Below are 108,970 nucleotides of genomic sequence, written 5' to 3' on the forward strand. Positions count from 1 at the left end.
GGTAATGACATCCGTCACCACCAGATCATTGACGGTATCGCCGTTTGCATCGACGCTCGTCGTCTTCGACAGGCCATCTGCGGAGGTCACCGTGATGGTTTTGTTGATCAGCGAGCCGTCAGAGTTCAGCGTGCTGACCGTATTGGTCGTCTTGCCATCGGACCCGACCAAGATCTCGGTCAGTCTGTCGGTCTTGGTGTCACCGTTCGCATCCTCGGTGATCGTGATCGACTTGCCGTCGAGGCTGGTCTTCGTAACCGTCTCCGACAGCAGCGTACCGGTGAGACCGGTCTTCGTACGATGCTGGACTGTCTGCGTCCGGTTGGTGGCGTCGATCACCGTTACATCCGTATCGGTGAAGTCGATGACACCATCGGCATTCACGTCGCTGTTGACGGTCGTCGATAAACCGTTGGCGGTGGTGACCGTCGTCGATTTCGAACGCAGAATAGAAGATGCGTTGGTGTTGTAGACCGAAGTGACAAGCGTCACGTCGCCCGATGCCGCGACCGTCGATGTGCTAACGGTTTTGGTTTCGGCGGGGCCGTTGCCGTCCGCATCGGTCGTTATGGTCGTGGTACGTTTGTCGGCGCTGATCGATTTGTAGACCGTGGAAAGCGTTTTATTGTTCGAGCTGCGATCCACCGTCGTTGTGTTACGGCCGCCATCTGCCGCAATCGTCGTCGTCTCGGTGACGATATCGTCATAAGTCCCGTTGCCGTCGCGATCGACGCTGGTCGTCTTCGTCAAGCCGTCGGCCGACGACGCGACCATCATCTTCGTCAGGAGCGTGCCGTTGACACTGAGTTGCTCCGTAGTCGTCGCGGTCGAGCCATCGGCGTTCTGGACATAGGTCTGGCGCTGGTTGATGATGCCGTCGCCGTCCTGGTCGAGCGTTGTCGTCACCGTCAGATGATCGGCGCTGGTAACTGTCGTGGTGCGATCCTTCAGCGATCCGTCGGCATTGAAATTGGAGACGGTTTTCGTCTGGATGCCCGATGCATCGACGGTGAGCACATTGGTCTGCGAGCGGTCGAACGTGCCGTTGCCGTCGTCGTCGAACTGCGTCTGGACGTTCTTTCCATCGGCGCTTGTTGTCACGACATTGCGGAAGGCAAGGCTGCCGTCGGCATTATAGGCAAGGATCGTCTTCTCGACAGAGTTGTCGGCCTTTACGACGCTGGTCGTTTTAACGATATAGGCAGCATCGTCATTCGCCAATTTGGCGTCGCCAACCGTTCCCGTCGTGCCGTCGGCGCGTGTGAAGGTGGTCGTGCCGGTGATGGCGGAGCCGTCCTCATAGGTCTGGCCGCTGCCCTTCGGCGTCAGGTCGATCGAGGTGATGCCGAGGCTGTCCAGCGTCACCAATTGGCCGTCGACCTCCACCCGAAACTTTGACCATTGAACATCACCGGCATCGAGCTTGCCGTTGCCGTTTGTGTCGAAGATATGCTTCAGTGCTTCAAGGTCGCTCGTCGCTGAAGAATCCCATTCGGTGAAAGCAAATTCACTAGAACGGCTGATCCTGCCGTCCGCATCGGCGTCGATGATCAGGACACCGGTGCCGATTCCCGCCCAGGCAGTGCGATGCTGATAGCCATCGCCGTCCAGATCCAGGAATTTAGACGAGGTCGACAAGGTCTCGACGCTCAAACCATTGCCGCTCAAATCAAGAAGGACGGGCCGCCGGGATGAACGCGCCTCACGCTGTTCGTTACGCTGATCCTGGATATTGCTGCGGGACGAAGGTTGGCTTGAACTGCTGCCCGAGGATCGTACCGATCGCTGTTCATTACGCTGTGTTTGTACATTCGAGCGCGCAGAGCCACTGCCCGAATTTCCAGCCGTAGTGCGAACCGATTGCTGTTCATTGCGTTGCGATTGTATATTTGAGCGAGAAGAACCGCCACCGGATCTCATCGATTGCTGTTCTTGGCGCTGCTGCTGAATATTGGGCGGATCCGAAACCCGCACCACCGGCGCCGAATGTATCGTCGCGGCCCGCTCATCCCGTGCCTCCAGTGACAGCGCAGACCTTTGATCGGCCGCGAGTACCAACGCAGCCCGCTCATCCCGCGCTTCAAGTGACAGCGCGGATATTTGGCCGGGCGAGATTGCCGCCGCTGCCCGAAATCCACTCCAATCCTCGGGACGCATCTGCTCCTTGGGCGTATCAAAACCTGCATAGTCAGGCAACGCATCCAGTTCTTTTTGTCTTATCGCAGGAGCTGTATATGCGAATTGGCGATTTATGTAGGTTTGTCCCGGAGTCCAGTTATCGGTGGGAAATCCCGATCCGAAGAAGAACGGCGCGTTGTTATCCAGGTCGATTAACGGAACGGTAACCGCTCCCGACACACCAACTGGTCGGAGTCTCCCTCCATCGAGTGACGTCTGAGCGGCGACAGTGCCCTTTCCATACGCAGATATTCCATCGGCGTCCAACAACAAGCCGGCAAACACGCTCGTAGAAATAAGCTCTTGCGGACCACGATTTTTAATATCTGGAGAGACCCCTACTATAACCGCTCCTTTCTTATCGCCCCCAAACATGTACCCCGCAGCAAGGTATCCCAATCCGACCTGAATAGTTGTCGCACCAGAAATTGGTCCGGGATCGCCATACGTGACCGTTACGCGAAACGGCCCCCACCCCCACCTTTCGGGAGGACGGAATGCGCCGCCGACGACTGTTTTGCCCGAAAAAATCCCCCGACTGAACTCAGCCATATATAACCCCTTCTATTAATAAGCATGTAACCGTAATTAGCAGGATTGTTGAAACAATAAAAACAAGAGGAAGGAAAACAAAATGCTTCATCCTCCCCCGAACCTCCTCGGATTCATCGTGAAATTCCGACCGGTATATTGGCGGACCAAAATTAATTGTGAAGTCCCAGTTGTTTTTATAGTAAAAAGCAAACGATCTTATAATCCAATACCCTGAATATATAGAAATATATCCATTGCAGATGGCGATCGCGAGGATTAATATTTTTTGATCAATGCTCACCGCGCCAATATCCTACTGCGCCTCATTACCTTGATTTCACACATAAGAGGATCTTGGGATCCACAAAAATACTTAAGAGCAATGACTTTCCTGCCCTACATTCTCGCTTGCTTGAAAAAGCAAAAATCTCAACTGCCGCGAGTTTAGATCATATAAAGTGGTGGCTTGAAAGAGGGTGTTTGCAACTTTTTTGTGTAAGGCGCCCGCCACGATAACTAATCAGTAGCGTCTCATTCAGATCTGCATAATTGATGTTTTGACGTTGAGCTAGGTATCAAAGCAATCGGCAGCGCCGAGCCCGCTATTGCTCACGAATGCTTCTCTCGTTTCCCTCAGCCTGTTCGAACACCAGTGGCAGCGCTCACACTACTGAGATATACAAATACCACATGGACGCGCATGGTAGTGAGCATAAAGGCCATAGTTGGGTTATGTACATTCCGCGGAGACTCACTTTTGTTATTCCTCCTCGTCCTACTTTTGTGCCTCCCGCAGCTCGCCGCTTGTGATGACCTCACGTTTGAAGGATTCAGACGAGCGCCCGATATCACTCCGACGATGGCTGATGATCTGGCAGATCCGATCGCGCACCTCAGCGCGGAAGCCGCAAGTAACGGACTTCAAAGCAGGAGGAAAGGCAGCGCCAATTTAACCTCCCAGTCCCATAGACTGCAGCTCGTCGCCTGTGACAACCACTTGTTCGCAGAGCATTTGAACGAGGCGCTCAACATCATCCCGGCGGCGCCTGATGATTTCGCAGGCTCGGTCGAGCTCCTCCGACAGAAGCCTCTCTACCCGTCGCCGCAATTCCGGATCCACGCGGCGAAGTTCGGCAAGTTCCTCCGACGACGACGCATGGCTGCAAGAAATCACGCCGCCCATCCCAAGCGAGGCCACCATGATCGTTGCGAGGTTGGTCGCGCGATATAGATCGGAGTTAGCCCCACCGCCAGAGCCATCAGACGATTCACCGAGGATGACCCTTTCGCACGCGAGGCCGCCCAATAGCATTGCCAGTTCGTAGCGGTAGGATTTCCTGCTCCTGAATAGCGATCCTTCTCTTCGCCATTGGACATAGCCCTGGACCCCATCGTCTCTCATGACGTGTGGCAAAACGACGATACCGTCGACGCACGCGACGCCAAGTTCGATGCCGACCACTGCATGACCGGCCTCGTGAGTGCAGGCGATCCGGCGCTCGCTTTCCGTTAAGTGCCTTAGAGGCGGGATCATTGCGATCAGATCGGCAGGCCGGACATCCCTGCCCTGTCGGCGCGCAAATCGTTTTGCGTCGCCGACCAACTGCCTGAGCTGAGCTCCGGAGCGCCCAGCAGTCGCAGCCGCGAGTGTCTTCAGTTCATCCGGGCTCAGACGATCACCAAGATACATCGCAATGATCTTCGCCCGCGTGTCCTCGTCCGGCAGTTCGATGACGGCATGCCTGTCGAGACGACCGGGCCGGCGCAGGGCTGGATCCACGTGTTCAGGGTAGTTCGTCGCGGCGACCACGATCACCCCCTCGCGGCCTCCCGAACCGTCCAGCAGCTCCAGAAGTGCATTGACTACCTGGATGCTGTAATCCGTGTTGTGTCCCTTGAACTTCGCCCGGTCGCCGATCGAGTCGATCTCGTCGATCAGCAGCACTGTCGGCGGCTTTTTTGCCGCCTTCTCGAACGAGCGGCGCATTGCAGCCAGCATATCGCCGAGATGACCCTTTGATTGCCAGGCGGCACTCGAGGCCGGGATGAAATTCGCACCACAGGACCGCGCAACCGCTTCAGCGAACATTGTTTTTCCGGTCCCCGGAGGCCCACTCAATAGGATTCCCGAGGCCACATCCGACCAGGCGATCCTCCCGTCCTGCCAGTCACGCAGGTCGGCAATGAGATCGAGCGCCCATTCCTTCGCCTTCCCGTACCCTTCCAAGTCGTCGATGCGAGGTTCCCATGACGGTGGCTTGGGGATCTGCTTCTGTACCAGAAGGGTCGATTCCAGCTTCTCAAGCACGGTATCAAGCGAGCGTCCCGGTCGCAGTGCGAGGAACAGCATGCTGGCCGGGAAAGCTGCAAGTCTTCGTGCGATTTCGAGCGGAATATTCATTGCGATCGACTTCGCAGCAGCGACCAGATGCCTCGCACTCACAGGTGCGACATCGACGATCCGGTCGAGAGCGACCACCAGCTCGGAAGCAATGTCCGCGCCATCCTGAATCAGAACGATTAGTGCAGCTTTGTATCTGGATAGATGGATAGCATCCCTCGCATCGGCCTCTCCGGTGCCGGGTGTGACGATGACCATCGTGATCGTGTACTTTGCAAGACTGGCAGACTTCAGGACGGCCTCGGCGGCATCCTTGTACGCGTCCATGTCGGCACCCGGGGGAAGCCGCAGCCCAACCAGACGGTTCTCCGGCAGGAACACCCGGCCGCGGCGAAGAGCGCTGCGGACGGCGAAGGCGTAGGTTTGCACTTCGAGCGTCGAGGCGCGCTCTGACAGGGGTACAGTTCTCATGGAACGCTCCTATCTGCTGGCGCGCCGGACCACGGTATCGGGCCCGAGCAGTTCTTCATCGAGTTCGACTTCAATGTGTCCCGTCAGGATCATCGCCGCCACCGTCTGCATCGGTCGGCCGTCGCGCACGACCGATAGGCATTCAGCGAGTGTCAGCGATCCAAGCTCATCGAGGGCTGCCAGGATCCGGATCCTGTCACCAAGTGCTGCGTCGTAACCGGCGTATCGCAGCAGGTCCCGTGCATTCTGAAGCCGAGGTTGCTTGCGGATCTCGGACATCAGCACTGCCTGGTACCTGCACTCGAATTGCTCGGCCAGAGTGCTGATCCACTTAGTGCTTCCCGGTTCCCGATCCCATACCTCGACAAGAAGGTGCCCATCATCTTTCTCCACAATGAAGTCGACGTAATACCGCTCGGGGCCATGGTTGTCGGCAAGCGCGTATGTAATGCACCGCCAGGAGATTACGCTTGGATCGAGATCAAGAAGGCAGGCGTAGTTGCGCGCCTCACGGGTTCGGTAAAGAGGTCGTCCGACACACTTAAGTGTCAGGAAAGGGAAATACGGGCGGTAATTGGGAGAATCGCAAGCGTCATCGCCTGCTGCATAAGCGGGTTCGGTCATCATGACCCTGCACTCCAAGCAAACAGTAATCTGGCGGCACCGGGATCGGTCCCGGAAATCCGTCAGCCTATTCGAAGGGTGGGGGCGAAGATGTTGCTCATGACGGAACAATTAGTGAACGAAGATTTATTCGTCAAGCCGGCGGAGCGAAGATTTGTGCCACTGAGCGCTCGATGTTCTGCGTAGCAGCGGTGCAAACGAGGGAAGTTGTCAGGTTTCAAGATAACATCGTGAAATTTATCTTGAAGCCGATCAGTGGCATAGGCGGAGCGCCATTGATTAGTGCACTTACCGTCTTGTTGGTCGCCCCGTCGCCGGTTACGTTCCGATACCAGCAGAAAACATTGATCAGAGATTGAGATCGTCGTCGTCAGACAGCGGGCCGGGCTGTGCGAACAGCTCTTCCAGGGTTTTCTTCACAGGCTCGAAGGTCACCAGGAATCTGCCGTCAGCATCGATGACTCTCTGGGTACCTCGTGCCTTTGCAGCATCCAAGACCTCACGGATGCGGGCCTCGGCCTCTTGTCTCTGCCAGTCGGAACTTTGCGTCATCGGGCCCCCTCGCGGACTTCAGCCCGGGGATTGTAACATCGAATTGGAGAGTGCCTCGGAATTTTTGAAGAACTCCAAATCTGACCACAGGAATCTACCATGCAAGCAGAACCGCTGCTCTTGATGGATACGGACATCGTCAGCCTGATGGGCCGACAGAAGGCGCCGCCCGGGCTTCGCCCGTGGCTGCTGCGCATCGGCATCCATCGTCTGGCGCTCTGCTATCCTGTGATAACAGAGTTGATGCGCGGAGCCCACCTCAAAGTCCGGGAAGATCCAGAAAGTGCGCTACGGATCGCCAACTGGGCCAACGAAATCGTCAGGATGGGATTTCCTTTCCCGGAGATGACGGCGGAAGTGGCGACCAAATACGCTGAAATGACGTCGGTCCCCGGTCTACGGCATCTTTGGACCGTGCAGAAGAACCAGAAGAGCAACAGGCTCGGTCACGACCTGGCGATATCCGCAGTGGCTATTGTCCACAGGATGCCGGTCCTGACGGCGAATGTCGACGACTTCCTCAGGATCCACGAACTCTTCCCCCTGCCCGGCTTGCATCATCCGATGAAGGCGCGATGGTTCGTCGACCCCGTCTTCCAGGTACCGCTGCCATATTTCGACCCGGATGAACCCGACCCGCACGAGAGGGCTTTGCCCAAGTTTTCGAACCACCTATCATTGCTCCGTTAGAACCGGCAAACGGTTCGCCGTAGCGTCGCAGCTCTACTGGTCCGGTTTCCGGGAGGCCCACCGCTTCAGACTTTCCCGTCGTTTCCCCTGGGTTACGATCTTGCGACCGACCTTCGCCGGCTCAAACCCAACCTTTAAGAGCGCATTGCCAACCGTTTCGCTGTCATCCGACATTTCCCCGCTCGGACCGATCACGCCGCCTTTGCCCTCATCGTTCTTTCCACCATGTGGCATGCCAATCTCCGATTCCGACATCGCCATCGCGGAGATGTCACCCACTTGGGACATGTACCATATTAGCCCGTTTAGCCGCTTGTCTGAAGAGCGTCCTGCAACGAGCGCGAGGAGAATCATGGAGCAATGCGCACGTGTGGCTCGCGGCATTGCCACTGGTGGTGCCGCCGATGGAGCGTCCACGCCCCCAAGCCCGTGCTGAGGTATCCGCCCGAAACGAGGGCTCCGATGCCAGAGGGGTCGTAGTCGAAACGCACGATGCGGCCGACCTTAGCGGATTGAATTCCGCACCTGACAGTGAATTGCAGAGCGTCTCGTTGTAGCGGACAGTGTGAAGATACACGAGATTGAATCCTTCGTGAGCCACAGTCCGGGGGCCCGCTCTGCCATAAGACTGTCAGGCTGCTGCGGTGGCCTTCGCGGCTTCGATCTCCCTCAATTGCCATTTCCAAAAACAAAGTACTTTGTCCTCGTCCGGCGGGACACCTGCCGCATCGAGAGCCCATTTTCGCTCCATCGCATTGAAGAAAATTTCGTCCTCGCGTTGTTGCAGCTCGTTGAAGTTGAGACCTTCGAACATTCGAATTCCTTTCATCGCACTCTTGCTTGCCGGGGCGGCGACACTAGAAACTAATGGTGGATCGCAATCGAGAGGAACGTCAACGGAGAAATGTCCACACGATGGGCCGACAAGCGAATCCGTTGGTTCCGTCGACGGACACTTCCTCCTTCCAGCGTCTACCATCGGGAAGGCGCACGACATCTCGCCATCGGTATGACCGGCGATAATAAAACAGGATAGTTAGAATTCGATCGAATCCATTTCCGGGACAGAAGGACCGACCTGCTAGACAGCAATGACATCAGAGGCTGGCGATGGCTGAGACGGCAGACAACATGACGAGCGACGACCCAGGGGCGCTGATGAAGCGAATCCTGGCGAACCGCAAATCCATTGCCAAAGCCCAGTTCGACATGATCGCCAACATCGGCCGGATGCGCTCGACGATGAGTGACGACGATCTGCGCAGTTTCCTGGTTGTCGAATGCGGCATCTCACGCAGCGATCTGCCGTCGATCTTTGCCTTCGATGAGACCCTCGGACCCTGCGAGTCACTCCTGCGCAAGCGCTGCGTCCCATTCCACGTGCTGAAGGCGCTGATCGCGACCGATGCCGATACCCGTCAAGCTGCGCTGGACGCTCTTGCAGACGGAACCGAGGTCGATGTCGCAACCGTTGCCAAACTCCGTCGTCTGACGATCCGCAACAGGATCGGAGCGAGCGCCTATGCCGAACGGGGCCGCCAGCGCGCGATGACGGCCGCGGCCTCGAAGCAGTCGCACCTACGCGTCCAGGCGCTCGGCGAGAACGTAGCCACGCTCCTTTCCGAGATTGACGAATTCACGGCGCGCTTTGTCGGGGAGCCACCCTGCGATCCGAACGAGGATGTCGTCGACCGGTCCGAAGCATGCATTTCCGCAGCCGTTAAATTGAGATCCAACGCGAGGATCGTGCTCCGTGAATTCAAGTTGGTGTATGGCGAGGTCGAACTGCCAGGAAAGGGTGTCGCTGGCTTCGGAACTGGGTCGCATCGGCACAAGCTCGCCGCCGCCCATGAATCCCTGAAACGCTTCGCCGATGGGAAGTTTGCATGGTACGGCAAGTTTAGCGGCTTCGCCTTCGAACATGGATATCTTTGGCGGACCGAACTTCAGGATGCGCTCTCATATCTGCTTCCCTGTGATCCAGAGCCGGATCCGGCCTCTGACGAAAATACCGAAGCCGCCAAGCCTTTGAGGTTCTTGGAAATATGCGCAGGTGCTGGCGGCCAGGCATTCGGCCTTCTTGGTGCGGGCTTCGCGCCCGCCCGGCTCTACGACATGGATCTCAATGCCACTCGTACCCTGAAAAAGAACTGGACCTGGCCCGTCACCCGGAAGCGCCTGGAGAAGGTTTCGGATAGGGAGCTCCAACAGTTCCAAGGCATCGATCTCCTTGCCGGAGGAGTTGAGTGCAGACCGTTCTCTCAGGCCGGGAAGCAACTCGGCGCGAACGACAGCAGGAATCTCTTCGATGAGGCGATCCGGTACGTGAAGGTCGTCAGACCTCGCGCTTTCTTCTTCGAGAACGTCGAAGGCTTCACGGACAAGAAGTTCCTCAAATATCGCGCCAGCGTGTTCCGGCGGCTGAAGGCGCTCGACTACCGCATCGGTCTGCACAAGCTCAACGCCCGCGACTTCGGGCTTGCTCAATCGCGTCCGCGGTTAGTGCTGGTCGGCGTGCACAAGGACGAACCCGGACTGTTCTCCCTGCCGAAGGACGGGATTAACACCACCATGGGAGAAGCCCTCGCTGACGTGATCTTTCCACATCGCGGGCTCGGTGATGTCGTCTATGATCAGTGGGCGGAAAATTGGTGCGCGAATTACGGAAGCAAGGTCTCCACGACGGTCACGTCGAGCCTCTACAAGAACAAAGGCAAGATGAAGCGGAGATGGGAGAACGAGCTCGGATTCGCAGTCGACCCGAAGCACGTCGGTGACGGACCGGCCCCACTCGGAAGCATCGAAGACCCAACAACCCTTCCCTATCTGACCGTCGATGTTGCCCGGGTGCTACAGGGGTTCCCGGGGGCGTGGAAATTTGAAGGCAAGGCGGACCGTCAGTTCCACCAAATCGGAAACGCGTTCCCGCCGCAGATGTCGAAGGCAGTGGGCCTGGCCATCGCGCGGGCGCTCTCGGGCCGAATGCCAAATTCGATCGACGCACCACCGCTTGTCCCCTTCAGCGAATCCTTGATTAGCGTGAAGGGCGTGACACCGAAGGGCTCGACGAGGTTCATGCTGAACGCAATGACGATTGAGGACGTCGAGGAGTTGAGGGACAGCTTCGGCACAAAGTTCCCGGATCTGCCGAAGCTAAGGGCTCGGGCAAAGAGGCACCGTCGCGCCCGAAAGCGCAATGCGCGCGAATATCAGCAATCTCTGCAAAGCGGCGGGCAAGTCATAGAGACTGTCGAGGCTGAGGACCCGTCCACTCCCTGAAATGTTTTCCGATTGCCTTCTGGATTTCCCATGCCGCGGGATGCTCCAGCCGCTTGACCAGCTTCCCATCGACGTGAATCTGGCCTATGCCGCTTTCTCTCCACGCGAAGCTGAATTCGCGTCCGGCGGCATCCTCGACGGTCAGCGTCTCCACTTTCCCATCGGTCGAGAAGGCTATCTCGGGACCATCCGGCCCGCACAGATCGCTGAACTCCTCGTAGGCCATCGCCACTTCCTGCGAGACCTCCTTGTCGCTCTCGTGCAGTGGAACAAGGACGACTTCCTTTAGGTAAACCCCGATCGCATTGACGAAGGAGGCCATGTCGTCCCCCTCGAGGAATTGCTCTTGCTCAAACTGCCTCGGAATGTACCCGAACCATCCCGCATCCCCCAGCTTCACCTCGGTATGGATTTCGGCGGTCACCTGGACATCCTCCCACTCCGCCCGGTCCTTGCGGGTTTCGGCCTTACCCGGGGCATAGAGTTCGACTGGTAGCCTCCAGCCATTAGGATCCCGCGTCCTGAACACCAGGGTCAGCCCGCCATCTCCGCGCTCTCCGCGCATGACGAGATTTCTCTCCTTCAGGATATGGCCGTAGCGCTCCTTCGCCTCGATCATGATCTGCGTGAAATATCCCATGGATTCTCCTTCCAGCTTGATACGAGAAGGATCCGTCGCACGTACGCAATGGACAAACCGCATTGAAAGGATTCGTCGCTCGAAGCCCTCGCAATTGTTGACACGAGAACCTAAGAAGAACATGTAACAATCTGATATAACTTCATATTTTACTGTGGACGCGGCCCCAGAAATGTGCCTTACTGCTCACGCCCGATGAGGCGCCGGAGGTGCCGATGATACAGATATCGATATCCATGAAGGGTCAGGTCTGACGCTGACGCCACAGGTGCGCCTAGGCACCGCGTGAGGGGGAGCGTCATGCTTCCGAACGGGCGAACTCCGAAAAACTTCACTATTTCGAACGATGCAGCCTTAGGTCGGCGGACAAGTTTCCGACCGTCATTTAGGACCGACATTGTAGCTAGTGACCGCGACGGGGTTCCACGATGTACGCAGCAAACAAAGCCATACGCTTACGCCTGTCGGCCTCGGCCGTGGTCGTCGTCATAGCCTGACCCTCGCCCACATTTCTCTCTGATTTCGCCCTGGCACTGGCTGCCGGGAACACCTACCCCTGCCTTGAAGAAAGCTTCGTCAATGCCGACGCCGAACAAATCCGCCCGCGATCCTCCCTGAACTGAAATGCGCCGCGCGCGGCGTCCCTCCGAAGTTTCAGAAATGCCGCACTCCGGCCACTCCGGGGATCGACGGCGCACGTCCGCACTTCACCTAAGAAGGATACATCACATGAGCACTGCCTCCGACATCTCCAGTCAGGCCCTCCCGACGGCCTTCACGAAGGCCGAGATCGAAATCCAGCGCGGCTTTGCACGCAAGTGCATCCGTGCAAAGCGCTTCGAGGACCTTTCGTCGCGTTACTTTGCGATGAAAGCGGAGTGCCATCGCCGCGGGCTGCGTGCGTGCGACTTTCAGACGTTCCGCAACGCGGTCCGCCTCACGCGCCTTGGCACGGTTGGCCGCCTGAACGTGGTCAAGTCCAGCGTCCCGGCGCAGGAGTACTACTTCGGCCTGCCAACCGAAACCGCTCTCATCCATGAGCACGATGGTTTTCTGAATCTCTGGCGTCGCCGCTGATCGGGGAGCCAGAACAGGATGACCATCAAAACCATCTCGATGCGCACCCGGAAGCCCGATGTCATGGACAAGAGTCTGCTCCAAGTGCTCCCCGCAGAGCTAGAGGAGATCGCCCTGGATCTTCCCCGCCTTCTCAAGATGACGGGGGCGTGGGAGGCGCTCCCCAAGAAACAGCGCCGTCACCTGAGGGCGCTGGCCCCGCGCCTTGTCACCGTCGTGCGCGGCAAACCCCACCTGCCCGGCGCTGTCCGATCGCCGGCAACTGGCGCGGCAACGACCGAGTACGGCAGTCGACCGAAACGGTCTGCAATCCAACCCAAAACGAGGAAGCCACATGCTCCATGAACAAATGACGACCTACTTCACGACTCTGGCCGACTTCCATCCTGCCGTGCTCCGCTGGTCAGGCCATGTTCTGCAGGACCAGCCGATGCTCGCGACGACCTTCGCTGCTACGTTGAATGTAATCATTCAGCAGACCCAGTTGCTGGGAATCGACGATGAAACGGCGCACGAGCTTCTCATTTGCCTGATCGAACATGAAGCCGGACCGGCCCTGCGCCGGCTGGGGATCAGCTTGCCCATCCCCTCCCGCGACCTGTTCTCAACCCTGGCGCACTCGTTTCGTGAAGATGACGAAATCGCAAAAGTCATGCTTCGAGAGCCGTTGATGGTGGAGAAGGGTCCCATCGGCATCATGCGCAGGTCGCTGTGGGCAGAAGGTTTGAGGGAGCCGGAGGTGTCGCAGAGACTCGCCGAACTCCAGGCGATTGAGCCACAAATACACTGAGCCCACTGCTCGAAACCGCTGCCCGGTCAGCGTCACCACTCCAAACGGGGCCTGCCCAGCATTTCGAAAGCGATGCCGAAATGCACGCTTTCCGGAAAGTCGAACGCGCGAGGCGGGGCCATCGCCTCTCCGACGGTCGTCGACGGAAGATCTTCACCCCATGACACTGCGCGGGCCGCCCCGGCCCTAGCACACCCTTCACCAGACAGCCCTGGCCCGGCCGCGTAGCGCGGCCGGCATCGGACACCTGCGTTCAACGGAGCCTTCAATGACCCGCGTCAGACAACTTATCCGCTTCTTGAAGGAGCTGGAGTCCGGCCACGACCGGACCCAGATCCCGCTTCCTTCCGAGACCGTCTTCCTCAAGCCGGATAATCCGCTCATCTCGGGACGGATCCGGCCCTTCCCGATCGACGTCCACGATGAGGACGAGGACTATGCCGACCTCGTCAGCATCCCATGGCTATGGATGCCGACCGAGGAGCCGACGCCCAGCCGATGGTACCCGGCCAGAACGAAGGGCCATTCCCGCGGCACCGTTACCAATCCGAAGACGCGATCGGCAATCACCTACGCCAGTACATACGAGATGAACCTCGCCTACATGCTCTGTGCCTCCAAGCATGTCGCCAAGATCGAGGATCAGCCCGAAGCCATCATCGTCCCCCGCGATGACGGTGACAAGCAACACACCGTCGACTACCGGGTGACGATGACGGGCAACGGCTACCGGATCGTTGTCGGTGTGCGGCCATCCTGGCAGCTCGACAAGGACGACCTCCGTCACACGATCGAGCGGATCAACTCCGGCTCGCTCGCGGGCTTCGCCGACGAGGCGATCATCCTGACCGAACGCGAGATCACGAACGACCGCGGGTGGAACGCAAAGAGCATCCTACGTGCGCTCAAGGGATCGGTCGCCAACGACAATGCCCGCATGGCGAACCACGCGTCGAAGTTCCACGGAACCGTGTCGCTCAGGATGCTGACCAGCATCTTCGACGACTCCGCGGCCGCTTGGAACGCGGTCTGGTGCCTGATCCACGACGAAATCCTTCTGCCCGCCCGTCCCGACATCAAGCTCGTGGATGCCCCCTTCGTCGCCTTCAACCACAACGCAGCCTGAAAGGAAATAGCATGGAAACCAACCTTCCCGCCCTCCTCTCGCTCCAGCACGGCGCCGTGCTGCCGGTGTTTCACCGCCTTCCCGTCAAGGCCCGCGTTCGCGATCGCGGCATCGACTACTGTGTCCTGTACTGCGACCGCAACGGCGCCGCGCTCCAGCGCATGGACGAGACCCAGGCGACAGTGACCTTCAGCCAGGCGGAACTCACCGAGGCACTCAACCGTCCGGGCAATCCGATGACGGTCGAGAAGGACTTCTACGCCGAAACGAAGGCGCGCGCCCGGCTGAAAGGCGTAGACAAACTCAGCGGTCTGAACCCGAGCGATCAGGAAACGGTCCTCAAAAGAGAATACTTCGTTCGGTCCTTCTACGAGATGCGGGCTGACTACAGGGAGAAGTGCAGGCTTGCGCGCATCGATGGCATGCCCCTTCCGCCTCGCGTCAGCAAGTCTCGCGACTCCCTTCTGCGGGTGATCCCGCTCATTTCTCTGAAGTGGCGTGCCCAACAATTGGCGAGCTCGCCGAAGGCGACTTACCGGACAAAGGAGAAGACCGTCACCCTCGTCGAACCGACCCCGTCCACATTGAAGACCTGGATGCAGAAGATGGAGGAGAACGACTTCGATCCCGTCTTCCTCCGAAACCAGTACCGTGACGAACGCCAGGAGTACTTCACGGGGGACGAGCTAATTCACCTCAACGCTGCGATCGCCGCCGCCTGCTCGCGTACCGATCCCGATCTCGCAAGGATCCATGCCGATATGGTCACCGTCATGGAAGCCGAAAACAAAATCAGGGGTGCCGACGACCAGCTCCGGATTCCGTGCGAAAGCACTCTGCGCAATCGTTACGCGGAACTTCCTGAGATGAAGCGGGACCTTGCTCACGATGGCAAGGATGCTGCCAAACGAAAGTGGCAGCCGGAACACGGCGGCATCGATGTCATCCGCGCGGGTGAGCGCATGGAAGTCGACGACCACGAGACCGACCTACATACGATTCTTGCAAAGATGGGCGTCTGGAAGACCATGTCCAAGGCTGACCGCGCCAAGGTGAAGCGAATCCGTCTTTGGATCTCTGCCGGGATCGACGTTGCCAGCCGAAGCCTGGCTGCCCTCTACGTCAGTTCGCGTCCGCCCTCAATGAAGTCGGCGATGGCGGTCCTGGAGATGGCGACACGGGAAAAGACCGACATCGCGAGACGTCTCGGATGCTCTACGGCGTGGGTCCAGGGCGGCACCATGGAAACCATCGCGGTGGACAGCGCGGCCTATTTCGCCCACCGCCCATTTCGCATCGCAGTCAACGACATGGGTAGCGACCTCTTCCTCCCCCCCGCGGGGGAAGCGCCTTGGCGCGGTTTCATCGAGCGCTGGTTCGGAACCTTCGGCCATCAGATGTTCAACTACTTCAACGGACGCACCTGGAGTTCGTCCAGCGAAAAGGGCGACTACGACTCCGAAGCCGAGGCTGACATGATCGCGGATCAGGTTGCCGAGTGCATGCTCCGCTGGGCTGTCGACGGATATCACAACGCACCCCACAGCGAGCTCAACGGTGCGACGCCGTTGAACCGCTGGCTCGAACTCAGCCGGGATTACGGTGTGATGCCAGGTCCGACCGGAGCTATCCGCACCCACCTCTTCGGCACCTACATCAAGCGCACCATCTCGAAAAAGGGTCTCAGGGCTGCCGGACTGTACTTCCAGAGCAAGCAGCTTCAGAAGATCCGCCGCAAGGTAGGAAAGACGCCGGTCGTCGCCCGCATCAACAACCACAACCTTGGTTCGGCATCGGTCTGGGCAGAGGATGGCTGGATCGAGGTCCCTTGTGTCCACAAGGAACTGGAAGGCGTCAGCATCTGGCAATGGCTCGCTGCGACCGAAAAGCTGCGCCTGTTCAATACGGAAAACGCCAAGGTCTCTCGCGGCACACTCCAGGCAACCTTCCTCTGGCTCAAAAACCAGGCAGAAATGGCTCGCCTCGAGTCCGGTCTGCTCAGCCCCGTCCTTGCCGAGGAGGACTACCAACGCTTCGAGCAGAGCATGGAGCGGACCTTCGACGTCGTCGAAAAGCCGTTTGAGGGCGAATTCGTCCCTGATGGCGAATGGCATCCGTCCAATGAGCTCTTCGCCGCCCTCGCGATCCAGCCGGTGATCTACGCCAAGGCCAAGAAGTCCGCGAAGGCCGTCCGAGAGGAGGCCAATGCCGGATCGCGCCCGGAAATCGGCACCATGCCGAAAGTTCAGGCCGAAGCGTACGCAGCCGAGCCGCCGGAACGCGTCGACAACGAGACAACCGTCGTTCGCCGCATCACCTCCAACATCTTCGACAACTAGGGAGTACACCATGGACCAGTTCGAAAAAGACTTCGATAGAAAGCGTAGTCAGGCAGCCATCGACCATGTTCGCGGCCTGATCGGCGACAACCGAGCCGCCATCGCAGACCGGATCGCGGAACTCTACGACGAGTACCTCACCCTAGATCGTGACGTGCCCCTGCGAGCCGCTCTCATGGCCTCGGTCGCAAGCGTTCTCACCCCTATCACCGGAAGACCAGACAAGCGTAGGATCGTCGCCGTCACCGGACGCTCCGGTGCCGGAAAGACCACTGCGCTGATGAAGCATATCCGTAGCATTCCGGCCATGCAGTCCTACAAAGACGACGACGGGGTGATGATCCATCCCGTCATCATCGTCGATGCCCCGTCGCCTTGCACTCCTCGTCTTCTAGCTATTGCCTGCCTCGAAGCGCTCGGTCACGCCCCTCCGGGGGGCATCAAGGAGAACCAGGCGTGGCTGCTGTTCCGGCGCCTGTTGAAGGTCCACAAGGTCATGTGGGTCTTCATCGACGAGGCTCAGAACGCTATCGAGACTGCCTCTGTCCGCGAGGCGACCGTCATCGGCGACGCGTTCAAGTCGCTGACGCAGATGCCGGATTGGCCCGTGAGATTGATCCTCGCCGGCGTGTCGCCGCTGGCAAGCTTTCTCGCCCGCAAGCAGCTCTACAATCGGCGCACTGTTGTTCCCTTCGACACCCTCGACGCGGACGGGACAACCGATCTTGCCAGAAGTGTTCTGGAGACGATCGTGCAGGAGCATGCTCGCATGGAAATCCGGATCAAGCTTGGCGACGACGCCTATGAGGATTCTGACGAGGAAGAGGGCAAGAACCGACGCAAGGACAAGGGAATGTTCCTCAGGCGACTGATGCACGCCTGTGATGCCGAATTCGGCTCCGTCGTCCAGATGATCAGGGCCGCCGTCGAGTTGGCAATCTACGCGGACCGCGACCATGTCACGATCGACGATTTCGTGAAGACCTACGCCTCCTTCTCCGGCTGCAGGCCAAGCAAGAACGTTTTCACCGCTGACAACTGGGAGGAACTCGACCCCGTAACCGCCTTGCTCCGCGACGACGATCGCGCTTGGGAGGCCGAACGGCTGAAATCCAAGGGAAAGACCGCAACCAGGTATGGAGTCCGCCCCCAATGAGCAGGCTTGCCGAATTGCTTCCCTTCCACGCTGGCGACGAAACCGTCGCCAGCTATTTTTCGCGCCTTGCGGCGGCATGTGGCTATGAGAGCGCCCGCGCCTTCGCCTTCCACCTCCAACTGCAGTTCCACGGGCTCGTTGCCGGACGGGAGACGGATCTGGAGACCTTCGCCGCAGTGCTGGATATGCCGAGGTCATTACTCTCTCCGGGCGTCATCGTCGGAGACAAGTCCATCTATCAGCTTTCCGGGCAACAGCTCAGCCGACATGAAATTCAACGGCTCCGGTTTCGCTTTTGTCCTTTCTGCGTGAACGAGGACGAAAGTCTCTGCGGAGGCCGACGAGGTTTTCGAGCATACGGACGCCTACACTGGCATGTGTCCGCTATTCGCACCTGCAGGCGGCACAGCGTGCACCTGGTATCCAGTGCCGAACTCGCGAGATCGCCATTCCAGCACGACTTTGCTGCCAACCTCGCGGCGGAATCCCCCAAGATTCCCGAATACATTGCTTCGGCCGAAGCCGCAAAACCGGACAACCTTCAGACGTATGTCGAGAAGAGGTTGAAAGGCGTCAAGTCCGGTGCCGATTGGCTCGACTCCCTCCCGCTGTTCGTCGCTATCCGCCTTTGCGAAATCGTGGGCGCATCTCTGTTGCACGGAAACCTGTTCCGCTCATCGGGGTTCGGCAACCGGGAATGGTCCGCGAGCAGCGGTGCAGGATACGATCTTCTTGAAGGCGGAGAACCTGCATTCCGGCAATACCTGGAGGCTCAGGTGGATGAATTTCATCGCGGCGCTAGTTCTCGCGGTAAGCGATCCATCTTCGGCCGACTTCATTATACCCTTGCCCACAAGACGACGACCGAGGCCGCTTTCGACCCCATCCGAGATATCGTTCGAGACGTTGCGATAGACAACCTGGCGCTCGCTCCCGGCGATGAGTTCTTCGGACCAATCAGTACCCGCAGATATCACACCATCCACTCGGCCTCAAAAGCCCACGGCATTCCGTTCGAGCGCCTTAGCAAGCTCCTGCTAGACGCAGGATTGCTCCCTAGTGACTTGAGCGGTGGGGGCAGAAGACTCATTGAAGCTCAAGCCGTCGACCGCATCGTGAGGGTACTGGCGACGACACTCAATCAGAAAGAGGTCATTGCCAAGCTTGGGCTCACCCGCAAACAGTGCCGGCTGCTAATCAATGGTGGACTTTTGAAATCATCCGGCGAAGTAAGACCGCGGCCTGGCAGCAGATTCGTTCCTCGATACCCGTTGGAGAACGTTACCTCGCTGATCGAGAGCCTGAGATCTGCAGTCAATTGCTCCGACATGAGTGGGCTCCACGATTTACGGACTTCGATCAAGCGTTGTCGATGCACGCTCGTCGAGGCAGTTGATTTGATCCGTTCTGGAAAACTCTCAAAAGTTGCCTGGGACGAAACTCATATCGGACTGGCAGCGCTCCGGCTCGACCCGAACGAAATGCGGCCTCTGATAGTGCGCGAACATCGCGGCTGTGTGGGGAGTTTACGAATTGGCGCAGATGACGCGGTTGTCGAAGAACGGAGCGTATTCGCTCATTGAGGATGGGCGGATCAAGGCCTTCAATCGCCGAAACTAACCAGAACGGCAGCCTCAATAGGCAACCGAGCCGGAAGAACTCGAGACTTTCATTCGCGAAAAACTGTTCGTGGAATCGGCTCGCCGGAAGCACCGAGTTCGTTCATCGACCATGAGGAGACTTGACCACGCTGGCTTGCCGCCATCGTTCACAGCCGGGGAAATGCCCTTCTATCGACGCGACGTGCTGTCCACAGAGAACCTCCTCTAAGAATTCGAGCCGGGCATTTTTGCCTGGCTTTTCTTTTGGCCGAATTTGTTGGCCATTTTTAGGTTCTTGGCTGGCCAGAAATCGATGCGTTTTCGGGACCAGCATGCCAAATTTCAATAGGTTGCAGGTGCGTTGGCCAGTACTTCGATAGATTTCTCATTAAATGTTATAGACGCGCCGAACAGCCGGACTGATACGGTTCGGCGCGCTACATTTTAGCATTTGCGATTTCACGGAACTGACGAAGAACCGTAACAACTCCGTCAAACAACCGGCGCATGAAGCGGTCGGCGCGGCCTCCCTGGAGTGACGCCCGCGCCCGTTCGAACCGTTTTTCAACCCTTTGCCGGATATTTGTCATGACCAAGCGTTTTCTCGCGACTGCCGCTTTCGTTCTCCTGTCCAGCACCGTCACCGTCAGCGCCACCGAGATCGGCGCCACCTTTGAGACCGCCTGCCCTTTCGGCGATTGCGCCGCCGGCATTTCGCTCTCCTATCTCGGTGAATTCGTCATTCCCACAGGTCACATGGAAAACGGCGTCGAATTCGGCGGCATATCGGGCCTCGATTTCGATGCCGCCACCGGCCACTATGTCGCCATCAGCGACGACCGCTCCGACAAGGCCCCGGCTCGTTTCTATGAGCTCGACGTCGATGTCGATGCGTCGGGCCTCAAGAGTGTTTCGATCGTCAAGCAGGTCACGCTGAAGGATAAGAACGGCGAGCCTTTCGCCGCAAAGACGGTCGATCCGGAATCGATCCGTCTCGGCAAGGACGGCATCTATTGGGGCAGTGAGGGCGACGGCAAGGCGCTGCTGCCGCCCTTCATCCGCGTCGCTGCGCCGGACGGCTCGTTCGTGCGCGAATTCAAGCTGCCGGAGGGCTTTGCGCCGACCGCCGACAAGTCGACCGGCATCCGCGACAATCTCGCCTTCGAGGATCTTGCCGTAGCACCCTCCGGCGACGTTTTCGTCGGCATCGAGGCAGCCCTCTACCAGGATGGCCCGAAGCCGTCGCTGACGACGGGCAGCCTGTCGCGCATCATCCGTTATGACGGCGCAACCGGCGAACCGAAGGCGCAGTATGTCTACCCGGTCTCTCCGATCCCGCAGGCTGCCGCCAAGGAAAACGGCGGCAACGACAACGGCATGTCGGAAATGCTCGCCCTCGACGATCATCGCCTGCTCGCCGTCGAGCGCAGCTATGCCGAAGGCTTCGGTAATAACATCAAGATCATGATGATGGATCTCGCAGATGCGACCGACGTCTCCACCATCGCCTCACTCGCCAGGAACGACCAGCGCGTCATCCCTTCCCGCAAGAGCCAGATCCTCGATCTGAGAGCGATCGGCCTCGTCCCCGACAATATCGAGGCCATGTCGCTCGGCAAGGCCAAGGACGGCGCCGACGTTCTCATCCTTGGCTCCGACAACAACTTCTCGCCCGCCCAGAAGACGCAGTTCTACGCCTTCAAGATCGTCAGCCGTCCGCAGCAGTAAACTGTCGCGTCTGGCGGTCGAATAGCGACGCTTTGTATACGCTTTCACGCTACGTACCTTGAAACCGCCGGGTTCATGGCCCATAACCAGAGTACAAGAATAAGAAGAGGCGCGCGTGGGTGTGTTCGATCGTCAGAAAGCCAATCATGAGCCACGATGGCTGGGGTCGTCGGCGCCGACGCGCGCGCCGCTAATCCCTTCCATCTCGGCGGCGCGCTGGCTGCTGGTCCTGATCGTCGCGGCCGGCGTCTATTTCTTCTACGGCTTCCTCGTGCCGGTGCTTGCGGCGCTGGTCATCGGCTTTGCCAGCTGGCCGCTCTACCGCAAGCTGCTGGCCCGCGTCGGCGGCAATACGACGATCGCCGCGACCATCGCCATCGTCATGATCGTCACCTTTCTGGTCATTCCGATCGGGTTTGCGGTCACCTATACGACGGGTGAAGTGCGCACTTGGGTCACATGGGCGATCCACGCCAACCGCGCCGGCGCGCCGACGCCCGACTGGATCGTCGCGCTGCCGTTCGCAGGCCCCTATCTCGATGATCTCTGGACGAAGTATATCGGCAGTCCCGGCGCTCTGGGCGAGGTCATTCAGGCAGTCAGCGGCGCCCATATCGGCAACATCTATCGCGCCGTGCTGGCAGCCGGCGGCGGCGCCTTCCATCTTCTGCTGACGCTGCTCTTCATGCTGATCGCGCTGTTCTTCGTCTATCGCGACGGTTTTTCCTTCTCCAAGCAGATCGATATGCTGGGCGAGCGCATCCTGCCGAACCGCTGGGAGCGCATTTCCCGCGTCGTGCCGGCGACGATCAGCTCCACCGTCATGGGCATGACGCTGATTGCGATCGGCGAAGGCATCGTGCTCGGCGTGGCTTACTGGATCGCCGGTGTGCCGTCGCCGGTGACGCTCGGCGTGCTCACCGGCGTGATGGCGCTGATTCCGGGCGGTGCGCCGCTCTCCTTCACGCTGGTCTCCATCTATCTCCTGGCGAGCGGCTCGCATGTCGCCGGCGTCGGCCTCTTCGTATGGGGCACTGTCGAGCTCTTCATCGTCGACAAGACGCTGAGGCCGAAGCTCGTCGGCGGTCCGATCAAGCTGCCCTTCCTGCCGACATTCTTCGGCCTCGTCGGCGGCGTCAAGACGATGGGTTTCCTCGGCCTCTTCATCGGTCCCGTGCTGATGGCGCTGATCGTCGCCATCTGGCGCGAGTGGATCCACGAGGCCCGCAACGCCGAAAAGATCGAGGCGGTGCCGCAGATCGTCGTGGACGAACAGGCCCCTCCCTCGTCCAAAACGATCTCTCGGGTTGCCGAAGGCTGACGCGGCCTTCGCCAGTCTCTATCCCAGCCGCTTTTCCATGAAGAGGCTGAGCGGGTCCGGCAGGTAGCTGCCGAAGGCCTCGATCTCCTGATATTCGTATTTGCGGTAGAGGGCGATTGCTTCTGGCTGGTAGATGCCGGTTTCGAGCCGAATCGCCGTCAGCCTCTTTTCCCTCGCGATCGCCTCCAATGCATTCATCAGACCGCTGGCAACCCTCAGCCCCCTCGCCTCAGGATCGACGAACATGCGTTTGATTTCCGCCGTCCCGTCGCCGGCTTCGACCAGCGCGCAGCATCCGACGATCGCGCCATGATTGCGGGCGACGAGAAAGCTCACGGAAGGCTTCTCCAGCGAGGAAAGATCAACCAAATGGTTGCTCTCCGCAGGATAGAGCGACTGCGCATAGGCATCGGAAAGATCGAGAAGACGGATGATGCCCTGCTGGCGCGGCGGCTCCTGGGCGATGGTGACGGACATGATGGTTCCCGATGCTGGTGAGAGGCGCAAATTCTTCTCCACATGACGAAGAGTTAATGCTTTCGCCTTCTTTCTGTTGGAATTGCGCCGTCTAAGGCGATATCAGGTTCAATAGCCAAGGGGGCAGAATATGCAAGCGGTGCTCATCGCCATGACCATTCTCGGTTGCGACGATTCCGTCAGCCAGTGCAGGTATGTCGCGACGGTCGACAAGCGCTGGGAAACCGTTGCCGCTTGCGATGCCGAAGCCGAACGCCGCCTCAAAACCTATGCCAATGTCAGCTATCCCTCGGTGATCGCGGTGTGCGAAGCGCCGAAAGCGCTCGCCGCCGCCGAACCGCCGAAACCGGGGTCTTTGCCCGTTGCCACTGCCGAGACCGCTCCTGCCGCCTCCGAGGAGCCTGTAGGCAAGCTCGCCGGCTTTGCTGAAAACATCGCCGGCCAGGTTCGCGCGCATCTTCCGACAGGCCGAGACGTCAAGGAGACGCTTTCCAAGCCCGTCCACTTCGTATCCGCCAGCTATTCCTGGGTGGTGACGCGGCTGAACGACTAAGCCGCCGCAAGCGCCGCATAGACACGGGCCGATTGACGCTGTTCGGCGACACCAAGCTTTTCCACCATATCGAGCAATTCGCCGACAGCGCTGTGCGAGCCCTCGTGATGGCGGAATTTTTCGAGAAGACGGCCGCAAATATTGCCGAGCACGCTGCCCGGCGCCTTTCTGGCGGCATCCCTCCAAAGCAGTGTCGCTTCGACGAAGATGACGCTGATATCCCTCGGCAGGCCGGCGGATTCGTAGAGTGCGCGCACAGCATGCATGCGCCCGGTCGCCAGGATCGACCGCACTCGGCGCTCGCCGCAGCCTGTCAGATCGACGATCGCGGCAGCGAAGAAATCCACCTTGCCGGCGCAGAGCGCATGCATCAGGAAGGATGGCGTCAGCCGGCCGTTGAGGCGCAGATGTTCGACGAGATCGGGTATTTCGCGCGGCGCAATGTCGCCGGCAAGTGAAATGATGGCGGCCTCGGTCGCCTCGCGGCTGATGCGCTGGAGCCGCGGCAGGCCGATCACCGCCTGCGCCAGCGGCAAGCCGATCAGCGCATTGCTGACATGCTGGGTGAGCAGCTGTCGGGCATCTGCAGGAAGATCGCTGCGGTCGAGAAGCAGGTTGCGGATGTCGCAGCTGTCACCGAGCCGTTCGGCGATGCGTTTCAGCGATTGAGTCGAGATCGCCGCACCGTCGTTCTCGAGCAGGCAGAGCACTTCTTCCTCGTCGCCGACCTCCGCAAGGGCGGCAGAGACCGGGCGCGTGACATGGGCTCTGGCTGCAATCAGCATGCGGGTGGCGCCATTGCCGCGCGCGGCAAGATCGACGAGATCGGTATCGCTCAAAAGCGGTGAACAGGTGACGGCGTGGCAGGCGACCTCGGGCTGGTCTTCGGCGAGCGAAAGAACCAGGCTGCGCGGCGCATCGGGCGACCAGGCGATTGATTCGGCAAGCGCAAGCCGCACCCGCGGCGATGGATCGTCGAGAAGGAAGGTCATAGCCATCTCGGCCGCCTTCCGCTCGTCTTCGGACATATCGGACTGCAGATAGGCTCGCCCGAGCGCATTCGCGGCCCGAGCCCGATCGCCGGTCTTGGCGGTTTCGATCCAACGAAGGAAAGCTTCTACGATCACGCGACGCCCCAGCACTTGAACGCGATTCCTTCGCGTTTCATTCAATGCTGTGACCGTAGCGACAAAAGGTTTAAGATTGGTTCACCATATTTCTTAAGCCTTTGTATGCCTTGCGCTCAGGCCTCCGCTTTTGGCACGTGCGGCCTGAACATCTCGAAAACATCGCTGCCTTCGCTGTAATCCATGTAGCCCATGCGCGCGACAGGTCGGGCGATCGACATGTCCAGCCGGCCGTCCCTGACGATCGCTTCGTCGATATGGATGCCGACCACCTCGCCGAAGACGAGGACGTTTTCGGACGGCATGCCCGACAGCGTCTTCGGCTCGATGATTTCGGTGACCTTGCATTCGAGTACGGCGAAAGCTTCCGCGACATAGGGCGCATCGATCAGTTCGGCCTGCTTCGGCGTCAGGCCCGCGAAGTCGAATTCACTGCTGCCATAGGGCAGCGCCGCCGAGGAGAGGTTCATCTTTTCGGCGAGATCGCGGCTGACGAAATTGCAGGTGAAGACGCCGGTCTCAGCCGCATTGCGCTGGCTGTCCTTTCGCCCAGCGGAGGAAAACATCACCAGCTTCGGCCGGTCGGCAACGGCGTTGAAGAAGGAATAGGGCGCAAGGTTGACCGAACCGTCCCTGCCCTTGCTGCCGATCCAGCCGATCGGGCGCGGCGATACGATCGCCTTGAAGGGGTCGTGTGCGAGCCCGTGCCGGTTGCTGTCCGTCGTGTAGAACATCAGTCCTCTCCGCCGACCCAGGTCACCGTGTCGGCAAGCTCCGGCCGCGGCCGTTCGATCGCCAGAAATGTCGTCGAGCCGATATGGATGAAGCCCGCCACCTTTTCGCCGGGCCCGACGCCGAGCAGCGGATAGGCGCGCTCGTCATAGGCGAACCACTCCGTCAGCCAGTTGGCGACGTAACCGCTGGCATTGGCGGCGAGAATGACGTTGAGGCAGAGCGCGCCCGCCGACATCAGCTGCTCCCATTCCGGGATCTTGATATGCGGTCCCGCCTTGCTGACCACGGCGACGACGACAGGCGCGCGGGTGAAACGGGTGCGCTCGACCTGGATCATCTCTTCGGAAAGCTCAGGCTTCGTCTCGAGCGCGAGCTTCAGCAGCGCCTCGCCGAGCTTCTCGCGCTGCTCTCCGCGATAGACGATGAAGCGCCAGGGCGTGATCTTGCCGTGATCGGGAACGCGCGAGGCAAGCCTCAGGATCTCCTCGATCTCGGCCTTCTCGGGGCCTGGTTCGCACATCTGGAAAGCGGGGATGGAGCGGCGCACGGAGAGATAGTCGATCAGCTTGATATCGGATTTCATGCGGGAGAAACTTTCATTTTTATGCTGCTGCAAAAGGTGGGTCTTGAATTTGCCATCGCGTTGGTCTTGAAGTGGCCTTTGCGATTTCAGAAGTCAATCGGTTCACGAAACAGATGTTTGGCATTTCGCCTCTTGCACGCACCGGCCTCGCCATCGCCCTGATGGTCTTGATGCCCTTCGGCGCCGGCGCGCAGGATGCCTTCAAGGAATTCAAACAGCTCGATTCGAGCTCGAAGATGCCCAAGCTGAACGCCTTCATCGCGCCCGGCACGGCGCCCGAAGGCACCAAGCTGCGCGACGTCGCAATGGAAGCCAAGCTGACGGCCGACGGCACGCCTGTCGAGGACGGTCTCTCCTGGTATGTATTCAGCCCGATCGCCGGCACCGACGGCAAGCTGCCGCTGATCGCCAGCGCCAAGGGCGGCCCCGCCGACTTCCAGCTCGCGCCCGGTGATTATTTCGTCAACGTCTCCTTCGGCCGCGCCGGCGTCACCAAGAAACTGACCGTGCCCGCCGATGGCGAAGTCGACAAGCAGGTGATGGTGCTCGATGCCGGCGGCCTGCTGCTCAACGCCGTCTCCGGCGCCGATGCCCGCATCCGCCCGGACCAGTTGAGCTTCTCGATTTATTCCTCGGAAGTGCGTGACGACGGCGAGCGTGGTCTCGTCGTGGCCGACGTCTCGCCGAACACGGTGGTGCGCCTCAATGCCGGCACCTATCACATCGTTTCCGAATATGGCAGCGTCAACGCCGTCATCCGCGCCGACATCCAGGTCGAAGCCGGCAAGCTGACGGAAGCGACGATCCAGCACCGCGCCGCGCAGGTCACCTTTAAGTTGGTTTCCGAAGCAGGCGGCGAGGCGATCGCCGATACGGCCTGGTCGATCCTGACGGCAGCCGGCGACAGCGTCGGCGAAAGCGTCAGCGCCTTTCCGACGATGGTTCTCGCCGAAGGCGAATATTCGGCCGTCGCCCGCAACAAGGACAAGATTTACCAGCGCGATTTCACCATCGCCGCCGGCAGGAACACCGATGTCGAAGTCCTGATGAAGGACCAGCAGCCGCAGCAGCCCGAGAGCCCTGCGGCGCGCACCGTGCAGCAGGTGCCGGCCGGCACGCCCCCGCCCCCGGGTGTTCAGCCGGCTCCGGAGGCGCCGCTGCCCTCATACGAACAGCTCGTACCGCAGGCCGGCGGCGACGGCGCCAGCCTCGATTGATCTGCCAAGCACCTGTTTCCGACGCGCCGGCGATCGCGCAGATCGGCCGGCGCTTCGGGCGCGACTTTCAATGATTGACAGGAAGATTATTCGAAGTGCAGGCGCGGTTTCCGACAGCGCCGAGGTCGGCGCTGTCGTATTCAAGCGATTTTCAGGCCGCCCTGGCTTTCTTTGCTTCGGCCTTGCGGCGGACGTCGGGCGGCGTCGCCTCGAGGGTAAGGCTCTCGACGGCGGCGTCGAGCCCCATCGAAACCTGATCCTGGCTGCCGAGGCGGCGGATGTTGACCGTGCGCTCCTCGGCCTCTTTCCTGCCGCAGACGATGATGACGGGAACCTTGGTGACCGAATGCTCGCGGATCTTGTAGTTGATCTTCTCGTTGCGGAAGTCGGTCTCGACGTTGAGGCCGGCCTCGCGCAGCGCCTCGGCCACTTCAAGCCCGTAAGCATCGGCTTCCGAGGTGATCGTCGCGACCACCACCTGCAGCGGTGATACCCAGAGCGGCATATGGCCGGCGAAGTTCTCGATCAGGATGCCGAGGAAGCGCTCCATCGAGCCGCAGATGGCGCGATGGATCATCACCGGCTGCGTCTTTTCGGAGTTGCTGTCGATGTAGAAGGCGCCGAAGCGTTCCGGCAGGTTGAAGTCGACCTGCGTCGTGCCGCACTGCCATTCACGGCCGATCGCGTCCTTCAGCGTATATTCGAACTTCGGCCCGTAGAAAGCGCCCTCGCCCGGCAGGATGCCGGTTTTGATGCGGCCCTCGGACTGCGCCTCGATCGTCTTCAGCACGTCGGTCATGACGGCTTCGGCGCGATCCCAGAGCGCGTCGGAACCGACGCGCTTTTCCGGACGGGTCGAAAGCTTGACGACGATTTCCTTGAAGCCGAAATCTTCGTAGACCGAGAGGATGAGATCGTTGATCTTCAGGCATTCGGCGGCCATCTGCTCGTCAGTGCAGAAGATGTGCGCGTCGTCCTGCGTGAAGCCGCGCACGCGCATCAGACCATGCAGCGCGCCCGAGGGCTCATAGCGATGAACCAGGCCGAACTCCGCCAGACGGATCGGCAGTTCGCGATAGGACTTCAGGCCATGCTTGAAGATCTGCACGTGGCCGGGGCAGTTCATCGGCTTCAGCGCAAAGACGCGATTGTCAGCTTCCTTGTCTTCGGGATGCGTCATCGCATGCGCCGATTTCACGGCGAACATGTTTTCCTGATACCAGCCCCAGTGCCCCGAGGTTTCCCAGAGCGAAGTGTCGAGCACCTGCGGCGCGTTGACTTCTTCATAATCGACGGCGAGCCGGCGGCGCATATAGGAGACGAGCGACTGGAAAATGCGCCAGCCCTTGCCGTGCCAGAAGACGACGCCCGGACCCTCTTCCTGAAAATGGAACAGGTCCATTTCGCGGCCGAGCTTGCGATGGTCGCGCTTTTCGGCTTCCGCCAGCATATGCAGATAATTGTCGAGATCGGCTTGGTCGGCCCATGCCGTGCCGTAGATGCGCGACAGCATGGCGTTGTTGCTGTCGCCGCGCCAATAGGCGCCGGCAACCTTCATCAGCTTGAAGGCCGTGCCGATCTGGCCGGTGGAAGCCATGTGCGGGCCGCGGCAGAGGTCGAACCATTCGCCCTGATTGTAGATCTTCAGATCCTGCCCTTCCGGGATCGCATCGACGAGCTCGACCTTGTAGTTTTCGCCCTTGGCGGCAAAAACTTCCTTGGCCTTCTCGCGTGACCAGATCTGCTTGGTGAAGGGCGCGTTGCGGGCGATGATCTCCTTCATCTTCTTTTCGATCTTCGGCAGATCGTCGGGCGTGAAGGGCTCGTTCTTGGCGAAATCGTAATAGAAGCCGTTTTCGATCACGGGGCCGATCGTCACCTGCGTGCCGGGCCACAGCTCTTGCACGGCTTCTGCCATCACATGCGCGGCGTCATGCCGGATGAGCTCCAGCGCGCGGCCATCCTTGCGGGTGATGATCTCGATCTTGCCGTCGGTCACGGCATCGGAAAGGTCGCGCACATCGCCGTCGATCGCAATGGCGACGGCGCTCTTGGCGAGCGACTTCGAAATGGATTCGGCGACATCCCTGCCGGTCGCGCCAGCCGGGAAGCTGCGCACCGAACCATCGGGAAATGTCAGGGAAATGGCTTCAGACATCGAATTCTCCTTGTCCAGTCCCGCCAACGAATGCGGGTGGTTGCAACGACGCGCTTCCCTTTGCTGGATGCGCTGCCGCCTGATACTCAGATTTTCCGCGGGAGTAAAGAAGATGCCCGGTCTACATGATCATTTGGGCGAGGCCGCAAACCGTATTCCAGTTGCGCATCGTGCCGATGCCGAGCCGCTTGGTCGTCAGCGCCGACAGCAGCTTGGATTGGCTCGGCTTGCCGGCGAAATCGATCCAGAGGTCGCCGCCGACGACCGCGATGCGCTGGCCTTCCGCCATCAGCGGTTTCAGCGCCTCCACCTTTTCCGGGTCGATCGGCAGGCGCATGACCCGGACGATGACCTGGTCCCCGCTGCCATCCCGAAAGGGATTGGTGCCGCAGAGCGCCATCCAGGTGCAGTCGCTGCGCACGATGATATCGACATGCTTGCCGAACTTCTCTTCGAAGCCCTCTTCCAGCGCGACCTCGAGTTCATGCGGCCGCATTCCGTCTGCCTCGAAGACCAGATTGCCGGTTGAAACCAGCGTGCGTGGCTCGCGATAGCCGAGCTCTGTGGCAAGCGCGCGCAGATCCTCCATGATGACCCGGCGGTCGGGAGCAAGCACGATGCTGTGCAGAAGGGCAACAAACATGCTCATAGCCACTCGCTCTCCTCCTCTCCTCCGCGTTCGAGATCGCAGTCACTGAGCGGTGACCCGCGCCTCACGCTTGGTTGCTGCGCTCACCCTCTCTTGCGTCCGAGGACGATATAGCGCCACGGGGTCCACCAACGAAAACTGTCGCCGAGCGTCTCCGGCACCTGGTCGAGCCCGCTGGTCCCGCCCGGGCCGCAGCGGCCGACGCGAAAGAGCGTCATCCAGCCCCCTGCCCAAAGGCCGTGGCGGGCGATCGACTCGTAGCCATATTCCGAGCAGGTCGGGATATGGCGGCAGGAATTGCCGACAAAGCCGGAAAGCGTCAGCTGATAGAAACGGATGAGCCCCATGCCAAGCAGGCGATCGGGAGTCTTGCGGAAGGGGCCGGCATAGTTGCGGGAACGGTGTGCCACCGTTTTGCGCGGCTTTTTGGATCCGGCGGCGCCGCCGTCGTCCTCATCGCTGGCCTGCAGGGCACAGAACTCGCACATCCCGGTTACGCCTCGATAACTTCCGCCCGTTTCGCCTCGATCTGCCCGATCGCATCGACGACCGCATCGAAGGTCAGCATCGTCGAGGCGTGACGGGCCTTGTAATCCCGCACCGGCAGCAGGTAGCGCATGTCCTCGAACCGGCCGATGGGTCCCGCGCCATCCGCCTTCAGCATGGCGAGCATGTCCTGGCGTGCCTGGCGCACTTCACCCGATGTCGCGCCGAGGACATGGCGGGCCATGATCGAGGACGAGGCCTGCCCGAGCGCGCAAGCCTTTACGTCATGGGCAAAGCCGCTCACGGTATCGCCGTCCATCTTCAGCCAGATCCGCACCTTCGAGCCGCAGAGTTTGGAATGGGCCTGGGCGCTCGCATCGGCATCATCAAGCGTCCCGGTCAGCGGAATATTGCCTGCGAATTCGAGGATTTTGCTGTTGTAGATGTCATCCATGCTGGATTCCGCTCCAAAATCGCTGCGGATTGGCCGTTTTTCAGCCTGTTATTGTCGTTGAAACAAAAAACGCACCGTGTCCTCTCAGGATACTTACATAGCACGGCCGTCTTCCTATATGTATGTCGTTCGAAGGCCATGAAAATGCAATGGCCTCGTGTAAGTTTGATTGGGAAACCGTGCCGGACGGGCTGAATTGGCCCTGAAAGCCCCGGAGCCTGCCAAAGGTGCAAGAATTCCCTCATGGGACTGACCAGTGGCAATTCCGACAGATGGGTCCGCGATGCGGACCAGGAGACCATTGATCATGGACGCCATCGTGAAGAACTTTCCGCAGACGAACCGCGAGTCCGACCGCCCTTCTCAGCAGGAGGCGGAGGAAGCCGTTCGCGTGCTGCTGCGCTGGGCCGGTGACGATCCGACGCGTGAAGGCCTGCTCGAGACGCCGGCCCGTGTCGTCAAATCCTACCGCGAGCTTTTCTCAGGCTACGACATGGCGCCGGAAGACGTGCTCGGCCGCACCTTCGAGGAGGTCGCCGGCTACGACGACATGGTCCTCGTCAAGGACATTCCGTTCTATTCGCATTGTGAACATCATATGGTCCCGATCATCGGCAAGGCCCACGTCGCCTATATGCCCGATGGCCGCGTGCTCGGCCTGTCGAAGATTGCCCGCGTCGTCGAAATCTTCGGCCGCCGGTTGCAGACGCAGGAGACCATGACCGCGCAGATCGCCCGGGCGATCGACGATACGCTCAATCCGCGCGGTGTCGCCGTGATGATCGAGGCTGAACATATGTGCATGGCGATGCGTGGCGTTCAGAAGCAGGGCTCGACCACGCTGACGACGACGTTTACGGGAACGTTCAAGACCGAGCCGGCCGACCAGGCCCGTTTCATGAGCATGGTGCGGGGCCGCTGATACCGGCTCCCTCAGGAGGGCCGCGATGAGCCAACTGATCTTCAATCAACCGTCCGAGGACAAGTCCACCTTGGAAGACGCTGGCGATTTCACGCCGCGTTTCGATGATCGCGGCCTGATCACCGCGATCGTCACGGACGCCGGCGACGGCGAACTGTTGATGGTGGCGCATATGAACGCGCAGGCGCTGGCGCTGACCATACAGACCGGCACGGCCCATTATTTCAGCCGTTCGCGCGGCAAGATCTGGAAGAAGGGGGAAACCTCTGGCAATCTCCAGACTGTGAAGGAAATCCGCACGGATTGCGATCAGGACGCCATCTGGCTGAAAGTCGAGGTCGCCGGCCACGACGCCACCTGCCACACCGGCCGGCGCTCCTGCTTCTACCGGACGATCACCCTTCAGGACGGAAAGCCGATGCTCGACATCGTTGACGACGAGCGTCATTTCGATCCGAAGGACATCTACGGAAAATAGCTCCGATTTCCGGACATTTGTCCCTTATTGCGCCAGAAACCGCCTCTATATACGATTTGGAAACGGATCGGGCACACTATCGGAAGTCACGTGTTCTGCTGGGAGGGGAGAGCGCCATGCTGAGCTGGAGTCTGCATCGTCAAAGCTCTGAAGGCGAGGGTTCCGGCTCCGGTTCTGGCATGTCTACCACACTCGAAACGATCCCTCCCCCCGCGCCTCCCAGGAAAATCAAGATCGCGCTCGCGCTCGGCGGTGGCGCTGCCCGCGGCTGGGCGCATATCGGCGTGTTGCGCGCGCTCGACGAAGCGAAGATCGAGATCGGCATGATTGCCGGCACGTCGATCGGCGCGCTGGTCGGCGGCTGTTATCTCGCCGGCAAACTCGATGAGCTCGAAAGCTTCGCCCGGTCGCTCACCATGCGCCGCATCGCAAGCCTGCTCGACCTCACCATCGGCGGCAGCGGCCTTTTCGGCGGCATGCGGCTGACCAAGCGCATGCAGGAGCATCTCGAAGGCCTCAACGTCGAGGATCTCGACCGGCCTTTCGTCGCGGTCGCGGCCGAGGTCAATACCGGCCACGAAGTCTGGATCGCCAACGGCTCGCTGATCACGGCGCTCAGGGCTTCCTATGCCCTGCCCGGTATCTTCGAGCCGGTGCGCAGCAATCACCGTACGCTGGTCGATGGTGCGCTGGTCAATCCGGTTCCCGTCTCGGTCTGCCGCGCTTACGAGCAGCTCCTCGTCGTTGCCGTCAATCTCAATTACGATCTCTACGGCCGCTCGGCCGTCGTCCGGCATAATGCCAGCCTCTCGCCACAGGAAGTTCAGAAGCAGGAAGAGGCGCCCTATGCACGGCTGGGCATGACCGGCGTCATGGTGCAGGCCTTTAACATCATCCAGGACAGGATTGCCCGCGCCCGCCTTGCCGGCGACCCGCCTGATATTTCGCTGCAGCCGCGTCTCAGCGATATCGGCCTCTCCGAATTCCACCGGGCCGGCGAGGCGATCGAACGCGGTTACGAGGAAGCCAGAGCCCGGCTCCCCGAAATCAAGCGCATGCAGGAAGTCTACGCCAGCCATCCCTGAGCAGGCATGCCGTCCCCAGGCGGCCCGGGCAATATGCATAGAACCGAGGCCGGCCAAACCTCAGCCGGCAATATAAGCCTTGATCTCCTCGGCTTCGCGCTCGACCGCGGCGATGCGCGATTTCACCACGTCGCCGATCGAGATGATGCCGGCAAGCTTGCCGTTGCTTTCCACCGGCACGTGACGGAAACGACGGCTTGTCATCAGCTCCATCAACTCGTTGACGGTCGTCTCCTCGTGACAGCGGTAGACCTTTGACGTCATCACCTGGGAGAGCGGCTGATCGAGGCCTTCCTTGCCGTGCTTGGCGATGGCATGCACGAGATCGCGCTCGGTGAACATGCCGGAAATCCGGTTCTCCATGCCGACGACGACGATGGCGCCGATCTTCTTCTTGCTCAGGATATTGGCCGCCTCGGCGACGGTGGTATTCGGCCCGGCGGTGACGACGTCCCTGCCCTTCAGGTCGAGAATTGCTTTGACTGAACCGGTCATTCGAACCTCCTATGTCCGTGAAACACTTGTCACAGGCATCCGCGGCGGTTTCTCCCCCCAGCGCGGATAATAGGTCGATGGTGCACTGCCCCGCTCAGGATTGCAACACATCCTTCTCCGCTTCGGCTGGTTCCACAGACGGGCGCGGCGGCACCCGGTCGAAAAGCGAAAACAGGAAAAAGCCGAAGACGAATCCGCCGATATGCGCATCCCAGGCGATCTCCTGGCTGCCGTCGCCGACGAGCGGGATGCCGACGGCGATCAGCGCGTTGCCGAACAGCCAGAACAGCATGAAGATGACGACGGTCCGGCTCTTCAGCGCCTCGAAAATGGAAAGCCGCGCGTTGAGATGCGCCGGCAGCATCGGCCTCCGCTCGGCTGGAAAAGCGAAGCGGCAGGCTGCTCCCATCAGCCCGGAGATGACGCCGGATGCGCCGATCAGCAGCGATATGTCCCCCCAGTTCAGGGCCGTGTGCAAGGCGGCTGATGCAACGGAGGAAAAGATCCAGAAGAGCACGAAACGCAGCGTCCCGATGCGGCGCACGACCGGCGCGCCGAAAGCCATCAGCCACAATGCATTGAAGGCTATATGCTCGACGCTACCATGCAGCAGTGAATAGGTAATGGGCGTCCAGAATAGTTCCGGCCCCTGCTGTGATAGTGGAATCACATAGCGCGCGGGAACGAAGCCGAAAGTGAAGAGCAGCCACTCCACAGCATCGTCGGGAAGCAGGAATGCCTGCACCACGTAAATGACGGCAAGCAGGCAAAGGCTGAAGAACAGCGCTGGCGGAAGATTGAAGACCGGTACGCGCGGTGGCCGTGCCGGCGGCTGGACCTTAAGAGGTTCGGGCGCCTTGTTCGGCTCGGCCGTCTGCTCATTCATCTGCATTTCGCCTCGTTGAGGCCACAGCCATACAGGAGCGCTTGTCAAAAAAAAAGCCGCCCGGAGTGTCGGGCGGCGTACCGGGATCTCAAGTAAAGACTTCGGCCCGGTCAGGCTGTGCTGAACTTCGAAAGTCGAAGCCATGATGAGACAGTGTCACGACAGGCATCGCACCTCAATCGAAACCCTTTGTTAACCTTACCGGCCCGGCTTTGGCATGAAATCCGCATGGTAAAGCCTGTAAGGGCCATGAGGGCCTGAAATTGCTCCGGAATGGGACAGGTTGGTGTGAAATGCGTTTACAAACGACCATCGAAATCTTCGACTACTGGAATCGCATCCGCGGCACTGCGGATGCGCCGTTGAAGTCACAAGTCGAACCCTCTGCCGTTCCCCATCTTCTCCAGAGCCTCTTCATTCTGGAGATGCGCGGAGGCGGAGACATCGGCTTCCGGCTCGCCGGCACCCGTATCTGCGATCTCTTCGGACGCGACCTGCGCGGCGAGCGCTTTTCGTCGCTCTGGGCGCATGGCCAGCATACGGATATCGAACGCACGGCGATGGGTGTGATGGATCATGCGATGCCGGCGCTGTTCAATGCCACCGGCTACAGCACCGTTGGCCATCAGGCTTCCTTCGAAATCGTCATGATGCCGCTGCGTTCGCCGGGCGGCGCCTGCGACCGGCTGCTCGGCGCAATCACACCGGCGGCGGCTGCAAGCTGGCTGGAGATCGTGCCGCTCGAATTCCTGACGCTCGACCGCAGCCGTCTGCTCCCGACACATTTCGGCAAGTCTGCGTCCGCCGAAATGCGCCCGATCAACGAGATCGCCGCCGGCAAGAGCGCCCGTTTCGGGCAAGCCATGCGCCGCATGGTGTCACATCTGCTGAGCGCGGAGGCGCGCTGACAATCCCGTTTCAGGACACCCGGCATACTCGTTTTCGGCTATGCCGGGATCGGACGGAACAACCTTCTGTTAATGGATTGCGGGTAATGATCGAACTCTGCCATTTTCATGAAGAAGCCTTTTGATGCACTCGTTCCAGCCAGCTCAGACGCAACGACCTGCGCCGCGCCCTGAACAGGGCGTTTTCCAGCGTGTGCCCATCAATATGCAGGGCCGGCTGATGCTTGCGAACTACGAAGAATTCGAATGCATGGTGATCGACATGTCGCCCGGCGACATGTACGTCACCTGCATTGGCCGGCCCCGCGCCAACGAACGCGTCGTCGCCTATATCGACCATCTCGGCCGTGTCGAAGGCTATGTCCAGACGCTCGACGGCCGCGGCTTCACCATGTCCATCAATGCCACGGACCGCAAGCGCGAGAAGCTCGCCGCCCAGCTCACCTGGCTTGCCAACAAACATGAACTCGGCCTGCCCGAGGACCGCCGTCACGACCGTCTGACGCCGCGTGACGTGAAGACCGAACTCACCCTCGATGACGGCACGCGTTATTCCTGCCGCATCATGGACCTTTCGCTCTCGGGCGCCGCTATCGACGTCGAAATGCGTCCCTCGATCGGGACGGCAGTGCGTCTCGGCAATATGCGCGGCCGTGTCGTGCGCCACTTCGTCGAAGGTGTCGCAATCGAGTTTCTCTCGATCCAGTCCCGCGAAACGCTGCGCGAGTTCCTGTAAGCCGTCTTTTCCTCCCCACTGATACGGCGCATAAGGCTCGTCTCCTCAATCGGGGCGCGCCGATGTCACCTCTCTATCCTGAGATCGAACCATATGATCACGGCCTCTTGGATACAGGCGACGGCAACGTGATTTATTGGGAGGCCTGCGGCAATCCGGCCGGCAGCCCGGCGCTCGTGCTGCATGGCGGGCCGGGCTCCGGCTGCTCGACCGCGGCGCGACGCCAGTTCGATCCCGATGCCTATCGGATCATTCTGTTCGACCAGCGCAATTGCGGGCGCAGCCTGCCGAGCGCCGCCGATCCCGAAACCGATCTTTCCCTCAACACCACCTGGCATCTCGTTGCCGATATCGAGCGGCTGCGGAACCATCTCGGCATCGAAACCTGGCTGCTTCTGGGCAATTCATGGGGCTCGACGCTGGCGCTCGCTTACGCCGAAACGCATCCAGAGCGCGTCGCCGCTATCGTGATTGCGGGCGTAACCACCACCCGGCGTTCGGAGATCGATTGGCTTTATCGCGGCATGGCGCCTCTGTTTCCCGAGGAATGGCAACGTTTCCGCGAGGCGATTCCCTCGGGCCAGGCGCAAGGCGAGGATATGGTTGCTGCCTACCATCGTCTTCTCAACGATCCGGATCAGCACACGCGTCTCAAGGCGGCGCGCGATTGGCATGACTGGGAGGCGGCCTCGATCCTGCTCGCCGATCCCGAAGGCCGGCCGCGCCGCTGGGCCGATCCGGACTATCTGCTGGCGCGCGCGCGCATCATTACCCACTACTTCGTGAATGGCGCATGGCTGGAAGACGGTGTGCTTTTGAAGAATGCCGCGCTGCTTACCGGCATTCCCGGTATTTTGTTGCAGGGAAGGTTCGACATCGAGGCGCCGCTCGTCACCGCCTGGGAACTGGCGCGAGCTTGGCCGCAGAGCGAGCTCAAGATCCTTCCACGCGCCGCCCATTCCATGTTCAGCCCCGATATGAGTGCTGCGATCGTCGCCGCCACCGATAGATTTCGCGAATTTTGTCGAAAATAATTTTTCAGCCAAAACCCCGGACGTGAGCGACATTCTGATTTTGAAGCGGCCGAATCGATCGGTTTCGACGGCATCACCCGCCGGCTACCAGCCGCTGGGCGCACACCGGCATTTATCCGGCTCAACGAAAATCCTTAACACAGGGGCGAGAGCACAAGCCTTACGCGACTGAAAGCCTTGTTCCGTATGATTCAATTTTAATCGAATTCGAGACAAATCAGCTTCAAATTTTATGCGCATTTGAGATTGTTTTTAGTCAGGTTTTATCGGCATTTGATTCAACTAAGCCTTTAATTCTATTGCGTAATTTTCCGTGAGATAAAAACGTCTGTGTCATTGTCGCCTCAACTTACGGGGAGACGGCAATGACAACTGCGAAAATCCTGAAAGGCGGCCTTCTGGCCGGTGCGATCATGATGGCAATGGCGGGCTCGGGACAGGCCACGCCCGCCAGCATGGCATTGGCAGGTAATGCCAGCCCGCCGATCGGACACTATGAATTCTGCAAGGCGAACCCGAAGGAATGCGCCTATTCTGGCGGTGATGCCGGACCGGCCATTCTCACCGAGGACCGCTGGAAGGAAATCTTGAAGGTCAACTACACCGTCAATTCGGAGATCCAGCCGGAGACGGACGAACAGATCTACGGTGTCGAAGAGCGCTGGGCCTATCCGACGACCGTCGGCGACTGCGAGGATTATGTCCTCTTGAAGCGCAAGATGCTGATCGAGGACGGTTTCTCGCCCTCCGATACGCTGATCACGGTCGTGCTGCAGCCGAACGGCGAAGGCCATGCCGTGCTGACGGTCCGCACCGACCATGGCGACTTCATCCTCGACAACATGCGCAACAAGGTGCTGCTGTGGTCGGATACCGAATATACCTACCTGAAGCGCCAGTCCGCCAACGATCCGGCCCGCTGGTCGAAGCTTCAGGACGGCCGCACTGTCGCGGTCGGTAGCGTCAAGTAAGAACGGCCGCCGGTAATACCGGCAGAAGGCCTCGGCCCGGTCAGTCCCCGCATCCCGTCCCGACCGGTGCCCAAGAGCCGTTCCCGCTGTCCCGGGAACGGCTCGCTCCTTTTTGGAACAAGTGTTTCGTTTCCTACGCAGCGATCCCTTGGAAATCTTAGCGAAGTATTAACCCTGCTGGTCTGATCATGCCGATGAGATTCATCATCGGCGCCGGCGGCTCATGTTCTTCCTGCGGCGGGCCGAAATGCGAAGAACCGCCATGAGCCAAGCCGCGCAAAGCGCACCCGACGAGCAGCCGCTTCTTTCCATGGGATTTCTTCTCCGCACCATGGCGGTGATCGCCGTCCTGGCGGTGTTGACCGTTGCGATCAGCATCGGCGGGCGCTGGTTCGGCCGGCATATCTCGCTCGCCGGCAACACCGACAGCACGGCCGAAATCACGCTGACCATCGGCCGCGATACCGTCAAATTTCCCGAGAACGCCATCCGCTTCCCAAGCCAGAGACATGACGGCGCCGCCGAGCGAGTCGATCTCTACCTCGCCTGGCCCGATATGCTGGGTTACGGCAAGGAAAACCATCTTCGATTCGATGACGTCGCCCAATCCTCCGGCCTGATCTTCCTGCAGATCGCCCAGAGCACCATGTCGCGCGACATGTCCGGACGTCTCGAACCGATCTATTCGCATCTGCTCGAAGGAACTGCCGAGCCTTTTCGCAACGGCTTGATGCTGCATCGTCTGCGCGCCGACGCGGGTTACGGCGACGAGGTGCTGCTGACGGCCCCCGTCAAGGACGGGCCGGATTACGTCGTGCGCTGCATATTGCCTTCAACGCCCGACAAGGCCGCGAGCGGAGATTGCCAGCGCGACATCAAGGTCGGCAGGGATCTCAGCGTTCTTTACCGCTTCTCCAGCAGTCATCTCGGCGACTGGGAACATATTGATGCCGCTATCCGGACCTTTGTGGAGGCGCGTCTTATGAACCGTTCTGCGACAAGTCCCTAAAATGCTCCCCGGACAGTGAAATAAACGATTCATCATAAACGGATTGGTAACGCCCAATCGGTAATTTCAAAAGACGAACCGTGCGGTGGGGAGTGTGCGCGGTTTGAGCCAAACAACTGAAATGCAAGCGAAGAGTGGAATAGTGTCAAGGTCAGTCTCCTCCGTATCATCGTCCCGTTCCGGCAGCTTTATCGCAAAGCTGTTGGCGATCCTTTCGGTGGCTGTCACGGTCGTCCTGGTTGATTCGGTGAGTGTCGAAGCGAAAGCGGCCAATCCGAAATATGCCGGCATCGTCGTCGACGCCAAGACCGGCAACGTTCTCTACAGTGAGAATGCCGATCGGCTGCAATATCCCGCCTCGCTGACCAAGATGATGACCCTCTATCTGGTATTCGAAGCGTTGGAGCAGGGCCGCATCCGTCTCGATACGCCGGTTCCCTTCTCCGCTCATGCCGCGGCCCAGGCGCCGACGAAACTCGGCGTGCGCGCCGGCGGCTCGATTACCGTCGAACAGGGCATTCTCGGTCTCGTCACCCTGTCGGCCAACGATGCCTCGACCGCCCTCGGTGAAATGCTCGGCGGCAGCGAGGATCGTTTCGCGCAGCTGATGACCGCCAAGGCGCATGCTCTCGGCATGACGCGCACCACCTACCGCAATGCCAACGGCCTGCCGAACACGGCGCAGATGACGACGGCACGCGATCAGGCCCGCCTCGGCATCGCCCTTCGCCAGCATTTCCCGCAATATTACGGCTATTTCTCTACCCGCGCCTTCAAGTTCGGCACCCGCACGATCCGCAGCCACAACCGTCTGGTCGGTTCCGTGCGCGGCGTCGACGGCATCAAGACCGGTTACACCCGTGCTGCCGGCTTCAATCTGGTGAGCTCCGTCCAGGTGGACGGCAGGTCGATCGTCGGTGTCGTGATGGGCGGCACCTCGACGCCTGCCCGCGACGCCCAGATGCGCAATCTGATCGCAACCTACCTGCCGAAGGCATCGAGCCGCGGCGGATCCTCGGCGCTGATCGCCCAGACAGCCCCTGCTCCGGAGCCGGCGATCATCGAAACGCCCGCCCCGGTCCAGCCCAAGAAGGCTCCGCAGCAGGTCGCAAAGACGATCACGGCAGCGCAGCCTCCGGTCACGGCCGCTGCCGCCGATCTCAGCCTGCCGCACAAGGGGCCGCTGCCGGATGCGCGCTATCAGGTCGCCGAGACCGAAGTCGCCTATGCCGAGACCGCCGCTCCGAAATCCGACAATCCACTGGTGACGCAGTCGATGCCTTCGCCAACCAAGGTCAAGACCACCACTTTCAAGCCGCAGACTTCGGCCGCAAAGCCGACGGAGCGCGACGATGCCGGCGTCGATCATGTCACGACCGCCTCGACTAACGCCACTTCGGCCAACACCGGTCCGGCCGGATGGGTCGTGCAGGTCGGTGTTTCGCCGAGCCGTCAGATGGCGATGGACCTGCTGGAAGGCGCAAAGAGCAAGGGCGGTAAGGCGCTCGCCTCGGCAAAGCCCTTCGCGGTCGCCTACGGCGCCGGCAGCGACCAGGTCTACCGTGCGCGCTTCGGCGGCTTCGACGATCAGCGTGATGCCGTCAACGCCTGCAAGGCCTTGAAGAAGGCCGGCGTCAAGTGCTGGGCGGCCGCCCAATGAGCCATTCGATGCTGCCCACAGAAGTGCCGGCGGCATCGGCAACGGCCGGAATCGGTGTTTGCGTTTCCGGCCACCATTCTTGAACTCGATCAGTATTGCTTACGGGGAAAACAATGGCGATCAATGAGAATGTTCCGGGAACGCCTTCAGAGCGCCGCACTGCGGCCAGAACGCGTTCATCCCTGCATCCTCTGCACGAGGCGGCGTTGCGCCTGGCCGAAATCGGCCTGCAGCGGCCGAAGGCGAAATCGCCGAAAACCCGCGACCTCATCAATCTGCTGCTTTGCCACGGCGCCCGCGCCTGGCGTTACTCCCAGCCGGAGGCGCGCATTCATCTGCATGTGACCTCGCCGGACGGCAGTGCGCCGGTGCAACTGCGCCTGCGCTGAATTTCAGAGCAGGCCAAGTTCCGTAAGCTCGCGGCGAAGGTCGGCCGGCATTTCAGCGATGCCGGCGCCGAGGCTCATCAGGTCGGGCGGCACGTCGTCCTGTACGTAGTAGCGCCAGCCCTGGAAGGGCCGTTTCGGCTGTACCGCAGTCTCGATGACTTCGGGGCCGAGCATCAGGCGGCAGCGTGAAATCCCCTCGCCGTCCGTGAAGGTCTCGATGTCGAGCAGCTTCTGGCGCGCCTGCACCTGCCCCTTGATCACCCAATAGAGCGAGCCGCCGTCGAGCAGCTCTTCCATGCGTTTGGGCACCATGCGCGTCGTGTGCACCGAATGCGGCTCAAGGCCGGCGGCGATGGCGCTAAGCGAGCGTTCCGCCACCCATTCGCGCAGATCGTCTATCGAGTCGGCGCCGACACAGAGTTTGATGAGATGCAATGCCATGCTGCCGTTGAAATCCTTTTGGCAGCGGGCGTCAAGCACGAAGCCTCAGGAGTCCACAAACTCAGCATTCGACCACATTGACGGCCAAGCCGCCGGTCGAGGTTTCCTTATACTTCTCGCTCATGTCGTGCCCGGTCTGGCGCATCGTCTCGATGCAGGCGTCGAGCGGCACGAAATGCTGGCCGTCGCCCTTGACGGCGAGCGAGGCCGCCGTGACCGCCTTCACCGCGCCGAGCGCATTGCGCTCGATGCAGGGAACCTGCACGAGGCCCGCGACCGGATCGCAGGTCATGCCGAGATGATGTTCGAGCGCGATCTCCGCAGCATTCTCGATCTGCTCCGGCGTACCCCCCATGACGGCGGCAAGCCCCGCAGCAGCCATCGCAGCCGCCGAGCCCACCTCGCCCTGACAGCCGACCTCGGCGCCGGAGATAGAGGCATTGTGCTTGATGATCCCGCCGATCGCCGCAGCGGTCAGCAGATAGTCGCGGATACCGTTCTGGTCCCAGTCCTCGTGGAAATGCTCGTAGTAGCGGATCGTCGCCGGAATGACGCCGGCCGCGCCGTTGGTCGGCGCCGTGACGACACGTCCGCCGGCCGCATTTTCTTCGTTGACGGCCATTGCGTAGACGCTCAGCCAATCGTTGGCGAGTAGCGGATTGACGCGGTTGCTGCGCCATTCCTCCTGCAGCTTGTCGTGAATCCGGCGCGCGCGGCGCTTGACGTTGAGGCCGCCCGGCATGATGCCCTCGACCTTGAGGCCGCGCTCGATGCAGGAGCGCATCGCCTCCCAGATGCGGTCGAGTCCCTGATCGAGCTCCTCGGGCGAGCGCTGGCTCTCCTCGTTCGCCCGCTTCATCTGCGCGATCGAAAGCCCGGAGCGCTCGGCCATGTCGAGCATCTGCCTGGCGGTCGAGAAGGGATAGGGCACGCGCGCCCCACCGCTCGCGTTCTTTTTCGCGCGCATCTGCTCCAGCTCGGTATCGGTGACGACGAAGCCGCCCCCAACCGAATAATAGATGCGCTTGAGGAGCAGCCGGCCGTCTTTGTCATAGGCGGAAAAGGACATGCCGTTGGCATGGCCCGGCAGCGGCTGTTTCTTGTCGAAGATCAGGTCGGTCTTCGGCTGGAACTGATAGGCGGGATGACCTTCGGGCGTGATGCGGCCGGTGCGCTCCACCGTATCGATGATGCCGTCCATCTTGTCGGGATCGACGCTGTCGGGCGCCTCGCCCATCAGCCCGAGAATGACGGCCCTGCCCGTGCCGTGGCCGATGCCGGTATGGGCAAGCGAGCCGTGCAGGCTGACCTTGATCGCCGCGACCTGTGCACCCGATGACGGGCGCGGCCATTCGTTCGACAGAATCAGCTCGAGAAACCGGTTGGCCGCCGACATCGGACCCATCGTATGGGAGCTCGACGGCCCTACACCGATCTTGAAGACATCGAATACCGAAAGAAACATGGATGCGCCTTCTGAACACAAGTATGCAAGCTTAAGCGAGGCCGGTTTTCGACCCGTGCGGCGCACCGACATCGCATGGAGCCGGTGCGACATTCCGGCTGCACACTAAATCCAGGCGGCCCGTCTTACCAGTCATTGCAGCATTTCATTGCATATGTAGAGTGGCCCGCATTCACGAGGAGACTGAATCACTGATGACGACGGCGGATTACATCGCTCTGGCCTTCTTTGCCTGTGTCTGGATGGGCTATTCCTGGCTGCTGAAGGGCCGCACCTTCTTCGGACGCACCAGCCTGACGCATGCGATGACCGAACGGCGCCGGGAGTGGATCTACAATTCGCTGCGCCGTGACCTGAAGATGATCGATACGCAGATCATGTCCGGCCTGCAGAACGGCACCGCCTTTTTCGCCTCGACCTCGATCTTTGCACTCGGCAGCTGCTTTGCGCTGCTCGGCGCGACGGAAAAGGTCGATGCCGTTTTCGCCGACCTGCCCTTTGTCTTCCATGGCGGCCACGCCGCTTTCGAGCTCAAGGTCGGTGGGCTGGCGGCGCTTTTCGGCTATGCCTTCTTCAAGTTCGGCTGGTCTTATCGGCTGTTCAATTATTGCACCATCCTTTTCGGCTCCATCCCGATGATGCGCGACAGCGAGAACGACGTCATTGCCGCCGAGCGGGCCGCCGAACGCGTCATCCGCATGAATGTCATTGCGGGCAGCAATTTCAACGAGGGTCTCAGGGCGATCTTCCTGTCGATCGGTTATCTCGGCTGGTTCATCAATCCTTATGTCTTCATGGTGACGACGGCGGTCGTCATCTTCGTGCTCGCACGCCGGCAGTTCTTTTCGGAGGCGCGTTTGGCGATCATGGATGTCGGCTCGCCATCAAATCTCCACCTTTCTGCTATTCGCCGCGATATACCGTCGCGCGACGGAAACGATTTGCCCGAGGGCCTCTGATGACATTGCCGGCAATTGAAGCCGATGCGGCGGCCAGACCGCCGCGCATCGGTCTGTTGGACACCGCGCGCGGTGTCGCGCTGATCGCCATGGCGACCTACCATTTCAGCTGGGATATGGAGTTCATGGGCTATCTCGCCGCCGGCACGGCGGAGACCGGCTGGCTGAAGATCTATGCCCGGGCGATCGCCACGACCTTTCTCTTCATCGTCGGCGTCAGCCTGGTGCTCTCCAGCACGCCCGAGATTCGCTGGCCGTCCTTCTGGAAGCGTTTCGGCATGATCGCCGCCTCGGCCGCGATCATTTCGATCGCGACGCGCATCGCGATGCCGGACGGGTGGATCTACTTCGGCATCCTGCATTGCATCGCGGTGCTGACGCTCATCGGCATCGTATTCGTCAGGCTGCCGCTTGCCTTGACGCTGATCGTGACGGTCGCCCTGCTGGCCGCCTGGATCACCGATAATTTCGGACCGCCGGGCCTGCTTCGATCGTCCTTCTTCGATCCCAGATATCTTGCCTGGATCGGCCTTGCCGAGATGCCGGAGCGTTCCAACGACTACGTGCCGCTCTTTCCCTGGGCCACGCCCTTTTTCGTCGGCTTGAGCCTCGCCTCGATCGCGCTGAAAACCGGGCTGACACGCCGGCTTGCCGCAATCGGCACCGGCTCCTCGTGGCCGGCATGGCTCGGTCGTCACAGCCTTGCCTTTTACCTCATTCACCAGCCGGTTTTGATCGCAATCGCCTACGGGCTTTCCCTCGCAGTGCCGCCGCCGACGCCCGACCCGGTCGAAACTTACCTAAAGCAATGCAATGCCGCCTGCGTGATGCAGCAAGGCGAAGCGCTCTGCCGCAGCTTCTGCCAATGCACGCTGCAAAAATTGCAGACGCAAAGCCTGCTCACGCCGCTGCAGGCCGGAACGATCGACATAGAAAACGACGAGCGGGTTCAGACCATCGCCGCCGAATGCAGCGCCGAGGCGCAATAAAACGCGGCAGTTTTCAGGTGGTGACGCCGATTTCGGCGAGGCGGCCGAGGCAGGCCTCTTCGATGTTATCGAGTTCCGTCAGCGTATCGTCGATGTCCTTGCGCTTCTGGCGCAGGTCATCGCGCTTCTCGTCGACGCGCTTCATCAGGAGCTTCAGCTGGCCGAGTTCGCCCGGCGGCTCCTTGTAGACCTGGATGATCTCGCGGATCTCCGCGATGGTGAAGCCGATACGCCGGCCGCGAAGGATTTCGGCGATGAGCCGCCGGTCGGCGGGCCGGAACAGACGGGTGCGCCCTCGCCGTTCCGGATGGATCAGTCCCTCGTCTTCGTAAAAGCGAAGCGTGCGCGTGGATACACCGAATTCGCGCGTCAGCTCCGTTATGCTATAATATTTGTTCACCAGCATGTCTTCCCCATCAGCATGGGCCATCATATTGACTTTTACGTAATAGTCAATTTCTGCGGTCGATCAGATGCCGAACCACCATGTAGCGATGCCGAGAAAGGCGAAAAAGCCGGTACAGTCGGTCACGGTCGTGACGAAGACGGAAGAGGCGATTGCCGGGTCGGCCCCCACCTTGTCGAGCAGCAGCGGCAGAAGAATGCCGGCAAGGGCTGCCGCCATCAGATTGATGATCATCGCCGCCGCGATCACGCCGCCGAGCTGGTAGTCGTGAAACCACGTGCCGGCGATCGCGCCCATGATCGTCGCGAAGACGATGCCGTTGAGGATGCCAACGCCCGCCTCCCTGCGGATGATGCGGCCGGCATTGTAGATATCGAGATCGCGGGTGGCGAGCGCGCGCACCGTCACCGTCATCGTCTGCGTGCCGGCATTGCCGCCCATCGAGGCGACGATCGGCATCAGCACCGCCAGCGCGATCATTTTCTCGATCGAAGCGTCGAACAGGCCGATGACGCTGGCCGAGAGCATCGCCGTGCCGAGGTTGATCAGAAGCCAGAGGAAACGTGAGCGGGCCGTCGAGAGCACGTTGTCGGAGAGCTCTTCGTCGCCGACGCCGCCGAGGCGCTTGATGTCCTCGTCCGCTTCCTCGTGAATGACGTCGACGACGTCGTCGATGGTCAATACGCCAACCAGCCGGCCGTTCTCGTCGACGACGGCGGCCGAGAGAAGGTCATACTGCTCAAAGAGCTGCGCGGCTTCCTCCTGGTCCATCTCGGCCGGGATGGGATGGTTGGTCTCGCGCATGATCTGCTCGATCTTCGTCTGCCGCTTGGTGCGCAGGATCTGGTCGAGATCGACGGCGCCGAGCAGCTTGAAGGTCGGATCGATCACGAAGATCTGCGAGAAGGAATAGGGCAGATCCTCCTCGTCGCGCATGTAGTCGATCGTCTGTCCCACCGTCCAGAACGGCGGCACGGCGACGAATTCCGTCTGCATGCGGCGCCCGGCCGAACTTTCGGGATAGTCGAGCGCCCGGCGCAGCCGCACCCGCTCGGTGAACGGCAGCTGGGCGAGGATCTCTTCCCGGTCCTCCTTGTCGAGGTCTTCGAGAATGTAGACCGCATCGTCCGAATCGAGTTCGCCGATCGCCGCTGCGATCTGATCGTTCGGCATCTGGTCGACGATTTCGCGGCGGATCGCCTCGTCGACCTCGGTCAGCGCCGTCATGTCGAAATCGTCGCCGAGCAGGCGCACCAGCGCCAGACGCTGATCCGGCTGGATCGATTCCAGCAGGTCGCCTATTTCGGATTCATGCAGTCGGGCGACATTCTCACGCAGGAACAGCGTGTCGCGATCGGCGATCGCAGCGCCGACGAGCGCCAGGAAATCGCTGCGGACATTGCCGTCCTCGTCGTAGATATCGGCTTCCTCGTCGTCGGGACGCCTGCGAATGCGGTCTTCCCCGTCGGTCGTTGTCATCTGCCGCCTCGCATCTGGTTCGAATTTCAACGACTGCCGCCCACATTCGCAAATGTCGGCCGAAAACACGATTGTCAACAAGCGGATAAGTCAATCCCGATCGGCGTTCCCGCGCCCGGAATTCCTGCTCCTGCTAGCTCAAAGCATCCATGTCGTAAAGCGGCAAACCATGCTTCGTGATGACAATGCTCGCGGCCGGCGATAGTTTCCGCACCGTCCAAGCAGAGAAAGCCCGCCCGATGCCCATCCGTCCGATTCTGCGCTATCCGCATCCTGATCTGAAGACCACCTGCGCGCCGGTGACGGCTTTCGATTCGTCGCTCGCCGAACTGGCCGACGACCTGCTGGCGACGATGCGCGCTGCCCCCGGCGTCGGTATCACCGCCGCCCATATCGGCGTCCTCAGCCGCGTGACGGTGCTGGAACTCGACAGGGCCGACGGCGTGCGCCTTTACGTCAACCCGGAGATCACATGGTTTTCGAAGGAGACGATGAGCCATGCCGAAGGCAGCGTTTCCATGCCCGGCGCAACCGACGAGGTCACGCGCCCACGGGCGATCCGCTTCCGCTATCAGGATGGCGCGGGCACCGTACATGAGGATGCCGCCGAAGGCTTCCTCGCCATCTGCATCCAGCATGAGGTCGACCAGCTCGACGGCATTTTCTGGCTGCAGCGCCTGTCGAGGCTGAAGCGCGAGCGCCTCGTGAAAAAATGGGAGAAGGCGCAGGGCTGACAAATCCCCGCCCCACCCCGAACCATTCGCCGCTGCCAACGTTTCCAGCAGAGAAACAAGGAGCGAATGCAATGGCAAGAATCGGCGAAAAGACTTCGCCTTCCCGCGGAAAGCAGGAGCTTTCGCGCGAGGAAGACTATCGCGACCTCGATGAGCGCAATCTCGATGACGGCTGGCCCTATGCCGATGGCAACGGCGCCAGCGATCCCGCCAACCGCCCTTACGGCGAAACGGCCGCCAATTTCGACAGCGATCCCAGCCAGGGCTTTCGGGTCGACGGCACGGACGCCGACGGAAACGAGAACCGGCTGAAGGATTCGCTGCGCGCCGATACGATCGACCGCGACGAAAGCGATGACCTCGAGGCGCGGGTGAACGACAATCTCGAAAACATCCCCGACGTCGACATAGATAGTATCGAGGTACATGCCGACGGGCATGTGATCACCTTGGAAGGCTCGGTGGAAACGATCGGCATCGCCCGAAAGGTCGAACTCAGCGCGCTTGCCGTCGATGGCGTCCGTCATGTCCGCAACAAACTGCAGCTGACAGGCGTCGATGCGCATATTCCGAACGAGGACTGACATCACCCATGACAGGCACAGCATGTCGGACGGGAGGCAGCGTTGCCTTCCGGGCGGCCTCATTTCACATTACCAAAAGTTAACAATTTCCGATTGTGGCGAGAGCTGTTTGATGCCTGCCGTCTTCGCCTGTTTTTCTTAGGCGGCTTCCCGTAACGAAAACGTCAAATTCCTTGACAAGACTGTGATTTCATTTGGACAAAAGGTCGCGGTCAGCGCCTTTTTCTTTCACAAAATTGCCAGAATTGGGGCGCGAACTCTTAAGCGCCAGGGGTTGGTTTATATTGTTGAATTCAACAATAGATTGAGGAGATGAACCATGCGCATCAAATTTGCCCTCGCCGCGTCCCTGTTCGCCGTCAGCCTTGCAGGCGCTGCCTTCGCCCAACCGACATATTCCGACGACTACACCAACGACAGCGATGGATTCGCGCCGAGCCCGGTGGCCAAGCCAGCCCCGGTGCATTATTCCAACCGCAAGGCTCCGGCCTATTCGAGCGACTATACCAATGACAGCGACGGATTCGCGCCGACGGCTGTGACTCCGGTGGTCGACAAGGCCGCGACCGCCAGCATCAAGCCCCTGCCCCCATGCCACAGCATGATCGGCCCGAGCGGCTCCCACACCAAGGGCGCCGACAGCGGTGCTTCCCGCACGGAAGCATGCCGTGCAACGCATTGATCGGCTGCAACGCATGATCGGGAGGAAAGGGCCGGAAATCGGCCCTTTTTTTCTATCGGGCCGTCTTTTTGACGTGGCCTGACAACGCCCGCCATTTCAATCGCGCCGGTGCGTGTGACAAAATATCCGCAGGAATGAAGACATAAAAAAACCTCGTGGAACCAAGAGGTCACGAGGGTTTTTTAAACAATTTGGTGCGGTCGAGAAGACTCGAACTTCCACGGGTTGCCCCACAGCGACCTCAACGCTGCGCGTCTACCAATTCCGCCACGACCGCATCGTGGTAGGTGCCGATTTGCTCCGGCGGGGCTGCATGTAGCAAAAGCATCTGGGGTGCACAAGGGCGATGTGACAGTTTTTTTCAAAACCGGTCGCAGCATTTGAATTGGCCTCGAAACGGGTCCATATAGATCTCCTGCCGCCCCTCTTTCACAGACTTTTCGGGGAGCGCGGCAAGGAATGGCCATGCTTCGCACCGATCTCGAATTCTCCATGCTTCCGAAACTCGGCGCCCGCCCGGTGCGCTGGCGCATCACCGATGGGCTCGTTCCCTATGAGGAGGCGGTGGAGACGATGGAGCGCGAGGTGGCGGTGATATCGGATGGTGGTGACGAGCTCGTCTGGCTCGTCGAGCATCCGCCGCTCTATACCGCCGGCACCAGCGCCGATGCGGGCGATCTCGTCCAGCCGGACCGCTTTCCGGTCTTCGCGACTGGGCGCGGCGGTGAATATACCTATCATGGGCCGGGCCAGCGCGTTGCCTATGTCATGCTCGACCTGAAACGCAGGCGCCAGGATGTGCGCGCCTTCGTCGCCGCCCTGGAGGAGGTCGTCATCCGCACGCTCGACATGATGAACGTGCGCGGCGAGCGGCGCGAGGATCGCGTCGGCGTCTGGGTGCGCCGCCCGGAGAAGCCGTTGCTGGCCGATGGAACGATGGCCGAAGACAAGATCGCCGCTTTGGGAATCAGGCTGCGCAAATGGGTGACGTTCCATGGCCTGTCGCTCAACGTCGATCCCGATCTCGATCATTTCAGCGGCATCGTGCCTTGCGGCATATCGGCCTACGGCGTGACCAGCCTCGTCGATCTCGGCCTGCTGGTGATGATGTCGGATGTCGATATCCGGCTGCGCGCCGCTTTCGAGTCGGTTTTCGGCGAAACCGTGGCTTGATCTGCCCCGCTTTCCCGTGATTGATGGCGTCGTTCCCCGAAAGAATCGGCAGCCATGGCAGAACAGTCAGCCCATCAAAATTCCCTGCAGGGCATGGCCATCATGTCCGGCGCGATGCTCATCCTGCCGATTATGGATGCCATCGCCAAATATATGGCGACCTTCGAGGCGATGTCGCCCGGTCAGATCACGTTCTACCGATTCTTCTTCCAGATCGCCTGCACCGTGCCGATTCTCTTCGCCCTTTTCGGCCGAAAGGCGCTTTCGGCCAAGCGGCCGTGGATGAACCTGCTGCGCGGCGTCCTGCACGGCGCGGCAAGCCTGCTTTTCTTCGTCGCCGTCAAATACATGCCGCTTGCCGATGTCTTCGCCATCTATTTCGTCGAGCCCTTCATGCTGACCGCCATGTCGGCCCTGTTTCTCGGGGAGAAGGTCGGCTGGCGGCGCTGGATGGCGATCGTGGTCGGTTTCGGCGGCGCGATGATCGTCATTCAGCCGAGTTACGAGATCTTCGGCCTGAAGGCGCTGCTGCCGGTCGCCTGCGCCTTCCTGTTCTCGCTCTACCTCTTTCTCAACCGCGCGATCGGCGTGGCCGATTCGCCGCTGACCATGCAGACGATGGCCGGCATCGGCGGAACCGCCTTCATGGCGGCGGCCCTGCTCGTCGGGAGCAGCGCCGGCAACGCCGATTTCGCCATGTCCCTGCCCGCCTCGGCTCTCGGCCTCGTCCTGCTTCTCATCCTCGGCTCGATCTCGGGCTACGCGCATATCCTGGTGGTTAAGGCTTTCCGGCTTGCGCCGCTGTCGCTGCTCGCGCCGTTCCAGTACTTCGAGATCATCTCGGCGACGGTGCTCGGCTATGCGCTGTTCAACGATTTCCCGAATTTCTCCAAATGGATCGGCATTTTCATCATCGTCGCGTCCGGCCTCTTCATCATCTGGCGCGAGCGGGTGCAGGCACGATCGTTAAAATCCTCCTGACTTGGAGAATACAGGGTTAACTCCTCTTCTTGAGGGATCGTCAATGCGCGGGCGGTAAAACTGTCTCCGGCTTCATGATGAAGCCTGGAGCTAAAACATGAGCGAATTCCGTCTCGCTTTTCCGGCCTGCGTCGTGGCCGGCAAGCATCGGCTGACGGCCGAAGATATAGTGCTGTTGCGCAAACATGCTTTTCCGGAGGGTATCCGAACGTCCCAGGACGTCGTGGCGATGTTGGCGCTCAACAATTCCTGTCCTGAAAAATGTAGCGAGTGGAATGCTTTCTTCGTAGAGCAGCTCGCCGGTTTCATCGTCGATCACACCTATCCGCAAGGCTCGCTCGATGAAATCAACGTCGCCTGGATCATGCGGATGTTCACGACCGACGGCGTCGTCAACTCGGCGCTGGAACTCGAGCTCATCCTCCATGTCATGGAGATTTCGGCCGATGTCCCGGGCGAACTGAGAGCGCTTGCTCTCGATCAGCTTCGTCTGGCGATCACCGACGGGATCGGCGGCTACCACCTGTCGCGCGCCGTCGACCGCAGGAGCATCGCCCGCCAGGACGTCGATTTCGCCATGCGCATCTTCAGAGGCATCTCCGCAGGCGGCGTCATCCCCGTCTCTCCGGCCGAATATGGCGTGCTCCAGCAGATCGAACAGGCGACGCTGCCGGGCGCGAATCACCCCCACTGGACCGGCATCATGGCCGCCGTCGAGCTGCTCGATCGTCCCGAGCCGCGGCGCAGCCGCTGGCTGCGCATCGTCGACGAGGAACCCGTTGCGGCAGCCGCCGTCGCCTGACCCCTCGAAGCGTGACCTGCCTCAAGCCTGATTGTGCGTTCCGGTGTTTTGTGCGTAAAACTTCGGAACGCATTTCTGGGTGGAGTCTCGATGTTCAAGAAAATCCTGATCGCGAATCGCGGCGAGATCGCCTGCCGCGTGATCAAGACTGCGCGCCGCATGGGTATTTTGACCGTCGCGGTCTATTCGGATGCGGATCGGGACGCCCTGCATGTCGAGATGGCCGACGAGGCCGTTCACATCGGCCCTGCCCCCGCCTCCGAAAGCTATCTCGTTGCCGACAAGATCATCGCCGCCTGCAAGGCGACGGGCGCGGAGGCGGTGCATCCCGGTTACGGCTTCCTCTCCGAGCGCACCTCCTTCTGCGCTGAGCTGGAAAAGCAGGGAATCGTCTTCATCGGCCCCAAGCCGAAAGCCATCATGGCGATGGGCGACAAGATCGAATCGAAGAAATTCGCCAGTGCTGCCGGCGTCTCCACCGTGCCCGGCCACCTCGGCATCATCGAGGACGCTGCCCAAGCGGAAACGATATCAGGCGGGATCGGCTATCCCGTCATGATCAAGGCGTCCGCCGGCGGCGGCGGCAAGGGCATGCGCATTGCCTGGAACGAGGCGGAGGTGCGCGACGGCTTCGAGCGCGCCCGTTCGGAGGCGAAGAATTCCTTCGGCGACGACCGTGTCTTCATCGAGAAATTCGTCGTCGAGCCGCGTCATATCGAGATCCAGGTGCTGGCCGATGCGCATGGCAATGTCGTCTATCTCGGAGAGCGCGAATGCTCGATCCAGCGGCGAAACCAGAAGGTGGCGGAAGAGGCGCCCTCGCCTTTTCTTGACGAAAACACCCGCAAAGCCATGGGCGAGCAGTCGGTGGCGCTTGCCAAAGCCGTCGAATACCAGAGCGCCGGAACCGTCGAATTCATCGTCGATCGCGACCGCAATTTCTATTTCCTCGAAATGAATACCCGCCTGCAGGTCGAGCATCCCGTCACCGAGCTCGTCACCGGCATCGATCTCGTCGAACAGATGATTCGAGTAGCGGCCGGAGAGCCCCTTCCCTTCACCCAGGACGAGATCAGGCTCGACGGCTGGGCGATCGAGAGCCGGCTCTATGCCGAAGATCCCTACCGCAACTTCCTGCCTTCGATCGGCCGCCTGACGCGTTACCGCCCGCCGGCGGAAGGCAGGACCGGCAATGTCGTCGTCCGCAACGATACCGGCGTCTTCGAAGGCGCCGAGATTTCGATGTATTACGATCCGATGATCGCCAAGCTCTGCACCTGGGCGCCGACGCGAAGCGAAGCGGTCGACGCCATGGGCCGGGCGCTAGACGGCTTCGTCGTCGATGGCATCGAGCACAATGTTCCCTTCCTGTCGGCGCTGATGAAGCATCCGCGCTGGCGCGAGGGCCGGCTTTCCACTGGCTTTATCGCCGAAGAATATCCCGATGGCTTTGCCCCGATGAAACCGGACCGGGCGGAAGAGGCGGCACTTGCCGCCGTCGCCCTCTCCGCCTTCCTGATCGAGACGAACCGCCGGGAACGTTTCTCCGATCGCCTGCGTGCTGCATCCGCCGCGCTGCGCGAGGAATGGGTGATCAAGATCGGCGACAAATATGTCGCCGCCAACTTGCTCGACGGCCTCGTCACTATCCCCTTCGATATGGAGATGGCGATAGAGGGTGAACGATCCGCCGTTGTCACCGATTGGAGACCGGGCGATCCGGTCTGGAGCGGCAAGGTCGGCTGCCTCGATGTCACCGCACAGATCCGCCCCGTCCTGAACGGCCTTCGCATCGACTGGCAAGGGCTTTCGGTGGTCGCCAAGGTCTTTTCGCCGCGTCATGCGGAGCTCGACAGGCTGATGCCGGTGAAGCTGCCTCCGGATACGTCGAAGCTGCTGCTCTGCCCGATGCCCGGCCTGGTCGTCGCCATCGCGGTTGCCGAGGGTCAGGAGGTCAAGGCTGGCGAGACGCTCGCAGTCGTCGAGGCAATGAAGATGGAAAACGTGCTGCGCGCCGAACGCGATCTCGTCGTCTCCAAGATCAATGCCGCCCCCGGCGAAAGCCTGGCCGTCGATGCCGTGATCATGGAGTTCGCCTGAGGCAAGGCGCAGCTCAGCCCGCCATTTCCTCGCTTGAAGTCAGCCGTCCCGTCGTACATATACGGAAAACCTCGGCCCATGTGTTCCGGCAAGGGCATCCGCAGCGTGGTTCTATCGATGGCTCCGACGACCTACACAACCGACCTCAAGGGTCTCGATCAGCTTTCCGCGCGCGAGCTCTACGACCTTCTGAAAATGCGCGTCGACGTCTTCATCGTCGAGCAGAACTGCCCCTATCCCGAGCTCGACGGCAAGGATGTCGATGCCCTGCACCTGCGGCTGCTGGATGGCGGCGAACTGCTCGCCTCTGCGCGGCTGCTGAAGCCGCATACTGCGCAGGATCCCTCTAAGATCGGCCGCGTCGTCGTCTCGCCCGCCCATCGCGGCAAGCGTCTTGGCGATGCATTGATGAATGAGGCGATCGCCGCTTGCGCGCGGCTTTATCCGGCAAACCCCATTGCCTTGTCGGCTCAGGCCCGTCTGCGCGGCTTCTATGAATCCTTCGGCTTTATCGGCACGTCGGAGGAATATCTGGAAGACGGCATTCCACATATCGATATGGTCCGCCAGCCGGCCACGCAGCCGGCATGAGGATATCGTCATGATCTACGTCGATGCCGATGCCTGCCCGGTGAAGCCGGAAATCCTGAAGGTCGCGGAGCGTCATGGCCTCGAAGTCACCTTCGTCGCCAATTCCGGCCTGCGCCCCTCGCGCGACCCGATGGTCCACAACGTCATCGTCTCCAACGCCTTCGATGCCGCCGACAACTGGATTGCCGAGCGCGCCGGCGCGGGCGATGTCGTCGTCACCGCCGACGTGCCGCTCGCCGTGCGCTGCGTCGCTGGGGGCGCCTTCGTCAGCGGTCCGACCGGGCGCGTCTTCGACGAGACCAATATCGGCATGGCGAGCGCCATGCGCGATCTCGGCGCGCACCTGCGCGAAACCGGTGAGAGCAAAGGTTACAACGCGGCCTTCAGCCCCAAGGACCGCTCCCGCTTCCTCGAAACCTTCGACCGCCTCTGCCGCCGCGCCAAGAACCTCTTGAGCGAGGCCGGCGTGCAGAAATGATGCTCGCCGCAGAGGCGGCAAGAAACGGGTGGCATGGCAGCCATGCCGATTTCTACCTTGAAGACAGCCGTCTCCTCACGCATATAAGCACCATCGCAGACGACTGCGGCGTCCTGAGGATGCAACGTCGCGGGGACGGCCTCGCTCTTGAACAAGGAGAGTCGCATGGCCTGGTTTCTGCTTTTTCTCGCCGGTCTTTTTGAATGCGGATGGGCCATCGGCCTTAAATACACCGAGGGCTTCACGCGGCCGCTGCCGACGACGCTGACTGTTATTTCAATGGTGGTGAGCATCGTGCTGCTCGGTCTTGCGGTGAAGCACCTGCCGATCGGCACCGCCTACGCGGTCTGGACCGGCATCGGCACGGTCGGAACGGTCATTCTCGGCATCTGGCTGCTCGGCGATGCGGCAAGTGTCACCCGACTTGCCTGCATCACGCTGATCGTCGCCGGCATCGCCGGCCTCAAGCTCACCGCCTGATTAGAAAAGGCTGCGGGACGCCAGGCGCCCCGCAGCCGATATGCACTTAGGCCGACTTGCGGCTGTCGACGGCAAAAGCGCCGGGACCCGAGAAGACCAGATAGAGGAAGACGAAGCAGAACAGGATCGCTGCGTCGCCCTGATTGAGGGCCGGGTAGAAGCTTTTCGGCGCATGCGCCATGAAATAGGCGACCGCCATTTCACCGGCCAGCAGGAAGGCGACAGGGCGTGTCAGCAGGCCGATGAGAATGAGGATGCCGCCGACCAACTCGAGAAGCGCGGCGAAAAGCATCAGCGGCGGCAGTGAGCCCGGCATCTGCTCAGCCGGGAAGGCGAAAAGCTTCATCGTGCCGTGTTCGATGAACAGCAGTGCAACGATGATTCTGAGAGCGGCCAGCCCATAGGGGCGATAGGCAGAAAGACGCTCGAAACTTGACATTAAACCTCTCCTTTAAAAAGTATAAGAGCCGAGCGTTAGCCCGTCCTCGTCAGGGATTGAACACACGGATCGCTGACGGCCGTTCACTTTTTCGACAGCAGGTAAACACGCGACCGGATCGTTTTATTCGGCGCCAAATGTCAGAGCGGAATGTTGTCGTGTTTCTTCCAGGGATTGGTAAGGTCCTTGTTGCGCAGCATCTTCAATCCGCGCGCCAGCCGCCGCCGGGTCGAATGCGGCATGATCACCTCGTCGACATAACCGCGCTCGGCGGCCACGAAGGGCGAGAGGAACCGGTCCTCATACATTTTCGTATGCGCGGCGATCTTGTCGGGATCGGCGATATCCTTGCGGAAGATGATCTCGACCGCGCCCTTGGCGCCCATGACGGCGATCTGCGCCGTCGGCCAGGCATAGTTCAGGTCGCCGCGCAGATGCTTTGACGCCATCACGTCATAGGCGCCGCCGAAGGCCTTACGGGTGATGACGGTGAGTTTCGGCACAGTCGCCTCCGCATAGGCGAAGAGCAGCTTGGCGCCATGTTTGATGAGACCGCCATATTCCTGTGCCGTGCCCGGCAGGAAGCCCGGCACGTCTACGAAGGTGACGATCGGAATGTTGAAGCAATCGCAGAAGCGCACGAATCGCGCCGCCTTGCGCGAGGCGTCGCTGTCGAGCACCCCGGCCAGCACCATCGGCTGGTTGGCGACGAAGCCGACCGTCGAGCCTTCGATGCGCCCGAAGCCGCAAACGATGTTCTTGGCAAAGTTTGACTGGATCTCGAAGAAATCCCCCTCGTCCGCTACCTTCTGGATCAGCTCCTTTATGTCGTAGGGCTTGTTGGCATTGGCCGGGACCAGCGTATCCAGCGAATTGTCGGTGTCGGTCACCGACTGGTAACATTCGATTTCCGGTACCGGCGAGGTGTTCGATTTCGGCAGGAAATCGATGAGCCGGCGTACCTGCAGAAGTGTCTCGACGTCATTGTCATAGGCGCCGTCGGCAATCGACGAGCGCGTCGTATGCACTGTTGCGCCGCCAAGCTCTTCCGCCGTGACAGTCTCGTTGGTGACGGTCTTCACCACATCGGGACCGGTCACGAACATGTAGGAGGTGTCGCGCACCATGAAGATGAAATCGGTCATGGCGGGCGAATAGACGTCGCCGCCCGCACACGGCCCCATGATGACGGAAATCTGCGGAATGACGCCGGAGGCGAGCACATTGCGCTGGAAGACTTCGGCATAACCGCCGAGCGCGGCCACACCCTCCTGGATGCGCGCACCGCCGGCGTCATAGATGCCGATAACAGGCGCGCGGTTCTTCAGCGCCATGTCCTGCACCTTGATGATCTTCTCGGCATGCGCTTCCGAAAGCGAGCCTCCGAAGACGGTGAAGTCCTTGGCAAAGACGAACACGGTACGGCCGTTGACCGTGCCCCAGCCGGTCACGACGCCGTCGCCGGCGATCCGGCTCTTGTCCATGCCGAAATCGGTGGAGCGATGCTCGACGAACATGTCGAACTCCTCGAAGGAGCCTTCGTCGAGGAAGAGATCGATCCGCTCGCGCGCCGTCAGCTTGCCGCGCTTGTGCTGGGCTTCGATGCGCTCCTTGCCGCCGCCGAGGCGGGCGACGTCACGGCGCCGTTCCAGTTCTTCGAGAATTTCCTTCATGTGATCTCCCCTCGCTCTAAATGTTCGAGATGTTTTAGCGGCTGCGTCCGCTGAGCGAGAAAACCGAGCGTATCCGTGCGGCGACATCCTCGGCCATGATGTCGTCGGCGAGTTGGGGATCGGCGGCCATGCTGGTCACGTCGAAAGCGCTGACGGCAATCACCGAGCCGTCCTCCACCGAGGCGGCGTCAATGCTGATCTTCGCGACGTTGCGGTCTTTCTGAAAGCCAAGCCCCTTCTGGATCGAAACCACGCGGATCGTCAGCACCACCCGCGGCAGCACGGTGTCGCGCACGGTGGCGTTGATTGCGGCGTTGACGCGGTCATTGATACCAGAAAGCAATTCGGCCGGCATGTTCGGGCCTGAGAGAACGACGGCGCTTCGCACGTCGTAAAGCGGTGTCTCCGGCTTGTTGGCCGAGAGGCTGACACAGGCCGTAAGCGCCATACAAACGAGTGCGGCCCGGCAAAAACACGACCTCAGCCAATTCATTGCAAAATCCCGCACTCCCCGTTGGAGTCGCAGATTTCGTCATAATGCCTGGGAAGGCAATATGTTTCAGGCGCTTAGGGAGAAAAAAACATCTGCTGCCGCCTTGAACTCGACAAAGCGCTTGGCCCGCCGCTCCTCGGCCTCCTCGTCGCTCCCCCAATGCTCGATCGTCCAGTCCTCGTCGAGATGGGCAAGCGACCATGCCTCCTCCATCGTCACCCGGCCCTCGGCGAAGGCGAGCGCCAGGATCGCCGAGCCGGTCAGCGTCGTGATCGTGTGAAGGGCTGCAAGTGCCATCGGGCTCTGATGTCGCGCAAGCGTGACGGCGAAGGCGGCGGTCGCCTCGCGCGGCTGTTCGTGATGCATCACGCCTTCGACGAGGATGAAGCGGGCGCCAAGATCGTTGGCGGCCCAGTCGATAATGGGATCCCAGCGTTCAGCCTGGCGCTCGACCAGCCGTTCCGGCCCTTCGGCGCGGTAGCAGATCAGGTCGGTCGAGGAAAAACGCAGGATGTCCTCGAAGATCGCCTGCGTATTGGTGGCGATGCCGTCGATTGCGGTGTTGACGAGCCTCGTCACCGGCATGGTGACAGGGTCGATGACCTCGGCCTGCGCGTCCCATTCGGCGGCGACGAGCCGGGCAAGCGCCTCTGTCGGCACGGCGAGAGCCAGCCGTGCCGGCGTGCGCACCAGCTTGCCGTCGAGCGTGATCGCAAAACCGTCCTCGTGTTCGGCGACCGCGACCTCGGTATAGAAACGCTTCGGCAGCGGCTTCTTCATCTGGATCTGCGCGCGGCGGATGGGATCGGGATGGCTCAAGCCTTCGGAAAGATCGTTCAGAAGATCGCGCATGGCGTCACCTCAGGAAAAATGGCGCAATATCTCGTTCGGATGATAGGCGATCGCATCGGCGCCGTTGGCGATCAGCTCATCCACGCTGGCATAGCCCCAGGCAACGCCGATCGCCTTGGCGCCGGCAGCCTTTGCCATCTGCATATCGTAAACCGCATCGCCGATGACAATGGTGTCTGTGGCATTCATGCCGGTTTCGTCGCAGCATTCCGTCACCATGGCCGGATGCGGCTTCGAGGGGCAGTCGTCGGCGGTGCGCGCAACGATGAAATAGGGGTCGAAGCCATGCGTCTCCATCACGAGGTTTAGCCCGCGCCTGGATTTTCCCGTCACCGCGCCGATCAGCAGATCATCCCGCCCGCTGATCGCGTCGATCATCTCACGAATGCCGGGAAACAGCGGCTCCCTGTAGTCGAGATCCTGGCGCACCACTGAAAACAGCGATTTGTAATGCGCCGTCATCTCGATGTCTTCCTGCTCGACATGCGGCCTGCCCTGCATGCGGGCGATGGCGATATCGAGCGACAGGCCGATAATGGCCTTGGTGTCCTCAAACCGCGGTTCCGCCTTGCCGAATTTGTCGAAGGTGCGGCGCATGGTTTCGTGAATCAGCCCGGCACTGTCGACCAGCGTGCCGTCACAATCGAAGAGCGCGAGTTTCATTCACTGTCCCTTTCAGCGCCGGCAAGGTCGAGACCGAGAAGGTTCCAGGTCTGTACCATATGCGGTGGCAGCGGCGCGCTGACGCGCAGGCGGCCGCCGGTGGGGTGCGGGATATCGATATGGCGCGCGTGCAGATGCAGCCGCTTCTGGATGCCGCCGGGGAAATTCCAATTCGGATCTTCGTCGAAATATTTGGGGTCGCCGATGATCGGGTGGCCGATATGCAGTGCATGGACGCGCAGCTGGTGGGTACGGCCGGTATAGGGTTCCATCTCCAGCCATGCGAGGTTCTGCGCTGCCGTCTCCAGCACGCGATAGTAGGAAATCGCGTGATCGGCGCCATCCTCGCCGTGTTTGGCGATGCGCATGCGGTCGCCGTCGGCAGTTGGCTCCTTGACGAGCCAGGTCGAGATCTTGTCCTCGTGCTTGCGCGGCACGCCCTTGACCAGCGCCCAGTAGGTCTTCTTGGTGTCACGCTCGCGGAAGGCGGCGGTCAGCTTCTGTGCGGCGCCACGGGTGCGGGCGATGACGAGCACGCCTGATGTATCGCGGTCGAGGCGGTGGACGAGACGCGGCTTTTCGCCCTTCGGGCTGGTCCAGGCTTCGAGCATCTGATCGATATGCCTGGCGACACCGGAGCCGCCCTGCACGGCAAGGCCGGGCGGCTTGTTGAGCACGATCACCTTGTCGTCTTCGTGCAGCACCATGCGCGACAGAAGCTCGAAATCGGTCGAATGCTTGAGATCCTTGCCGGCGATCGGCCCGGTCTTCAGCTTGGCGTCGACATCGAGCGGAGGCACGCGCACCATCTGGCCGGGCTGCACGCGCGCATCCGACTTCACACGTCCGCCGTCGACGCGCACCTGGCCGGAGCGCAAGAGCTTCTGCAGCGGCCCGAAGCCGAGCCCGGGAAAATGCACCTTGAACCAGCGATCGAGCCGCATGCCCGCCTCGTCAGGTTCAACCTTGATATGTTCTATGCCAGCCATGAATGGTCTTTCGGAAATTGCAGCGCGGCCGAGCCGGCGTTCTTTCCGCAGCCTTTAGAGCATTTTCTTCCAAAACGGAAACCAGAATCAGACCAAAGCGCGCATGATGGCGAGCCCAGCGAACACCGCCGCCATCGAAAGGCCGACGCTGGCTGCGATATAGACACCGCCGGCGACGGTATTGCCGCCCTCGAACAGTGAGATGGCGTCGAGCGAAAAGGCCGAGAAAGTGGTGAAGCCGCCGAGGAAGCCGGTGATGAGCAGCAAGCGCAATTCCATCGAGGCGTTGAACTTTCGCGCAATCAGTTCGGCAAGGACGCCGATGACGAAGCAGCCGACGACATTGACGGCGAGCGTGCCCCAGGGAAAGGCCGGGCCTAGAAGCCTCAGCGTCCATTGGCCGACATAATATCTGAGGACGGAACCGATAGCGCCGCCGACGGCGACGAGCAGAGCCTGGATCATGGGCGGAACATCCGAGTTTGAGAGCGCATTTAATCGTGACGGAATAAATTCTTATAATTCAATAAAATGCCAGTCGTTTTCTTATGCTGGCGCCAAGATCCTGCCGATACTGTGCCGACATGACCCAGCTCCTGTCCATTTCGGCAAGCACCGCCGCCATTGCCCTGGAAACGCTGAGAATACCGCAGCGCGTCGCCACGAGCACCGCCGCGCGCGAGTCGCGTCGTCTCGCCGACCGGCAATTGAAGGCCGAGAGCAGCGAAGGAATCGACGATCCCTCCAGCATCATCCAATCGACCGAAGTGGCACTCGACCTGATGGAGAAGGGCAATCGCCAGCCGCAGGCCGGCCTGAAGCAGGCGCTGCAATCCTACGAGGACGTCTGAGGCCGCAGCCCTTCCAGCGAAAAGCCCGCATCGCGGGCTTTTCTGTCTTAACCTGCCCGTGCTCACTTGCCTTGAGCGGAAAGTACCTGCAGCACCAGGTCGACCTTGCCTGCTTTCTCGAAGGTCAGCGCCACCGGCACCGTATCGCCCTGCTTGAACGGCGTCTTCACCTTCTGGAACATCAGATGCAGGTTGCCGGGCTCGAGCTTGACGGTCTCGCCCGCAGGGATGGCAATGCCGTCCTTCAATTGGCGCATCCGCATGACATTGTCCTTCGTCACCATCTCGTGGATCTGAACCTCGCCCGATGCAGGCGACGACACCGATACCAGGCGGTCATCCGTCTTGCCGTTGTTCGTCACCGTGAAAAAGCCGCCGCCGACCGGCTGGCCGGGCAGCATCGCCTTGGCGAAGGCGCCGGAGATTTCGAGATCGCCGGCCTTCACCGCTTCGCCCGCCGGCGCGGCAGCCGCCATAGCTGACATGTCCATGCCGGGTTTCCCGGTCATGTCCATCCCAGCCATGTCGTCATGGTCGTGGCCATGGTCTTCGCCCTCAACGATCTTCAAGACCGGCGCCGGGCTTTTCAGGCCGTGCGCATCACCGCCTTCTTTCGCGACCTGATCCCACGCCTGGACCGCATCGCCACACATCTGCGTCACCGGAAAGGCGAGCGAAGTGCCGGCCTCGATACCGGAAACCTTCCCCTGGATGACGAAGGTGTCGTAGAAATCGTCGGAGAGATTGCCGTTCTTCCAACGGATCTCGACCGTGCCGGTTTTCACCTTGTCGCCGTGATTGTCGTAGGTCTTCTGGTAATCGCCCTTGATCACCTCGAGCTCCCAGCCCGCCTTCGGTTGCGGCTTGGCGAAGACGAAGCCTTCCGGCAGCTTGACCCGCACTTCCGTGGTTGCCTTGCCGTCGCAACCATGCGGCACCTGCAGCGTCGCGAGAATGGTGCTTTCCTGTTTCGCCTGCTTGTCGAGGAAGCTCACATGGGCCTCGGCACTGGCAATGGCGGCGGCGGAAAGAAGGGCGGCAAGCCCCAAAGTCTTGATAGTCTGCGTCTTGATCGTTTTCATCGGATATCTCCTCGCCGGCCGCAGCACTTCTCTCAGGCGGACCGGCATGTTGCATTCAGATTGCGGAGGAAGATCAGACGCGGATGGGAGGCGCGCGGGAATTTGCCCGGCTAACGGCGCTGGCGCCGGCAATCGCGGCGGTCTCATTGGGCGCGTTGTTCAGCGAGGCGAGTTTGCGCGCGAGCCAGGAGCCTGCATCCGGCATCGGCAGGATTACCGAGGCCGAAAGCCGGCAGACTTCGCAATTGGGCTTGAAGGCGACGGTCTTGCCGTCGTCGTCCTTTACCGTCACGCAGAGGGAGGCAAAGCTGCCGTCCGGCAGCATATAGGCGGCGGCGTCGTAACCTTCGGAAGCGACAGCCTGCGGCGCCTGATGGGCAAAGCCGAGAAAAAGCAGGCTCAATGCGCAGAGCATGCGCAGGAAGAGCGTCGCTTTCAGTCCGGTCCGCCGCATGAGATCCCCTTCAACTGCTTGCCGCGATAGCCGGTTTCCCTGCCGAATGCAAAAGCAGATTTGCCGCAGGTTGCCGCCGTTCCCTGACTATGGCGACAAAAATTTGTCAGGTCACGACATTTGGTCTTGCCAAGCGCCTAGCCCGCCGGATAATTGCGCCAACCATGTTGGGAGAATCCGGTGCTTTCGTCACCGGTGCCGAAGGAGCAACCGCCCCGGAAACTCTCAGGCAAAAGGACCAGCACGGGGCAGACGGAACTCTGGAGAGAAGCGTTCTCGAAACGCTCGCCGAAGGGATAACAATCTCAGGCAAAGGGACAGAGGGGGCTCAGGAGAGAAGTGCGCAGCCGCGCCCTTCAGATTTGAGCCCGCGCCTTCGTGAAAGGCGCAAACCCCGGAGGCGTCTTTTGGACGATACTGCTGCCCTGAAGAAAACCCCGCTGCATGCCCTGCATCTTTCGCTCGGCGCCCGCATGGTGCCGTTCGCGGGCTATGACATGCCGGTGCAATATCCAGCCGGTGTCATGAAGGAACATCTTCAAACCCGCATCGCAGCCGGCATCTTCGATGTCTCTCACATGGGCCAAGTCATCGTGAAGGCGAAATCCGGCAGCTACGAGGATGCCGCCCTGGCGCTGGAAAGCCTGGTCCCCGTCGATATCCTCGGCCTGGCCGAAGGCCGCCAGCGTTACGGCTTCTTCACCGACGAGACCGGCGGCATTCTCGACGACCTGATGATCACCCATCTCGACAACCATCTGTTCGTCGTCGTCAATGCTGCCTGCAAGGAGGCAGATCTCCTCCATCTGCAGACCCATATCGGCGACCGGTGCGACATCACCCTGTTGGACCGCTCCCTGATCGCGCTGCAGGGACCGCGCGCCGTCGAGGTTCTGGCGGAACTCTGGGCCGATGTGGCGGCAATGAAATTCATGGACGTGCGCCACTGCCGCCTGCACGACGTTTCCTGTCTGGTTTCGCGCTCCGGCTACAGCGGCGAGGACGGCTTCGAAATCTCGGTTCCATCGGACAAGGCCGTGGATGTCACCATGCGGTTGCTCGAGCATCCCGACGTCCAGGCGATCGGCCTCGGCGCCCGCGACTCGCTGCGCCTGGAAGCCGGGCTCTGCCTTTACGGCAACGATATCGACACCACCACCTCGCCTGTCGAGGCAGCCCTCGAATGGGCCATGCAGAAGGCGCGGCGCGCGGGTGGCGCACGCGCCGGCGGTTTCCCCGGCTCCGGCCGCATCCTCTCCGAACTCGAAAACGGCGCCGCCCGCCGCCGCGTCGGCCTGAAACCGGAAGGCAAGGCGCCGGTGCGCGGCCATGCCAAGCTTTATGCCGATGCCGAGGGCACGGTCGAAATCGGCGAAGTCACATCAGGCGGCTTCGGCCCCTCCGTCGAAGGCCCCGTCGCCATGGGCTACGTGCCTGTTTCCCATTCCGCAGTGGGAACCCTTGTCTATGCAGAGGTGCGCGGCAAGTTCCTGCCCGTCACCGTCTCCGCCCTGCCCTTCGTTACGCCGACCTACAAACGCTGAAACCCTGTTTTCCGAGAGGATATTTCCATGCTGAAATTTACCGCTGAACATGAATGGCTCCAGCTTGACGGCGATGTCGCGACCGTCGGCATCACCACCTTTGCCGTCGAACAGTTGGGCGACCTCGTTTTCGTCGAGCTGCCCGAAGTCGGCAAGAGCTTCGCCAAGAACGACGACGCGGCAACCGTCGAATCCGTCAAGGCCGCCTCCGAGGTCTATTGTCCTCTCGACGGCGAGATCACCGAGGTCAACGAGGCGATCGTCGCCGACCCCTCGCTCATCAACTCCGATCCGCAAGGCGCCGGCTGGTTCTTCAAGCTGAAGCTCAAGAACCCCGCCGATGCCGACGGCCTGCTCGATGAGGCCGCCTACAAGGAGCTCATCGCGTAATGACGACGCCGACCGAATTCCAGTTCACCGATTACCAGCCCTACGATTTCGCCAATCGCCGTCATATCGGCCCTTCGCCGTCCGAAATGACCGATATGCTGAAGGTGATCGGCTATAACAGCCTCGACGGGTTGATCGACGCGACGCTGCCGCCCGCCATCCGCCAGAAGGCACCGCTCGTCTGGGGCGCGCCGATGACCGAGCGCGAGGCGCTCGACAAGTTGCGTGAGACCGCCAACAAGAACAAGGTGCTGGTCTCGCTGATCGGCCAGGGTTACTACGGCACGATCACCCCGCCTGTCATTCAGCGCAATATTCTGGAAAACCCCGCCTGGTACACGGCCTACACACCATACCAGCCGGAGATCAGCCAGGGCCGCCTGGAAGCGCTGCTGAATTACCAGACGATGATCTCAGACCTCACGGGTCTCGACGTCGCCAATGCCTCGCTGCTCGACGAGGCGACCGCCGCCGCCGAAGGCATGGCCATGGCCGAACGCGTCTCCAAGTCGAAGGCGAAAGCCTTCTTCGTCGATGCCGACTGCCATCCGCAGACCATCGCCCTCATCCGCACCCGCGCCGAGCCGCTCGGCTGGAGCGTCATCGTCGGCAATCCCTTCACCGATCTCGATCCGGTCGACGTCTTCGGCGCGATCTTCCAGTATCCCGGCACGCACGGCCATGTGCATGATTTCACCGGCCTGATCGCGCGCCTGCACCAGACCGGCGCTATCGCCGTCGTAGCGGCCGATATTCTCGCGCTGACGCTGTTGAAATCGCCGGGTGAAATGGGCGCCGACATTGCCATCGGCTCGTCGCAGCGTTTCGGCGTCCCGGTCGGTTACGGCGGCCCGCATGCGGCCTATATGGCTGTGAAAGATGCCATCAAGCGTTCCATGCCCGGCCGTCTCGTCGGCGTGTCCGTCGATGCCCGCGGCAACCGCGCTTATCGCCTGTCTCTGCAAACCCGCGAACAGCATATCCGCCGCGAAAAGGCGACGTCGAACATCTGCACCGCCCAGGTTCTGCTCGCCGTCATGGCCTCCATGTACGCGGTCTTCCATGGCCCGAAGGGTATCAAGGCGATCGCCCAGCAGGTCCACCAGAAGGCCGTGCTGATGGCCAAGGGCCTGGAAAAACTCGGCTATGAGGTCGAGCCGGAAAGCTTCTTCGATACGATCACCGTCGATGTCGGCCATATGCAGGGCCTCATCCTGCGCGCTGCCGTCGCCGAAGGGGTCAATCTGCGCAAGGTCGGCGAGACGAAGATCGGCATTTCGCTCGACGAGCGCACACGGCCTGCAACGCTGGAAGCCGTCTGGCGCGCCTTCGGCGGCAATTTCGCCATTGCCGATTTCGAGCCCTCCTACCGGCTGCCTGAGGATTTGCTGCGCACCAGCGACTATCTCTCGCATCCGATCTTCCACATGAACCGCGCCGAAAGCGAGATGACGCGCTACATCCGCCGGCTCTCCGACCGCGACTTGGCGCTCGACCGCGCCATGATCCCGCTCGGCTCCTGCACGATGAAGCTCAATGCGACGGCGGAAATGCTGCCGATCACATGGCCGGAATTTTCCGACATTCATCCTTTCGCGCCGGCCGACCAGGCGCTCGGCTATCGCGAGATGATCGACGATCTCACGGAGAAGCTCTGCGCCGTTACCGGTTACGACGCCTTTTCGATGCAGCCGAATTCCGGCGCGCAGGGCGAATATGCCGGCCTGCTGACGATCCGCAACTACCACATCGCCAACGGCGACGGCCATCGTGACGTCTGCCTGATCCCGACCTCGGCGCACGGCACCAACCCTGCCTCGGCCCAGATGGTCGGCATGAAGGTGGTGGTCGTCAAGGTGCGCGAGAACGGCGACATCGACATGGACGATTTCCGCGCCAAGGCTGAGGAGCATGCGGCCAATCTCTCCTGCTGCATGATCACCTATCCCTCGACGCACGGCGTCTTCGAAGAAACGGTCAAGGAAATCTGCGACCTCGTGCATGTCAACGGCGGTCAGGTCTATCTCGACGGCGCCAATATGAACGCCATGGTCGGCCTGTCCCGCCCCGGTGACATCGGCTCCGACGTTTCCCACCTCAACCTGCACAAGACCTTCTGCATCCCGCATGGCGGCGGCGGCCCCGGCATGGGCCCGATCGGCGTCAAGGCGCATCTGGCGCCCCACCTGCCCGGCCACCCGGAAACCGATGGCCGGTCGGGCGCGGTTTCGGCCGCCGCTTTCGGCTCGGCTTCGATCCTGCCGATCTCCTGGAGCTACTGCCTGATGATGGGCGGCGAAGGCCTGACCCAGGCGACCAAGGTGGCAATCCTCAACGCCAACTACATCGCCGCCCGGCTAAAGGGCGCCTATGACGTGCTCTACAAGTCGAAGACCGGCCGCGTCGCGCATGAATGCATCATCGACACCCGCCCGCTGGTCGACAGCGCAGGCGTCACCGTCGACGACGTCGCCAAACGCCTGATTGATTGCGGTTTCCATGCGCCGACCATGAGCTGGCCGGTCGCCGGAACGCTGATGATCGAGCCGACGGAAAGCGAGACCAAGGCTGAGATCGACCGCTTCTGCGAGGCGATGCTGGCGATCCGCGAGGAAGCCCGCGCCATCGAGGAAGGCCGCATGGACAAGCTCGACAATCCGCTGAAGAACGCCCCGCATACGGTGGAAGACCTCGTCGGCGAATGGAACCGGCCCTACAGCCGGGAACAGGCCTGCTTCCCGCCCGGCGCCTTCCGCGTCGACAAATACTGGTCTCCGGTCAACCGGGTCGACAACGTCTACGGCGACCGCAACCTCATCTGCACCTGCCCGCCGGTGGAAAGCTATGCGGAGGCTGCGGAGTAACATTCGGCGAGCCCCTTCCACGAAGTGGGAGGGGCTCGGCTTTCTCGTCTCCGCTCCTGCGTCACTCTCGCCCTTGAGGCTGTCCGGTTCGCGCTGACGACTGCCTTGCGGGAGCTAGCAAGGAACGGAGACGCCGCGGCGTATTCTCTTCTCCCCATCGGGGAGAAGGTGCCGGCAGGCGGATGAGGGGGCCGCACGGTCCGCCGCCCCGCGATTATCCACTCATCGCGAAGTGTCCAAAACACGGTCGAGACCATGTGCGATCGAAGCGCGCATGAGTATTGTGAGGAAAGACCGGCATTCCCGGCCCCCTCATCCGCCCTACGGGCACCTTCTCCCCGATGGGGAGAAGAGGGAATCGCAAGGCTGCGGCATATGTCCTTTTGGCCGCAAGCGGGGCTGGCGGACACGACAATCCGTTTCACGGCATAGGTTCAAATTTAACCTTTCTTAGCAAGTCTCTGTTAGCAATTCAAAATGGGCGATTTTTCTCCGGTAGGAATGTTGCCATCGATCTTTGTTTTGCGTGCAGGTTCTCATGCGTCCATCGGCTGTACCAGCAATTCTCCTCGCCGCCCTGATCCTGTCGGGATGCTCAACGAGCTCCGGCGCCGAAGATGTGCTCACCCCTGTGGCGTCGTCGGAAACCACCAATGCCATCGCTAAGCCGAGCGGCCCGATACCGGCTGCGGCCGTGGGCGATCCCGCGCCGCAAACAAGCCCGCGGCAGGAAGCGCTGAGCTGGACCGGACCGGTTCCGGAGCCGCAGGCCCTCGTGCCGGCCAACGGGGCCGTCGGCATGCCGATGCCGACGGAAAGGCCGGTCGCGATGCTCATGCCTGAGAATCCGGGGATCGACCCGGATGCGGGCCCGAAATCCCCGACGCGCTCGCGCATTTACGGCCACCGCTTCCGCGATGCCAAGCCGATCAACTTCGGCAGGACTTCACCGAGAAAGCTTGCCGTGCATGGCGTCGACGTGTCGCGCTGGCAGGGCGAGATCGATTGGGAGACGCTGCGGCAGCAGGGCGCCAACTTCGTCTACATCAAGGCGACGGACGGCGGCGATCACCTCGATCCGATGTTCAAGAAGAACTGGCGCCGCGCCAGGGAAGCCGGCCTGAAGCACGGCGCCTATCACTTCTTCTACTGGTGCCGGACAGCCGGCGAACAGGCCGACTGGTTCATCCGCAACGTTCCAAGGGAAGCCAACGCGCTTCCGCCCGTCATCGATGTCGAATGGAACGGTGAGTCGAGCTGCAGCCAAAGAATCTCCCGCAAGCGCGTTCTGGAGAAGATGCAGGTGTTCCTGGATAAGGTGGAACGCCACTATGGCCAGCGCCCGATCATCTACACCGCACCGGACTTCTACCGCGACAATCTGAAGGGCGAACTGCTCAATTATCCCTTCTGGCTGCGCTCGGTCGCCGCCCACCCCTCCAAGGTCTATCCCGGCCGCAAGTGGGTCTTCTGGCAGTATTCCGGCTCCGGCCTTTCCGACGGCGTCGACGGCAAGATCGACCTCAACGTCTTCAATGGCAACGAAAGCGACTGGCACGACTGGGTGGCGTCGCGATAGGAAGCCGCCGCGCGCCAGCCACCTTCCCGTGTCAGTTCGGAACAGGTGCGCAGCACGATGCGCGCGCCGATAGGTCTTTGCTAACGCAACGCTTTCAGCTTTCCCTAAGCCATAGCGGGTAAAAGCGTTCTATTCAGATCTGGAGACACGGCTGATGAGCATATCCGGCATCACCAACATTGCTCTTTCGGGAATGCAGGCGCAGACGACGCGGGTAAGCGCGATTGCCAACAATATCGCAAATAGCAGCACGCCGGGCTATGCCAAGCTGAACAGCAGCCTCACCTCCACCGTATCAGGCGTCCAGGCCATCGTCAGCCCGACGGATTCGGATGTCGATCCCGCCACCGAACTGACTGACCTGATCGAAGCCGAGCAGAGCTACAAGGCAAATGCCGTGGTCTTCGAGACCGGCGCCGACATGTGGGAAATGCTCATGAGCAGCAAGCGCGACTGAACACACCTGCACTTGATCAGCAATCGCCTAATTTCCGTCCAGAGTGGCCGCTGGTTCTAAGGGATGGTGTAATTGTGGTAATCAGCTTTTGAACCGCGGCGTCGTTTAGGGACTTTCTGCGGGCCTAAACCGCCGCCCATCGAATTCAACTAATACGACGCCATGGAAGGGAAGCCCAGCCACTACCAACTCGGAGGTTAGGCCATTGTCACAAACTGCCGATTTTCGTCGATCAACAAATCTGCAAGACACTTCCGCTGAATCTGGAACATGGTACTTAAACTTTTCACCCTTGAATGAAATTGTCGCGCCATCGTCCGAAAATACTGGTGGCATTCTGGCGCAGCCAGAGAGCAACACTGTGGCAAACACCGTCAACACACCAAGGAACTTAGGGAGTTTGAGAGCAGTACGGTCATTGATTTGATTTTCTGCCATATGGCGTCTCATTAAATGCAATTAGCCCCTGACAATAAGGTTTGGCCAGCATCCGCTTTCTTGAACAGATGCTAAGGAAATTTCCCACCAGCCCGAACGGTTATCAGGAGTGCGCCGGCTCGCTCTGGCGCTGTGCGGCAAGGGCCGCGAGATCGGCGGGTTTCAGTTCGACGGATTCGCCACAGCCGCAGGCCGATGTCTGGTTCGGATTGGTAAAGGTGAAGCCAGAGCGCAGCGTCGTCTGCTCGAAGCCCATTTCGGTGCCGAGCAGATAGAGCACGGCCGAAGGTTCGACCCAGACCCTGGCGCCCTCGTGCTCGATCAGGTCGTCCTTCGCATTGGGCTCGGTCACCAAGTCGATGGTATATTCCATCCCGGCGCAGCCGCCCCTCTTGATGCCGACGCGAATGCCCTTGGCTTCCGGCCCGGAATTCTCGACGATCGCCTTGACGCGGGCCGCAGCCCCATCCGTCATGCTCATCACTGCAAAGCCCATCGGCTTTTTCTCCTTCCGCAACCGGGGTCAAGATCCGGCGCTTCGTGATTCAAATTGTAGCCGTCCGAGGTAAACGGATCAATACCTCGGCACTGGACCAAGGCCACTCAGTACCAGCCGACGGCGACCTGGGCCTCTTCCGACATACGGTCCGGCGTCCACGGCGGGTCGAAGGTCATTTCGACTTCGACGCCCGACACACCCTCGACGGCGCCGACGGCATTTTCGACCCAGCCCGGCATCTCGCCGGCGACCGGGCAGCCGGGCGCGGTCAGCGTCATCATGATCTTCACCATCCGGTCGTCCTCAATGTCGATCTTGTAGATCAGACCGAGTTCGAAGATATCGGCCGGGATTTCCGGGTCGTAGACGGTCTTCAGCGCGCTGATGACGTCGTCGCTCAGCCGCGCCAATTCCTCGGCCGGGATACTCGAATGCACGATGCCTTCGCGCACGTCGATCTTCTGTTCGCTTTCGTCCAGGCTCATAAAGGACACTCCTCAGGCAAAGAACTTGCGCGCATATTCAAGCGCATCAGCCAGCGCATCGACCTCGGCGCGGGTATTGTACATGCCGAACGATGCTCGGCATGTGGAGGTGACGCCGAAGCGTTTCAAGAGCGGCATGGCGCAATGCGTGCCGGCCCGCACCGCGACCCCCTGCCGGTCGATCACCATCGAAACGTCATGGGCATGGATGCCGGCGAGTTCGAAGGAGAAGATGCTCCCCTTCTCGGGCGCCGTCCCGAACATCCGCAGCGAATTGACCGATCTCAGGCGCTCGGCCGCGTAAGCCGCAAGATCGGCCTCATGGCGGGCGATCGCCTCCCGGCCGATCTTTTCCATATAGTCGAGCGCGTAACCGAGCCCGATCGCCTGGACGATCGGCGGCGTGCCGGCCTCGAAGCGATGCGGCGGATCGTTGTAGGTGACGGCATCCTCGGCGACTTCGAAGATCATCTCGCCACCGCCCTGGAAGGGGCGCATCTGGGAGAGCCGTTCCTTCTTGCCGTAGAGCACGCCGATGCCCGACGGACCGTAGAGCTTGTGGCCGGTCATCACGTACCAGTCGCAATCGATGTCCTGCACGTCGACGGGCAGGTGCACGGCGCCCTGGCTGCCGTCGATCAAGACCGGGATACCGCGCTCATGCGCGATGCGGCAGACCTCCTTGACGGGAACGATCGTACCGAGCGCATTCGACATATGGGTGATGGCGACGAGCTTGGTTCGCTCCGTCAGGCTCTTCTCGAAATCCTCGATATGGAAGGCGCCTTCATCGTCGACGGGAACCCAGACGAGCTTGGCGCCCTGCCGTTCGCGGATGAAGTGCCAGGGCACGATGTTGGAATGGTGCTCCATGATCGTCAGAACGATCTCGTCGCCCTCGCCGATCTTGGGCATGCCCCAGCCATAGGCGACGGCGTTGATCGCCTCCGTCGAATTCTTGGTGAAGACGATGTCGTTGACCGAGGGCGCATTGAGGAAACGGCGGACCTTCTCGCGCGCCGCCTCGTAGGCGTCAGTCGCGGCGTTCGAGAGATAGTGGAGGCCGCGATGCACATTGGCATATTCATGTGAATAGGCATGCGAGATGGCGTCGATCACCACCTGCGGCTTCTGTGCCGACGCGCCGTTGTCGAGATAGATCAGCGGCTTGCCGTGCACCTTCTCCGCCAGGATCGGGAAATCCCGGCGGATGGCTTCGACGTCGTATTCAGTGGCCGCTGCTATCTTGTCCATCGATATATCCGATCAGGCGTGCTTTTCGAGCCAAGCCGAAATCACGCTTTCCAGCGCCTCGACCAGGGCTTCGTCTTCCAGTTCCTCGACGATTTCGGCGACGAAGGCATTGACGAGCATCGCCCGCGCCTTGTTCTCCGGAATGCCGCGCGCCATCAGGTAATAAAGATGGTTGGCGTCGATATCGGTCACTGTCGCGCCGTGGCCGCACTGCACGTCGTCGGCGAAGATTTCGAGCTCGGGCTTAACCGAAAACTCGGCATCGTCGGACATCAGCAGCGTATTGCAGGCCATCTTGGCGTCGGTCTTCTGCGCATCGGGCGCAACCCGGATCATGCCCTGGAAGACACCCTTGGCACGGTCGAAGACGACGTTGCGGATCACCTCGGTCGAGCCGGTATGCGGCACGTCATGGCCGAGCACCATCGTCACGTCGGTGTGGCTTTCGGCTCCGAGCAGGTTGATGCCGCGCAGCGTCAGATCGGCGCCCTCGCCCGTCACCTTGATATGCAGTTCCTGGCGCACCAGCTTGCCGCCCGCATTGATGACGAACAGGCGGAGCTTGGCGTTGGCGCCGAGATCGACGCGGATCTGGCCGAGATGCGTATCCTCGGCACCCTGCTGCTGCAGGATGATCCAGGTCAGCTCCGTGCCCTCGCCGACCGTGATGTCACTGATGTGGGACACCAGCGCTGCATCGCCGGTCACCGCACGGTGACGCTCGATGACGGTCGCCTTGACGCCGGCGCCGAAGGAAACAGGAAGGCGCGTATGCGTCTGGCCGCCGGCGTGAACGAACTGGATTTCAAGCGGGTTTTCGAGCTCGGTATCGGCTGGTACATCCACGACATAGCCGTCGCGCACGAAGCTGCCATTGATGCGGCCGATCGCGTCGTCGCTGCCGAGAGCATCGAGCCTTTCCGCGGCGGAGCCGTCGAGCAGACGTTCGGAATAAGTCGAAATGCCGAAGTCGGCGGCAGCGGCCTTCTGGTTGGAATGGCCCTGGATCACCGCCAGCACGGCGGAATCGGCAACGAGCGGCTCCAGAGCCTCCGAGCCGGCATCTCCGGCCTGCGGCGGAACGGTGCGCAGAAGATTCTTGAGGTCGGTATAATGCCACGCTTCGATGCGGCGCGTCGGCAGGCCGGCTTGCTTGAGGTCATCGAGAAGCCGGTCGCGCAACGCCGTCACCGCGCCGTTGCCCGGCAGATCGCCGATCTGCTGGTTGAAGGCTTCGATCAGCGCCGCTTCGGCCACGGTCAGGCGGCTCGTCGTCTGCATGTTCATGGACGTCGTCCTTTCCACCCGAACTCAGGCCGCCGCGCCGATGATGTCGGCGTAACCATTGGCTTCCAGCTCATGCGCCAGCGTCTTGTCGCCCGACTTGATCACCTGGCCCTTGTAGAGAACGTGGACGGTATCAGGCACGATGTAATCGAGCAGGCGCTGGTAGTGGGTGATGACGACGACGGCGCGATCCGGAGAACGCAGCGCGTTGACGCCATCGGCAACGATCTTCAGCGCGTCGATATCGAGGCCGGAATCGGTTTCGTCGAGCACGCAGAGCTTCGGCTCGAGCAGCGCCATCTGCAGGATCTCGGCGCGCTTCTTTTCACCGCCGGAGAAGCCGACGTTGAGCGGCCGCTTCAGCATCTCGGTGTTGATCTGCAGCTTGGCCGCAGCTTCCTTGACGCGGCGCATGAAATCCGGCGTCGTCAGCTCGTCCTCGCCGCGCGCCTTGCGCTGCTCGTTCATCGCCACCTTCAGGAACTGCATGGTTGCGACACCCGGGATTTCGACCGGGTACTGGAAAGCGAGGAATATGCCCTTGGCGGCGCGTTCGGCCGGATCGAGCTCGAGAATGCTCTCGCCGTTATAGAGGATGTCGCCTTCGGTCACTTCATAGTCTTCGCGGCCGGACAGCACATAGGAGAGTGTCGACTTGCCGGAGCCGTTCGGCCCCATGATCGCGGCCACTTCGCCGGCCTTAACCGTCAGGTTCAGACCACGGATGATCTCGGTGCCGTCTTCGGCGATACGGGCATGGAGGTTTCTGATTTCAAGCATTTCGTTCTTCCTGTTCATAAAGCGGGTTCAAGTGCCGCCTGATTGACCGTTCGCACCGGCCTCGATCCGTCATCCTCGGGCTTGTCCCGAGGATCTAAGCCCTCAATTGTAGTCGCTCCACTCCCGCGTATTCGGATGCGGCCGATAGACATTCTCGATTTCGTCGATGCGCTCGTAGAGGTCCATCCAGGTCGGATTGAGCTCCTCGACGAGCTTGATTTTCCATTCGCGCAAATAGCGCTTCAGCGACTTCTCTCGCTGGATCGCCAACACAATGTTGGGATGATACTCAAACCAGACGAGGTTTTTCGCTCTGTATTTCTCCGTAAAACCCTTATGGATTTCGCTGCGGTGTTCCCATATTCGCCCTTGCAGATCGCTGGTGACGCCAGTGTAAATTACACCTCTTGGTTTGTCGGACATCATGTAGACAAACCCGCTCATCCCATCCTCCGCAGACGTGCTTAGATCCTCGGGACAAGCCCGAGGATGACGGAAAACCGCTTAGCCAACACTCCCTTCCAGCGAAATGCTGATCAGCTTCTGCGCCTCGACGGCGAATTCCATCGGCAGCTCCTGCAGGACTTCCTTGACGAAGCCGTTGACGATCAACGCGATCGCCGCTTCGGTGGGGATGCCGCGCTGCAGGCAGTAGAACAGCTGGTCCTCGGAGATCTTCGAGGTCGTCGCTTCATGTTCGAACTGCGCCGTCGAATTCTTCGCCTCGATGTAGGGCACGGTATGAGCGCCGCACTTGTCGCCGATCAGGAGCGAATCGCACTGGGTAAAGTTGCGCGCGTTCGATGCCTTGCGATGAGCCGAAACCTGGCCGCGATAGGTGTTGTTGGAAACACCAGCCGCAATACCCTTGGAGACGATGCGGCTCGACGTGTTCTTGCCGAGATGGATCATCTTGGTGCCGCTGTCGATCTGCTGATGGCCGTTCGACACGGCGATCGAGTAGAATTCGCCGCGGCTGTCGTCGCCGCGCAGGATGCAGGACGGGTACTTCCAGGTGATCGCCGAGCCGGTTTCGACCTGCGTCCAGGAAATCTTCGAGCGGTCGCCGCGGCAATCGCCGCGCTTGGTGACGAAGTTGTAGATACCGCCCTTACCTTCCTTGTCGCCCGGATACCAGTTCTGGACGGTGGAATATTTGATCTCGGCATCGTCGAGCGCCACGAGCTCGACCACCGCTGCATGCAGCTGGTTTTCGTCGCGCTGCGGCGCCGTGCAGCCTTCGAGATAGGAGACGTAGGCGCCCTCTTCCGCGATGATCAGCGTGCGCTCGAACTGGCCGGTGCCCTTTTCGTTGATGCGGAAATAGGTGGAAAGCTCCATCGGGCAGCGAACGCCCTTCGGCACGAAGACGAAGGAACCGTCGGTGAAGACAGCCGAATTCAGCGTGGCGTAATAATTGTCCGAGGTCGGCACGACCGAGCCGAGATATTTCCGCACGAGATCGGGATGCTCGCGGATCGCTTCCGAGATCGACATGAAGATCACGCCGGCTTTCTTCAGCTCCGCCTTGAAGGTGGTGACGACCGAGACGCTGTCGAAGACGGCGTCGACGGCGATCTTCGGCTTCTCGACGCCGGCGAGGATCTCCTGTTCGCGCAGCGGAATGCCGAGCTTTTCATAGACCTTGAGCAGTTCCGGATCGACTTCGTCGAGCGACTTCGGGCCTGGCGTGCTCTTCGGCGCGGCGTAATAATGGATGTCGTTGAAATCGATCTTCGGATAATCGACGCGCGCCCAGGTCGGCTCCTCCAGCGTCAGCCAGCGCCGGTAGGCTTCCAGGCGCCATTCCAGCATCCATTCCGGCTCCTGCTTCTTGGCCGAAATGAAACGGATGATATCCTCGGACAGGCCTTTCGGCGCCTTGTCCATCTCGATGACGGTCTCGAAACCGTATTTGTACTGGTCCACATCGATCAGGCGGACCTGGTCGATCGTTTCCTGCACGGCAGCCATTTCATTCTCCAATCTCGCCGGATATAAGGTCCGGCAGCTTGTAGCGTATGGGGCAATTTCTTGCCCTGATGTCGGGCAACTGTCTTGCCCTGATGTAAGAGGCCAAAAGGGACTTTTCAGCCCGATTGGCAAGCAGAAATTTGCGTTTCCGCAAGTTTATGATGCGGTCAGGCCGCCTCGCCGGCCGACCTGCGCCGGCAGGCGATCTTCGCGAAGGCGGCAATCGCCCTGTCGATATCCTCTTCCGTTGTGGAAAAACCGAGCGAGATGCGCAGCGCCCCGAGCTTGGTGTCACGCCCCATCGCCGTCAGCACATGGCTTTCGCCGACCTTGCCCGATGAGCAAGCAGAGCCCGCCGAAAGGGCAACGCCTTCGAGATCGAAGGCGATTTGCCCGGTCTCCGCCTTCAGGCAGGGAAGCGTGAAGAAAATCGTGTTGGCGACCCGCGGACCACCGGCGCCGTGAATGATGACATCGGGCGCGGCGGCGCGCATGCCGGCTTCCAGCCTGTCGCGCAGCGCGGCAATCGCAGCGTTCCGTTCATCGAGATCCTGCAGCACGGTTTCGGCTGCGGCTCCGAAGCCGATCAGAGCCAACGAATTCTGTGTCCCCGAGCGGTGACCTTTCTCCTGCCCGCCGCCGCGGATCAGCGCCTTCGGCATCAGCGCCTCGCCGCGCGCAATCAGTGCACCCGCACCCTTCGGCCCACCGATCTTGTGGGAGGAGACGATGATGAAATCCGCGCCGATGCGCTCGATCTCGATCGGCAGACGGCCGGCCGCCTGCACGGCGTCGACGACGAAGAGCCCGCCATGGGCACGCACGATCCTGGCCGCTTCTTCGACAGGCTGGACGATGCCCGTCTCGTTGTTGACGAACATGATCGCCACCATGGGAAGGCCCGTCGATTTGTCATGGGCATCGAGAAGTGCGGCCAGCGCGTTCAGATCGACGATACCGGCATCCGTCACCGGAATCTCGGTCATGCGGTCCTTCGGGAACCGGCCTCCCTCCCGGACTGCCAGGTGCTCGACGGCGGAAAAATAGAGATGGCCGAGCTGAAGCGGCGTGCGGCCCATGCGAAAATCCGGCGTCAGCACCAGATTGGCGGCCTCGGTCGCGCCGCTGGTGAAGACCACATTGCCGGCATCCGTGCCTGCAAGCGCCGCGACCTTGCGCCGCGCGCCCTCGATGGCGGCGCGGGCGGCGCGGCCTTCGCCGTGGACGGAATTTGGATTGCCGAAGATGTCGATGGCGCGCATGATCGCCTCGCGCGCTGCGGGGTGCAGCGGCGCTGTGGCATTCCAGTCGAGATAAAGGCGTGGCGGCGCCATGATCTTCAGTCCTGCGCTTGACGAGCTTGCTTCAACACCCGCGGCTCATTTTTCTTGAAATTTCCGCCGGGCTTGCCTTATGACACGTTCCACGAAGCCGTGGATCGCCATGCAAGTTTCGAATTGTTCTAAACTGCGTTTTAGAAAAGCTGACAACCCGAGTCAAGTCATGTTGTCGTCCAACGCAGCGCGAACGCGAAATAAAACCCGGAGTACCAATGCCCGAAGTTATTTTCAACGGCCCAGCCGGCCGTCTTGAAGGCCGCTACCAGCCCTCCAAGGAAAAAAGCGCGCCCATCGCTCTCATCCTGCATCCGCATCCGCAGTTCGGCGGCACGATGAACAATCAGATCGTCTACCAGCTCTTCTACATGTTCCAGAAGCGCGGGTTCACGACGCTGCGCTTCAATTTCCGGGGCATCGGCCGCAGCCAGGGCGAATTCGACCACGGCGCCGGCGAATTGTCGGATGCCGCCTCCGCGCTCGACTGGGTGCAGAGCCTGCATCCCGATTCCAAGACCTGCTGGGTCGCCGGCTATTCCTTCGGCGCCTGGATCGGCATGCAGCTTCTGATGCGCCGGCCGGAGATCGAAGGCTTCATGTCGATCGCCCCGCAGCCGAATACCTACGACTTCTCCTTCCTGGCGCCCTGCCCCTCCTCCGGCCTGATCATCAATGGCGAGGCCGACAAGGTGGCGCCGGAAAAGGATGTGAACGGCCTTGTGGAGAAGCTGAAAACCCAGAAGGGCATTCTCATCACCCATCGCACCGTTTCCAACGCCAACCACTTCTTCAACGGCCAGGTGGAAACGCTGATGGGCGAATGCGAGGACTATCTCGACCGTCGCCTCAACGGCGAACTGGTGCCGGAGCCCGCCGCCAAGCGGATTCGCTGACACCACAGCGCGAGCCCGCCATCCCCGGCGAAGGCGATCCAAGACGCGACCGGCACAGCTGTGCCACAATAGATCATCTACCGTGTTGCAATGCATGTTGCAGTGCGGTAGGGTCCTCGCAATCCTAACTAAAGCGAGGTCCGCAATGACCAAGTCGTTCGGGGAAATCCTGGATAAGTATAGGGGTATCGGTCCGGGGTTCGATTTTCTTCGAATAGGACTCGCCTTTTCTATCGTACTCACTCATTCTTTTTTGCTGACTAGGAACGATGCCTTCATCAGGGGCTCGGTATTCTGGTTTACCGAATATGCTCTTGTTCCGATGTTTTTCGCTTTGAGCGGATTCTTGATCGCCGGCAGCGCTCAGCGTCTGAGCCTGCGGAACTTCCTGATCAATCGCGGATTGCGCATCGTGCCGGCTCTTGCCGTAGATATCGTCGTCTGTTCGCTGATCATCGGGCCGATCGTAACGGTCGTCTACCACGCCGAATATTTTACCGACCCGCGGTTTTTCAAATACTTTTTGAACATCGTCGGCTGGATCCACTACGAGCTGCCGGGCGTATTCCAGGACAATCCGAGCCAACGCGTCAACGGCGCCCTCTGGACGGTTCCCTGGGAGATCTTCTGCTACATCATCATGTCGTTCCTGATGATCACCGCCATCATCAAGACGCGCTATAAGCTCGTCGCCGTGCTGATCGCGTATGTTTTCATCGGCCTCGTCGTGCAGAAGATGCCATATCTGTTCCCGGGGTCGATCAAGCCAGTCGCCCGCTTCCTGTTCATGAGCCGCGGCTCTCAGCTGATAACGGCTTTTCTGATGGGCATTGCCGTCTTTCAGTTCAAAGCGGTCATTCCCTATTCCCGCTGGCTGTTCGCCGCCGCCTGCCTCGCCTGCCTCGTCGCCATTTTCACGCTCGACGGCCGGTCGGTCGAGTCGGTGATCAACCGGCCCATCCTCATCACCGCTCTCGTCTACATCACCATCTTCATCGGCCTCTCGGAGGTTCCGATTCCTGCCTTTTTCCGGAAGGGCGACTATTCCTACGGCGTCTATCTCTACCATGATCCATTCCTGCAGATCTGGATCAGCTCGTTGCCGTCGGTCTTTCTCTATCCGAAATACGGTGCGCTGGCGCTCTACCTCGTCGGCCTGCCGTCCGCGCTCGCCGTCGCGGTACTGTCCTGGCATTTCATCGAGAAACCGATCCTCGGGCTTCGCAAGAAGTTCTCGTTCATCGCCCAGGTCAGGGGCGTCGAAGATGGCAATCAGGGCGGACGGGTCCGGCCGATCGCCGTCAAGAGTTAGGCTTTCCCGGCGGTCATCTCGAAAGCCGTGCCGAGCACCCCATCGATCAGGATCGGCGCGCGCTCGCGCATGCCGATCTTCCTCAGCACACGCTGCGACGCGATGTTTTCTGGATGCGTGAAGGCGATGAAGCAGGGCGCAAAGCCTCTTTCGAAGAACCAGCCGGCAAGCGCCGTCGCCGCCTCCGTCGCAAGGCCTTTGCCCCATGCCTCCTCGATCAGGGAATAACCGAGCTCGAATTGCTCGCCCCTGAACCGCGAAATGCCGGCACGTCCGATGAACCGGCCGTCCTCCCCGACGAGCTTGTACTTGGTCGTGCCGTCGCGCGCCTGTTCCTCGAACCAGCCCCGCAGCCGCTCTTCGGCCTTCTCCAGGCTCCACGGCGCGCTGCCGGCAAGGTACCGGGTGGTCGCCAGCGTCGAATGCAGCCGCTGCACCAGCGGTCCATCCTCTTCGTCCCACATGACGAAGCGCAGCCGCGCCGTCCGCAGGATCGGCCTCTCCTCGCTCATGGTTTTGCCAGAACCCCGCCGCTGACCGGGGCGCCCACCCCCGTCGTGCCGGGAAATGTCAACGGCAGACCGTCCAGCGAACGCACGGCGAGATAGGCCCAGGCCTCCGCCTCCATCGCGTCGCCGTCGAAGCCTGCCTCCTCTGCGCTCAACACCCGCGATCCCTGCCCTTCGGCCATGGCCGAAAACTCCGCCATGAGAGTGCGGTTCAGCCGCCCGCCGCCGCAGACGATATAGATCGATGGGTTCTCGGGCAGGAAACCCGCGGATTTGACGATCGATGCGGCGGCGACATGCGCCAGCGTGCGCGCGCCGTCTTCGAGGCTCGCCTCCTCCGGCCGAAGCGGCGCGAAATCGCCGCGATCGAGCGACCGGCGAACATTGCCGCGGAAGAACGGGCTTTCGAGATAACGTTCCGCAAGCGCTGCGACGACCTTGCCGCGCGCGCCGATTTCACCGCCTGGATCATAGGTTCTGCCGGTCTGCATCTCCACCCACTGGTCGATCAGCGTATTGCCCGGGCCGCTGTCGAAGGCCGATATCCGGCCGTCCGTGCCGATGAAGGTCAGATTGGAGATGCCGCCGATATTGACGAAACAGACAGCCTCTCCCGCCTGCTGGAATTTTCCCGCAAGGGCAGCGTGATAGGCGGGCACCAGCGGCGCGCCTTGCCCGCCATGCACCATGTCGTTGGCGCGCATATCGTAGACCACGGATATGCCGGTTCTCTCCGCAAGCTCCCGCCCGTCGCCGATCTGGATCGTCAATCCTTCGTCCGGTCGGTGAAGGACCGTCTGGCCATGGAAGCCGAGCACGTCGACGGCATCGGCAGAAAGCCCGAAACGCTCCAGGAATGCCGTAACGGCAGCTGCATGACGCAAGGTCAGTTCAAGCTCGATCTCGCGAAGCTCGGCCGGCCTTTCGTTCCTGTCGCTCAGCGGGCGCGCCAGTTCCAGCGCCCGTTTGAGCCGTTCGCGAAAGGCAACATCATAGGGTACGCCTAGAAACGGCCCGCGCTCGATGAAGCCGCGGCCGTCGGTCTTGATCAGCGCAACGTCGATTCCGTCCATCGACGTGCCGCTCATCAGGCCGATCGCGGTCCTGATGACATCCATGAGGCTTGCCTCCCATGCGATTCCCGGATGCACTTTTGTAAAAACAGTGCTAAACGCGCCGCGACAGATCAACAACAACGAAGTTGCGCGAACCCAAGGGCCAGCGCAGACACCAAGAGACGAAAGCCATGTCCGAGTTCAAGTCCGATTTCCTCCGCACGCTGAAAGAGCGCGGTTTCATTCATCAGGTCTCTGATGAACGCGGCCTCGACGATCTCTTCGCCAAGGAAACCGTGACGGCCTATATCGGCTACGACCCGACGGCATCCAGCCTTCACGTCGGCCATCTCACCCAGATCATGATGCTGCACTGGCTGCAGGCGACGGGCCACCGCCCGATTTCGCTGATGGGCGGCGGCACCGGCATGGTCGGCGATCCCTCCTTCAAGGAGGAGGCCCGCAAGCTGATGACGATCGAGACGATCGAAGAGAATATCGCCTCGATCAAGAGCTGCTTCTCGAATTACCTCGATTACAACAAGCCCGGCAGCGCCGCCCTGATGATCAACAACGCCGAATGGCTGCGTTCGTTGAACTACCTGGAGTTCCTGCGCGATGTCGGCCGCCATTTCTCGGTCAACCGCATGCTGTCCTTCGACAGCGTGAAGACGCGTCTCGACCGCGAACAGTCCCTGTCCTTCCTGGAATTCAACTACATGATCCTCCAGGCCTACGATTTCGTCGAGCTGGCCAAGCGTTACGACTGCCGTCTGCAGATGGGCGGTTCGGACCAGTGGGGCAATATCGTCAACGGCATCGATCTCGGTCACCGCATGGGGACGCCGCAGCTTTACGCCCTGACCTCGCCGCTGCTGACGACGTCTTCGGGCGCCAAGATGGGCAAGTCGGCTTCCGGCGCGGTCTGGCTGAATGCCGACCTGCTGCCCGTCTACGACTTCTGGCAATATTGGCGCAATACCGAGGATGCGGATGTGCCGCGCTTCCTCAAGCTCTTCACCACCCTGCCCATGGACGAAATCGCCCGGCTTTCGGCCATCGGCGGTTCGGAGCTGAACGAAGTCAAGAAGATCCTCGCGACCGAGGTCACGGCGATCCTGCACGGCCGCCCGGCCGCCGAGCAGGCCGCCGAAACCGCGCGCAAGACCTTCGAGGAAGGCGGGCTTTCGGAAAACCTGCCTTCGGTCGATATCCCGGCAGGTGAACTCGATGGCGGCATCGGCCTGCTCTCGCTGATGGTCCGCGCCGGCCTTGCCGGCTCGAACGGCGAAGCCCGCCGCCACGTACAAGGTGGCGCTGTTCGCATCAACGACGAGGCGGTCAGCGACGAACGCCGCCTGATCGGCAGCGGCGAAATCACCGCCGATGGCGTCATCAAGCTCTCGCTCGGCAAGAAGAAGCACATCCTGATCCGCCGCGCGGCGTAAGGACGTTGCCGAAAGCCTGAATACGCAACGCGCCATTTCCATCCCGGAATGGCGCGTTTGCATGCGCAGTGAAGCAATTACCGCGTTCCCTGCTGGTAGGTCACATCATTTGGCGCGCTTTCGCGCAGCAGCCGGCTTGGCGGATCGATGCCCGGCGCGGGTGTCACGCGTGACCACCAGCTGATCGAGAAGATCGGCGCAGTGACCGTTGCGTCGAGGGGAACCGTCAGCATGTGGTCGGAGCGTATGCCCTCCGGCGGCTTCAGCCGCCCACCCTTCTCCGCCGAATAGGAAACCTGCTGACTGATCGCGACAGCGATCATGGCGGCCGATGCAAAAGAGACTGTCCGGGCGCACTTCATGGCGTTCTCCGCCGGCCCTCGTTTCCAGGCCGAGACAGCATCTTATATCAGATTTCACTAAAACAATCTGGCATCGATGACGAAATTGTCGGCCAGCTCGGAATCGCGTTCCGTCCCGCTTCCCTATCTCACTGAAACTCGAAGATCTGCCGGAAGACGCCAGGCGCGATGATCGACAGCGGGTTGATCTGCAGGTTCGGCTGGTCGAACTTGCCGGTGAGCTTGAAAGTGATGCCGATCAGGCCGCGGTCGCTGCCGTTGCCGAGGATGACGCCGATCAGCGGCAGTTCGGCGAAGAGACGATTGAGGCCGTAGGCCGGCATGAATGTGCCGGTCATGTCCATGTTGCCCTTGCGGTCGCGCACCACGCCCTGGACGGTTGCGCCGATCTGGTCGCCGCGCAGCACGCCGTTCTCGATGCCGATCATGCCGCCGCGTGAGACGATGCGGGCAAAGGCTCGCTGGAAGCGCTGCGACGAGGTGTCGATATCGCGTTTCACCGCCTCGTTGAGGCTGCGCTGCTCATTGCCGACAGGCGTCGAGACGATCGAACGCAGCCGTTGTTCGTTGACGATCGAGAAGCGGCGGACGTCGAGCGAGCCATCCCATCCGCCCTGCGCGCCCAGCCGGATCGCGAGATTGAGCAGGCCGCCCTGCATATGCTGGTAGAGATCGGCAAAACGCGATACCGCGCCGGCATCGCCGCTGGTGATGTTGATGACGCCGCCGTCCTTCATCTGGCTGACCACGGCTTCGCCGCTGTCGGTAATGCCGGAAAAATTCAAGGACTGCAGCTTGTCGCCACGCAGCGACACCTGCGCCTGGAAATTGCCGACCTTCTCGTCGTTGAAGCCGATGACGTTTTTCAGCTTGGCGCGCACCGATACGCTCGTGTTGTCGCCATCGCCATCGCCCTCCTCACCGCCGTCCGAGCCGGATTTCAACCGCGCGATGACCGGCCGCGCGTCGGCGCTGTCGCCGGAAACGGAGACGTCGAAACTGCCCTTGCTGCGCTTTACCGAGAGGGCGAAATCGTCGAGCGAGGAGAGCCGCACGCTATCGAAATCCGCCGAGATAAGACCGGTCTTGCCAACGTTCAGCGATCCGCTGGCGCCGAAACCGTCACCTTTCAGCCGGAAATTCTTAATCTGCGTATTTTCGGGCGGGCCGGACATCTCGAATTCGGCGGAAGCGGAAATGCCGCCGCCTTTCGACCAGCCGATCCAGGGCAGGTCGAGCATCGATTTGGTGAGATCCAGCTGAACGTTCTGCCGGTCGTCGTCTATCCGCGTCAGCACCATCTTCAGGTTGCCCCTGACGATATCGGAAAGCCCGGGCATCACCTTGCTGCGCTGGTCGTCGGAAAGCGTCGCCGTGATCACGCGCTGACGCTCGACGCCGGAGGATGCCTCGACCGGCTCGGTCAGATCGATATCGGCGGGAATACCGTCGATCTCGCCTTTTGCATCGAGCGTGATCTGTTTCGGATCACCGTTCAGCATACCGCTGACATTGCTGATCGTGCGGCCGGAAAACGGCTTGGCAAGATCGACGTCAGCGAGCTTCATGGCAGCCTTCCACTCGGCCGGCGGCGGGTTTTGCGACGACAGCAGCCCGAAATGCGCCTTCACATTCGCATCGATATGCCCCTTGAAATCGTCGGGCGTGAAACCGGCGCGCTGCAGCACCCGGATCGGCTTATAGGTCAGGAGTTCGCCGATGGCGTCGGCCGCTCCCGATACAGCAAGATCGATATCGGCCATCAGCGGTTTGTCGTAGGCGGAAGGTATGACGAACGTTCCCTGGCCGAGACCGACGGACCGGCCGGAAGGGAAATAGGACGTGCCGCTCTTGATCCCGATCGTCGCGACGGGGCCGATCAGGTCGAAATGCGCCGCCGTGTCGCGCAACGGCGGAATGTCGCCGGCGACGTTCATCCGCGCCCCCGCAATGTCGAAGCCGATGCGGATCTGGTTGGCGTCGAGCTTCAATCCCTTGCCGCCGGCAGCCTCATCCAGCCTGCCGAAGGGAATGAAGACTGAGATGGAAGCGTCGGTGACGGTGCCGCCGAAGAGGTTGCCATGCACCCAGGTGCGCACCTTCGGCGCCATCCAGAATGGCCAGAGCTGCTTGATCGCCGTCGTCTGCAACTGCGGCGACTGGCCGGCGAAACTGATCTCCGGCGATTTGTCGCCGAGCTTGACATGCAGCGATCCGAAAAGCGCGCCGAGCGGGCTGGAGACGGTCATGTTCGGAAACTGGAAGTCCCGGCCGGCGACCATGTAGCGCCCGGTCGCCTGAATGTCGAAGGAGAGCGGCTGCTCGCCGGAGCCGCTGGGGGCCGCCGTGCCGCCGCTGACGAGCAGGTCTATGCCGAAGCCCTTGCCGGCCTGCGGATCGAGCTTGTCGAGATCGATCAGCGCGCCGTTGAGGGGAAGCGTGGTCGCGCCGAACCGGATGCTCGATTTGCCGATCTCGAGTGTCTGCTTGGCGAAATCATAGGTCAGATTGATTTGCCCGCCGGACAGTTCCTGCGGATCGCCGTCGGCATAGATCAGCCCTGGATCGACGCCGATCGTCGCCGCGAGCGCCGGCTCGACGCCATCGCGCGCCCTGGTGGCCGACACCGTCAGGTCGGCAAAGGTATTGAGCCCCTGCCGGATCACGCCCTGATCATTGCGTTTGAGCGTAAAGGGCGTGAGGTCGGCATGCCTGAGCGTCGCCACCACCTTCGACACATGACCGTCCACTTTCTCGGCCAGCACGTCGATCTGCGCCACCTCGCCATTGAGCGCGACATCGCCGCTCAATTGCAGTGAGGACGGGCCGGCATGGGCAAAGACGAGATTGTCGACGACGAGCGAAAGCGGTCCGTTGGCGGTGTCGGCGAGCTTGATGTCGATGCCTGATATCCGCACCGAACTCGTCGAGCCGCGCGTGACGATGCTGTCGAACATGTCGAATTGCGAGAAGATCCTCTCCATCGCCGCCGGCATGGCGTCGATGCGCAGATCGTCGAGTTTGACGGGATTGCCGGAGGGCAGAAGCGCCGTATCGAGGGCGATATCCTCCGCCTCGATATCGGTGACGGCGATGTGGCCGCGGAAAAGCTGCAGCGGGTCGAGCGCCAGGCGCACCGAGCCCGTCGTCGACACGTGCTGGCCGCTCTCCTTGTCGATCATGTTGACGTCGCGCGCTTCCAGCGCCAGCCGCAGACCCGAGGTGAAGCGGATGACGGTGGAACCGACCTCGGCGCGGTAGCGTGGCCCGGCCGCGCCGTTCAGCGCCGCCTGCGCCTGCTGCGACAGCGGCTTGTCGAACATGCCGCTTTCGACGGTGAAGACGATGGCGGCGAGAATGAGGAGAATCAGTCCGAGAAATATCGACGTCAGCTTCGCCGTGCGCCGCATCGGCGAGCGCGGCGGCGGGCAATGGACGATGATCGGATCCTCGGCCTGGGCGGACGGCAAGCGGTCCAGCGCAACGATATCCTTCTTGCGAAACGTGACCTTTTCGCCGCGGATGGCTGACATGCGCCCTCGGGCTCTCCCTTAAATGAAGAATTGAACCCGGCCATGCTGGACGGGTTTCCGTCCAATATATAATTCGGGGAGAGAGTGTGTCATCCACAAACCCGGCAAAAGAAAGGTTTTCATAATGGCGGTTCCCGGCATCGGTGCCATGGCCCCTGATTTCAACCTCCCCCGCGATGGCGGCGGCCGTGTTTCGCTTGCCGAGTTCCACGGCAAACCGCTCGTGCTGTTCTTCTATCCCAAGGACGATACCACCGGCTGCACGGCCGAATCACTGGCTTTCACCGCGCTCGCGCCCGAGTTCGAAGCGGCAGGCGCTGCCGTCATCGGCATGTCGCCCGATTCGGCCGCCTGCCATGACAAATTCGTCAGGAAGCATCGCCTTGCCGTGGCGCTCGCCTCGGATGAGGAGAAGACCACGCTGCAGGCCTATGGCGTCTGGAAGGAAAAGAGCATGTACGGCCGCAACTTCATGGGCGTCGAGCGCACCACCTTCCTCATCCGCCAGGACGGCACCATCGCCACCATCTGGCAGAAGGTGAAGGTACAGGGCCATGCCGAGACCGTGCTCGAGGCGGTGAGGAACCTCGCCGCGTGACCGGAGAGCTGGCGATAACCTCGCTGCGCGGCGGCGCGATCGATGCCATCCGCGCCGCCGATCTCGACCGCAAGACGGCGCTTGCGCAGGAAAGCGCCACCCGCTGGTTTGCCCGCCGGGTGTCGCTGCGCTCGCCGCTCGACGCCACGCTGCCCGAAAGGCCGGGCCGGCCGGAAAAACCGGTGCTGACGCCGCCGACCCAGGTGGAGAAGCGCTCGCTGCATACGCTGAAAGGCCGTATTGCCCTGCTCCATGCCATCGCCCATATCGAGCTCAACGCCGTCGATCTGGCGCTCGATATCGTCGCGCGATTCGCCAGCGAACAGGTGCCGAATTCCTTTTTCGATGGCTGGATGCAGGTCGCTTTCGAGGAGGCGAAGCACTTCCGCATGGTGCGCGCCCGGCTGAACGATCTCGGCGCCGATTACGGCGATCTGCCCGCTCACGACGGGCTCTGGCAAGCCGCCCATTCCACCCGCAACGATCTCACGGCGAGGCTCGCCGTCGTGCCGCTGATTCTCGAAGCCCGCGGTCTCGACGTCACGCCGTCGCTGCAGGCGAAGATGCGCGAGACCGGCGATCTCGAAAGCGCCGCGGTCCTCGATGTCATCTACAACGACGAGAAAGGCCATGTCGCCGTCGGCGCCAAATGGTTCCGCTTTCTCTGCGCCCGCGAGAAACGCGATCCGGCAAAAGCCTTCCAGGAGCTGGTGCGCGCGAATTTTCGCGGACCGTTGAAGCCGCCCTTCAACGATCTCGCCCGCGCCGAGGCCGGGCTGACGCCATCCTTCTACCGCTCGCTGGCATCGATCAGCCACGCCTGACGTGATTGATTTTCTAACGTAATCGGCGACGGCGAAAGCATTCATTAACCATAAACGTGTCTAATTTTCCGAAAGAGGCGTAGAGCATCAATCGGGAGAGCCTGCGTGAACAGCGGACATCAGCACCGGGTATTCGGCAAGCGGGCGCAGGAACATATTCTCATCCTGGCAAGCGGTGACAAGGTCCGCCACATGACGGTACGGCCGTGGATGGGCGCCCTTGCCTTCTGCTTCGTCGGCGTCTTCTCGATCGGCTATCTCCTGGCGACATCCTATCTCGTGCTGCGCGACGACCTGATCGGCGCGACCATGGCCCGCCAGGCCCGCATGCAGCACGACTATGAAGACCGCATCGCCGCGCTCCGCGCCCAGGTCGACCGTATCACGTCGCGCCAGCTTCTCGACCAGCAGGTGGTGGAAGACAAAGTCGACAAGCTGATGGAGCAGCAGATGGCGCTCACATCACGCCACGGCAAGCTCGACAACCTGCTCGACCGGGCCGAAAGCTCCGGGCTGACGGATAAGGACAGCGCCCCATCCGCGCCGTCTTCGCCCGTGCAATCCTATGCGCCCGCCATCAAGGACAAGCGCGCTTCGCTTGACCGTGGTGGCATCGAGGCGATCGAGAAGCAGCTGGCGAGCGGCGCACCGGCCGACGCCACGCCCGACAATACGACGCTTGCCTACGTGCCGGCCACCGAGACCGTCGGGGATCGCGCCGACCGCATCTTCTCCAAGGTGACGCTGTCGCTGAAGGATGTCGAACAGGACCAGCGCAACCGCGTCGAGCAACTGACGAGCGACGCCGGCAACGCCGCCAACGCCATCGAGAGCGTACTGACCCGCTTCAAGATCCCCATGCCCGAGGCGGCTGCCAAGCAAGACGACGAGGATGACAGCGCCGTCGGCGGCCCCTATGTCGAGCCGGAGAGCAATGACGAGTTCAACAATTCGCTGGTCGCCCTCGACGGCGCGCTGACGAGGCTCGAAGCCGTGCGCAGCACTGCCGAATCCCTGCCCTTCCGCAATCCCGCCGTCGGCAAGGAAGTGACGAGCCCCTTCGGCAACCGGCGCGATCCTTTCCTCGGCCGTTTGGCGCTCCATTCCGGCATCGACTTCCGTTTTGCGCCGGGCGAAAAGATCCGCCCGACGGCGCCGGGCAAGGTGATATCAGCCGGCTGGACAGGCGGTTACGGCAACATGGTCGAGATCGACCATGGCAACGGCATATCGACGCGTTACGGTCACATGTCCGAGGTCCTGGTCAGGGTGGGCGATACTGTCGGCCGAAGCGACGTCATCGGCCTTGCCGGCAGCACCGGCCGTTCGACGGGCACGCATCTGCATTATGAAGTGCGCCAGAATGGCCGGGCCATCGATCCAGTATATTTCATGAATGCCGGCCTTAAACTCGCCACCTATATCAAGTAATACCCGCCCGGTAACCAAAGCTTCACTCTGCATGGGGTGCGGCCTCTCTATTTCTTGACTTGCCGGCCATTCGGGGCTATGTCGCGCTGCATTGCGGCATGCAATCCCGCCGACTCGCTCAGAGCTCGGCCGAACCGGAACGGAAACAGTTTTCCCTTTGACGACATTCGCTGACCTTGGCTTGAGCCAAAAAGTGCTATCGGCCGTTGCCGATGCGGGCTATTCGATCCCCACGCCTATTCAGGCGGGAGCCATTCCTTTTGCGCTCGAACGCCGCGATATTTGCGGCATCGCGCAGACCGGCACCGGCAAGACGGCATCCTTCGTTCTGCCGATGTTGTCGCTTCTGGAAAAGGGCCGCGCCCGCGCGCGCATGCCCCGGACGCTGATCCTCGAGCCGACGCGCGAACTCGCCGCTCAGGTCGCCGAGAATTTCGAGAAATACGGTAAGAACCACCGCCTCAACGTCGCCCTGCTGATCGGCGGCGTTTCCTTCGAGGACCAGGATCGCAAGCTCGAGCGCGGCGCTGACGTGCTGATCTGCACACCCGGCCGCCTGCTCGATCATTTCGAGCGCGGCAAGCTGCTGATGAGCGGCGTCGAGATCCTCGTCATCGACGAGGCCGACCGCATGCTCGACATGGGCTTCATTCCCGATATCGAGCGCATCGCCAAGCTCATCCCCTTCACCCGGCAGACGCTGTTCTTCTCGGCCACCATGCCGCCGGAGATCCAGAAGCTCGCCGATCGCTTCCTGCAGAATCCGGAGCGCATCGAAGTGGCAAAGCCCGCTTCGGCCGCAAAGACCGTGACGCAGCGTTTCGTCGCCTCTCACAGCAAGGACTATGAGAAGCGCGCGGTTCTGCGTGAACTCGTTCGCGCCCAGACCGAGTTGAAGAATGCCATCATCTTCTGCAACCGCAAGAAGGATGTGGCCGATCTTTTCCGTTCGCTCGAGCGCCACGGCTTCTCCGTCGGCGCCCTGCATGGCGACATGGACCAGCGGTCCCGCACGACGATGCTGCAGAACTTCCGTGACGGAAATCTCCAGCTTCTGGTCGCCTCCGACGTCGCTGCTCGCGGCCTCGATATTCCCGATGTCAGCCACGTCTTCAATTTCGACGTGCCGATCCATTCGGAAGATTACGTCCACCGCATCGGCCGCACCGGCCGCGCCGGCCGCTCGGGCGCCGCGTTCACCCTCGTTACGAAGCGCGACACGAAATTCGTCGACGCGATCGAAAAGCTGATCGGCGAAAATGTCGAATGGCTGAACGGCGACCTGACCTCGCTGCCGCCAGTGGAAGAAGGCAAAGACAGCGACCGTCCGCGCCGCAACGGGCGTGACCGTGGCGACAAGGATCGCGGTCGCGGACGCGGCAAGCACAATGGTGCGAGTCATAAATCTGATAACGACATACAGGATAATGACGTTCAAGTGATCGCAGCAGCACCAGCAAGGGCCGAAGTCGTGAAAAACGAGCGCAAAGCAGAGCAGAAGCCGCAAAACAATGCGCGCAACAACCGGCCTTACCCGGCAAACGATGACAGCCGCGACCGCCGCCGTCATCGCGATCACGACGACGGCCCGACCCCGGTCGGCTTCGGCGACGATATCCCCGCCTTCATGCTGATCGCCGGCAGCGCCAAGGTCTGAGCATCCGATGGGCAAGCCCGGTCTCGATTTTCCGGGCTTCGGCGTCGGCCTGGTGATTCTGCGCGACGCCAAGGTTCTGCTTTACAAACGTGTGAAAGCGCCGGAAGCCGGCTATTGGAACATTGTCGGCGGCAAGGTCGATCACATGGAGCCGGCCGAGCAAGCGGCGCGCCGCGAGGCCGAAGAAGAAACCGGCCTCAAAATCGGACGGATCGAGCGAATCGGCATGACCGAACAGATCATCGATACCGACCGCCAGCACTGGATTTCACTTCTCTATCTCGCCTGCGACGTCGAGGGCGAGCCGCAATTGACCGAACCCGAAAAGCTTTCCGATTTCGGCTGGTTTGCCCTGACGGATTTGCCGCAACCGCTGTCGGCTTTCACCAAGGCGGCGATAGCGGCTTTGCCGGCCGCCGATGCTAGGATTTTGGCTGCAAGCGGGGAAACGTGAAATCCCAGAAGCTCGTTGCCTCGAATGTCCAGTTGAATTGAGGAACGAAGCGTTGATCGGCTGCCCCTATGACGGCTTCGACAAGGAGCTGCGCATCGAGCAGCTTCTGATTGACCGCATTTGCGCGCAGCACGGCCAGCACCTCTAATGCCCGGACTTCATCCGAAATGGATGACATCGCCAGCTGCCTGTAGGTCCGCTCCTTGAAGAAGATCGCCTTGGCAGCCGCCAGCAGCTGGTCATGCTCGGAAGCCGTGATCAACGAGAGATGCAAGCATCTCGAAAGGGTCGCACGGACATTGACGAGAGGTTCGCTGAGGGGAAGGAAACCCATTTCAGCCGGCGCGTGGGATTGTGCGACATCGGCGTCGTTCTCCAGGGCGCCGCTCATGTAGCTGTCGAAGATTTCACCGATACCCACCATGCCGAATGCGGCACATTCCGTCGCCCTCAAAGCCCCCATGCTTGCGGCCCCGAAGATGTGAACGCCTTGGGCCAGCCCAAACAGGATTTCCTTATGCCAGATGGCGGGAACGTATTCATAAACCCCGTCGATAAGCCCGATGACGGTAACGCCATCCTGAATGGCTTTATGAAAATCTCCCTGCCTGGCGGGCGGACGCAGCTGGTAGTCTGCGTTTGACGGCAGATGTGCGCCATAGAGCGTGGGACCTGCGAAGATCACCTTCATCTTGATTTCATGATCCTCTTCAGCGCGCGGGGTCCGAACCTTCGCTTGCGTCTCCCATCTGGATTTTCCAGCTCAGGAACCAGGACTTTCGCAACGCTGAAATCATTCTCTCCCGGATTGAGGTGGACGACGATTGCCGACTTCACTCCCACCGCTTTCAGCTTGCCGATGACGCCCTGCAGCATGTCGTTCAGCGTTCCCACCATCACATTCTGCGGCGGAGTATAGCTGTTCGGTTCCAGGAGGAGCGCGTCATGCAGGTGGTCTGGAAGCGGCCGCGCAAATGTGTCGGGATGGATGTCGTCACGGGCGCCGCTGATATAGGTCAGCCGCGACTGGGCCGCTTCGGTGACGGCCCTTATCGCTGCGCGTACCGGATTCGGATGCGCCCCGGCTCCATATGTCACCTCGATATAGCGTAATGCAATTTCGGACGGCGCGGTTGGGGCCATGAAGGCTTCGAAGCAGGGAACGCCGACATCGCTTGTCGTGTCGAACATCTGAAGCCGAAAACCGGCATCGCGTACCCGCTGGGCAAGGCCGCTGAGAACAGGATCGCCAATCGAATCGACATCGATGCAGCGACTTCCTTTCTCCTCCTTCGAAGAGAACTGCGAGAGCACTTCGGCATCGCGCTCAATGCGCTCCAGCAAGCCGTGGAAAGTCGCTTCCATGAGTATGTTGCCGGACGCCAGACCATCGGATGACTGCCAGAATCTGTTCGCTCTCGTATCGTCCAGCACGACGGCTTCACGAGGAACCCAAACATCATGTTCGGCGATCAGGTCATATCCCGACATCCAGGCAATCGTCTCGTCGGGCTGTATTTCGTGCCCGCCAGCCGAAAGAAGGCCGGCCAGAGGATCGGCTGAAAAACCTTCGAATGCCAATTGCCGAATGCTTGTCAGCCGGGCCTCGATTTGCGGATTTCCGGCGACAGCTCGCTCCAAGGCCTCCATGGCCGCCGACACCTTGGCGTCTATGTCGTAAATCCCCTTACCTTGATTGATGACGATGGAGCGTGAATTGGGCGCAATGGCGTTCCAGACGGGAATGCCGATCCTGTCGAGATCCGTCAGGCGAGCAAGGCGTGTTATTCCATGCCTGGAAAGCGATGGCGCAATACGCGCCATCGTCTCGTTCGGAGAACAACTGCGATCTGAGTAAGACGTCAACGGCTCGTCAGACATCATGCGGCTCGACCGAAACCGGACCGGACTGCGAACATTTCGCGGCCCGCGACCGGTCGATCATTCCACGCGCAGCCTACCTGAAAGGGCGACGTCCTTCGGTTCCGAGCGGACCGCGACATTTATCTCGGAGTTTTGTAGTAATGCCCTGAGAAGGCGCCGTCTTTCGGCTCAAAGGCTACAGCGACGTCCACATCGGGGGTTTTGTAGTAATGACCGGAGAAGGCGACCTCCTTCCGTTCGAAGCCGACGGCGACGTCAAGATCCGTTTCAAATTTATCGGCGTTGTCGCGGGCGGAGATATAATCTTCGCGGTTACCGTCCATCGCGGTGACGGTGCCTGCCTCGAAGTCGACCAGCCAAAGACCGGCTTCACCTTTTACGCCCAGAATCATCATTTTAGACATGCAATTTCTCCTCTAAGGGGATGGCATCAAATAGACTGGAACAATAAGAAATACGGCATTGACGGCGCACCATATCATTGCGCCGTGCGATTACAAAGCGCCGCCGAATGTGTGAAATTACCAAGGCAAAATGCCGCGGGAAGGCGTAATAGGCGGCCACGGATGGAGTAGTCATTCAGCGCGCAGCGCTGCCTCATAGGCAAGCCGCACCCATTTCGCCATCAGATCGGGATCGTCGTAGGCCTCTTCGGGGATCGACCAGTAGGGCATTTTCACGGGCTTGCCCTTCTTGCCCTCATAGGCCCATTGCGTGGCCCCGGCGGCGGCAAACTCCGGGGCGGTCGTCTCGTCGGCTTTCAGCAGCATCTCGTCGCGCACTTCGACGGCGATGATCCGCCCGAGATGATAGATGCCCTTGCCGCCGAACATGCGCTTGATCGTGACCGGCCCGAGCCCCTGAAACATTTCCTCGATCCCGGCATTGTCCATGCTCTATCCCCTCGAAATCCAGGCCGTTCCTATCAGAGCGTATGATAATCCCGGTTCATATAGATGAGCGCCGGGTGCTTTTCGCTGAAGCGGACGGCGGCGACCTCACCGAAGATGACATTGTGCGTCGGCATTTCCTTGATGTCGGTCACACGGCAATCGAAGGCGGCCAGCGCATCGGCAAGAACCGGCGCGCCGGTGAGGAGCGTGTCGAAACGGGCGCTTGCGAAACGGTCGTGATCGGCAAGCGCCGTGCGGCCGGAAAAGGCGTCGGCAACGCCCTGATGCTGGGCGCCGAGCGTATTGAGCACGAAGATGCCGCTGCGGAAGAAGATCTCGTTCTTCGGGTTGGTGTTGTTGAGGCAGATCAGCACCGATGCGGGATTGTCCGAAACCGAGCAGGCGGCGGTAATGGTGACGCCGCGGCGCATACCCTCCATCGCCGTGGTCACAAGTTGCACATGGCCGGCATAACGGCTCATGGCATCGCGATAAAGGCCAGGGTCGATATGCTGCCTGTTCAACACCTGCTTCTCCCGTCCGCTTTTATGCCTGGTTCGTCTTGCTATCGCGCCAATATGGCGAGCATCGGTTACGTTTTCTACAATAGGATCAGTGAAAAGCACCGTGTTGCGCTTGTTTTTCTTTGACGATCGCGGCCTTGCGGATAAAAGGGCATGGACGATGGCTAGGGATCTCCGCCTTTCATGATCAACCTGCGTGGCATAGCAGCCTTTCTGGCGCTGCTGGTAGCGGCGGCGCAAGGCCATGCGGCCGGCGTGACGATCGGCGTCGTCGCTCCCCAGGGCGGCCCGCTCGCGCTTCTCGGCGCACAGATCGCCGCCGGCGCCGGTTTCGAGATCCAGCAATCCGGAAATACGCTCGTCGCCATCAATGAGACCTGCGAGGACAATAGCGGCGCGGCGGTTGCCGATGCGCTCGTCAATGCCAAGGTTCAGGTAGCCGTCGGCTTTCTCTGCAGCGAGACGCTGGAAGACGCGTTGCCGAAGCTGAAGGACGCCAATATTGTCGCGATCACCGTCTCGGTACGTTCACGCATCCTGATGGAGGATGCGCTGAAAAACGGCTGGCCGCTCTTCCGCCTTGCGCCCGCCGACGGCGCCGAAGCGGCAAAGATCATCGAGGTGATCCTCAAGAACTGGGCGGCAGACCCGATCGCCCTGATCGAGGACGGCACCATCCATGGCCGCGAACTGACGGAAGCCGTGCGCAACGCGCTGGAGCAGAACGGCCTGAAGCCTGTTTTCACCGACACCTATCGCCCGGGCCAGGAGCAGCAGATCGCTCTCGTGCGCCGCCTGAAACGGGCCGGCGCCACCAGGGTCTTCATCGGCGGCGACCGCAACGACGTCTCCGTCATCGCCCGCGATGCCAAGGCGGAGAACATCCCGCTCTCCATTCTCGGCGGCGATGCCATGCGCGCCGCCAATCAGCCGCTGCCGCTCACGGACGGCGTGCGCGCCGTCACGCTGCCCGAATATGCAGTGCTGCCGGAAGGCGCGGCTGCGGCCGAGGCCCTGCGTGCCAAGGGCGTCGAACCGGAAGGTTATATCCTGCCCTCGATGGCGGCAGCCCTCATCGCCGGCCAGGCTGCGCAAGCCGCCGCCCAGGCGGGCAAGCCGCTCCAGGAGACGCTTGCCGGCACCACATTCCAGACGCCGATCGGCGTCGTCGCCTTCACCGGCGGGCATGAACTTTCGCAAAATCCCTACCGTTTGCTCGAATGGCGAGGCAGCGGCTTTTTTCCACCTGCCGCGCCGACGCAATAAGCACGCCGCGAGCCTTGAATTCGGGCGCCGCGGTCATGGCGCCTCCTACGGAGTGAGAACCTGATGACGCTGCCCATTCGCATTGCCCCTTCGATCCTCGCGGCGGATTTCGCCAGGCTCGGCGAGGAGGTGCGCGACGTGACGGCCGCCGGCGCCGACTGGATCCATCTCGACGTCATGGACGGCCATTTCGTGCCCAACATCTCCTTCGGTCCCGATGTCATCAAGTCGCTGCGCTCCTATACATCGGCCACTTTCGACTGCCACCTGATGATCTCGCCGGTCGACGACTATCTCGAAGCCTTCGCCAAGGCCGGCTGCGACCGCATCACCGTCCATGCCGAATCCGGGCCGCATCTGCACCGCTCGCTGCAAACCGTCCGCAATCTCGGCAAGAAGGTCGGGGTGACGATCAATCCGGCAACGCCGCTCAGCGCCATCGAGAACGTGCTCGATGATATCGACCTCATCCTGATCATGTCGGTCAATCCCGGATTCGGCGGCCAGAAATTCATTCCGGCGATGACGGCCAAGATCGCCGCCGCAAAGTCACTGATCGGTGACCGCCCGATCGAACTCGAGGTCGACGGCGGCGTCACGGTGGAAACGGCGCCTGATATCGCCCGCGCCGGCGCCAACGTCCTCGTTGCCGGATCGGCGATTTTCAAGGGCGATACAGTCGAGGATTACCGCAAGACCGTCGCCGGTCTGCGTCAGGCAGCCGAAGGGGCACGAGGATGAAGAAGCGTCTGATGATGGGCGGCATGCTTGCCGCCGCGATTGCCGGCCTCCCCGGCATATCACTAGCCGGAGACATCGCCAGCATCCAGCCGATCGGCTTTTCCGCCGACGGCAAGGTCTTCGCATTTCAGGAATTCGGCATCGAGGGTGACGGCAACGCCCCCTACTCCAACACCTATTTCATCGATACCGAAAACGGCCAGTATCTCGAAGGCACGCCTTTCCGCACTGAACTGACCGAGAAGGACGCCAATCTCTCCAAGGCGCGGCGGCAGAACCTGACGGCGGCGCGCGGCCAGATGGACAAATACGATCTCCTGACCAATCCCGGCCTGATCGCCGCGTTCAATCCGCCGACCGAGCTCGGCTCCCCCTCGAAGACGCTTCGCTACACGACGCTTGCGACCGACGGACCGCCGAAATCGCCCTATACGCTCTCGCTTGGCGAGATGCCGATGCCGACGCCGAAGGATTGCGCCGCGGTCGATAAGCGCGTCATCGGCTTCAGCCTGCAGATGATCGAGAAGGAAGGCGCCCCGAACCGGCAGGCGGCCCGCCAGGCCACCACTGTCCCGGCCGAGCGCGTATGTTCGGTGGAATACCGGATCGGCGGCGCGATGGTCTACCAGCCGGAAGGTGGAAACCCGGTTCACGTCGCTCTCGTCCTGGCCTTCGATGCCGAGAGGAACGGACGCTGGATCGCCGTTCCTGTCCATCCCTGAGCGAGGATCGCCCCAGGATGGATCGCCTTCGGGCGGCAAAGCCGCCCTACTCCGATCTCTTTGTCGGTGCATTGCTCTGGGGCATGCAGATGCTGGCTGCCGCCATGCTCGGCCTCTATCTCCGCAACGGCCTGCAGACCAGCCGGCTTGCCGAGGTCGCAGCACTCTATTTCCTCGGCGGCCTGCTCTCCTGGCCCTTCGCCCTGCCGGTCGCCCGCTTCCTTGCCTATAACAGGCCGCCGGAAGCGCGGTTCGCCGCCTTTTTCGTGACGCTGACGGCGGCTACGATCCTGGTGACCGCCTTCCTCTTCGCCATGGAATACCGGATCTTCTATTCGCGCTGGCACGCACCCTTCGGCAGCATCGTCTGGGCCTTCCAGTTCGTCTTTACCAGCATCAGCGCCGTCTACCAGTTCCTGGTGATCGGCCTTCGCCTTTTCCTGCCGCTCGGCCTCGTCTGCCTTGTCGCAAGCAGTTATCATCTTGCCAAACGCATGCGTTGAGATTGCCGCCCGTCTTTGCTACAGGGGCGCTAAAGCAATTTCAGCAAAAGTGCCCAGCGGTTTTGCGTCCGAAATTGCGTAAAACCAAATCTTCGACGCTTAAACCTCTTGAAGTGAAGGCAGCCGCCCATGATCCCGCGTTACTCCCGGCCCGAAATGGTCGCCATCTGGTCTCCCGAAACCAAGTTCCGCATCTGGTTCGAGATCGAGGCGCATGCCTGCGACGCGCTGGCGGAACTCGGCGTCATCCCGAAATCGGCGGCAAAAACGATCTGGGAAAGAGGCGGCGCGGCCACCTTCGACGTCGCCCGCATCGACGAGATCGAGGCCGTCACCAAACATGACGTCATTGCCTTCCTCACCCACCTCGCCGAAATCGTCGGCCCGGATGCGCGCTTCGTCCACCAGGGCATGACCTCATCAGACGTGCTCGACACTTGCTTCAACGTTCAGCTGGTGCGCGCCACCGATATCCTCATTGCCGATCTCGACCGGCTGCTCACGGCGCTGAAAACCCGCGCCTTCGAACACAAGGACACCGTCACCATCGGCCGCTCGCACGGCATCCACGCCGAGCCCACCACCTTCGGCGTCAAGCTGGCGCTCGCCTATGCCGAATTTGAGCGCTGCCGCCAGCGTCTCGTCGCCGCCCGCGAGGAAGTCGCGACCTGCGCCATCTCGGGCGCCGTCGGCACCTTCGCCAATATCGATCCGCGCGTCGAGGAACATGTCGCCGAGGCCCTTGGCCTGAAGGCCGAGCCGGTCTCGACCCAGGTCATCCCGCGCGACCGCCACGCCATGTATTTCGCCACCCTCGGCGTCGTCGCCTCCTCGATCGAGCGGCTCGCGACCGAGATCCGCCACCTGCAGCGCACCGAGGTGCTGGAAGCCGAGGAATATTTCTCGCCCGGCCAGAAGGGCTCCTCGGCGATGCCCCACAAGCGCAATCCGGTCCTGACCGAAAACCTGACCGGCCTCGCCCGCATGGTCCGCTCCTACGCCATGCCGGCCATGGAAAACGTCGCCCTCTGGCACGAGCGCGATATCTCCCACTCCTCGGTCGAACGCATAATCGGCCCGGACGCCACCGTCACGCTCGACTTCGCCCTCTCGCGTCTCGCCGGCGTCATCGAAAAGCTGCTGGTTTACCCTGAGAACATGGAGAAGAACCTCAACAAGTTCCGCGGCCTCGTCCACTCCCAGCGTGTCCTCCTGGCGCTCACCCAGGCCGGCACCTCCCGCGAGGACGCTTACCGCCTCGTCCAGCGCAATGCGATGAAGGTGTGGGAACAGGGCAAGGATTTTCTGGAAGAGCTGTTGGCCGATGCCGAGGTCCGTGCCGCGCTTTCGGAAGAGGATATCCGGGAGAAGTTTGATCTCGGTTATCACACCAAGCATGTCGACACGATCTTCCGGCGTGTCTTTGGCAAGGCGTGAGCGGGTTCGGGAATCAACAATATGGCGACGCCCCCTAAGGGCGTCGTTTTCATATCTGCCTGCGCAAAGAACTGCCACAGGAGCACACGGCATAAAACCGCTCGCTATTTTCCGCGCGTACAATAAATTACAAAACACATAAGGCACCGCAGGGGATAACGCGTGGCTTCGTTAGAAAATCATCTGGATACCTATGGGGCAATCACCCCCATAGCAGTCCTATCCTTAGCCATAATTTTTCTAGTCACAACAGAAGTGAAAGAGCTTATATTTTACAAGAAAAATAAATGGGATTTTGAATTAGATAGTAAAATCGGATCAAAGATGTACAAAAGAGAGTCAGCCGAGGAAGAAGATATTATCCCAAATAGATCTAGAGTTTTATATACGATGCCATTGCTTATTTTATTGTTTTTAATGCTGCTGATTGCGTTTGCCGCAATTCTTTTTTCGCAGTAAATTTCGATTTTATTTAATAACGGGCCCCCTCTTCGGCGTCTCCGCCTTCTCCACCTCCGCCGTCCTGCAAGCCTCCGCCCCGGCCCTGCCCTCGGCCGCTTTGGCCACAAGCTGATCGAGCCGTTTCAGCTCCTCTTCATCAAGGTGCTCGATGCCGATGAAGCGGTTCTCGGCGTGGCTCGTCAGGATGATTTCGTTGAGCTTGGCCTGGATCGCTCGCGTATCGCGCGTCTGGGCGTTCTGCAGCACGAAGACCATCAGGAAGGTGATGATCGTCGTGCCGGTGTTGATAATCAGCTGCCAGGTTTCGGAATAGCCGAAGAAGGGGCCGAGCGCCGCCCAAATGACGACGACCGCCAGCGCCAGGATGAAGACGACGGGCTTGCCCGCCCATTCCGATGCCTTGGTTGCGAAACGGGCAAACAGATGCTTCATCGTCACGTCTGAAATCCTCCTCGAAGTCTACGCTAAAAACGCCGAGGCAGGTTCGAATGTTCCCCTGGGGGACCTCAGCCAAGCTGAGATCCCGGGAGAAAAGCCGTGGTCACACGGCTTGGCGAGCAACCAGCTTGCGATAGAGATGCCAGGTCGCATGGCCGAGGATCGGAATGACGACGGCAAGGCCGGCAAAGACCGGGATCGTGCCGATGACGAGGAGTGCTGCGACGATCAGGCCCCAGAGCAGCACCGGCACCGGGTTGGCGACCGTCGCGCGGATCGAGGTCACGACGGCGGCAACGGCTCCGACGTCGCGGTCGAGCAGAAGCGGAAAGGTGATGACGGATATCGCCAGCACGACGAGCGCGAAGAGGAAGCCGATGAGATTGCCCCAGATGATCAGCTGCAGGCCTTGTGCCGTGCCGAAGACCTGGCGGGTGAAATCCGCCATGGTGCGCGGAAACACGTCGCCGAGCAGGTTGCCGTAGAGTGTCTGCGCCGTCACCAGCCAGACGACGAAGAGGCCGAAGAGCATCAGCCCGACCGCGACGATCGACGGCAGCGCCGGCGAATGGCGCACATCGAGCGCATGCGTCCAAGAGGTGTCGAGACCCTCTTCGCGGCGGCGGCTGATCTCATAGAGACCGATCGCCGCGATCGGGCCGATCAGCACGAAACCGGACATCAGCGGAAAGACCATCGGCAAAAGGTTGGCGCCAGAGGTCCATAGCGTCAGGAAGACGCCGGCGATCGGATACATCAGGCATAGGAACACGTAATGGGAAGGCTTCTCACTAAAATCGTCGAGCCCGCGCTTCAGCGCGTCGAAGACGTCGGCGATACTGATGCGATTGACCACGGGCCACGAGATGTTTTCGCTGGCACCCGTCATGACATGAAATGCCGCCATGGCTTTCTCCTCCTCAGCCGAGATCGGTCGGCGGCGGACAAGCATCGGCGGCAAGCCGATACGAAATCCGCAACCGGCACTCACACTATATAGCAAGTTTCGGCGCCCGTGTCGCTCTCTCCCTTGGAGTGCCTCTTGACATCTCGGCCGAGCTTTCTCACATCGGCGGCACTATGAAAGCCTCAGACGCAGATATTCTCATCATCCCCGGCTATACCAATTCAGGCCCCGGCCATTGGCAGAGCCGCTGGGAGGCAAAGCTCAGCACGGCGCGGCGCGTCGAACAGGCCGAATGGACGAAGCCGGTCCGTGAAGACTGGATCGCCCGCATCGCCGAGGAAGTGAACGCTTCCACGCGCCCCGTCGTCCTCGTCGCCCACTCGCTCGGCGTCCCATCGGCGATCCATGCTATTCCGCATTTCCGCAATCGGGTGGCCGGCGCCTTCCTCGTCGCCCCTCCCGATGTCGCCAATCCGGATATCCGCCCGAAACATCTGATGACGTTCGGCCCCTATCCGCGCGATCCGCTGCCCTTCCCCTCGATCACGGTGGCCAGCCGCAACGATCCGTTCGGCAGCTACGAGCATGCCGACGATATCGCCAGCAGCTGGGGCTCCTTCCTCGTCGATGCCGGCGAGGCCGGTCATATCAACGCCGATTCCGGTCATGGCCCCTGGCCCGAAGGGACCATGGTCTTTGCTCAGTTCCTCAGTCGGCTCTCCATCTGATTGAGGAAAACTTGCCAACTCGCTAATTGAGTGATTGCTTTTCTAAGTCTTTCTTAATGGAATGACCGCAGACTGCGTCGAACGAAATGAGTGAGAATGCCCGTGAAGAAAGCCCATCCAGAGGCCGATGATCCGCATGGCGATGCCGCAGCGGCAGAGGCAGGCGTCGGCAACGGGACGGCGGTGGACGATTCCGATCTGGCCGAACGGGAGAGCCGCTGGAACTATGCGCTCGTCGGCTCCAGCCTCGGGGTCTGGGATCACAATTACCGTCTCGACCGGAAGTATTATTCCGAAACGTGGAAGACGATGCGCGGCATGGCGCCGGACGAAGAAGCCGCCGGGGACTACGACGCCTGGCTGCAGCTCGTCCATCCCGATGATCGCGATTTCGTCGTCCATGCCATCGATCGGCAGAATGCCGGCGACCCCGACTATCAGATCTTCGAGTATCGCGAGCGCCACAGGGATGGCCGCTGGATCTGGATCGAATGCCGCGGCGCCTGCGTGGAATGGGACGAGGCCGGCGTTCCCACGCGCATCGTCGGCACCGACACCGATATCACCGCCCGCAAACAGGCCGAGGAGACGCTGTCGCGCCTCTCGCGCCGGCTGGATCTGGCGCTCGATATTTCCCGCATCGGCGTCTTCGAGGCCGATATCGAGGAGAACATGGTCGAGTGGGACGAACGGCTCATGGCCATTTACGGGCTGAAGGGCATTTCGCGCCGGAACGCCGGCGAGATCTGGGCGAAAAGCCTGCATCCCGATGATCGCGAGCGCGTGCTCGGCCTGGTCGACCGCAGCGTCGCGAGCGGCAGCAATTTTCAGCAGGAATACCGTATCATCCGCGGCGATGGCACCGAGCGCATCATCCGCGCCAGCTCCGCCTATTTCATCGACGGCAACGGCCGCCGCAAAGTGGTCGGCGCCAATTGGGATGTGACCGAGGAAGTCGCGCTGCGCAACGAACTGCAGCGCGCCAAGGATCTGGCCGAGGCGCGCAACCGCGAGCTCGAGGCCGCCAAGGCGAGCATCGAGCACCTGGCCCTGCACGACTACCTCACCGGCCTGCCGAACCGACGTTATCTCGACAAGATGCTGGACGAACGCTCGGCCGAATGCCGTGCAAAAGGCCTGGCGCTGGCCATCCTGCATATCGATCTCGATCGCTTCAAGCAGATCAACGACACACTCGGCCACCGGGCCGGCGACGCCATGCTGAGGCATGTCGCGGGCGTGCTGCGGAATTCCGTCCGCGCTGCCGATTTCGTCGCCCGGATCGGCGGTGACGAATTCGTCATCCTCTGCGCCGTCGATGCGGCCTCGAAGAAGGTCGTCGGCCTTGCCGAGCGCGTCATCCGTGAATTGCGCAAACCTGTCAGATATGAAGGGCACGACTGCCGCTTCGGCGCCAGCGTCGGCATCGCCGTCGACAGCGGGCCGGAGCTCGACGCCAAGCAGATGCTGCTCGATGCCGATATCGCGCTCTATCGGGCCAAGGGTCTCGGCCGCAATCGTTTCGAATTCTTCTCGGCATCGGACCGCCGCGACATCGTCTCCGCCAAGCAGCTTGCCGACGAGATCCTGATCGGCCTGGAGCGCAATGAATTCGTGCCATTCTATCAGCTGCAGTTCGATGCCCGCACGCTCGATGTCACAGGTGTCGAAACCCTTGCCCGCTGGCAGCATCCGGCGCACGGGCTGCTGACGCCCGACCGTTTCCTCGACATCGCCGAAGATCTCGACGTCGTCTCGACCATCGACGCCCTGATCCTGGAGAAGGCCCTCGCCGACCGTAAAGCCTGGCTCGCCGATGGGCTGCCGGTCCCGAAAATATCGGTCAACGTCTCCGCCAGACGGCTCGCCGATCCCGATCTCGGCAAGAAGCTTCGCGCCCTGAAGATCCCGCCCGGCACCATCTCCTTCGAATTGCTGGAATCGATCTCGCTCGACGATTGTGACGAGGCGGTAACGACAAACCTGAAAAAGCTGCGCAAGCTCGGCATCGACATCCAGATCGACGATTTCGGCACCGGCCACGCCTCGATCGTCAGCCTGCTGCGCCTGAGCCCGAAGACGCTGAAGATCGACAAGGAGCTGATCCGGATGCTGCCGCAATCGGCCGAGCAGCGCAAACTCGTAGGCTCCATCATCGACATCGGCCGCTCGCTTGATATCCTCGTCATCGCCGAGGGTGTGGAGACGGCGGACCATATCCGCATTCTCGAAGAACTCGACTGCGATATGCTGCAGGGTTATGCGCTCGCCCGGCCGATACCGGCCATGCAGATCCCCTCCTTCATCCGCGCCGGAAGCTGGCGCCACGGGGAAAACGCAGCCCGCATCGCGCGGGCTGAGCTTCGCCGCGCGCTTACCGGCAGGGCCGCCAAATAAAAAACCGGTATAAGCGTCCCGCCATTTCGCCTTCATTCCACCGTAGAGGAAAAGACGCTAAACTCGTCTCGCGAATTCATTCGATTCTCTTGGCGGCCTTCCGTAAAATCCGGAAGCCGGAGCCATGAAAATCTGAAACCGGGGAAGGAGCGACAGGCGGATTGTGAAACACTCTCTTTTCCTTTAAGGGGACGCCAAGAGATCGATCCACTCGCGCTATCCCAAGAGCGCCAACAACAGAGAATAACCACGATGAACCGTCGCCGCCGTATCTACGAGGGCAAGGCAAAGATTCTGTATGAAGGCCCCGAGCCGGGCACTTTGATCCAGTTCTTCAAGGACGATGCCACCGCCTTCAACAAGAAGAAACACGAAGTCATCGACGGCAAGGGCGTCCTCAACAATCGCATCTGCGAATATATCTTCAGCCATCTGAACAAGATCGGCATCCCGACCCACTTCATCCGCCGGCTGAACATGCGCGAGCAGCTGATCAAGGAAGTGGAGATGATCCCGCTGGAGATCGTCGTGCGCAACGTCGCCGCCGGTTCTCTCGCCAAGCGCCTCGGCATCGAGGAAGGCGTCGTCCTGCCGCGCTCGATCATCGAATTCTATTACAAGTCCGACGCTCTCGACGATCCGATGGTCTCCGAAGAGCATATCACCGCCTTCGGCTGGGCCAATCCGGCCGAACTCGATGACATCATGGCGCTCGCCATCCGCGTCAACGACTTCATGACCGGCCTCTTCCTCGGCGTCGGCATCCAGCTCGTCGATTTCAAGATCGAATGCGGCCGCCTCTTCGAAGGCGATCTGATGCGTATCATCCTCGCCGACGAGATCTCGCCGGACAGCTGCCGGCTGTGGGATATCGAAACCCACGAGAAGATGGACAAGGACCGCTTCCGCCGTGACCTCGGCGGCTTGCTCGAAGCCTATTCCGAAGTTGCGCGCCGTCTCGGCATCATCAATGAAAACGAGCCTGTGCGCGGCACCGGCCCGGTTCTCGTCAAGTAAGGCAGGAAAGACAAAGTGATCAAGGCTCGTGTCACCGTCACGCTGAAAAACGGCGTTCTCGATCCGCAGGGCAAGGCCATCGAAGGCGCTCTCGGCGCCCTCGGCTTCTCCGGCGTCGGCCATATAAGACAGGGCAAGGTCTTCGACCTCGAACTGGAAGGCGCCGACAAGGCCAAGGCCGAGGCTGACCTCAAGGCCATGTGCGAGAAGCTTCTCGCAAACACGGTCATCGAGAACTACGCGATCGCGATCGACTGACGATCGCGGGCCTGCCCCGCACAGGCCTTGAGGACCAAGCGTCATGGTGGAAGCAAAGCTGGAGACGGAAGTCTCGAAATTCATGAGCTATGTTTTGCGCCATGCGCCTGATGCCGCGGGCCTGACGCTCGATGTCGAAGGATGGGTATCCTTCGATGCGCTCGAAAAGGCGGTGGCGTCGAAATACGGCGTGTCCCGCGCTGATATCCTTGAGATCATCGAGAACAGTCCGAAGAAACGCTTTGCGCTCGTCGATGACAGAATTCGCGCCAATCAAGGCCACAGCGTCGGCGTCGATCTGGCATTGAAGGCGGTCCAGCCGCCCGACGTGCTCTTTCACGGCACGTCAAGGATAAGCTGGTCCTCGATCGAGCGCGAAGGCCTGAAGAAGATGGAGCGGCACCACGTCCATCTCTCAACGGATATCGAAATCGCGAAAACCGTCGCCACGCGCCGCAAGGGCGACTATATCATCCTGCGTGTCGACGCAGCCGCCATGTTTTCTAAGGGCCATTCTTTCTTTGTCTCCGACAATGGAGTATGGCTCGCCGAAAGCGTTCCAGTTCAATATCTTTCGCTAGACGCAGGGACCCCATGAAATCAGCCGTCGTTCAACTTCCGGGCCTCAACCGTGACCGCGATATGATCGCAGCTCTGACCAAGATCTCCGGCCACAAGCCGGTGACGATCTGGCAGACGGAAACCGAGATCCCCGATGTCGACCTGATCGTCATCCCGGGCGGCTTCTCCTATGGGGATTATCTGCGCTGCGGCGCGATCGCCGCCCGCATGCCGGTCATGCAGGCGATCATCGACAAGGCTGCAAAAGGCGTGAAGGTTCTCGGCGTCTGCAACGGCTTCCAGATCCTCGTCGAGGCCGGCCTGCTGCCGGGCGCGCTGATGCGCAACGCCTCGCTGAAATTCGTCTGCCGCGAGATCAAGCTCGAAGTCGCCAATGCCGATACCGATTTCACCCGCGCCTATGCGCAGGGCCAGATCATCCGCAGCCCGGTCGCCCATCACGACGGCAATTATTTCGCCGACGCAGCGACGCTGGCGAAGATCGAAGGCAACGGCCAGGTCGTGTTCCGTTATGCCGAGGGCACCAATCCCAATGGCTCGATCAATGACATTGCCGGCATCATGAACGAAAAGGGCAATGTGCTCGGCATGATGCCGCATCCCGAAAATCTGATTGAAGCCGCTCACGGCGGTTCTGACGGCCGCGGCCTCTTCGCCTCGGCGCTCGACGTCATCGCCGCCTGAGCCCGCCCTGAACGCATGCCGCCCGCGGGCCGTGCCGCGGGTAACGGCATGCAAAGCCTTCATCCCTGGAGCAAGACCAATGCGCCCTCGCCTCACTGTCGCAAACGCTGCCGTGTCGACTGTTCTCGCAGCCATGCTTGCAGCCTGCCAGTCGGCGGCGCCGGCAGCCAATCCGAACCGTGCCGCGCTGCCGACGATGGAACGGGTGGCACTTGGAGCCAACGCCTGCTGGTTCAAATCAGGCGATCCCGCTTTTGCGGCCTACAAGCTCGCACCGGAACTCAATTCCTTCACCGGCCGCCCCCGCATCCTGCTTGTTCACAAGGGCAGCCCAGAAAGCCGGCCGCTGCTCGTCGTCCAGGCCGAAGGCAGCCCGGCACGCCTCCAGGCCTTCGGGCCAATGATGCAGGAACCGGTAGCAGGACGCATCGCCGGCGACGTCAATCGCTGGTCATCCGGCAACAAGGCCTGCAACTGATCGCTGCGACCTGACAGCCTACTGGAAATCGTATTACGTTAACAAAGCCGCTGGGTTTTTCAGCAGCCTGCTACCGCGTCGCCCGGAAGCGGGCGGCGGGGTAACGACGTGCGTAAAACAAAAGAGCTAAAGCGCGTCGCATGCATCAAGTCGGACGTGATGCGCTTTAAGGTCTCCAGCATCTCGGATCTCGCGACCAACGGCCTCGAACCAAGACCGGCGCGCGACGCATTACTGATGCACGCCGTCACAACAACAAAACTTTGGCTCTCCGGCAGGCGCTGAACCACCAAAGTGCGGGCGAAGATCACGCAAACAGGAAGTCCCCTGAATGAAGGCTTGATAGAAGCACATTCTTTAGCGTGATGGTATTGTCTGCATCGGCTGTAACAATTGTATCATCACCAGACTGACCGCTTGCCGCAAGAAGCGACGCCCAGTCGGCAAAAATGCTGTGATCGATTCTGATCATGTCATGTGCGCTGCCGGTTGCCACAAAGTTTGTGATTGTATCATGGCCCCAGTTCGGCAAATAAATGAAGACGTCTGCCGCCGCTCCACCACTCAGGGTATCATTGCCGGCGCCGCCTGTTAGCGTGTTGGAGCCATTGCCACCGACGATAACGTTGTCGAGCGCATTGCCGGTTCCGGTAAAGGCTGCCGTGCCGATATAGGTGAGGTTCTCGACATTGCTGCCGAGCGTATAGTTTGCCAGCGCGCGAACCGTGTCGATACCCTCGTCGGTATTCTCGACGACGACGTCGCCGGTGGAGATGACATAGGTGT

The 108,970-nt window shown here is 61.0% G+C and carries 112 protein-coding genes, 1 tRNA gene and 1 riboswitch (1 of these 114 only partly in view); of the genes, 62 read left to right on the plus strand and 51 right to left on the minus strand.

The genetic code is table 11. From position 1 onward, the window contains the following. The 4 genes from QD408_RS03345 to QD408_RS03360 form a co-directional block, all read right to left on the minus strand. Positions 1-2,730 carry the start of a hypothetical protein gene (locus QD408_RS03345; protein WP_414138339.1) on the minus strand. It extends 4,731 nt beyond the left edge of the window, so the window shows 2,730 of its 7,461 coding nt (coding positions 1-2,730); the start codon lies at positions 2,728-2,730; the stop codon falls past the left edge of the window. Positions 2,731-3,661: 931 nt separating this feature from the next. After that, positions 3,662-5,524, minus strand: a complete 1,863-nt coding sequence (locus QD408_RS03350) for an AAA family ATPase (protein WP_414138340.1) — start codon at positions 5,522-5,524, stop codon at positions 3,662-3,664. A gap of 9 nt (positions 5,525-5,533) precedes the next feature. Further along, positions 5,534-6,151, minus strand: coding sequence for a hypothetical protein (locus QD408_RS03355; protein ID WP_414138341.1), 618 nt, complete (start codon positions 6,149-6,151; stop codon positions 5,534-5,536). Between the two features lie 345 nt (positions 6,152-6,496). Next, on the minus strand, positions 6,497-6,700 hold the full coding sequence (locus QD408_RS03360; protein WP_183903382.1) for a hypothetical protein: 204 nt from the start codon (positions 6,698-6,700) through the stop codon (positions 6,497-6,499). Positions 6,701-6,799: 99 nt separating this feature from the next. Between QD408_RS03360 and QD408_RS03365 the strand changes: the two genes are divergently transcribed. Next, positions 6,800-7,390, plus strand: coding sequence for a type II toxin-antitoxin system VapC family toxin (locus QD408_RS03365; RefSeq protein WP_414138342.1), 591 nt, complete (start codon positions 6,800-6,802; stop codon positions 7,388-7,390). A 631-nt stretch (positions 7,391-8,021) separates the two neighbouring features. Here QD408_RS03365 and QD408_RS03370 read toward each other — a convergent pair. Then, a complete protein-coding gene (locus tag QD408_RS03370; protein ID WP_414138343.1) occupies positions 8,022-8,204 on the minus strand; it encodes a hypothetical protein in 183 nt (60 codons plus the stop codon). A 296-nt stretch (positions 8,205-8,500) separates the two neighbouring features. On the opposite strand from QD408_RS03370, the gene QD408_RS03375 reads away from it, so the two are divergent. Further along, entirely contained in the window at positions 8,501-10,669 is a 2,169-nt protein-coding gene (locus tag QD408_RS03375) for a DNA cytosine methyltransferase (RefSeq protein WP_414138344.1), read from the plus strand. On the opposite strand, the gene QD408_RS03380 is transcribed toward QD408_RS03375, so the two are convergent. After that, the gene (locus QD408_RS03380; protein ID WP_414138345.1) at positions 10,629-11,309 is read right to left on the minus strand and encodes a hypothetical protein; all 681 of its coding nucleotides are present in this window, start codon (positions 11,307-11,309) and stop codon (positions 10,629-10,631) included. The genes QD408_RS03375 and QD408_RS03380 overlap by 41 nt on opposite strands. A gap of 729 nt (positions 11,310-12,038) precedes the next feature. Between QD408_RS03380 and QD408_RS03385 the strand changes: the two genes are divergently transcribed. The 9 genes from QD408_RS03385 to QD408_RS03425 all read left to right on the plus strand — a co-directional run bounded on the left by QD408_RS03385 (position 12,039) and on the right by QD408_RS03425 (position 22,447). Beyond that, positions 12,039-12,386 carry a hypothetical protein gene (locus tag QD408_RS03385; protein ID WP_414138346.1) on the plus strand — a complete coding sequence of 116 codons (348 nt, stop codon included), beginning with the start codon at positions 12,039-12,041 and terminating at the stop codon, positions 12,384-12,386. An 18-nt stretch (positions 12,387-12,404) separates the two neighbouring features. Next, complete coding sequence (locus tag QD408_RS03390; protein ID WP_414138347.1) at positions 12,405-12,731, plus strand: hypothetical protein; 327 nt, start codon at positions 12,405-12,407, stop codon at positions 12,729-12,731. Continuing rightward, positions 12,721-13,176 (plus strand): hypothetical protein, encoded by a 456-nt coding sequence (locus QD408_RS03395; RefSeq protein WP_414138348.1) that lies wholly within the window; start codon positions 12,721-12,723, stop codon positions 13,174-13,176. Before QD408_RS03390 ends, QD408_RS03395 begins: the two co-directional genes overlap by 11 nt. A gap of 268 nt (positions 13,177-13,444) precedes the next feature. Then, positions 13,445-14,302 (plus strand): hypothetical protein, encoded by an 858-nt coding sequence (locus QD408_RS03400; protein WP_414138349.1) that lies wholly within the window; start codon positions 13,445-13,447, stop codon positions 14,300-14,302. An 11-nt stretch (positions 14,303-14,313) separates the two neighbouring features. Further along, a complete protein-coding gene (locus QD408_RS03405) occupies positions 14,314-16,641 on the plus strand; it encodes a Mu transposase C-terminal domain-containing protein (protein WP_414138350.1) in 2,328 nt (775 codons plus the stop codon). A gap of 10 nt (positions 16,642-16,651) precedes the next feature. Next, positions 16,652-17,797: an ATP-binding protein gene (locus tag QD408_RS03410; RefSeq protein ID WP_414138351.1), complete on the plus strand. Its 1,146-nt coding sequence runs from the start codon at positions 16,652-16,654 to the stop codon at positions 17,795-17,797. Further along, complete coding sequence (locus QD408_RS03415; protein ID WP_414138352.1) at positions 17,794-19,380, plus strand: TniQ family protein; 1,587 nt, start codon at positions 17,794-17,796, stop codon at positions 19,378-19,380. The genes QD408_RS03410 and QD408_RS03415 overlap by 4 nt, the downstream gene beginning before the upstream one ends. A gap of 606 nt (positions 19,381-19,986) precedes the next feature. Beyond that, positions 19,987-21,126: an esterase-like activity of phytase family protein gene (locus QD408_RS03420; RefSeq protein ID WP_414138353.1), complete on the plus strand. Its 1,140-nt coding sequence runs from the start codon at positions 19,987-19,989 to the stop codon at positions 21,124-21,126. A gap of 115 nt (positions 21,127-21,241) precedes the next feature. Beyond that, on the plus strand, positions 21,242-22,447 hold the full coding sequence (locus tag QD408_RS03425) for an AI-2E family transporter (protein ID WP_088684986.1): 1,206 nt from the start codon (positions 21,242-21,244) through the stop codon (positions 22,445-22,447). 18 nt (positions 22,448-22,465) lie between these two features. Here QD408_RS03425 and QD408_RS03430 read toward each other — a convergent pair whose 3' ends face one another. After that, positions 22,466-22,924 carry a GNAT family N-acetyltransferase gene (locus tag QD408_RS03430; RefSeq protein WP_414138355.1) on the minus strand — a complete coding sequence of 153 codons (459 nt, stop codon included), beginning with the start codon at positions 22,922-22,924 and terminating at the stop codon, positions 22,466-22,468. A 130-nt stretch (positions 22,925-23,054) separates the two neighbouring features. Between QD408_RS03430 and QD408_RS03435 the strand changes: the two genes are divergently transcribed. Beyond that, on the plus strand, positions 23,055-23,477 hold the full coding sequence (locus QD408_RS03435; RefSeq protein ID WP_414138356.1) for a hypothetical protein: 423 nt from the start codon (positions 23,055-23,057) through the stop codon (positions 23,475-23,477). Here the strand turns inward: QD408_RS03435 and QD408_RS03440 are convergent. The 3 genes from QD408_RS03440 to QD408_RS03450 form a co-directional block, all read right to left on the minus strand. Continuing rightward, entirely contained in the window at positions 23,474-24,619 is a 1,146-nt protein-coding gene (locus QD408_RS03440; protein ID WP_414138357.1) for a DUF2336 domain-containing protein, read from the minus strand. The genes QD408_RS03435 and QD408_RS03440 overlap by 4 nt on opposite strands. A gap of 101 nt (positions 24,620-24,720) precedes the next feature. Then, positions 24,721-25,338, minus strand: a complete 618-nt coding sequence (locus QD408_RS03445; protein WP_414138358.1) for a flavin reductase family protein — start codon at positions 25,336-25,338, stop codon at positions 24,721-24,723. Further along, complete coding sequence (locus QD408_RS03450) at positions 25,338-25,922, minus strand: nitroreductase (protein ID WP_414138359.1); 585 nt, start codon at positions 25,920-25,922, stop codon at positions 25,338-25,340. Before QD408_RS03450 ends, QD408_RS03445 begins: the two co-directional genes overlap by 1 nt. 113 nt (positions 25,923-26,035) lie before the next feature. On the opposite strand from QD408_RS03450, the gene QD408_RS03455 reads away from it, so the two are divergent. Further along, positions 26,036-27,139, plus strand: a complete 1,104-nt coding sequence (locus QD408_RS03455; protein WP_414138360.1) for a hypothetical protein — start codon at positions 26,036-26,038, stop codon at positions 27,137-27,139. 151 nt (positions 27,140-27,290) lie between these two features. On the opposite strand, the gene thrS is transcribed toward QD408_RS03455, so the two are convergent. The 4 genes from thrS to QD408_RS03475 form a co-directional block, all read right to left on the minus strand. After that, on the minus strand, positions 27,291-29,297 hold the full coding sequence (gene thrS, locus QD408_RS03460; protein WP_414138361.1) for a threonine--tRNA ligase: 2,007 nt from the start codon (positions 29,295-29,297) through the stop codon (positions 27,291-27,293). Between the two features lie 121 nt (positions 29,298-29,418). After that, complete coding sequence (locus QD408_RS03465; RefSeq protein WP_414138362.1) at positions 29,419-29,946, minus strand: DUF1697 domain-containing protein; 528 nt, start codon at positions 29,944-29,946, stop codon at positions 29,419-29,421. Positions 29,947-30,029: 83 nt separating this feature from the next. After that, positions 30,030-30,434, minus strand: a complete 405-nt coding sequence (gene yidD, locus QD408_RS03470) for a membrane protein insertion efficiency factor YidD (protein ID WP_414138363.1) — start codon at positions 30,432-30,434, stop codon at positions 30,030-30,032. Positions 30,435-30,439: 5 nt separating this feature from the next. Continuing rightward, positions 30,440-30,886 carry an iron-sulfur cluster assembly scaffold protein gene (locus QD408_RS03475; RefSeq protein WP_414138364.1) on the minus strand — a complete coding sequence of 149 codons (447 nt, stop codon included), beginning with the start codon at positions 30,884-30,886 and terminating at the stop codon, positions 30,440-30,442. 307 nt (positions 30,887-31,193) lie between these two features. On the opposite strand from QD408_RS03475, the gene folE reads away from it, so the two are divergent. The 3 genes from folE to QD408_RS03490 all read left to right on the plus strand — a co-directional run bounded on the left by folE (position 31,194) and on the right by QD408_RS03490 (position 33,371). Beyond that, complete coding sequence (gene folE / locus QD408_RS03480) at positions 31,194-31,808, plus strand: GTP cyclohydrolase I FolE (protein ID WP_088684976.1); 615 nt, start codon at positions 31,194-31,196, stop codon at positions 31,806-31,808. Positions 31,809-31,833: 25 nt separating this feature from the next. Then, the gene (gene hisI / locus QD408_RS03485; RefSeq protein WP_088684975.1) at positions 31,834-32,286 is read left to right on the plus strand and encodes a phosphoribosyl-AMP cyclohydrolase; all 453 of its coding nucleotides are present in this window, start codon (positions 31,834-31,836) and stop codon (positions 32,284-32,286) included. A 116-nt stretch (positions 32,287-32,402) separates the two neighbouring features. Beyond that, a complete protein-coding gene (locus QD408_RS03490; RefSeq protein WP_088684974.1) occupies positions 32,403-33,371 on the plus strand; it encodes a patatin-like phospholipase family protein in 969 nt (322 codons plus the stop codon). A gap of 60 nt (positions 33,372-33,431) precedes the next feature. On the opposite strand, the gene QD408_RS03495 is transcribed toward QD408_RS03490, so the two are convergent. Continuing rightward, positions 33,432-33,866: a CBS domain-containing protein gene (locus QD408_RS03495; RefSeq protein ID WP_088684973.1), complete on the minus strand. Its 435-nt coding sequence runs from the start codon at positions 33,864-33,866 to the stop codon at positions 33,432-33,434. A 94-nt stretch (positions 33,867-33,960) separates the two neighbouring features. Next, entirely contained in the window at positions 33,961-34,752 is a 792-nt protein-coding gene (locus QD408_RS03500; protein WP_414138365.1) for a rhomboid family intramembrane serine protease, read from the minus strand. Positions 34,753-35,045: 293 nt separating this feature from the next. Between QD408_RS03500 and QD408_RS03505 the strand changes: the two genes are divergently transcribed. The 7 genes from QD408_RS03505 (at position 35,046) to QD408_RS03535 (ending at position 41,459) form a co-directional block, all read left to right on the plus strand. Next, positions 35,046-35,660, plus strand: a complete 615-nt coding sequence (locus QD408_RS03505) for a PAS domain-containing protein (RefSeq protein WP_414138367.1) — start codon at positions 35,046-35,048, stop codon at positions 35,658-35,660. A 124-nt stretch (positions 35,661-35,784) separates the two neighbouring features. Beyond that, a complete protein-coding gene (locus tag QD408_RS03510; protein ID WP_088684970.1) occupies positions 35,785-36,396 on the plus strand; it encodes a PilZ domain-containing protein in 612 nt (203 codons plus the stop codon). A 62-nt stretch (positions 36,397-36,458) separates the two neighbouring features. After that, entirely contained in the window at positions 36,459-37,430 is a 972-nt protein-coding gene (pip, locus tag QD408_RS03515) for a prolyl aminopeptidase (RefSeq protein WP_414138368.1), read from the plus strand. 365 nt (positions 37,431-37,795) lie between these two features. Continuing rightward, on the plus strand, positions 37,796-38,401 hold the full coding sequence (locus QD408_RS03520) for a transglutaminase-like cysteine peptidase (RefSeq protein ID WP_088684968.1): 606 nt from the start codon (positions 37,796-37,798) through the stop codon (positions 38,399-38,401). 223 nt (positions 38,402-38,624) lie between these two features. Next, positions 38,625-39,410: a hypothetical protein gene (locus tag QD408_RS03525; RefSeq protein ID WP_088684967.1), complete on the plus strand. Its 786-nt coding sequence runs from the start codon at positions 38,625-38,627 to the stop codon at positions 39,408-39,410. Between the two features lie 121 nt (positions 39,411-39,531). Continuing rightward, positions 39,532-41,070: a D-alanyl-D-alanine carboxypeptidase gene (locus tag QD408_RS03530; RefSeq protein WP_088684966.1), complete on the plus strand. Its 1,539-nt coding sequence runs from the start codon at positions 39,532-39,534 to the stop codon at positions 41,068-41,070. A 113-nt stretch (positions 41,071-41,183) separates the two neighbouring features. Continuing rightward, a complete protein-coding gene (locus QD408_RS03535; protein WP_088684965.1) occupies positions 41,184-41,459 on the plus strand; it encodes a hypothetical protein in 276 nt (91 codons plus the stop codon). A gap of 3 nt (positions 41,460-41,462) precedes the next feature. Here QD408_RS03535 and QD408_RS03540 read toward each other — a convergent pair whose 3' ends face one another. Both QD408_RS03540 and QD408_RS03545 read right to left on the minus strand, forming a co-directional pair. Next, positions 41,463-41,900: a DUF1489 family protein gene (locus QD408_RS03540; protein WP_088685138.1), complete on the minus strand. Its 438-nt coding sequence runs from the start codon at positions 41,898-41,900 to the stop codon at positions 41,463-41,465. Between the two features lie 61 nt (positions 41,901-41,961). Then, positions 41,962-43,365, minus strand: a complete 1,404-nt coding sequence (locus QD408_RS03545) for an L-serine ammonia-lyase (protein ID WP_414138369.1) — start codon at positions 43,363-43,365, stop codon at positions 41,962-41,964. A 194-nt stretch (positions 43,366-43,559) separates the two neighbouring features. Between QD408_RS03545 and QD408_RS03550 the strand changes: the two genes are divergently transcribed. Together QD408_RS03550 and QD408_RS03555 are read left to right on the plus strand one after the other, a co-directional pair. Further along, positions 43,560-44,324, plus strand: a complete 765-nt coding sequence (locus QD408_RS03550) for a DUF599 domain-containing protein (RefSeq protein ID WP_088684963.1) — start codon at positions 43,560-43,562, stop codon at positions 44,322-44,324. Beyond that, positions 44,324-45,313 carry a heparan-alpha-glucosaminide N-acetyltransferase gene (locus tag QD408_RS03555; RefSeq protein ID WP_088684962.1) on the plus strand — a complete coding sequence of 330 codons (990 nt, stop codon included), beginning with the start codon at positions 44,324-44,326 and terminating at the stop codon, positions 45,311-45,313. Before QD408_RS03550 ends, QD408_RS03555 begins: the two co-directional genes overlap by 1 nt. Before the next feature lie 13 nt (positions 45,314-45,326). Here the strand turns inward: QD408_RS03555 and QD408_RS03560 are convergent, their stop codons facing one another. Together QD408_RS03560 and mgtE are read right to left on the minus strand one after the other, a co-directional pair. Further along, the gene (locus QD408_RS03560) at positions 45,327-45,719 is read right to left on the minus strand and encodes a MerR family transcriptional regulator (RefSeq protein WP_190237521.1); all 393 of its coding nucleotides are present in this window, start codon (positions 45,717-45,719) and stop codon (positions 45,327-45,329) included. 63 nt (positions 45,720-45,782) lie between these two features. Continuing rightward, complete coding sequence (mgtE, locus tag QD408_RS03565) at positions 45,783-47,198, minus strand: magnesium transporter (RefSeq protein ID WP_088684961.1); 1,416 nt, start codon at positions 47,196-47,198, stop codon at positions 45,783-45,785. Between the two features lie 239 nt (positions 47,199-47,437). Between mgtE and QD408_RS03570 the strand changes: the two genes are divergently transcribed. The 3 genes from QD408_RS03570 to QD408_RS03580 all read left to right on the plus strand — a co-directional run bounded on the left by QD408_RS03570 (position 47,438) and on the right by QD408_RS03580 (position 49,198). Next, a complete protein-coding gene (locus QD408_RS03570) occupies positions 47,438-47,932 on the plus strand; it encodes a peptide deformylase (RefSeq protein ID WP_414138370.1) in 495 nt (164 codons plus the stop codon). 71 nt (positions 47,933-48,003) lie between these two features. After that, positions 48,004-48,516 carry a BON domain-containing protein gene (locus QD408_RS03575; protein WP_414138371.1) on the plus strand — a complete coding sequence of 171 codons (513 nt, stop codon included), beginning with the start codon at positions 48,004-48,006 and terminating at the stop codon, positions 48,514-48,516. Between the two features lie 319 nt (positions 48,517-48,835). Further along, entirely contained in the window at positions 48,836-49,198 is a 363-nt protein-coding gene (locus QD408_RS03580) for a hypothetical protein (protein ID WP_414138372.1), read from the plus strand. A gap of 192 nt (positions 49,199-49,390) precedes the next feature. On the opposite strand, the gene QD408_RS03585 is transcribed toward QD408_RS03580, so the two are convergent. After that, a tRNA-Leu gene (locus QD408_RS03585) sits at positions 49,391-49,475 on the minus strand. Between the two features lie 182 nt (positions 49,476-49,657). On the opposite strand from QD408_RS03585, the gene lipB reads away from it, so the two are divergent. The 7 genes from lipB to sugE all read left to right on the plus strand — a co-directional run bounded on the left by lipB (position 49,658) and on the right by sugE (position 55,803). Beyond that, positions 49,658-50,371, plus strand: coding sequence for a lipoyl(octanoyl) transferase LipB (gene lipB, locus QD408_RS03590; protein WP_414138373.1), 714 nt, complete (start codon positions 49,658-49,660; stop codon positions 50,369-50,371). Between the two features lie 54 nt (positions 50,372-50,425). After that, positions 50,426-51,352 (plus strand): DMT family transporter, encoded by a 927-nt coding sequence (locus QD408_RS03595; protein WP_088684956.1) that lies wholly within the window; start codon positions 50,426-50,428, stop codon positions 51,350-51,352. A 97-nt stretch (positions 51,353-51,449) separates the two neighbouring features. Next, positions 51,450-52,154 carry a hypothetical protein gene (locus tag QD408_RS03600; protein ID WP_414138374.1) on the plus strand — a complete coding sequence of 235 codons (705 nt, stop codon included), beginning with the start codon at positions 51,450-51,452 and terminating at the stop codon, positions 52,152-52,154. Positions 52,155-52,244: 90 nt separating this feature from the next. Further along, complete coding sequence (locus QD408_RS03605) at positions 52,245-54,254, plus strand: acetyl-CoA carboxylase biotin carboxylase subunit (protein WP_414138375.1); 2,010 nt, start codon at positions 52,245-52,247, stop codon at positions 54,252-54,254. 117 nt (positions 54,255-54,371) lie between these two features. Next, the gene (locus tag QD408_RS03610) at positions 54,372-54,845 is read left to right on the plus strand and encodes a GNAT family N-acetyltransferase (RefSeq protein WP_414138415.1); all 474 of its coding nucleotides are present in this window, start codon (positions 54,372-54,374) and stop codon (positions 54,843-54,845) included. A 10-nt stretch (positions 54,846-54,855) separates the two neighbouring features. Next, positions 54,856-55,323, plus strand: coding sequence for a YaiI/YqxD family protein (locus QD408_RS03615; protein WP_414138376.1), 468 nt, complete (start codon positions 54,856-54,858; stop codon positions 55,321-55,323). A 165-nt stretch (positions 55,324-55,488) separates the two neighbouring features. Further along, positions 55,489-55,803, plus strand: a complete 315-nt coding sequence (gene sugE, locus QD408_RS03620) for a quaternary ammonium compound efflux SMR transporter SugE (protein WP_088684952.1) — start codon at positions 55,489-55,491, stop codon at positions 55,801-55,803. Between the two features lie 46 nt (positions 55,804-55,849). Here the strand turns inward: sugE and QD408_RS03625 are convergent, their stop codons facing one another. The 7 genes from QD408_RS03625 to crcB all read right to left on the minus strand — a co-directional run bounded on the left by QD408_RS03625 (position 55,850) and on the right by crcB (position 61,377). Next, the gene (locus tag QD408_RS03625; RefSeq protein WP_088684951.1) at positions 55,850-56,242 is read right to left on the minus strand and encodes a DoxX family protein; all 393 of its coding nucleotides are present in this window, start codon (positions 56,240-56,242) and stop codon (positions 55,850-55,852) included. A gap of 140 nt (positions 56,243-56,382) precedes the next feature. Continuing rightward, positions 56,383-57,915: an acyl-CoA carboxylase subunit beta gene (locus QD408_RS03630; RefSeq protein WP_088684950.1), complete on the minus strand. Its 1,533-nt coding sequence runs from the start codon at positions 57,913-57,915 to the stop codon at positions 56,383-56,385. Between the two features lie 34 nt (positions 57,916-57,949). Then, entirely contained in the window at positions 57,950-58,408 is a 459-nt protein-coding gene (locus QD408_RS03635) for a hypothetical protein (RefSeq protein ID WP_088684949.1), read from the minus strand. A 66-nt stretch (positions 58,409-58,474) separates the two neighbouring features. Further along, positions 58,475-59,260 (minus strand): ATP12 family chaperone protein, encoded by a 786-nt coding sequence (locus QD408_RS03640; protein WP_414138377.1) that lies wholly within the window; start codon positions 59,258-59,260, stop codon positions 58,475-58,477. A 9-nt stretch (positions 59,261-59,269) separates the two neighbouring features. Further along, positions 59,270-59,923 carry an HAD-IA family hydrolase gene (locus QD408_RS03645; RefSeq protein ID WP_414138378.1) on the minus strand — a complete coding sequence of 218 codons (654 nt, stop codon included), beginning with the start codon at positions 59,921-59,923 and terminating at the stop codon, positions 59,270-59,272. After that, a complete protein-coding gene (locus QD408_RS03650; RefSeq protein ID WP_414138379.1) occupies positions 59,920-60,912 on the minus strand; it encodes an RluA family pseudouridine synthase in 993 nt (330 codons plus the stop codon). Before QD408_RS03650 ends, QD408_RS03645 begins: the two co-directional genes overlap by 4 nt. A gap of 87 nt (positions 60,913-60,999) precedes the next feature. Next, on the minus strand, positions 61,000-61,377 hold the full coding sequence (gene crcB, locus QD408_RS03655) for a fluoride efflux transporter CrcB (RefSeq protein ID WP_088684944.1): 378 nt from the start codon (positions 61,375-61,377) through the stop codon (positions 61,000-61,002). 119 nt (positions 61,378-61,496) lie between these two features. Between crcB and QD408_RS03660 the strand changes: the two genes are divergently transcribed. Then, complete coding sequence (locus tag QD408_RS03660) at positions 61,497-61,763, plus strand: hypothetical protein (protein WP_088684943.1); 267 nt, start codon at positions 61,497-61,499, stop codon at positions 61,761-61,763. A gap of 62 nt (positions 61,764-61,825) precedes the next feature. Here QD408_RS03660 and QD408_RS03665 read toward each other — a convergent pair whose 3' ends face one another. Both QD408_RS03665 and QD408_RS03670 read right to left on the minus strand, forming a co-directional pair. Further along, positions 61,826-62,845, minus strand: a complete 1,020-nt coding sequence (locus QD408_RS03665) for a DUF1775 domain-containing protein (RefSeq protein WP_414138380.1) — start codon at positions 62,843-62,845, stop codon at positions 61,826-61,828. Between the two features lie 73 nt (positions 62,846-62,918). Beyond that, positions 62,919-63,299 (minus strand): hypothetical protein, encoded by a 381-nt coding sequence (locus QD408_RS03670; protein WP_414138381.1) that lies wholly within the window; start codon positions 63,297-63,299, stop codon positions 62,919-62,921. A gap of 158 nt (positions 63,300-63,457) precedes the next feature. Continuing rightward, positions 63,458-63,550, plus strand: a riboswitch (glycine riboswitch). Between the two features lie 156 nt (positions 63,551-63,706). On the opposite strand from QD408_RS03670, the gene gcvT reads away from it, so the two are divergent. The 5 genes from gcvT (at position 63,707) to QD408_RS03695 (ending at position 70,133) form a co-directional block, all read left to right on the plus strand. Then, positions 63,707-64,843 (plus strand): glycine cleavage system aminomethyltransferase GcvT, encoded by a 1,137-nt coding sequence (gene gcvT / locus QD408_RS03675; RefSeq protein WP_414138382.1) that lies wholly within the window; start codon positions 63,707-63,709, stop codon positions 64,841-64,843. A gap of 27 nt (positions 64,844-64,870) precedes the next feature. After that, on the plus strand, positions 64,871-65,233 hold the full coding sequence (gene gcvH / locus QD408_RS03680) for a glycine cleavage system protein GcvH (RefSeq protein WP_414138383.1): 363 nt from the start codon (positions 64,871-64,873) through the stop codon (positions 65,231-65,233). After that, entirely contained in the window at positions 65,233-68,097 is a 2,865-nt protein-coding gene (gene gcvP / locus QD408_RS03685) for an aminomethyl-transferring glycine dehydrogenase (protein ID WP_414138384.1), read from the plus strand. The genes gcvH and gcvP overlap by 1 nt, the downstream gene beginning before the upstream one ends. Positions 68,098-68,635: 538 nt before the next feature. Further along, positions 68,636-69,676: a GH25 family lysozyme gene (locus QD408_RS03690; protein WP_088684937.1), complete on the plus strand. Its 1,041-nt coding sequence runs from the start codon at positions 68,636-68,638 to the stop codon at positions 69,674-69,676. 154 nt (positions 69,677-69,830) lie between these two features. After that, the gene (locus tag QD408_RS03695; RefSeq protein ID WP_414138385.1) at positions 69,831-70,133 is read left to right on the plus strand and encodes a flagellar basal body rod protein FlgC; all 303 of its coding nucleotides are present in this window, start codon (positions 69,831-69,833) and stop codon (positions 70,131-70,133) included. Positions 70,134-70,238: 105 nt separating this feature from the next. On the opposite strand, the gene QD408_RS03700 is transcribed toward QD408_RS03695, so the two are convergent. The 9 genes from QD408_RS03700 to QD408_RS03740 form a co-directional block, all read right to left on the minus strand. Beyond that, positions 70,239-70,571, minus strand: a complete 333-nt coding sequence (locus tag QD408_RS03700) for a hypothetical protein (RefSeq protein WP_414138386.1) — start codon at positions 70,569-70,571, stop codon at positions 70,239-70,241. Between the two features lie 103 nt (positions 70,572-70,674). Continuing rightward, complete coding sequence (gene sufA / locus QD408_RS03705) at positions 70,675-71,067, minus strand: Fe-S cluster assembly scaffold SufA (RefSeq protein ID WP_414138387.1); 393 nt, start codon at positions 71,065-71,067, stop codon at positions 70,675-70,677. Positions 71,068-71,174: 107 nt separating this feature from the next. Then, complete coding sequence (locus QD408_RS03710; RefSeq protein WP_088684934.1) at positions 71,175-71,555, minus strand: SUF system Fe-S cluster assembly protein; 381 nt, start codon at positions 71,553-71,555, stop codon at positions 71,175-71,177. A gap of 12 nt (positions 71,556-71,567) precedes the next feature. After that, the gene (locus tag QD408_RS03715) at positions 71,568-72,809 is read right to left on the minus strand and encodes a cysteine desulfurase (RefSeq protein ID WP_414138388.1); all 1,242 of its coding nucleotides are present in this window, start codon (positions 72,807-72,809) and stop codon (positions 71,568-71,570) included. Between the two features lie 12 nt (positions 72,810-72,821). Continuing rightward, positions 72,822-74,096 carry a Fe-S cluster assembly protein SufD gene (sufD, locus tag QD408_RS03720; RefSeq protein ID WP_414138389.1) on the minus strand — a complete coding sequence of 425 codons (1,275 nt, stop codon included), beginning with the start codon at positions 74,094-74,096 and terminating at the stop codon, positions 72,822-72,824. Between the two features lie 24 nt (positions 74,097-74,120). Further along, the gene (gene sufC / locus QD408_RS03725; protein WP_085737360.1) at positions 74,121-74,876 is read right to left on the minus strand and encodes a Fe-S cluster assembly ATPase SufC; all 756 of its coding nucleotides are present in this window, start codon (positions 74,874-74,876) and stop codon (positions 74,121-74,123) included. A gap of 102 nt (positions 74,877-74,978) precedes the next feature. Next, positions 74,979-75,320: a GIY-YIG nuclease family protein gene (locus QD408_RS03730; protein WP_414138390.1), complete on the minus strand. Its 342-nt coding sequence runs from the start codon at positions 75,318-75,320 to the stop codon at positions 74,979-74,981. Positions 75,321-75,380: 60 nt separating this feature from the next. Beyond that, positions 75,381-76,850: a Fe-S cluster assembly protein SufB gene (gene sufB / locus QD408_RS03735; RefSeq protein ID WP_088684930.1), complete on the minus strand. Its 1,470-nt coding sequence runs from the start codon at positions 76,848-76,850 to the stop codon at positions 75,381-75,383. Between the two features lie 167 nt (positions 76,851-77,017). Further along, positions 77,018-78,184: a cysteine desulfurase family protein gene (locus QD408_RS03740; RefSeq protein ID WP_414138391.1), complete on the minus strand. Its 1,167-nt coding sequence runs from the start codon at positions 78,182-78,184 to the stop codon at positions 77,018-77,020. A gap of 218 nt (positions 78,185-78,402) precedes the next feature. On the opposite strand from QD408_RS03740, the gene QD408_RS03745 reads away from it, so the two are divergent. After that, positions 78,403-79,080: an alpha/beta hydrolase gene (locus tag QD408_RS03745; RefSeq protein ID WP_088674274.1), complete on the plus strand. Its 678-nt coding sequence runs from the start codon at positions 78,403-78,405 to the stop codon at positions 79,078-79,080. Between the two features lie 145 nt (positions 79,081-79,225). After that, complete coding sequence (locus QD408_RS03750) at positions 79,226-80,392, plus strand: acyltransferase family protein (RefSeq protein WP_414138392.1); 1,167 nt, start codon at positions 79,226-79,228, stop codon at positions 80,390-80,392. Here QD408_RS03750 and QD408_RS03755 read toward each other — a convergent pair. Both QD408_RS03755 and QD408_RS03760 read right to left on the minus strand, forming a co-directional pair. Then, on the minus strand, positions 80,389-80,904 hold the full coding sequence (locus QD408_RS03755; RefSeq protein WP_414138393.1) for a GNAT family N-acetyltransferase: 516 nt from the start codon (positions 80,902-80,904) through the stop codon (positions 80,389-80,391). The two genes, QD408_RS03750 and QD408_RS03755, sit on opposite strands and share 4 nt — an antisense overlap. After that, the gene (locus QD408_RS03760; RefSeq protein WP_414138394.1) at positions 80,901-82,019 is read right to left on the minus strand and encodes an anhydro-N-acetylmuramic acid kinase; all 1,119 of its coding nucleotides are present in this window, start codon (positions 82,017-82,019) and stop codon (positions 80,901-80,903) included. The genes QD408_RS03755 and QD408_RS03760 overlap by 4 nt, the downstream gene beginning before the upstream one ends. A gap of 128 nt (positions 82,020-82,147) precedes the next feature. Between QD408_RS03760 and tyrS the strand changes: the two genes are divergently transcribed. After that, a complete protein-coding gene (tyrS, locus tag QD408_RS03765) occupies positions 82,148-83,404 on the plus strand; it encodes a tyrosine--tRNA ligase (RefSeq protein WP_088684925.1) in 1,257 nt (418 codons plus the stop codon). A 77-nt stretch (positions 83,405-83,481) separates the two neighbouring features. On the opposite strand, the gene QD408_RS03770 is transcribed toward tyrS, so the two are convergent. Further along, on the minus strand, positions 83,482-83,766 hold the full coding sequence (locus QD408_RS03770) for a hypothetical protein (protein ID WP_414138395.1): 285 nt from the start codon (positions 83,764-83,766) through the stop codon (positions 83,482-83,484). Positions 83,767-83,894: 128 nt separating this feature from the next. Beyond that, positions 83,895-87,299: a DUF3971 domain-containing protein gene (locus QD408_RS03775; RefSeq protein ID WP_414138396.1), complete on the minus strand. Its 3,405-nt coding sequence runs from the start codon at positions 87,297-87,299 to the stop codon at positions 83,895-83,897. A 124-nt stretch (positions 87,300-87,423) separates the two neighbouring features. Between QD408_RS03775 and QD408_RS03780 the strand changes: the two genes are divergently transcribed. The 5 genes from QD408_RS03780 to QD408_RS03800 all read left to right on the plus strand — a co-directional run bounded on the left by QD408_RS03780 (position 87,424) and on the right by QD408_RS03800 (position 92,263). Next, entirely contained in the window at positions 87,424-87,897 is a 474-nt protein-coding gene (locus QD408_RS03780) for a peroxiredoxin (protein WP_414138397.1), read from the plus strand. After that, a complete protein-coding gene (locus QD408_RS03785; protein WP_088684921.1) occupies positions 87,894-88,721 on the plus strand; it encodes a ferritin-like domain-containing protein in 828 nt (275 codons plus the stop codon). The genes QD408_RS03780 and QD408_RS03785 overlap by 4 nt, the downstream gene beginning before the upstream one ends. Before the next feature lie 105 nt (positions 88,722-88,826). Further along, positions 88,827-90,152: a peptidoglycan DD-metalloendopeptidase family protein gene (locus QD408_RS03790; protein ID WP_414138398.1), complete on the plus strand. Its 1,326-nt coding sequence runs from the start codon at positions 88,827-88,829 to the stop codon at positions 90,150-90,152. A 157-nt stretch (positions 90,153-90,309) separates the two neighbouring features. Continuing rightward, on the plus strand, positions 90,310-91,809 hold the full coding sequence (locus QD408_RS03795) for a DEAD/DEAH box helicase (RefSeq protein ID WP_088684919.1): 1,500 nt from the start codon (positions 90,310-90,312) through the stop codon (positions 91,807-91,809). Between the two features lie 7 nt (positions 91,810-91,816). Then, positions 91,817-92,263 carry an NUDIX domain-containing protein gene (locus QD408_RS03800; protein WP_414138399.1) on the plus strand — a complete coding sequence of 149 codons (447 nt, stop codon included), beginning with the start codon at positions 91,817-91,819 and terminating at the stop codon, positions 92,261-92,263. On the opposite strand, the gene QD408_RS03805 is transcribed toward QD408_RS03800, so the two are convergent. The 5 genes from QD408_RS03805 to QD408_RS03825 all read right to left on the minus strand — a co-directional run bounded on the left by QD408_RS03805 (position 92,232) and on the right by QD408_RS03825 (position 95,567). Continuing rightward, positions 92,232-92,954, minus strand: coding sequence for a TfuA-like protein (locus QD408_RS03805; protein WP_414138400.1), 723 nt, complete (start codon positions 92,952-92,954; stop codon positions 92,232-92,234). The genes QD408_RS03800 and QD408_RS03805 overlap by 32 nt on opposite strands. Further along, positions 92,951-94,147 carry a YcaO-like family protein gene (locus QD408_RS03810; RefSeq protein WP_414138401.1) on the minus strand — a complete coding sequence of 399 codons (1,197 nt, stop codon included), beginning with the start codon at positions 94,145-94,147 and terminating at the stop codon, positions 92,951-92,953. The genes QD408_RS03805 and QD408_RS03810 overlap by 4 nt, the downstream gene beginning before the upstream one ends. A gap of 119 nt (positions 94,148-94,266) precedes the next feature. Beyond that, positions 94,267-94,551, minus strand: coding sequence for a hypothetical protein (locus tag QD408_RS03815; RefSeq protein WP_414138402.1), 285 nt, complete (start codon positions 94,549-94,551; stop codon positions 94,267-94,269). 171 nt (positions 94,552-94,722) lie between these two features. Further along, positions 94,723-95,040 carry a TfoX/Sxy family protein gene (locus QD408_RS03820; RefSeq protein ID WP_088684915.1) on the minus strand — a complete coding sequence of 106 codons (318 nt, stop codon included), beginning with the start codon at positions 95,038-95,040 and terminating at the stop codon, positions 94,723-94,725. A 32-nt stretch (positions 95,041-95,072) separates the two neighbouring features. Further along, entirely contained in the window at positions 95,073-95,567 is a 495-nt protein-coding gene (locus QD408_RS03825; protein ID WP_088684914.1) for a flavin reductase, read from the minus strand. 180 nt (positions 95,568-95,747) lie between these two features. On the opposite strand from QD408_RS03825, the gene QD408_RS03830 reads away from it, so the two are divergent. From QD408_RS03830 to QD408_RS03855, 6 genes are all read left to right on the plus strand, one after another. Further along, positions 95,748-96,830 (plus strand): ABC transporter substrate-binding protein, encoded by a 1,083-nt coding sequence (locus QD408_RS03830; RefSeq protein WP_414138403.1) that lies wholly within the window; start codon positions 95,748-95,750, stop codon positions 96,828-96,830. 63 nt (positions 96,831-96,893) lie between these two features. Then, entirely contained in the window at positions 96,894-97,571 is a 678-nt protein-coding gene (gene rpe / locus QD408_RS03835) for a ribulose-phosphate 3-epimerase (RefSeq protein WP_088684912.1), read from the plus strand. Further along, a complete protein-coding gene (locus QD408_RS03840; RefSeq protein WP_414138404.1) occupies positions 97,568-98,293 on the plus strand; it encodes a DUF2259 domain-containing protein in 726 nt (241 codons plus the stop codon). The genes rpe and QD408_RS03840 overlap by 4 nt, the downstream gene beginning before the upstream one ends. A gap of 17 nt (positions 98,294-98,310) precedes the next feature. Continuing rightward, the gene (locus QD408_RS03845) at positions 98,311-98,796 is read left to right on the plus strand and encodes a hypothetical protein (protein WP_414138405.1); all 486 of its coding nucleotides are present in this window, start codon (positions 98,311-98,313) and stop codon (positions 98,794-98,796) included. Between the two features lie 129 nt (positions 98,797-98,925). After that, on the plus strand, positions 98,926-100,233 hold the full coding sequence (gene purB, locus QD408_RS03850) for an adenylosuccinate lyase (protein WP_414138406.1): 1,308 nt from the start codon (positions 98,926-98,928) through the stop codon (positions 100,231-100,233). A gap of 162 nt (positions 100,234-100,395) precedes the next feature. Then, positions 100,396-100,692 carry a hypothetical protein gene (locus QD408_RS03855; RefSeq protein WP_414138407.1) on the plus strand — a complete coding sequence of 99 codons (297 nt, stop codon included), beginning with the start codon at positions 100,396-100,398 and terminating at the stop codon, positions 100,690-100,692. Between the two features lie 9 nt (positions 100,693-100,701). Here QD408_RS03855 and QD408_RS03860 read toward each other — a convergent pair whose 3' ends face one another. After that, the gene (locus tag QD408_RS03860) at positions 100,702-101,127 is read right to left on the minus strand and encodes a low affinity iron permease family protein (protein ID WP_088684908.1); all 426 of its coding nucleotides are present in this window, start codon (positions 101,125-101,127) and stop codon (positions 100,702-100,704) included. Positions 101,128-101,236: 109 nt separating this feature from the next. Beyond that, on the minus strand, positions 101,237-102,040 hold the full coding sequence (locus QD408_RS03865) for a DUF2189 domain-containing protein (protein WP_414138408.1): 804 nt from the start codon (positions 102,038-102,040) through the stop codon (positions 101,237-101,239). Between the two features lie 173 nt (positions 102,041-102,213). On the opposite strand from QD408_RS03865, the gene QD408_RS03870 reads away from it, so the two are divergent. The 7 genes from QD408_RS03870 to QD408_RS03900 all read left to right on the plus strand — a co-directional run bounded on the left by QD408_RS03870 (position 102,214) and on the right by QD408_RS03900 (position 108,184). After that, the gene (locus QD408_RS03870; RefSeq protein WP_414138409.1) at positions 102,214-102,768 is read left to right on the plus strand and encodes an RBBP9/YdeN family alpha/beta hydrolase; all 555 of its coding nucleotides are present in this window, start codon (positions 102,214-102,216) and stop codon (positions 102,766-102,768) included. A gap of 96 nt (positions 102,769-102,864) precedes the next feature. After that, positions 102,865-105,165 carry a putative bifunctional diguanylate cyclase/phosphodiesterase gene (locus tag QD408_RS03875; protein ID WP_414138410.1) on the plus strand — a complete coding sequence of 767 codons (2,301 nt, stop codon included), beginning with the start codon at positions 102,865-102,867 and terminating at the stop codon, positions 105,163-105,165. Positions 105,166-105,417: 252 nt separating this feature from the next. Further along, on the plus strand, positions 105,418-106,182 hold the full coding sequence (gene purC / locus QD408_RS03880) for a phosphoribosylaminoimidazolesuccinocarboxamide synthase (RefSeq protein WP_088684905.1): 765 nt from the start codon (positions 105,418-105,420) through the stop codon (positions 106,180-106,182). Between the two features lie 15 nt (positions 106,183-106,197). Beyond that, on the plus strand, positions 106,198-106,440 hold the full coding sequence (purS, locus tag QD408_RS03885) for a phosphoribosylformylglycinamidine synthase subunit PurS (protein ID WP_088684904.1): 243 nt from the start codon (positions 106,198-106,200) through the stop codon (positions 106,438-106,440). A 43-nt stretch (positions 106,441-106,483) separates the two neighbouring features. Further along, a complete protein-coding gene (locus QD408_RS03890; protein ID WP_414138411.1) occupies positions 106,484-107,038 on the plus strand; it encodes an RNA 2'-phosphotransferase in 555 nt (184 codons plus the stop codon). After that, positions 107,035-107,706, plus strand: coding sequence for a phosphoribosylformylglycinamidine synthase subunit PurQ (purQ, locus tag QD408_RS03895; RefSeq protein WP_088684902.1), 672 nt, complete (start codon positions 107,035-107,037; stop codon positions 107,704-107,706). Before QD408_RS03890 ends, purQ begins: the two co-directional genes overlap by 4 nt. Positions 107,707-107,785: 79 nt before the next feature. Beyond that, positions 107,786-108,184, plus strand: a complete 399-nt coding sequence (locus QD408_RS03900) for a hypothetical protein (RefSeq protein ID WP_088684901.1) — start codon at positions 107,786-107,788, stop codon at positions 108,182-108,184. 307 nt (positions 108,185-108,491) lie between these two features. Here QD408_RS03900 and QD408_RS03905 read toward each other — a convergent pair. Next, the coding region (locus QD408_RS03905; RefSeq protein ID WP_414138412.1) for a calcium-binding protein at positions 108,492-108,970 on the minus strand (479 nt) is incomplete at its 5' end.

This window comes from Rhizobium sp. BR 249 (assembly GCF_047445895.1).
In the GTDB taxonomy this organism is placed as follows: Bacteria; Pseudomonadota; Alphaproteobacteria; order Rhizobiales; family Rhizobiaceae; genus Rhizobium.

What these genes read in the sequence shown, in the direction of transcription:
- QD408_RS03615 (WP_414138376.1), top strand. Translation starts at nt 54,856, where the DNA reads ATGATCTACGTCGATGCCGATGCCTGCCCGGTGAAGCCGGAAATCCTG.
- QD408_RS03610 (WP_414138415.1), top strand. Translation starts at nt 54,372, where the DNA reads ATGGCTCCGACGACCTACACAACCGACCTCAAGGGTCTCGATCAGCTT.
- QD408_RS03870 (WP_414138409.1), top strand. Translation starts at nt 102,214, where the DNA reads ATGAAAGCCTCAGACGCAGATATTCTCATCATCCCCGGCTATACCAAT.
- QD408_RS03780 (WP_414138397.1), top strand. Translation starts at nt 87,424, where the DNA reads ATGGCGGTTCCCGGCATCGGTGCCATGGCCCCTGATTTCAACCTCCCC.
- crcB (WP_088684944.1), bottom strand. Translation starts at nt 61,377, where the DNA reads ATGATCCAGGCTCTGCTCGTCGCCGTCGGCGGCGCTATCGGTTCCGTC.
- folE (WP_088684976.1), top strand. Translation starts at nt 31,194, where the DNA reads ATGGACGCCATCGTGAAGAACTTTCCGCAGACGAACCGCGAGTCCGAC.
- QD408_RS03520 (WP_088684968.1), top strand. Translation starts at nt 37,796, where the DNA reads ATGACAACTGCGAAAATCCTGAAAGGCGGCCTTCTGGCCGGTGCGATC.
- QD408_RS03865 (WP_414138408.1), bottom strand. Translation starts at nt 102,040, where the DNA reads ATGGCGGCATTTCATGTCATGACGGGTGCCAGCGAAAACATCTCGTGG.
- QD408_RS03760 (WP_414138394.1), bottom strand. Translation starts at nt 82,019, where the DNA reads ATGGATGTCATCAGGACCGCGATCGGCCTGATGAGCGGCACGTCGATG.
- QD408_RS03430 (WP_414138355.1), bottom strand. Translation starts at nt 22,924, where the DNA reads ATGTCCGTCACCATCGCCCAGGAGCCGCCGCGCCAGCAGGGCATCATC.
- thrS (WP_414138361.1), bottom strand. Translation starts at nt 29,297, where the DNA reads ATGTCTGAAGCCATTTCCCTGACATTTCCCGATGGTTCGGTGCGCAGC.
- QD408_RS03570 (WP_414138370.1), top strand. Translation starts at nt 47,438, where the DNA reads ATGCCCATCCGTCCGATTCTGCGCTATCCGCATCCTGATCTGAAGACC.
- QD408_RS03380 (WP_414138345.1), bottom strand. Translation starts at nt 11,309, where the DNA reads ATGGGATATTTCACGCAGATCATGATCGAGGCGAAGGAGCGCTACGGC.
- QD408_RS03805 (WP_414138400.1), bottom strand. Translation starts at nt 92,954, where the DNA reads ATGAAGGTGATCTTCGCAGGTCCCACGCTCTATGGCGCACATCTGCCG.
- QD408_RS03415 (WP_414138352.1), top strand. Translation starts at nt 17,794, where the DNA reads ATGAGCAGGCTTGCCGAATTGCTTCCCTTCCACGCTGGCGACGAAACC.
- QD408_RS03525 (WP_088684967.1), top strand. Translation starts at nt 38,625, where the DNA reads ATGTTCTTCCTGCGGCGGGCCGAAATGCGAAGAACCGCCATGAGCCAA.
- gcvH (WP_414138383.1), top strand. Translation starts at nt 64,871, where the DNA reads ATGCTGAAATTTACCGCTGAACATGAATGGCTCCAGCTTGACGGCGAT.
- QD408_RS03490 (WP_088684974.1), top strand. Translation starts at nt 32,403, where the DNA reads ATGCTGAGCTGGAGTCTGCATCGTCAAAGCTCTGAAGGCGAGGGTTCC.
- QD408_RS03815 (WP_414138402.1), bottom strand. Translation starts at nt 94,551, where the DNA reads ATGTCTAAAATGATGATTCTGGGCGTAAAAGGTGAAGCCGGTCTTTGG.
- QD408_RS03580 (WP_414138372.1), top strand. Translation starts at nt 48,836, where the DNA reads ATGCGCATCAAATTTGCCCTCGCCGCGTCCCTGTTCGCCGTCAGCCTT.
- QD408_RS03560 (WP_190237521.1), bottom strand. Translation starts at nt 45,719, where the DNA reads ATGCTGGTGAACAAATATTATAGCATAACGGAGCTGACGCGCGAATTC.
- QD408_RS03640 (WP_414138377.1), bottom strand. Translation starts at nt 59,260, where the DNA reads ATGCGCGATCTTCTGAACGATCTTTCCGAAGGCTTGAGCCATCCCGAT.
- QD408_RS03420 (WP_414138353.1), top strand. Translation starts at nt 19,987, where the DNA reads ATGACCAAGCGTTTTCTCGCGACTGCCGCTTTCGTTCTCCTGTCCAGC.
- QD408_RS03385 (WP_414138346.1), top strand. Translation starts at nt 12,039, where the DNA reads ATGAGCACTGCCTCCGACATCTCCAGTCAGGCCCTCCCGACGGCCTTC.
- sufD (WP_414138389.1), bottom strand. Translation starts at nt 74,096, where the DNA reads ATGAACATGCAGACGACGAGCCGCCTGACCGTGGCCGAAGCGGCGCTG.
- QD408_RS03845 (WP_414138405.1), top strand. Translation starts at nt 98,311, where the DNA reads ATGGATCGCCTTCGGGCGGCAAAGCCGCCCTACTCCGATCTCTTTGTC.
- QD408_RS03645 (WP_414138378.1), bottom strand. Translation starts at nt 59,923, where the DNA reads ATGAAACTCGCGCTCTTCGATTGTGACGGCACGCTGGTCGACAGTGCC.
- QD408_RS03900 (WP_088684901.1), top strand. Translation starts at nt 107,786, where the DNA reads ATGCGCCCTCGCCTCACTGTCGCAAACGCTGCCGTGTCGACTGTTCTC.
- sugE (WP_088684952.1), top strand. Translation starts at nt 55,489, where the DNA reads ATGGCCTGGTTTCTGCTTTTTCTCGCCGGTCTTTTTGAATGCGGATGG.
- QD408_RS03670 (WP_414138381.1), bottom strand. Translation starts at nt 63,299, where the DNA reads ATGCGGCGGACCGGACTGAAAGCGACGCTCTTCCTGCGCATGCTCTGC.
- QD408_RS03690 (WP_088684937.1), top strand. Translation starts at nt 68,636, where the DNA reads ATGCGTCCATCGGCTGTACCAGCAATTCTCCTCGCCGCCCTGATCCTG.
- QD408_RS03840 (WP_414138404.1), top strand. Translation starts at nt 97,568, where the DNA reads ATGAAGAAGCGTCTGATGATGGGCGGCATGCTTGCCGCCGCGATTGCC.
- lipB (WP_414138373.1), top strand. Translation starts at nt 49,658, where the DNA reads ATGGCCATGCTTCGCACCGATCTCGAATTCTCCATGCTTCCGAAACTC.
- gcvP (WP_414138384.1), top strand. Translation starts at nt 65,233, where the DNA reads ATGACGACGCCGACCGAATTCCAGTTCACCGATTACCAGCCCTACGAT.
- QD408_RS03695 (WP_414138385.1), top strand. Translation starts at nt 69,831, where the DNA reads ATGAGCATATCCGGCATCACCAACATTGCTCTTTCGGGAATGCAGGCG.
- QD408_RS03755 (WP_414138393.1), bottom strand. Translation starts at nt 80,904, where the DNA reads ATGAGCGAGGAGAGGCCGATCCTGCGGACGGCGCGGCTGCGCTTCGTC.
- QD408_RS03730 (WP_414138390.1), bottom strand. Translation starts at nt 75,320, where the DNA reads ATGAGCGGGTTTGTCTACATGATGTCCGACAAACCAAGAGGTGTAATT.
- QD408_RS03390 (WP_414138347.1), top strand. Translation starts at nt 12,405, where the DNA reads ATGACCATCAAAACCATCTCGATGCGCACCCGGAAGCCCGATGTCATG.
- QD408_RS03820 (WP_088684915.1), bottom strand. Translation starts at nt 95,040, where the DNA reads ATGGACAATGCCGGGATCGAGGAAATGTTTCAGGGGCTCGGGCCGGTC.
- QD408_RS03400 (WP_414138349.1), top strand. Translation starts at nt 13,445, where the DNA reads ATGACCCGCGTCAGACAACTTATCCGCTTCTTGAAGGAGCTGGAGTCC.
- QD408_RS03365 (WP_414138342.1), top strand. Translation starts at nt 6,800, where the DNA reads ATGCAAGCAGAACCGCTGCTCTTGATGGATACGGACATCGTCAGCCTG.
- QD408_RS03475 (WP_414138364.1), bottom strand. Translation starts at nt 30,886, where the DNA reads ATGGATGACATCTACAACAGCAAAATCCTCGAATTCGCAGGCAATATT.
- QD408_RS03350 (WP_414138340.1), bottom strand. Translation starts at nt 5,524, where the DNA reads ATGAGAACTGTACCCCTGTCAGAGCGCGCCTCGACGCTCGAAGTGCAA.
- hisI (WP_088684975.1), top strand. Translation starts at nt 31,834, where the DNA reads ATGAGCCAACTGATCTTCAATCAACCGTCCGAGGACAAGTCCACCTTG.
- QD408_RS03435 (WP_414138356.1), top strand. Translation starts at nt 23,055, where the DNA reads ATGCAAGCGGTGCTCATCGCCATGACCATTCTCGGTTGCGACGATTCC.
- sufC (WP_085737360.1), bottom strand. Translation starts at nt 74,876, where the DNA reads ATGCTTGAAATCAGAAACCTCCATGCCCGTATCGCCGAAGACGGCACC.
- QD408_RS03375 (WP_414138344.1), top strand. Translation starts at nt 8,501, where the DNA reads ATGGCTGAGACGGCAGACAACATGACGAGCGACGACCCAGGGGCGCTG.
- sufA (WP_414138387.1), bottom strand. Translation starts at nt 71,067, where the DNA reads ATGGGCTTTGCAGTGATGAGCATGACGGATGGGGCTGCGGCCCGCGTC.
- QD408_RS03405 (WP_414138350.1), top strand. Translation starts at nt 14,314, where the DNA reads ATGGAAACCAACCTTCCCGCCCTCCTCTCGCTCCAGCACGGCGCCGTG.
- QD408_RS03830 (WP_414138403.1), top strand. Translation starts at nt 95,748, where the DNA reads ATGATCAACCTGCGTGGCATAGCAGCCTTTCTGGCGCTGCTGGTAGCG.
- QD408_RS03445 (WP_414138358.1), bottom strand. Translation starts at nt 25,338, where the DNA reads ATGTTCTACACGACGGACAGCAACCGGCACGGGCTCGCACACGACCCC.
- pip (WP_414138368.1), top strand. Translation starts at nt 36,459, where the DNA reads ATGTCACCTCTCTATCCTGAGATCGAACCATATGATCACGGCCTCTTG.
- QD408_RS03555 (WP_088684962.1), top strand. Translation starts at nt 44,324, where the DNA reads ATGACATTGCCGGCAATTGAAGCCGATGCGGCGGCCAGACCGCCGCGC.
- QD408_RS03710 (WP_088684934.1), bottom strand. Translation starts at nt 71,555, where the DNA reads ATGAGCCTGGACGAAAGCGAACAGAAGATCGACGTGCGCGAAGGCATC.
- QD408_RS03605 (WP_414138375.1), top strand. Translation starts at nt 52,245, where the DNA reads ATGTTCAAGAAAATCCTGATCGCGAATCGCGGCGAGATCGCCTGCCGC.
- QD408_RS03595 (WP_088684956.1), top strand. Translation starts at nt 50,426, where the DNA reads ATGGCAGAACAGTCAGCCCATCAAAATTCCCTGCAGGGCATGGCCATC.
- mgtE (WP_088684961.1), bottom strand. Translation starts at nt 47,198, where the DNA reads ATGACAACGACCGACGGGGAAGACCGCATTCGCAGGCGTCCCGACGAC.
- QD408_RS03575 (WP_414138371.1), top strand. Translation starts at nt 48,004, where the DNA reads ATGGCAAGAATCGGCGAAAAGACTTCGCCTTCCCGCGGAAAGCAGGAG.
- QD408_RS03355 (WP_414138341.1), bottom strand. Translation starts at nt 6,151, where the DNA reads ATGATGACCGAACCCGCTTATGCAGCAGGCGATGACGCTTGCGATTCT.
- tyrS (WP_088684925.1), top strand. Translation starts at nt 82,148, where the DNA reads ATGTCCGAGTTCAAGTCCGATTTCCTCCGCACGCTGAAAGAGCGCGGT.
- QD408_RS03635 (WP_088684949.1), bottom strand. Translation starts at nt 58,408, where the DNA reads ATGAATTGGCTGAGGTCGTGTTTTTGCCGGGCCGCACTCGTTTGTATG.
- QD408_RS03665 (WP_414138380.1), bottom strand. Translation starts at nt 62,845, where the DNA reads ATGAAAACGATCAAGACGCAGACTATCAAGACTTTGGGGCTTGCCGCC.
- QD408_RS03395 (WP_414138348.1), top strand. Translation starts at nt 12,721, where the DNA reads ATGCTCCATGAACAAATGACGACCTACTTCACGACTCTGGCCGACTTC.
- sufB (WP_088684930.1), bottom strand. Translation starts at nt 76,850, where the DNA reads ATGGCTGCCGTGCAGGAAACGATCGACCAGGTCCGCCTGATCGATGTG.
- QD408_RS03535 (WP_088684965.1), top strand. Translation starts at nt 41,184, where the DNA reads ATGGCGATCAATGAGAATGTTCCGGGAACGCCTTCAGAGCGCCGCACT.
- QD408_RS03500 (WP_414138365.1), bottom strand. Translation starts at nt 34,752, where the DNA reads ATGAATGAGCAGACGGCCGAGCCGAACAAGGCGCCCGAACCTCTTAAG.
- QD408_RS03650 (WP_414138379.1), bottom strand. Translation starts at nt 60,912, where the DNA reads ATGGCTGGCATAGAACATATCAAGGTTGAACCTGACGAGGCGGGCATG.
- QD408_RS03750 (WP_414138392.1), top strand. Translation starts at nt 79,226, where the DNA reads ATGACCAAGTCGTTCGGGGAAATCCTGGATAAGTATAGGGGTATCGGT.
- QD408_RS03505 (WP_414138367.1), top strand. Translation starts at nt 35,046, where the DNA reads ATGCGTTTACAAACGACCATCGAAATCTTCGACTACTGGAATCGCATC.
- QD408_RS03890 (WP_414138411.1), top strand. Translation starts at nt 106,484, where the DNA reads ATGGTGGAAGCAAAGCTGGAGACGGAAGTCTCGAAATTCATGAGCTAT.
- QD408_RS03410 (WP_414138351.1), top strand. Translation starts at nt 16,652, where the DNA reads ATGGACCAGTTCGAAAAAGACTTCGATAGAAAGCGTAGTCAGGCAGCC.
- QD408_RS03800 (WP_414138399.1), top strand. Translation starts at nt 91,817, where the DNA reads ATGGGCAAGCCCGGTCTCGATTTTCCGGGCTTCGGCGTCGGCCTGGTG.
- QD408_RS03360 (WP_183903382.1), bottom strand. Translation starts at nt 6,700, where the DNA reads ATGACGCAAAGTTCCGACTGGCAGAGACAAGAGGCCGAGGCCCGCATC.
- QD408_RS03495 (WP_088684973.1), bottom strand. Translation starts at nt 33,866, where the DNA reads ATGACCGGTTCAGTCAAAGCAATTCTCGACCTGAAGGGCAGGGACGTC.
- rpe (WP_088684912.1), top strand. Translation starts at nt 96,894, where the DNA reads ATGACGCTGCCCATTCGCATTGCCCCTTCGATCCTCGCGGCGGATTTC.
- QD408_RS03455 (WP_414138360.1), top strand. Translation starts at nt 26,036, where the DNA reads ATGTTTGGCATTTCGCCTCTTGCACGCACCGGCCTCGCCATCGCCCTG.
- QD408_RS03630 (WP_088684950.1), bottom strand. Translation starts at nt 57,915, where the DNA reads ATGAAGGAAATTCTCGAAGAACTGGAACGGCGCCGTGACGTCGCCCGC.
- QD408_RS03600 (WP_414138374.1), top strand. Translation starts at nt 51,450, where the DNA reads ATGAGCGAATTCCGTCTCGCTTTTCCGGCCTGCGTCGTGGCCGGCAAG.
- QD408_RS03660 (WP_088684943.1), top strand. Translation starts at nt 61,497, where the DNA reads ATGACCCAGCTCCTGTCCATTTCGGCAAGCACCGCCGCCATTGCCCTG.
- QD408_RS03540 (WP_088685138.1), bottom strand. Translation starts at nt 41,900, where the DNA reads ATGGCATTGCATCTCATCAAACTCTGTGTCGGCGCCGACTCGATAGAC.
- QD408_RS03770 (WP_414138395.1), bottom strand. Translation starts at nt 83,766, where the DNA reads ATGAAGTGCGCCCGGACAGTCTCTTTTGCATCGGCCGCCATGATCGCT.
- QD408_RS03810 (WP_414138401.1), bottom strand. Translation starts at nt 94,147, where the DNA reads ATGATGTCTGACGAGCCGTTGACGTCTTACTCAGATCGCAGTTGTTCT.
- QD408_RS03700 (WP_414138386.1), bottom strand. Translation starts at nt 70,571, where the DNA reads ATGGCAGAAAATCAAATCAATGACCGTACTGCTCTCAAACTCCCTAAG.
- QD408_RS03545 (WP_414138369.1), bottom strand. Translation starts at nt 43,365, where the DNA reads ATGTTTCTTTCGGTATTCGATGTCTTCAAGATCGGTGTAGGGCCGTCG.
- QD408_RS03860 (WP_088684908.1), bottom strand. Translation starts at nt 101,127, where the DNA reads ATGAAGCATCTGTTTGCCCGTTTCGCAACCAAGGCATCGGAATGGGCG.
- QD408_RS03775 (WP_414138396.1), bottom strand. Translation starts at nt 87,299, where the DNA reads ATGTCAGCCATCCGCGGCGAAAAGGTCACGTTTCGCAAGAAGGATATC.
- QD408_RS03715 (WP_414138388.1), bottom strand. Translation starts at nt 72,809, where the DNA reads ATGGACAAGATAGCAGCGGCCACTGAATACGACGTCGAAGCCATCCGC.
- purC (WP_088684905.1), top strand. Translation starts at nt 105,418, where the DNA reads ATGAACCGTCGCCGCCGTATCTACGAGGGCAAGGCAAAGATTCTGTAT.
- QD408_RS03550 (WP_088684963.1), top strand. Translation starts at nt 43,560, where the DNA reads ATGACGACGGCGGATTACATCGCTCTGGCCTTCTTTGCCTGTGTCTGG.
- yidD (WP_414138363.1), bottom strand. Translation starts at nt 30,434, where the DNA reads ATGTGCGAGTTCTGTGCCCTGCAGGCCAGCGATGAGGACGACGGCGGC.
- QD408_RS03510 (WP_088684970.1), top strand. Translation starts at nt 35,785, where the DNA reads ATGCACTCGTTCCAGCCAGCTCAGACGCAACGACCTGCGCCGCGCCCT.
- purB (WP_414138406.1), top strand. Translation starts at nt 98,926, where the DNA reads ATGATCCCGCGTTACTCCCGGCCCGAAATGGTCGCCATCTGGTCTCCC.
- QD408_RS03875 (WP_414138410.1), top strand. Translation starts at nt 102,865, where the DNA reads ATGCCCGTGAAGAAAGCCCATCCAGAGGCCGATGATCCGCATGGCGAT.
- purQ (WP_088684902.1), top strand. Translation starts at nt 107,035, where the DNA reads ATGAAATCAGCCGTCGTTCAACTTCCGGGCCTCAACCGTGACCGCGAT.
- QD408_RS03745 (WP_088674274.1), top strand. Translation starts at nt 78,403, where the DNA reads ATGCCCGAAGTTATTTTCAACGGCCCAGCCGGCCGTCTTGAAGGCCGC.
- QD408_RS03450 (WP_414138359.1), bottom strand. Translation starts at nt 25,922, where the DNA reads ATGAAATCCGATATCAAGCTGATCGACTATCTCTCCGTGCGCCGCTCC.
- QD408_RS03740 (WP_414138391.1), bottom strand. Translation starts at nt 78,184, where the DNA reads ATGGCGCCGCCACGCCTTTATCTCGACTGGAATGCCACAGCGCCGCTG.
- QD408_RS03530 (WP_088684966.1), top strand. Translation starts at nt 39,532, where the DNA reads ATGCAAGCGAAGAGTGGAATAGTGTCAAGGTCAGTCTCCTCCGTATCA.
- QD408_RS03465 (WP_414138362.1), bottom strand. Translation starts at nt 29,946, where the DNA reads ATGAGCATGTTTGTTGCCCTTCTGCACAGCATCGTGCTTGCTCCCGAC.
- QD408_RS03625 (WP_088684951.1), bottom strand. Translation starts at nt 56,242, where the DNA reads ATGTCAAGTTTCGAGCGTCTTTCTGCCTATCGCCCCTATGGGCTGGCC.
- QD408_RS03370 (WP_414138343.1), bottom strand. Translation starts at nt 8,204, where the DNA reads ATGTTCGAAGGTCTCAACTTCAACGAGCTGCAACAACGCGAGGACGAA.